This window comes from Iodidimonas sp. SYSU 1G8, from assembly GCF_039655775.1.
Classification (GTDB): domain Bacteria; phylum Pseudomonadota; class Alphaproteobacteria; order SMXS01; family SMXS01; genus RI-34.
In genome coordinates, this window is the sequence record NZ_JBBYXJ010000002.1 from 1,292,420 (window position 1) to 1,403,294 (window position 110,875).

Annotated in this window: 114 protein-coding genes, 2 tRNA genes and 1 pseudogene (1 of these 117 only partly in view); 38 read left to right on the plus strand and 79 right to left on the minus strand. The window is 64.3% G+C overall.

The window, feature by feature from the left end:
• Positions 1-111: 111 nt before the first annotated feature.
• The 7 genes from WJU17_RS17310 to WJU17_RS17340 all read right to left on the minus strand — a co-directional run bounded on the left by WJU17_RS17310 (position 112) and on the right by WJU17_RS17340 (position 6,246).
• Complete coding sequence (locus WJU17_RS17310) at positions 112-633, minus strand: hypothetical protein (RefSeq protein ID WP_346328642.1); 522 nt, start codon at positions 631-633, stop codon at positions 112-114.
• Positions 634-643: 10 nt separating this feature from the next.
• Complete coding sequence (locus WJU17_RS17315) at positions 644-1,402, minus strand: ABC transporter ATP-binding protein (RefSeq protein WP_346328643.1); 759 nt, start codon at positions 1,400-1,402, stop codon at positions 644-646.
• Positions 1,399-2,223 carry an ABC transporter permease gene (locus WJU17_RS17320; protein WP_346328644.1) on the minus strand — a complete coding sequence of 275 codons (825 nt, stop codon included), beginning with the start codon at positions 2,221-2,223 and terminating at the stop codon, positions 1,399-1,401. The genes WJU17_RS17315 and WJU17_RS17320 overlap by 4 nt, the downstream gene beginning before the upstream one ends.
• The gene (locus tag WJU17_RS17325) at positions 2,220-3,071 is read right to left on the minus strand and encodes an ABC transporter permease (RefSeq protein ID WP_346328645.1); all 852 of its coding nucleotides are present in this window, start codon (positions 3,069-3,071) and stop codon (positions 2,220-2,222) included. The genes WJU17_RS17320 and WJU17_RS17325 overlap by 4 nt, the downstream gene beginning before the upstream one ends.
• Positions 3,068-4,195 carry an ABC transporter substrate-binding protein gene (locus WJU17_RS17330; RefSeq protein WP_346328646.1) on the minus strand — a complete coding sequence of 376 codons (1,128 nt, stop codon included), beginning with the start codon at positions 4,193-4,195 and terminating at the stop codon, positions 3,068-3,070. Before WJU17_RS17330 ends, WJU17_RS17325 begins: the two co-directional genes overlap by 4 nt.
• A 220-nt stretch (positions 4,196-4,415) precedes the next feature.
• Complete coding sequence (locus tag WJU17_RS17335; RefSeq protein ID WP_346328647.1) at positions 4,416-5,348, minus strand: TauD/TfdA family dioxygenase; 933 nt, start codon at positions 5,346-5,348, stop codon at positions 4,416-4,418.
• Between the two features lie 808 nt (positions 5,349-6,156).
• A tRNA-Ser gene (locus WJU17_RS17340) sits at positions 6,157-6,246 on the minus strand.
• A gap of 126 nt (positions 6,247-6,372) precedes the next feature.
• Here WJU17_RS17340 and WJU17_RS17345 point away from each other — a divergent pair.
• Positions 6,373-6,846 (plus strand): hypothetical protein, encoded by a 474-nt coding sequence (locus WJU17_RS17345; protein ID WP_346328648.1) that lies wholly within the window; start codon positions 6,373-6,375, stop codon positions 6,844-6,846.
• Between the two features lie 9 nt (positions 6,847-6,855).
• Here WJU17_RS17345 and lepA read toward each other — a convergent pair whose 3' ends face one another.
• The 7 genes and pseudogenes from lepA to rpmI all read right to left on the minus strand — a co-directional run bounded on the left by lepA (position 6,856) and on the right by rpmI (position 13,366).
• On the minus strand, positions 6,856-8,658 hold the full coding sequence (gene lepA / locus WJU17_RS17350; RefSeq protein ID WP_346328649.1) for a translation elongation factor 4: 1,803 nt from the start codon (positions 8,656-8,658) through the stop codon (positions 6,856-6,858).
• A gap of 55 nt (positions 8,659-8,713) precedes the next feature.
• Positions 8,714-8,896: pseudogene (locus tag WJU17_RS17355) on the minus strand (type II toxin-antitoxin system VapC family toxin); the annotation flags it as partial.
• A 20-nt stretch (positions 8,897-8,916) separates the two neighbouring features.
• On the minus strand, positions 8,917-9,162 hold the full coding sequence (locus tag WJU17_RS17360; protein ID WP_346328650.1) for a plasmid stabilization protein: 246 nt from the start codon (positions 9,160-9,162) through the stop codon (positions 8,917-8,919).
• Positions 9,163-9,242: 80 nt separating this feature from the next.
• Positions 9,243-11,645, minus strand: coding sequence for a phenylalanine--tRNA ligase subunit beta (gene pheT, locus WJU17_RS17365; protein ID WP_346328651.1), 2,403 nt, complete (start codon positions 11,643-11,645; stop codon positions 9,243-9,245).
• The gene (pheS, locus tag WJU17_RS17370) at positions 11,642-12,718 is read right to left on the minus strand and encodes a phenylalanine--tRNA ligase subunit alpha (RefSeq protein WP_346328652.1); all 1,077 of its coding nucleotides are present in this window, start codon (positions 12,716-12,718) and stop codon (positions 11,642-11,644) included. The genes pheT and pheS overlap by 4 nt, the downstream gene beginning before the upstream one ends.
• Positions 12,719-12,790: 72 nt before the next feature.
• Positions 12,791-13,156 (minus strand): 50S ribosomal protein L20, encoded by a 366-nt coding sequence (gene rplT, locus WJU17_RS17375; RefSeq protein WP_346328653.1) that lies wholly within the window; start codon positions 13,154-13,156, stop codon positions 12,791-12,793.
• A 12-nt stretch (positions 13,157-13,168) separates the two neighbouring features.
• Positions 13,169-13,366: a 50S ribosomal protein L35 gene (rpmI, locus tag WJU17_RS17380; protein WP_346324308.1), complete on the minus strand. Its 198-nt coding sequence runs from the start codon at positions 13,364-13,366 to the stop codon at positions 13,169-13,171.
• 171 nt (positions 13,367-13,537) lie between these two features.
• Here rpmI and WJU17_RS17385 point away from each other — a divergent pair, with 171 nt between their 5' ends.
• Positions 13,538-14,443: a TraB/GumN family protein gene (locus WJU17_RS17385; protein WP_346328654.1), complete on the plus strand. Its 906-nt coding sequence runs from the start codon at positions 13,538-13,540 to the stop codon at positions 14,441-14,443.
• 46 nt (positions 14,444-14,489) lie between these two features.
• Here the strand turns inward: WJU17_RS17385 and WJU17_RS17390 are convergent, their stop codons facing one another.
• From WJU17_RS17390 to WJU17_RS17400, 3 genes are all read right to left on the minus strand, one after another.
• A complete protein-coding gene (locus WJU17_RS17390) occupies positions 14,490-15,635 on the minus strand; it encodes a thiolase family protein (RefSeq protein WP_346328655.1) in 1,146 nt (381 codons plus the stop codon).
• Between the two features lie 95 nt (positions 15,636-15,730).
• Entirely contained in the window at positions 15,731-16,876 is a 1,146-nt protein-coding gene (locus WJU17_RS17395; RefSeq protein ID WP_346328656.1) for a thiolase family protein, read from the minus strand.
• A 60-nt stretch (positions 16,877-16,936) separates the two neighbouring features.
• Entirely contained in the window at positions 16,937-18,121 is a 1,185-nt protein-coding gene (locus WJU17_RS17400) for a class I SAM-dependent rRNA methyltransferase (RefSeq protein WP_346328657.1), read from the minus strand.
• A gap of 126 nt (positions 18,122-18,247) precedes the next feature.
• Between WJU17_RS17400 and WJU17_RS17405 the strand changes: the two genes are divergently transcribed.
• Positions 18,248-18,940 carry a glutathione S-transferase family protein gene (locus WJU17_RS17405; RefSeq protein WP_346328658.1) on the plus strand — a complete coding sequence of 231 codons (693 nt, stop codon included), beginning with the start codon at positions 18,248-18,250 and terminating at the stop codon, positions 18,938-18,940.
• Here the strand turns inward: WJU17_RS17405 and WJU17_RS17410 are convergent.
• The 17 genes from WJU17_RS17410 to WJU17_RS17490 all read right to left on the minus strand — a co-directional run bounded on the left by WJU17_RS17410 (position 18,937) and on the right by WJU17_RS17490 (position 35,936).
• Entirely contained in the window at positions 18,937-19,173 is a 237-nt protein-coding gene (locus WJU17_RS17410) for a hypothetical protein (protein WP_346328659.1), read from the minus strand. The two genes, WJU17_RS17405 and WJU17_RS17410, sit on opposite strands and share 4 nt — an antisense overlap.
• Positions 19,174-19,291: 118 nt before the next feature.
• Positions 19,292-19,696, minus strand: coding sequence for a VOC family protein (locus WJU17_RS17415; RefSeq protein ID WP_346328660.1), 405 nt, complete (start codon positions 19,694-19,696; stop codon positions 19,292-19,294).
• Positions 19,697-19,775: 79 nt separating this feature from the next.
• Positions 19,776-20,414, minus strand: a complete 639-nt coding sequence (locus WJU17_RS17420) for a methyltransferase domain-containing protein (protein WP_346328661.1) — start codon at positions 20,412-20,414, stop codon at positions 19,776-19,778.
• A 40-nt stretch (positions 20,415-20,454) separates the two neighbouring features.
• On the minus strand, positions 20,455-20,865 hold the full coding sequence (locus WJU17_RS17425; RefSeq protein WP_346328662.1) for an NUDIX hydrolase: 411 nt from the start codon (positions 20,863-20,865) through the stop codon (positions 20,455-20,457).
• Between the two features lie 64 nt (positions 20,866-20,929).
• A complete protein-coding gene (trxA, locus tag WJU17_RS17430; RefSeq protein ID WP_346328663.1) occupies positions 20,930-21,250 on the minus strand; it encodes a thioredoxin TrxA in 321 nt (106 codons plus the stop codon).
• A gap of 72 nt (positions 21,251-21,322) precedes the next feature.
• Positions 21,323-24,730 (minus strand): double-strand break repair helicase AddA, encoded by a 3,408-nt coding sequence (addA, locus tag WJU17_RS17435; RefSeq protein ID WP_346328664.1) that lies wholly within the window; start codon positions 24,728-24,730, stop codon positions 21,323-21,325.
• A complete protein-coding gene (gene addB, locus WJU17_RS17440; protein WP_346328665.1) occupies positions 24,727-27,669 on the minus strand; it encodes a double-strand break repair protein AddB in 2,943 nt (980 codons plus the stop codon). The genes addA and addB overlap by 4 nt, the downstream gene beginning before the upstream one ends.
• A 77-nt stretch (positions 27,670-27,746) precedes the next feature.
• Complete coding sequence (locus tag WJU17_RS17445) at positions 27,747-28,475, minus strand: nucleotidyltransferase family protein (protein ID WP_346328666.1); 729 nt, start codon at positions 28,473-28,475, stop codon at positions 27,747-27,749.
• Complete coding sequence (locus tag WJU17_RS17450) at positions 28,472-29,500, minus strand: phosphotransferase (RefSeq protein WP_346328667.1); 1,029 nt, start codon at positions 29,498-29,500, stop codon at positions 28,472-28,474. Before WJU17_RS17450 ends, WJU17_RS17445 begins: the two co-directional genes overlap by 4 nt.
• Positions 29,497-29,964: a tRNA (adenosine(37)-N6)-threonylcarbamoyltransferase complex ATPase subunit type 1 TsaE gene (gene tsaE / locus WJU17_RS17455; protein WP_346328668.1), complete on the minus strand. Its 468-nt coding sequence runs from the start codon at positions 29,962-29,964 to the stop codon at positions 29,497-29,499. The genes WJU17_RS17450 and tsaE overlap by 4 nt, the downstream gene beginning before the upstream one ends.
• 82 nt (positions 29,965-30,046) lie before the next feature.
• On the minus strand, positions 30,047-31,342 hold the full coding sequence (ahcY, locus tag WJU17_RS17460; protein WP_346328669.1) for an adenosylhomocysteinase: 1,296 nt from the start codon (positions 31,340-31,342) through the stop codon (positions 30,047-30,049).
• Between the two features lie 106 nt (positions 31,343-31,448).
• Positions 31,449-31,712 (minus strand): HPr family phosphocarrier protein, encoded by a 264-nt coding sequence (locus WJU17_RS17465; RefSeq protein WP_346328670.1) that lies wholly within the window; start codon positions 31,710-31,712, stop codon positions 31,449-31,451.
• A gap of 30 nt (positions 31,713-31,742) precedes the next feature.
• The gene (locus WJU17_RS17470; protein WP_346328671.1) at positions 31,743-32,147 is read right to left on the minus strand and encodes a PTS sugar transporter subunit IIA; all 405 of its coding nucleotides are present in this window, start codon (positions 32,145-32,147) and stop codon (positions 31,743-31,745) included.
• Positions 32,144-33,061: an RNase adapter RapZ gene (rapZ, locus tag WJU17_RS17475; RefSeq protein ID WP_346328672.1), complete on the minus strand. Its 918-nt coding sequence runs from the start codon at positions 33,059-33,061 to the stop codon at positions 32,144-32,146. Before rapZ ends, WJU17_RS17470 begins: the two co-directional genes overlap by 4 nt.
• The gene (locus tag WJU17_RS17480) at positions 33,058-33,492 is read right to left on the minus strand and encodes an HPr kinase/phosphatase C-terminal domain-containing protein (protein WP_346328673.1); all 435 of its coding nucleotides are present in this window, start codon (positions 33,490-33,492) and stop codon (positions 33,058-33,060) included. Before WJU17_RS17480 ends, rapZ begins: the two co-directional genes overlap by 4 nt.
• A complete protein-coding gene (locus WJU17_RS17485; protein ID WP_346328674.1) occupies positions 33,489-35,213 on the minus strand; it encodes a sensor histidine kinase in 1,725 nt (574 codons plus the stop codon). The genes WJU17_RS17480 and WJU17_RS17485 overlap by 4 nt, the downstream gene beginning before the upstream one ends.
• Before the next feature lie 24 nt (positions 35,214-35,237).
• Positions 35,238-35,936, minus strand: coding sequence for a response regulator transcription factor (locus tag WJU17_RS17490; protein ID WP_346328675.1), 699 nt, complete (start codon positions 35,934-35,936; stop codon positions 35,238-35,240).
• A 132-nt stretch (positions 35,937-36,068) separates the two neighbouring features.
• On the opposite strand from WJU17_RS17490, the gene WJU17_RS17495 reads away from it, so the two are divergent.
• From WJU17_RS17495 to WJU17_RS17520, 6 genes are all read left to right on the plus strand, one after another.
• On the plus strand, positions 36,069-36,794 hold the full coding sequence (locus WJU17_RS17495) for a DUF2470 domain-containing protein (protein WP_346328985.1): 726 nt from the start codon (positions 36,069-36,071) through the stop codon (positions 36,792-36,794).
• 190 nt (positions 36,795-36,984) lie between these two features.
• Complete coding sequence (locus WJU17_RS17500) at positions 36,985-38,553, plus strand: phosphoenolpyruvate carboxykinase (protein ID WP_346328986.1); 1,569 nt, start codon at positions 36,985-36,987, stop codon at positions 38,551-38,553.
• Positions 38,554-38,643: 90 nt separating this feature from the next.
• Positions 38,644-40,098 (plus strand): hypothetical protein, encoded by a 1,455-nt coding sequence (locus WJU17_RS17505; protein WP_346328676.1) that lies wholly within the window; start codon positions 38,644-38,646, stop codon positions 40,096-40,098.
• A 64-nt stretch (positions 40,099-40,162) separates the two neighbouring features.
• Positions 40,163-40,663, plus strand: coding sequence for a J domain-containing protein (locus WJU17_RS17510; RefSeq protein WP_346328677.1), 501 nt, complete (start codon positions 40,163-40,165; stop codon positions 40,661-40,663).
• Positions 40,664-40,934: 271 nt separating this feature from the next.
• Complete coding sequence (locus WJU17_RS17515) at positions 40,935-43,061, plus strand: TonB-dependent siderophore receptor (protein WP_346328678.1); 2,127 nt, start codon at positions 40,935-40,937, stop codon at positions 43,059-43,061.
• 9 nt (positions 43,062-43,070) lie between these two features.
• Positions 43,071-44,447: a PepSY-associated TM helix domain-containing protein gene (locus WJU17_RS17520; RefSeq protein ID WP_346328679.1), complete on the plus strand. Its 1,377-nt coding sequence runs from the start codon at positions 43,071-43,073 to the stop codon at positions 44,445-44,447.
• Between the two features lie 31 nt (positions 44,448-44,478).
• Here the strand turns inward: WJU17_RS17520 and WJU17_RS17525 are convergent, their stop codons facing one another.
• The 7 genes from WJU17_RS17525 to WJU17_RS17555 all read right to left on the minus strand — a co-directional run bounded on the left by WJU17_RS17525 (position 44,479) and on the right by WJU17_RS17555 (position 52,117).
• Complete coding sequence (locus WJU17_RS17525; protein WP_346328680.1) at positions 44,479-45,492, minus strand: NADP-dependent oxidoreductase; 1,014 nt, start codon at positions 45,490-45,492, stop codon at positions 44,479-44,481.
• 97 nt (positions 45,493-45,589) lie between these two features.
• A complete protein-coding gene (locus tag WJU17_RS17530; RefSeq protein WP_346328681.1) occupies positions 45,590-46,021 on the minus strand; it encodes a PaaI family thioesterase in 432 nt (143 codons plus the stop codon).
• Complete coding sequence (locus WJU17_RS17535) at positions 46,021-46,482, minus strand: PaaI family thioesterase (protein ID WP_346328682.1); 462 nt, start codon at positions 46,480-46,482, stop codon at positions 46,021-46,023. The genes WJU17_RS17530 and WJU17_RS17535 overlap by 1 nt, the downstream gene beginning before the upstream one ends.
• 8 nt (positions 46,483-46,490) lie before the next feature.
• Positions 46,491-47,966 (minus strand): glycine betaine ABC transporter substrate-binding protein, encoded by a 1,476-nt coding sequence (locus tag WJU17_RS17540; RefSeq protein WP_346328987.1) that lies wholly within the window; start codon positions 47,964-47,966, stop codon positions 46,491-46,493.
• Positions 47,966-48,697: an ATP-binding cassette domain-containing protein gene (locus WJU17_RS17545; protein WP_346328683.1), complete on the minus strand. Its 732-nt coding sequence runs from the start codon at positions 48,695-48,697 to the stop codon at positions 47,966-47,968. Before WJU17_RS17545 ends, WJU17_RS17540 begins: the two co-directional genes overlap by 1 nt.
• 51 nt (positions 48,698-48,748) lie before the next feature.
• Positions 48,749-50,995, minus strand: coding sequence for a PAS domain S-box protein (locus tag WJU17_RS17550; protein WP_346328988.1), 2,247 nt, complete (start codon positions 50,993-50,995; stop codon positions 48,749-48,751).
• Positions 50,996-51,235: 240 nt separating this feature from the next.
• The gene (locus WJU17_RS17555) at positions 51,236-52,117 is read right to left on the minus strand and encodes an alpha/beta hydrolase (RefSeq protein WP_346328684.1); all 882 of its coding nucleotides are present in this window, start codon (positions 52,115-52,117) and stop codon (positions 51,236-51,238) included.
• A 262-nt stretch (positions 52,118-52,379) separates the two neighbouring features.
• Here WJU17_RS17555 and WJU17_RS17560 point away from each other — a divergent pair, with 262 nt between their 5' ends.
• Positions 52,380-54,341 carry an FAD-dependent oxidoreductase gene (locus tag WJU17_RS17560; RefSeq protein WP_346328685.1) on the plus strand — a complete coding sequence of 654 codons (1,962 nt, stop codon included), beginning with the start codon at positions 52,380-52,382 and terminating at the stop codon, positions 54,339-54,341.
• A 1-nt stretch (position 54,342) separates the two neighbouring features.
• On the opposite strand, the gene WJU17_RS17565 is transcribed toward WJU17_RS17560, so the two are convergent.
• Together WJU17_RS17565 and WJU17_RS17570 are read right to left on the minus strand one after the other, a co-directional pair.
• Positions 54,343-55,689 (minus strand): MFS transporter, encoded by a 1,347-nt coding sequence (locus tag WJU17_RS17565; protein ID WP_346328686.1) that lies wholly within the window; start codon positions 55,687-55,689, stop codon positions 54,343-54,345.
• Positions 55,686-57,326 carry an AMP-binding protein gene (locus WJU17_RS17570; protein WP_346328687.1) on the minus strand — a complete coding sequence of 547 codons (1,641 nt, stop codon included), beginning with the start codon at positions 57,324-57,326 and terminating at the stop codon, positions 55,686-55,688. Before WJU17_RS17570 ends, WJU17_RS17565 begins: the two co-directional genes overlap by 4 nt.
• A 166-nt stretch (positions 57,327-57,492) precedes the next feature.
• Here WJU17_RS17570 and WJU17_RS17575 point away from each other — a divergent pair, with 166 nt between their 5' ends.
• Positions 57,493-58,497, plus strand: a complete 1,005-nt coding sequence (locus WJU17_RS17575; protein ID WP_346328688.1) for a PDZ domain-containing protein — start codon at positions 57,493-57,495, stop codon at positions 58,495-58,497.
• Between the two features lie 7 nt (positions 58,498-58,504).
• On the opposite strand, the gene WJU17_RS17580 is transcribed toward WJU17_RS17575, so the two are convergent.
• A complete protein-coding gene (locus WJU17_RS17580; RefSeq protein ID WP_346328689.1) occupies positions 58,505-59,878 on the minus strand; it encodes an aromatic ring-hydroxylating dioxygenase subunit alpha in 1,374 nt (457 codons plus the stop codon).
• Positions 59,879-59,984: 106 nt separating this feature from the next.
• Positions 59,985-60,965, minus strand: a complete 981-nt coding sequence (locus WJU17_RS17585; RefSeq protein WP_346328690.1) for a zinc transporter ZntB — start codon at positions 60,963-60,965, stop codon at positions 59,985-59,987.
• 214 nt (positions 60,966-61,179) lie between these two features.
• Here WJU17_RS17585 and WJU17_RS17590 point away from each other — a divergent pair, with 214 nt between their 5' ends.
• Entirely contained in the window at positions 61,180-61,446 is a 267-nt protein-coding gene (locus tag WJU17_RS17590; RefSeq protein ID WP_346328691.1) for a hypothetical protein, read from the plus strand.
• 60 nt (positions 61,447-61,506) lie between these two features.
• Here WJU17_RS17590 and WJU17_RS17595 read toward each other — a convergent pair whose 3' ends face one another.
• A complete protein-coding gene (locus WJU17_RS17595) occupies positions 61,507-61,863 on the minus strand; it encodes a cupin domain-containing protein (RefSeq protein ID WP_346328692.1) in 357 nt (118 codons plus the stop codon).
• 141 nt (positions 61,864-62,004) lie between these two features.
• Here WJU17_RS17595 and WJU17_RS17600 point away from each other — a divergent pair, with 141 nt between their 5' ends.
• The 6 genes from WJU17_RS17600 to WJU17_RS17625 all read left to right on the plus strand — a co-directional run bounded on the left by WJU17_RS17600 (position 62,005) and on the right by WJU17_RS17625 (position 65,148).
• Complete coding sequence (locus tag WJU17_RS17600) at positions 62,005-62,457, plus strand: hypothetical protein (protein WP_346328693.1); 453 nt, start codon at positions 62,005-62,007, stop codon at positions 62,455-62,457.
• Positions 62,454-62,861 (plus strand): MaoC family dehydratase, encoded by a 408-nt coding sequence (locus WJU17_RS17605; protein ID WP_346328694.1) that lies wholly within the window; start codon positions 62,454-62,456, stop codon positions 62,859-62,861. The genes WJU17_RS17600 and WJU17_RS17605 overlap by 4 nt, the downstream gene beginning before the upstream one ends.
• A gap of 94 nt (positions 62,862-62,955) precedes the next feature.
• On the plus strand, positions 62,956-63,486 hold the full coding sequence (locus tag WJU17_RS17610; protein WP_346328695.1) for a VOC family protein: 531 nt from the start codon (positions 62,956-62,958) through the stop codon (positions 63,484-63,486).
• Between the two features lie 10 nt (positions 63,487-63,496).
• Positions 63,497-63,922 (plus strand): SRPBCC family protein, encoded by a 426-nt coding sequence (locus WJU17_RS17615; protein WP_346328696.1) that lies wholly within the window; start codon positions 63,497-63,499, stop codon positions 63,920-63,922.
• 5 nt (positions 63,923-63,927) lie between these two features.
• Positions 63,928-64,353, plus strand: a complete 426-nt coding sequence (gene arfB / locus WJU17_RS17620) for an alternative ribosome rescue aminoacyl-tRNA hydrolase ArfB (RefSeq protein ID WP_346328697.1) — start codon at positions 63,928-63,930, stop codon at positions 64,351-64,353.
• Positions 64,354-64,413: 60 nt separating this feature from the next.
• Positions 64,414-65,148 (plus strand): SDR family NAD(P)-dependent oxidoreductase, encoded by a 735-nt coding sequence (locus WJU17_RS17625; RefSeq protein ID WP_346328698.1) that lies wholly within the window; start codon positions 64,414-64,416, stop codon positions 65,146-65,148.
• On the opposite strand, the gene WJU17_RS17630 is transcribed toward WJU17_RS17625, so the two are convergent.
• Both WJU17_RS17630 and WJU17_RS17635 read right to left on the minus strand, forming a co-directional pair.
• Positions 65,145-66,137: an aldo/keto reductase gene (locus WJU17_RS17630; RefSeq protein WP_346328699.1), complete on the minus strand. Its 993-nt coding sequence runs from the start codon at positions 66,135-66,137 to the stop codon at positions 65,145-65,147. The genes WJU17_RS17625 and WJU17_RS17630 overlap by 4 nt on opposite strands.
• 89 nt (positions 66,138-66,226) lie before the next feature.
• Positions 66,227-66,550 (minus strand): cytochrome c, encoded by a 324-nt coding sequence (locus WJU17_RS17635; protein ID WP_346328700.1) that lies wholly within the window; start codon positions 66,548-66,550, stop codon positions 66,227-66,229.
• A gap of 95 nt (positions 66,551-66,645) precedes the next feature.
• Between WJU17_RS17635 and WJU17_RS17640 the strand changes: the two genes are divergently transcribed.
• Positions 66,646-68,010 carry a chloride channel protein gene (locus WJU17_RS17640; RefSeq protein ID WP_346328989.1) on the plus strand — a complete coding sequence of 455 codons (1,365 nt, stop codon included), beginning with the start codon at positions 66,646-66,648 and terminating at the stop codon, positions 68,008-68,010.
• Positions 68,007-68,669 carry a 2-hydroxychromene-2-carboxylate isomerase gene (locus WJU17_RS17645; protein ID WP_346328701.1) on the plus strand — a complete coding sequence of 221 codons (663 nt, stop codon included), beginning with the start codon at positions 68,007-68,009 and terminating at the stop codon, positions 68,667-68,669. The genes WJU17_RS17640 and WJU17_RS17645 overlap by 4 nt, the downstream gene beginning before the upstream one ends.
• Here the strand turns inward: WJU17_RS17645 and WJU17_RS17650 are convergent.
• The 4 genes from WJU17_RS17650 to WJU17_RS17665 are packed head-to-tail and all read right to left on the minus strand — an operon-like array spanning position 68,626 to position 71,055.
• Positions 68,626-69,123 (minus strand): DoxX family protein, encoded by a 498-nt coding sequence (locus WJU17_RS17650; protein WP_346328702.1) that lies wholly within the window; start codon positions 69,121-69,123, stop codon positions 68,626-68,628. The two genes, WJU17_RS17645 and WJU17_RS17650, sit on opposite strands and share 44 nt — an antisense overlap.
• Positions 69,120-69,887 carry a DNA-binding domain-containing protein gene (locus WJU17_RS17655; RefSeq protein WP_346328703.1) on the minus strand — a complete coding sequence of 256 codons (768 nt, stop codon included), beginning with the start codon at positions 69,885-69,887 and terminating at the stop codon, positions 69,120-69,122. Before WJU17_RS17655 ends, WJU17_RS17650 begins: the two co-directional genes overlap by 4 nt.
• On the minus strand, positions 69,871-70,707 hold the full coding sequence (locus WJU17_RS17660; protein ID WP_346328704.1) for a DUF692 domain-containing protein: 837 nt from the start codon (positions 70,705-70,707) through the stop codon (positions 69,871-69,873). Before WJU17_RS17660 ends, WJU17_RS17655 begins: the two co-directional genes overlap by 17 nt.
• 48 nt (positions 70,708-70,755) lie before the next feature.
• On the minus strand, positions 70,756-71,055 hold the full coding sequence (locus WJU17_RS17665; RefSeq protein ID WP_346328705.1) for a DUF2282 domain-containing protein: 300 nt from the start codon (positions 71,053-71,055) through the stop codon (positions 70,756-70,758).
• Between the two features lie 119 nt (positions 71,056-71,174).
• On the opposite strand from WJU17_RS17665, the gene WJU17_RS17670 reads away from it, so the two are divergent.
• The gene (locus WJU17_RS17670; protein ID WP_346328706.1) at positions 71,175-71,687 is read left to right on the plus strand and encodes a peroxiredoxin-like family protein; all 513 of its coding nucleotides are present in this window, start codon (positions 71,175-71,177) and stop codon (positions 71,685-71,687) included.
• Between the two features lie 3 nt (positions 71,688-71,690).
• Here the strand turns inward: WJU17_RS17670 and WJU17_RS17675 are convergent, their stop codons facing one another.
• Positions 71,691-72,629 carry a DUF3137 domain-containing protein gene (locus WJU17_RS17675; RefSeq protein ID WP_346328707.1) on the minus strand — a complete coding sequence of 313 codons (939 nt, stop codon included), beginning with the start codon at positions 72,627-72,629 and terminating at the stop codon, positions 71,691-71,693.
• A gap of 9 nt (positions 72,630-72,638) precedes the next feature.
• Complete coding sequence (locus WJU17_RS17680) at positions 72,639-73,211, minus strand: LemA family protein (RefSeq protein WP_346328708.1); 573 nt, start codon at positions 73,209-73,211, stop codon at positions 72,639-72,641.
• 89 nt (positions 73,212-73,300) lie between these two features.
• Here WJU17_RS17680 and WJU17_RS17685 point away from each other — a divergent pair, with 89 nt between their 5' ends.
• The gene (locus WJU17_RS17685) at positions 73,301-73,720 is read left to right on the plus strand and encodes a VOC family protein (RefSeq protein ID WP_346328709.1); all 420 of its coding nucleotides are present in this window, start codon (positions 73,301-73,303) and stop codon (positions 73,718-73,720) included.
• 3 nt (positions 73,721-73,723) lie between these two features.
• Here the strand turns inward: WJU17_RS17685 and WJU17_RS17690 are convergent, their stop codons facing one another.
• The 3 genes from WJU17_RS17690 to WJU17_RS17700 form a co-directional block, all read right to left on the minus strand.
• Positions 73,724-74,659: a hypothetical protein gene (locus WJU17_RS17690; RefSeq protein WP_346328710.1), complete on the minus strand. Its 936-nt coding sequence runs from the start codon at positions 74,657-74,659 to the stop codon at positions 73,724-73,726.
• Between the two features lie 44 nt (positions 74,660-74,703).
• A complete protein-coding gene (locus WJU17_RS17695; protein WP_346328711.1) occupies positions 74,704-76,266 on the minus strand; it encodes an MBOAT family O-acyltransferase in 1,563 nt (520 codons plus the stop codon).
• A 117-nt stretch (positions 76,267-76,383) separates the two neighbouring features.
• Positions 76,384-77,394, minus strand: coding sequence for a nitronate monooxygenase family protein (locus tag WJU17_RS17700; RefSeq protein WP_346328712.1), 1,011 nt, complete (start codon positions 77,392-77,394; stop codon positions 76,384-76,386).
• Between the two features lie 144 nt (positions 77,395-77,538).
• On the opposite strand from WJU17_RS17700, the gene WJU17_RS17705 reads away from it, so the two are divergent.
• Both WJU17_RS17705 and WJU17_RS17710 read left to right on the plus strand, forming a co-directional pair.
• Positions 77,539-78,387, plus strand: a complete 849-nt coding sequence (locus tag WJU17_RS17705) for a MaoC/PaaZ C-terminal domain-containing protein (RefSeq protein ID WP_346328713.1) — start codon at positions 77,539-77,541, stop codon at positions 78,385-78,387.
• Between the two features lies 1 nt (position 78,388).
• Complete coding sequence (locus WJU17_RS17710; RefSeq protein WP_346328714.1) at positions 78,389-79,234, plus strand: fumarylacetoacetate hydrolase family protein; 846 nt, start codon at positions 78,389-78,391, stop codon at positions 79,232-79,234.
• A gap of 7 nt (positions 79,235-79,241) precedes the next feature.
• Here the strand turns inward: WJU17_RS17710 and dmeF are convergent, their stop codons facing one another.
• Entirely contained in the window at positions 79,242-80,153 is a 912-nt protein-coding gene (dmeF, locus tag WJU17_RS17715; protein ID WP_346328715.1) for a CDF family Co(II)/Ni(II) efflux transporter DmeF, read from the minus strand.
• Positions 80,154-80,257: 104 nt separating this feature from the next.
• Here dmeF and WJU17_RS17720 point away from each other — a divergent pair, with 104 nt between their 5' ends.
• Positions 80,258-80,905: a TetR/AcrR family transcriptional regulator gene (locus tag WJU17_RS17720; protein ID WP_346328716.1), complete on the plus strand. Its 648-nt coding sequence runs from the start codon at positions 80,258-80,260 to the stop codon at positions 80,903-80,905.
• Between the two features lie 178 nt (positions 80,906-81,083).
• Here WJU17_RS17720 and WJU17_RS17725 read toward each other — a convergent pair whose 3' ends face one another.
• The gene (locus WJU17_RS17725) at positions 81,084-81,500 is read right to left on the minus strand and encodes a hypothetical protein (RefSeq protein WP_346328717.1); all 417 of its coding nucleotides are present in this window, start codon (positions 81,498-81,500) and stop codon (positions 81,084-81,086) included.
• A gap of 213 nt (positions 81,501-81,713) precedes the next feature.
• Here WJU17_RS17725 and WJU17_RS17730 point away from each other — a divergent pair, with 213 nt between their 5' ends.
• Positions 81,714-83,906, plus strand: coding sequence for a patatin-like phospholipase family protein (locus WJU17_RS17730; protein WP_346328718.1), 2,193 nt, complete (start codon positions 81,714-81,716; stop codon positions 83,904-83,906).
• Positions 83,907-84,090: 184 nt separating this feature from the next.
• Positions 84,091-84,504: a DUF4168 domain-containing protein gene (locus tag WJU17_RS17735; RefSeq protein ID WP_346328719.1), complete on the plus strand. Its 414-nt coding sequence runs from the start codon at positions 84,091-84,093 to the stop codon at positions 84,502-84,504.
• A 53-nt stretch (positions 84,505-84,557) separates the two neighbouring features.
• Here WJU17_RS17735 and WJU17_RS17740 read toward each other — a convergent pair whose 3' ends face one another.
• The gene (locus WJU17_RS17740) at positions 84,558-85,190 is read right to left on the minus strand and encodes a glutathione S-transferase (protein ID WP_346328720.1); all 633 of its coding nucleotides are present in this window, start codon (positions 85,188-85,190) and stop codon (positions 84,558-84,560) included.
• Positions 85,191-85,279: 89 nt separating this feature from the next.
• The gene (locus WJU17_RS17745) at positions 85,280-85,489 is read right to left on the minus strand and encodes a hypothetical protein (RefSeq protein WP_346328721.1); all 210 of its coding nucleotides are present in this window, start codon (positions 85,487-85,489) and stop codon (positions 85,280-85,282) included.
• A gap of 462 nt (positions 85,490-85,951) precedes the next feature.
• On the opposite strand from WJU17_RS17745, the gene WJU17_RS17750 reads away from it, so the two are divergent.
• A complete protein-coding gene (locus WJU17_RS17750; RefSeq protein WP_346328722.1) occupies positions 85,952-86,731 on the plus strand; it encodes a TIGR00730 family Rossman fold protein in 780 nt (259 codons plus the stop codon).
• Here WJU17_RS17750 and WJU17_RS17755 read toward each other — a convergent pair.
• Positions 86,728-87,456 (minus strand): ATP-binding protein, encoded by a 729-nt coding sequence (locus WJU17_RS17755; protein ID WP_346328723.1) that lies wholly within the window; start codon positions 87,454-87,456, stop codon positions 86,728-86,730. The two genes, WJU17_RS17750 and WJU17_RS17755, sit on opposite strands and share 4 nt — an antisense overlap.
• 548 nt (positions 87,457-88,004) lie before the next feature.
• Positions 88,005-88,589 carry an HTH domain-containing protein gene (locus WJU17_RS17760; RefSeq protein WP_346328724.1) on the minus strand — a complete coding sequence of 195 codons (585 nt, stop codon included), beginning with the start codon at positions 88,587-88,589 and terminating at the stop codon, positions 88,005-88,007.
• 337 nt (positions 88,590-88,926) lie between these two features.
• Here WJU17_RS17760 and WJU17_RS17765 point away from each other — a divergent pair, with 337 nt between their 5' ends.
• Positions 88,927-89,451, plus strand: coding sequence for a hemerythrin domain-containing protein (locus WJU17_RS17765; RefSeq protein ID WP_346328725.1), 525 nt, complete (start codon positions 88,927-88,929; stop codon positions 89,449-89,451).
• Positions 89,452-89,475: 24 nt separating this feature from the next.
• On the opposite strand, the gene WJU17_RS17770 is transcribed toward WJU17_RS17765, so the two are convergent.
• The 3 genes from WJU17_RS17770 to WJU17_RS17780 form a co-directional block, all read right to left on the minus strand.
• Positions 89,476-89,922: a hypothetical protein gene (locus tag WJU17_RS17770; protein WP_346328726.1), complete on the minus strand. Its 447-nt coding sequence runs from the start codon at positions 89,920-89,922 to the stop codon at positions 89,476-89,478.
• Positions 89,923-90,003: 81 nt separating this feature from the next.
• Complete coding sequence (locus tag WJU17_RS17775) at positions 90,004-91,104, minus strand: AI-2E family transporter (protein WP_346328727.1); 1,101 nt, start codon at positions 91,102-91,104, stop codon at positions 90,004-90,006.
• A gap of 86 nt (positions 91,105-91,190) precedes the next feature.
• Positions 91,191-92,060, minus strand: coding sequence for a neutral zinc metallopeptidase (locus tag WJU17_RS17780; protein ID WP_346328728.1), 870 nt, complete (start codon positions 92,058-92,060; stop codon positions 91,191-91,193).
• A 179-nt stretch (positions 92,061-92,239) separates the two neighbouring features.
• Here WJU17_RS17780 and WJU17_RS17785 point away from each other — a divergent pair, with 179 nt between their 5' ends.
• On the plus strand, positions 92,240-94,273 hold the full coding sequence (locus WJU17_RS17785) for a TonB-dependent receptor (protein WP_346328729.1): 2,034 nt from the start codon (positions 92,240-92,242) through the stop codon (positions 94,271-94,273).
• A gap of 6 nt (positions 94,274-94,279) precedes the next feature.
• Here the strand turns inward: WJU17_RS17785 and WJU17_RS17790 are convergent, their stop codons facing one another.
• Entirely contained in the window at positions 94,280-95,551 is a 1,272-nt protein-coding gene (locus WJU17_RS17790) for a saccharopine dehydrogenase NADP-binding domain-containing protein (protein WP_346328730.1), read from the minus strand.
• Between the two features lie 130 nt (positions 95,552-95,681).
• Entirely contained in the window at positions 95,682-96,017 is a 336-nt protein-coding gene (locus tag WJU17_RS17795) for a DUF1236 domain-containing protein (protein WP_346328731.1), read from the minus strand.
• 368 nt (positions 96,018-96,385) lie between these two features.
• Between WJU17_RS17795 and WJU17_RS17800 the strand changes: the two genes are divergently transcribed.
• The gene (locus tag WJU17_RS17800; RefSeq protein WP_346328732.1) at positions 96,386-96,913 is read left to right on the plus strand and encodes an SH3 domain-containing protein; all 528 of its coding nucleotides are present in this window, start codon (positions 96,386-96,388) and stop codon (positions 96,911-96,913) included.
• Between the two features lie 58 nt (positions 96,914-96,971).
• On the opposite strand, the gene WJU17_RS17805 is transcribed toward WJU17_RS17800, so the two are convergent.
• The 3 genes from WJU17_RS17805 to WJU17_RS17815 form a co-directional block, all read right to left on the minus strand.
• The gene (locus tag WJU17_RS17805; protein WP_346328733.1) at positions 96,972-97,445 is read right to left on the minus strand and encodes a hypothetical protein; all 474 of its coding nucleotides are present in this window, start codon (positions 97,443-97,445) and stop codon (positions 96,972-96,974) included.
• Between the two features lie 115 nt (positions 97,446-97,560).
• The gene (locus tag WJU17_RS17810; RefSeq protein WP_346328734.1) at positions 97,561-99,591 is read right to left on the minus strand and encodes a TonB-dependent siderophore receptor; all 2,031 of its coding nucleotides are present in this window, start codon (positions 99,589-99,591) and stop codon (positions 97,561-97,563) included.
• 223 nt (positions 99,592-99,814) lie between these two features.
• The gene (locus WJU17_RS17815) at positions 99,815-100,705 is read right to left on the minus strand and encodes a DUF481 domain-containing protein (protein ID WP_346328735.1); all 891 of its coding nucleotides are present in this window, start codon (positions 100,703-100,705) and stop codon (positions 99,815-99,817) included.
• Between the two features lie 239 nt (positions 100,706-100,944).
• On the opposite strand from WJU17_RS17815, the gene WJU17_RS17820 reads away from it, so the two are divergent.
• Both WJU17_RS17820 and WJU17_RS17825 read left to right on the plus strand, forming a co-directional pair.
• A complete protein-coding gene (locus tag WJU17_RS17820; RefSeq protein ID WP_346328736.1) occupies positions 100,945-101,565 on the plus strand; it encodes a DUF4126 domain-containing protein in 621 nt (206 codons plus the stop codon).
• 21 nt (positions 101,566-101,586) lie between these two features.
• Positions 101,587-101,964 carry a VOC family protein gene (locus WJU17_RS17825; protein WP_346328737.1) on the plus strand — a complete coding sequence of 126 codons (378 nt, stop codon included), beginning with the start codon at positions 101,587-101,589 and terminating at the stop codon, positions 101,962-101,964.
• Between the two features lie 183 nt (positions 101,965-102,147).
• On the opposite strand, the gene WJU17_RS17830 is transcribed toward WJU17_RS17825, so the two are convergent.
• The 4 genes from WJU17_RS17830 to WJU17_RS17845 form a co-directional block, all read right to left on the minus strand.
• Entirely contained in the window at positions 102,148-102,819 is a 672-nt protein-coding gene (locus tag WJU17_RS17830) for a dienelactone hydrolase family protein (RefSeq protein WP_346328738.1), read from the minus strand.
• A gap of 97 nt (positions 102,820-102,916) precedes the next feature.
• Positions 102,917-103,330: a hypothetical protein gene (locus tag WJU17_RS17835; protein ID WP_346328739.1), complete on the minus strand. Its 414-nt coding sequence runs from the start codon at positions 103,328-103,330 to the stop codon at positions 102,917-102,919.
• 135 nt (positions 103,331-103,465) lie between these two features.
• Positions 103,466-104,065: an autoinducer binding domain-containing protein gene (locus WJU17_RS17840; protein WP_346328740.1), complete on the minus strand. Its 600-nt coding sequence runs from the start codon at positions 104,063-104,065 to the stop codon at positions 103,466-103,468.
• A 53-nt stretch (positions 104,066-104,118) separates the two neighbouring features.
• Entirely contained in the window at positions 104,119-104,805 is a 687-nt protein-coding gene (locus tag WJU17_RS17845; protein ID WP_346328741.1) for an acyl-homoserine-lactone synthase, read from the minus strand.
• Between the two features lie 324 nt (positions 104,806-105,129).
• Between WJU17_RS17845 and WJU17_RS17850 the strand changes: the two genes are divergently transcribed.
• The 3 genes from WJU17_RS17850 to WJU17_RS17860 all read left to right on the plus strand — a co-directional run bounded on the left by WJU17_RS17850 (position 105,130) and on the right by WJU17_RS17860 (position 107,150).
• Positions 105,130-105,990 carry a mechanosensitive ion channel domain-containing protein gene (locus WJU17_RS17850; protein WP_346328742.1) on the plus strand — a complete coding sequence of 287 codons (861 nt, stop codon included), beginning with the start codon at positions 105,130-105,132 and terminating at the stop codon, positions 105,988-105,990.
• A gap of 84 nt (positions 105,991-106,074) precedes the next feature.
• Positions 106,075-106,461: an MbcA/ParS/Xre antitoxin family protein gene (locus tag WJU17_RS17855; RefSeq protein WP_346328743.1), complete on the plus strand. Its 387-nt coding sequence runs from the start codon at positions 106,075-106,077 to the stop codon at positions 106,459-106,461.
• A complete protein-coding gene (locus WJU17_RS17860) occupies positions 106,458-107,150 on the plus strand; it encodes an RES family NAD+ phosphorylase (RefSeq protein WP_346328744.1) in 693 nt (230 codons plus the stop codon). Before WJU17_RS17855 ends, WJU17_RS17860 begins: the two co-directional genes overlap by 4 nt.
• 63 nt (positions 107,151-107,213) lie before the next feature.
• Here WJU17_RS17860 and WJU17_RS17865 read toward each other — a convergent pair whose 3' ends face one another.
• The gene (locus WJU17_RS17865) at positions 107,214-107,567 is read right to left on the minus strand and encodes a hypothetical protein (RefSeq protein ID WP_346328745.1); all 354 of its coding nucleotides are present in this window, start codon (positions 107,565-107,567) and stop codon (positions 107,214-107,216) included.
• Positions 107,568-107,761: 194 nt separating this feature from the next.
• Between WJU17_RS17865 and WJU17_RS17870 the strand changes: the two genes are divergently transcribed.
• Together WJU17_RS17870 and WJU17_RS17875 are read left to right on the plus strand one after the other, a co-directional pair.
• Complete coding sequence (locus tag WJU17_RS17870) at positions 107,762-108,133, plus strand: hypothetical protein (RefSeq protein WP_346328746.1); 372 nt, start codon at positions 107,762-107,764, stop codon at positions 108,131-108,133.
• Between the two features lie 184 nt (positions 108,134-108,317).
• On the plus strand, positions 108,318-109,535 hold the full coding sequence (locus WJU17_RS17875; protein WP_346328747.1) for a DUF6438 domain-containing protein: 1,218 nt from the start codon (positions 108,318-108,320) through the stop codon (positions 109,533-109,535).
• A 927-nt stretch (positions 109,536-110,462) separates the two neighbouring features.
• Here WJU17_RS17875 and WJU17_RS17880 read toward each other — a convergent pair.
• From WJU17_RS17880 to WJU17_RS17890, 3 genes are all read right to left on the minus strand, one after another.
• A tRNA-Phe gene (locus tag WJU17_RS17880) sits at positions 110,463-110,538 on the minus strand.
• Positions 110,539-110,630: 92 nt separating this feature from the next.
• Positions 110,631-110,825 carry a DNA gyrase inhibitor YacG gene (gene yacG, locus WJU17_RS17885; protein WP_346328748.1) on the minus strand — a complete coding sequence of 65 codons (195 nt, stop codon included), beginning with the start codon at positions 110,823-110,825 and terminating at the stop codon, positions 110,631-110,633.
• Positions 110,818-110,875, minus strand: partial view of a ribonuclease E/G gene (locus WJU17_RS17890; protein WP_346328749.1) — the 3' end only. The gene runs 1,403 nt beyond the window's last position; only the last 58 of its 1,461 coding nucleotides appear in the window; the start codon falls outside the window, past its right edge; the stop codon is at positions 110,818-110,820. The genes yacG and WJU17_RS17890 overlap by 8 nt, the downstream gene beginning before the upstream one ends.

A 110,875-nucleotide genomic window follows, 5' to 3' on the forward strand; every position in this document is an offset into this window, starting at 1 on the left:
TCAGACCTCCAATACCACCGGGCGGATATGGGGCCGCTGGAACGGCAAAAGGGCGGACCTCCAGGTCCGCCCTTTTCTCTATCCGTGATCCCGGGAAGTGTCCTAAGCCGGTTACGGCATGGCCGTCGCGGCATAAAGTCTGTCGAGCAGCTGTGTCGCGGTCGCGGCGACTACCGGTGGCACCTGCCTCAGAACGTCGTTCCGCAGGAGGGGATTGGTCCATGGGTCGTCGTCCTGCCCGGGCCACTCGCCCGTCAGGGCGATCCGCCGGTATGTTTGCCGACGCGCGGCATCAAGCAGACACACGACAGCTCGCTCCCAGCGCGACAGGGGAGATTCACCGTCCGGCAGCACCAGGACGGTGGCGGCGCTCGACTGGATCAGACTGCCGGTGCGCCAGAGAATGTAATTGCGCGGGGACCCCTGGCGGAGCGACCAGCCCTGATCCGCCAGTCCACGCAGCACGGCGTGAGCGGGCGTGCCCTGAATGCGGTTGAACGCCGCCCCGTCGAAGGGCGACGTCGTCAGCTTGAGCAGCCAGCGTTGCAGCCGCGTCGGATCCGCGCCAACCCTGGGCGCTACCCGGGCACCAGTCTGTTTGCCGGCGGTTCTATGACTCTGAACCGGGTACATGCGCGCGCCATTAAACGGGATCGCCGAGCGAGGTCAGAATTCGCGCCTTGAGGGCTGCGAAGTCCGCGCTCACCCGATCTCGCGGCCTTGGAAGACTGACGTCGACAATGCTTTGGATCCGGCCGGGCCGCGGCGACATGACCACCACCCGGTCTCCCAGGAAAACAGCCTCGTCCACGTCATGGGTGACCAGGATCATGGTGATCCCCTCCTGTTCCCATATCCGCTGCAGCTCATTCTGAAGGCGGGTGCGGGTAAGCGCATCCAGCGCGCCGAAGGGCTCGTCCAGCAAGAGGACTTCGGGACGTCCGACAAGGCCGCGGGCAATGGCGACGCGTTGCGACATGCCTCCCGACAACTGATAGGGATAGGCGTATTCGAAGCCTTCCAGACCCACGAGCGAGATATGCTCCGCGATGGCCGCGCGCTTTTCTTCGCGGCTCAGCGGGACATTCTCCAGTGCCAGGCCGATGTTGTCGGTGACCGTGAGCCATGGAAACAGCCGGTGCTCCTGGAACACGATGCCGCGCGACAGGCTGGTGCCGCGAACCGCGACGCCGTCGTGCAGGATGGTGCCATCATAGGATGTGTCGAGGCCGGCGATCAGGCGCAGCAAGGTCGACTTGCCGCATCCCGACGATCCGACAAGGGTCAGGAACTCACCAGGCTTTACCCCGAGGTTGATCCCTTCAAGGGCCGAGAAGACCGATTTTTCGACCTGAAAGCGCTTGCTGACGTGGCTGATGCTGAGAGTGCCTGGAGCGGTCATGGGCGGATAAGTCCTTTTGGTTTGGCGCGCGCGGAACCTTGCCAGCGCAGGAGCCGGCCTTCGGCGCGGCGCGCGAGCTGGATGTAGCCGAAACCGATCAGGCCGATGACCAGCATGTCGAAGATCACCACGTCCATCTGGAAGTGATCGCGGCCTTCCAGCATGGAGGTGCCAAGGCCCGGCGCGGCGATGAAGAAGTAATCGGCGCCGATAACCGCCAGCCAGGCGAAGATCAGCGCCAGCTGCAAACCGCCCAGGATGGCGGGCAGCGCGGACGGAATAATCAAACGACGTATTTTCTGCGCCCGTGTCAGCTGCAGCGCGTCCGCGACTTCGCGGAAGCGCGGGTCGATCCCACGCACGCCTTCATACGCGCCCAGCATCACCGGAAACACGCAGGCGAGAGCAATGAACGTCACCTTGGCCAGTTCGCCGGAGCCGACCCAGATCGACAGCAGCGGAATCCAGGTAAAGATCGCGACCTGCTTGATGGCGTGAAGCAGCGGGCCGAACAGCTGGTCCGCCAGGCGGGAGCTCGCCAGGACGACGCCCAGCGCCAGGCCGATCGACGAACCCAGTACGAAGCCGAGGATCTGGCGCTGCAGACTGGCGAGCACGTGGACGAACACCGTCCCGTCCGAAATCTGGACAAACGCGGTGGAGATTACCTCGGCGGGAGGCGCCCACAATCGAGGATCGACCCATGCCAGCCTGGCGGAAAGATCCCACACGGCGAGCACGAGCAGGGGGATCACCCACCCCTCGGCCGATGTGAGCCGCCCGCTCCAGCGGCGCTTTCCCGATGCGTGAAGGGCGCTCATCGGCTCCTCCCGCCAAAGCGCTTGACCAGCGCTGCCTCGCTCAGGACCAAACCCTTGTCCATGGCGAACCCGATGAACCCGATCACCGCCATCATGGCGATCATCAGGTCGAGCTGGAAAAGCTGCCGACCCCAGACGAGCAGGTAGCCGACACCTTCGGTGGAGGCCAGCATTTCCACCACGACGAGCGAGATCCAGGCGGTGGTCAGACCAATGCGCAGCCCGGTAAAGATGGGCAGGATGGTCGATGGCAGGACGATGCGGCGCAGGGTTTGCCACGGGGAGAAGCCATAGACACGGCCGACCTCCCTATAGGTATTGGGTACCGAAGCGATCCCGTTCATCGTATGCAGGGCCACGGGGAGCAAGGCGGCCTTGGCGATCACCACGATCTTCAGCGCCTCTCCGATGCCCAGCAGCATCATCAGGAGCGGCAGCCAGCCGATCACGGGAATGATCCCGAGGAGCAGGAACGATGGCCGAAGCCAGCGCTCGGTCCGCTGCGACAGGCCCATGGCGATGCCTGTCAGCAGACCAGCCGAAGCGCCGATGCCGAAGCCATAGGCCACGCGCTGGAAGCTGATCCACAAATTCCCGGCGAGCTCGCCGCTGTCGATCAGATCGAGAAACGTCTCGATGACCATGGCGGGCGCGGGAAGGACCTGCGGCGCCACGAGACCACGGCTAGATGCGGCATGCCACGTCCAGAGCAACAGAGCGGGGACGATCAGGCCGACAAGACCCTTCGCCTTGCCGAAAGGAAAGCTCCAGTTCGCCGGGACCAAAGGCGTCCGTGCGCGGGATCCGAGTCCCAGCCCAGCGCGCGCGCTGAAATCGATATCGGTCATGGCGCTTTACCCTCCGCGTCCCGGGATTTCGGTTTCGCCGGATGCCAGCCGGCGTCGCGTGGTTGCCAGTAACCAGTCAATTTCAGCTCCACCAGCGCGGCCTGAAGCGGCGCGGGATCAATCCATTTGCCAAGATCGACATCGCGGCGGATCAGCCTGTAGGTGCGCGCGTCGTCGATGGCGTGGCGCAGCAATCCCTGCACGTACCCATCCAGACGCGGACTGAGCCTGTCATGCAGGGTTTCCGGGGGATATTCGGTCTTGAAGTGGCGCGCGGGCAGTCCGGTCCTGGACCATATCTCATAGAGGGCGTCCGCATTCTCCGGCTGGCTCGACCAGTGGGCCGCGGCGACGGTTTCCTTGACCACCTGCTTGACGGCGTCCGGATACTTGTCCGCGAAGGCGCCTCGAACCAGAAGGATGCCCTGCATGCCGAGCCGGGGTGATCTACCTTTCGTGGAATAGATGATGTCGGCGATGCCTTTGTCGCGCAGCAGCAGAAGATTGTAGCTGCTGACCATGGCGTCGATCTGGCCTGTCGCCAGCGCGGTCTGGGCGTTGGCGGGCTCCAGATTGATGACCTTGAGATCCCGTTCGCTCAAGCCGGCCTCCGCCAGCACGCGGTTCGCGGACAGGTGCAGGGCCGTGCCCTTGAAGTTGGCGATGACCTTGCCCTTCAGATCCTTGACACTCCGGATCTTCGAACCCTTGGCGACGGCGATGTAGGTGTTGTTGCCGGTGGCGGTCGACAGCAGGACGCGAGTATCGAGACCGGCGGAGCGGGCCATGATGGCGGGCAGCTCGCCCAGATACGCGAAATCGATCTTGCCGTTCGCCATGCCTTCGTTGATCGCGGGACCGGCGCCCTTGTAGAACTCCCAGGTGATCCTGGTGCCGTCCTTGGCGAAGGCCTTTTCCAGACGCCGCTGGACGTGGACGACGGCGGCGGCGTTGCCGCCTCCGAATTGCTTGCCGCCAATTCCCACGCCCGGAAAGGCGATGGTGATCGTCTTCGGCGCTTCCGCTGACGCGGCCGGTGTCGCGAGGATCAGCAGGGCGATACCCGCCGCGATCCTGGCGATATGAGTGACAAGGCGCGTTGGGCGAGAGGGCAGGATTGTCATGGCAAACTCATTCTTCCTGGTCGGGCAATACGGCGCCCCATGCCCGGGATGGCACACCGGACATGGGGCATGGCCTAAGGGGAGTCAGGCTGCCGAATGGGCTGGGGAGGTCCGGCCCGGTTACTGTTCAGTGCTGTCGCGTTCACGTGACGCGCTCCACATCCGGTCCCGGCGTCGTGAATGGGGAGTTGAAGCCGGGACCGGGTCCCTCGGGGAGAAGCTATTCGGCGGCGACGGCGACCGGCGCCGGCCGACGGACGACGCTGCGGCGGCCGTCGGTGGATACAGGAACGTCGCCATCCAGGGTTACGCGCCGTACGATCCGCTCCTGGTCGCCATAATCGTTGATTGCATAATGCTGCGTGGCGCGGTTGTCCCAGATGGCGACGTCGCCCTCGGTCCAGCGCCAGCGGACCGTATTCTCCAGCCGGGTCACATGCGCCTGGAGAACGTTGAAGAGCTGCGCGGAATCCGGCGAGGACAGCCCGATGATCTTCTTGATGAAGTGACCCAGGAGCAGGGTGTGTTCCCCCGTTTCAGGATGCACCCGCACCAGTGGGTGCTCGGTCTCGTAGACGGTCGAGGCGAAGATCTGTCGATACGCCTTGGCCGCCTCTTCGGAAACCTTCGGACGGCTGCCCGCGTAGTCGTATTCGTTGGTGTGAACCGCCCACAAAGTGTCTGCCAGGGCGCGTAGCGGCTCGGGCAGATCGGTGTAGGCGCTCGCCGTGTTGGCCCACACGGTGTCACCCCCAGATGCCGGAATCTTCACGCCTCGCAGGATGGAGGCGAACGGATAGGCATCGACGAATGTCACATCCGTATGCCAGGAATTCGCGCGGCCGCCCCGCCTGGAGTCCAACTCGAGGAGATAGCTGGAGCCCGCCGCGACGGGAACAGTCGGATGGGCGACCGGTGTACCGAGCAAGGCCGCGAACGCTTCCTGGCCCGCATCATCAAGATGGGTCTGGCCTCGGAAGAAAATCACCTTGTACTTCAGCAGCGCGCGCCTGATGGCCGCGACTGTATCCGTATCCAGATCTGCCGACAGCTCCAGTCCGCGAATTTCAGCGCCGATGCGTCCGGCAACCGGAACGATATCGAGGACGGTCGCGCTACCAGCGCCCACATTGATGTCTACCTTGGCATTCATGACGCGCTCCCTTGCGGTCTGGTTGCGGCTGGCTCCCCGATGAGGAGCAGCGCCGTATATAGAATATAATCCCTATCAAATTGATAGAGTCAAGGTATTTTAAGCTCATGCTGATTTCCCTGCTTGGCTTGAAAGGCTTTTAAACGGAGGCGGATGCCAACATGCGGCAATGCCATATGCATTTTTTGCCAGTGGAGCCGCGCAGAGGTCGCGATTCGGCTCCCGATGCCTGCGATCTGACGAGACACATCCAATACCGCATGCCCGTCATTCTGGAGCAGAATCAGGTTGCCGCGGGCCGGAGCAGCCAGATGTCGCGCTCCTGAAGCCCCATCCGGGCGACATCAAGATCCGGCCGCCCAGGATTGCCGAAGAGGCGTGGCTGGACGCTCAACGCAGTCCCTGACTACCGAGGGCCCCTGTCGCATATCGAGTCGCCCACGCGCATCTGCTGGGTGTACGCATCTCACGTCAACGACAGGCCTTCGCTTCGGCGTGAAGGCATGCTGTGCCGGCCAGTATCGAGGCGTGAAATGACCCCTTGGCGACGGCGCACGATGCTCTAGCGCGGGTGCATTACGATCAGCTCGGATTGGAGAACGGATAGTGGGAACCGGTCATCCGCAACCCGACGTTCGATCAGCGGGAGAGGGATCTCCTGGAGCGCGTGGGATGCATCGCGTGAGAACGGGCAGGGGCGAGGCTGGCAGACATGGGGGCGGTCATCCGGGAACATTCAATGAGCCGCTTCATGTTTGGAGGAGTGTTCGACTTATTTGATCAGAATCAATGTTTTACAGAGCTAAAATGGCGGAGGGGATGGGATTCGAACCCACGAAGGGCTTGCACCCTTACACACTTTCCAGGCGTGCGCCTTCAACCGCTCGGCCACCCCTCCGGAAGGGGCGCACTATAGCCGATCGCGCGCGGCTGGCAACGGTTCCGGCGAGGAGTCGCGCATTTTCTTGGTCCCGCGGCGGGCATGGTGTAACAGCCGGTGGGTTGGCAGCGCGCAGGAGGCATCGTGAACTGGATAACCGTGTCGGAGGACGCCGCGGCAACCCACCGGCTTTACGGCATGGGCGGCTGGCTGCACCTGTTCTACTGGCTGGCGCTGGGCTGGCTGGCCTGGACGGCGGTGCAGGTGCCGGGCGCGCTGGCGCAAGCGGACGGGCTCGATCCGTTGATGGGCGACGTGGCGGTGATCCTGGTCGCGCTGGCGCTGGCGCTGCGGGTGCCGTTTCCGTTTCTGGCGGTGACCCGGCATCCGGGCATGCCGCTGGCGGCCATCGGCACGCACTGGCTGGCGCTCGCGCTGGACGGGCTGTTGCTGGTGCTGGGACTGGCCACGCGGCAATGGATGCTGGCCAGCCTGGCGGCGCTGGCGATCGGGCCGGTGTTCAGCCTGTACCTGCTGCGCTCGCGGCGGGTGAACGTCACCTATCGCCAGCGCGTGCGGCAGGGCGACCCGTTGGCCGCGCCTGAGGACGATACCTGATCCGCTGTTTCAGTCGTCCATCTTGAGGGCGGCGATGAAGGCTTCCTGCGGGATCTCCACCTTGCCGAAGGAGCGCATGCGCTTCTTGCCCTCTTTCTGCTTCTCCAGCAGCTTCTTCTTGCGGGTCACGTCGCCGCCATAGCACTTGGCGGTCACGTCCTTGCGCATGGCGCTGATGGTCTCGCGGGCCACGACCCGGCCGCCGATGGCCGCCTGGATCGGAATCTTGAACAGCTGGCGGGGGATCAGGTCCTTCAGCTTCTCGCACATGCCGCGGCCACGCTGTTCGGCGCGGCCCCGATGAACGATCATGGACAGGGCGTCGACCGGCTCGGCGTTGACCAGCACCGACATCTTCACAAGGTCGCCTTCCTCGTAGCCGTCCAGCGTGTAGTCGAAGCTGGCATAGCCGCGCGAGACCGACTTCAGGCGGTCGTAGAAGTCGAACACCACCTCGTTCAGCGGCAGCCGATAGACGGCCATGGCGCGCGCGCCGGCATAGGTCAACTCGATCTGATTGCCGCGCCGGTCCTCGCACAGCTTGAGGATCGCGCCCAGATATTCGTCCGGCACGATGATCGACGCCTTGATCCACGGCTCCTCGATCCGGTCGATCTTGACCGGGTCCGGCATGTCGGCCGGATTGTGCAGCTCGATCATGGTGCCGTCGGTCATGTGCATGCGGTAGACGACGCTGGGCGCGGTGGTGATGAGGTCGAGATTGAACTCGCGCTCCAGCCGCTCCTGGATGATCTCCAGATGCAGGAGGCCGAGGAAGCCGCAGCGGAAGCCGAAGCCGAGCGCGGCCGAGGTCTCCATCTCGAACTCGAAGCTGGCGTCGTTGAGGCGCAGCTTGGCCAGCGAGGAACGGAGCTCCTCGAACTCGCCGGCGTCTGTCGGGAACAGGCCGCAGAACACCACGGGCTGGCTCGGCTTGAAGCCGGGCAGGGGCTCGGCGGCCTGGCGCTTTTCCTCGGTGATGGTGTCGCCGACATTGGTTTCGGCGACTTCCTTGATGGCGGCGTTGATGAATCCCATCTCGCCGGGACCCAGTTCGTCGATGGATTCGGGTTTGGGCGTGAACACGCCGACGCGCTCGACCGTATGGGTCGTCTTGGCGGCCATCATGCGGATCTGCTGGCCCTTCTTCAGGACGCCGTCGACGACGCGGACCAGGATCATGACGCCCAGATAGGTGTCGTACCAGCTGTCGACCAGCATGACCTTCAGCGGCGCGTTGCGGTCGCCCTTGGGCGGCGGCAGGCGGGTGGCGACGGCTTCCAGCAGTTCCTCGATGCCGACGCCGGTCTTGGCCGAGGTGGCGATGGCGTCACTGGCGTCGAGGCCGATGACGTCCTCGATCTGGGCACGCACGCGCTCGGGCTCGGCGGCGGGCAGGTCGATCTTGTTGAGGACGGGGATGATCTCGTGGTCGTTCTCGATGGCCTTGTAGACATTGGCCAGGGTCTGCGCCTCGACGCCCTGCGAGGCGTCGACCACCAGAATCGATCCTTCGCACGCGGCGAGCGACCGGCTGACCTCGTAGGCGAAGTCGACGTGGCCGGGCGTGTCCATCAGGTTGAACACATAGGTCTGGCCGTCCTTGGCCTTGTAGTTCAGGCGGACGGTCTGGGCCTTGATGGTGATGCCGCGCTCGCGCTCGATGTCCATGTTGTCGAGCACCTGTTCCGTCATCTCGCGCGCGGTCAGACCGCCGCAGGTCTGGATCAGGCGGTCGGACAGGGTCGACTTGCCGTGGTCGATATGGGCGATGATCGCGAAGTTGCGGATTTTGGAAAGATCTGTGGTCATGGTCGCGGGTTTTACACGGCGTCGGGGTTGCTGCCAAGCGGCGGATTCAGCGGGTTCAGAAGTCCCAGGGAGAAATGAGTTCCAGCCCTGTCGTCCGAAAATCCGACAGGTTGCGGGTGGCGAGACTGCCGCCGTTGACCCGCGCGATGGCGGCGATCATGCCGTCCGGTATGGACATGGCGGCACCTTGCTGTTTGGCCGCGCCCATGATCTCGCCATGTGCTGGATCAGACATGCCACTGCTGGTGTCGAGAAAGATCAAATATCCGAGCCCTCATGCGTCCGGTTTTCAAGGATGACAGCCTCGAGGTCGATATCAGGTCCGGGCCGCGCCGAGAGTCTTGCATAGAATGCCGCCGCCGGCTCGCGTCCGGCCTCGCGCACTTCATAGGCTTCCAGCGCCCGCTCGACGATTTCGGCGATCGAGCGCTTTTCCCGCCGTCCGAGCCGGTGGGCGAGCTCGCGCGCCTTCGCGCTTCGCACGGAGAATTGCGGCTCGGCCATGGGACACTCCATCTGTTTGGGCATAAGTCTATCCCGAACCCTTCTGCCATCAAGATGGCAGAAGGTATCTTGATGGCAGATCAGCCCCTCAGCTTGCCGCCGGTGGCCTTTTCCACCGCCGCGATGATCTTCTTTGACACGCTGTCGATGTCGGTGTCGGTCAGGGTGCGGTCCGTTGGCTGCAGGCGCACGGCGATGGCCAGTGACTTGTTGCCTTCGCCGACGCCCGGGCCTTCATAGATGTCGAACAGGGACACGGACTCGATCAGCTGCTTGTCGGCGCCGGCGGCGGCGTTCAGCAGATCCTGGGCGTTGACGCTCGCGGCGACGACGAAGGCGAAGTCGCGCTCGACGGCCTGGAAGGGCGAGGCGGCCAGCGCCGGCTTGGAGGTGCGCTTGCGCTCCTTCACCGGGATGGTGTCGATGAAGACCTCGAACGCGACCACGGGACCCTTCACGTCCATGGCCTTCAGCACTTTGGGGTGCAGCTCGCCGAAGCGGGCAAGGCAGTTCTTCGGGCCGAGCATCAGCCGGCCGCTGCGGCCCGGATGGTACCAGGCCGGCGCGTCGGTGGTGATGCGCAGGTTCGCGGTCGCCGCGCCGAGCGCGTCGAGCAGGGCGAGTGCATCGGCCTTGGCGTCGAAGACGGTCACGGGGGCGGTCGCTTCCGACCAGTGCCGGCCGTGGTTGATGCCGGCGCGGACGCCGCCCGCGACGGTGGTCTGGTCCTCGGGCGCGTCGCCGGCGTACTGGGCGCCGACCTCGAACAGGGCGACCGAGGTGAAGCCGCGATCGGCGTTGCGGCCAGCGGCGTCCACCAGGTTCGGAAGCAGGCTGGGGCGCATGGCGTCCAGTTCCGAGCTGATCGGGTTGACCAGCTTCAGGCTGTCCGGCACGCCGCCGAACAGCTTGGCCAAGGCGGACGAGGTGAACGACCAGGTGACCGCCTCGTTCATGCCGCGCGCGGCCAGCGCCCGGCGGGCGATGCGGACCTGGCGCTGGCGGGCATTGACCGCCGGCTTGATGGTCTCGGTGAGGCGGGGCAGGACGGTCGATGGAATGGCGTGGTAGCCGTGAATACGGGCCACTTCCTCGACCAGATCGGCTTCACCCTCGATATCGGTGCGCCAGCTCGGAACCTGGGCGACGATGACGCCGCCCATTTCCTCGGCCTTGAAGCCCAGCGATTCCAGGCGCCGCACGGAGTCGGCGGCGGGAATGTCGATCCCGGTCAGGGTGCGCACCCAGTCGGGGCGCATTTCGGCGGTTTTGCTCCACTCGGGCACCGCGCCGGCGATCACCAGCTCGCTGGCTTCGCCGCCGCAGATCTCTTGGATCAGGCGGGTCGCTTCCTCGGCGCCGCCGATGACGAACTGGCTGTCCACGCCGCGCTCGAAGCGATAGCGGGCGTCGCTGTTGATGCCCAGCGTGCGGCCCGTATAGGCGATGCGCAGCGGGTCGAACAGGGCCGATTCCAGCACGATTTCGGTGGTCTCTCCCGTGCAGCCCGAGGCTTCGCCGCCCATGATGCCGCCCAGGCCCAGCGCCCCGGCATCGTCGGCGATGACGCAGGCGGCTTCGGGCAGGTCGTAGGTCTTGCCGTCCAGCGCCGCCAGCTGTTCGCCGGGGTTGGCGACGCGCACATGAATGCCGCCGGTCAGTTTGGCGGCGTCATAGACATGCAGCGGGCGGGCGCGGTCGAAGGAGAGATAGTTGGTGATGTCGACCAGCGCCGAGATCGGACGCAGGCCAATGGCCTTCAGGCGGCGCTGCATCCAGGCCGGGCTGGGGCCGTTCCTGACGCCGCGAATGGTGCGGCCGACGAAGACCGGGCAGGCGGGGGCGTCTTCCGGGGCCAGCTTCAGACTGATGCCGACCGGGCTCGCGAACGTGCCCTTCACCGGCGTGACCGGCGCGGGCTTCAGCGTGCCGATGCCGGCGGCGGCCAGATCGCGGGCGATGCCGCGCACGCCCAGGCAATCCTGCCGGTTGGGCGTGATGTTGATCTCGATGACCGGATCGTCCATGCCCAGCACCTTGGCGAAGGGCACGCCCAGCGGCGCGTCCTCGGGCATCTCGATGATGCCGTCATGGGCTTCCGACAGACCCATCTCGCGCTCGGACACCAGCATGCCGTTGGAGGCGACGCCGCGAATCTCGCTGGGCTTCAGCACCAGGCCGGTGGCCGGCACGGTCAGGCCGCTGTGCGCGAACACCGCTTTCAGACCGGTGCGCGCATTGGGCGCGCCGCACACGACCTGGACGGTCTCGCTGCCGGTGTCCACCTGGCAGACCCGCAGCTTGTCCGCATTGGGGTGCGGCTCGGCCTTGATGACATGGGCGACCGTGAACGGCGCCAGCACCGAGCCATTGTCCTCGACGCCTTCGACCTCGAGGCCGATGGCGGTCAGGGTATCGGTGATGGTCTTCAGGTCGGCCGCGGTGTCGAGATGATCCTTCAGCCAGGACAGGGTGAATTTCATCGGCTCACTCCCTGGCCCAGGGTCGGTACATTCAGCGACGAGAAGCCGTAATGGCGCAGCCAGCGCAGGTCGCTGTCGAAGAAAGCGCGCAGATCGGGGGCGCCATATTTCAGCATGGCGATGCGGTCGATGCCCATGCCGAAGGCGAAGCCCTGGTATTTGGCGGGGTCCACGCCGCAATGCTCCAGCACCTTGGGGTGCACCATGCCGCAGCCCATGATCTCCAGCCAGTCGTCGCCTTCGCCGATGCGCAGCTCGCCGCCGTCGCGGCGGCAGCCGATATCGACCTCGGCCGATGGCTCGGTGAAGGGGAAATAGCTGGGGCGAAAGCGCATCTTCACCTCGTCCACCTCGAAGAAGGCGCGGCAGAACGCCTCGATGCAGCCTTTCAGATGACCCATGTGAGTCGATTCGTCGATCACCAGCGCCTCGATCTGGTGGAACATGGGCGTGTGGGTCTGGTCGCTGTCGCAGCGGAAGGTGCGGCCCGGCGCGATGATGCGCAGCGGCGGCTTGGTGTTCAGCATGGTGCGGATCTGGACCGGGCTGGTGTGGGTGCGCAGCACGCGGCGCGTCCCGTCCGGCCGCTCGGGAAGGTAGAAGGTGTCGTGCATCTGCCGGGCAGGGTGCTCGGGCGGAATGTTCAGCGCGGTGAAGTTGTAGAAATCTTCCTCGATGTCCGGGCCTTCAGCGACGGTGAACCCCATCTGGGCGAAGATTTCGGTCACCTCGTCGATCACCTGGCTGACCGGATGGATGCTACCGCGCGCTTCGGGCAGGACCGGCAGGGTGACGTCGATCCGCTCGCTGACCAGCCGGGCGTCCAGCAGCGCGTCCTCCAGCGCCTCGCGGGCGGCGCGGATGGCGCTGTCCACGTCGTCCTTCAGGCCGTTGAGGGCGGGGCCGGCGCTCTTGCGCTCCTCCGGGCTCATCTGGCCCAGGCCGCGCATCAGTTCGGAGATGGCGCCCTTTTTGCCGAGGGCGGCGACGCGGATCTGCTCAAGCGCCGCGGAATCGGCGGCGGCGGCGATCCGGGCCAGAAGGTCTTCGCGAAGGGTGTCGATGTCCTGCATCAGCTTTTTCCATGAAAAAAGGGGGCACGGGGCCCCCTCTTCCGAAACGGTATCAAGGCAAGGAGACCTGGATCAGGCGGCCTTCGCCAGCGCGTCCTGCGCCTGCTTGACCAGCGAAGCGAAGGTTGCGGGCTCGTGGATGGCGATATCCGACAGGACCTTGCGGTCGAGTTCGATGCCGCTCAACAGGAGCCCGTTGATAAAGCGGGAATAGGTCAGGCCGTGTTCACGGACGGCGGCGTTGATGCGCTGGATCCACAGGGCGCGGAAGGTGCGCTTCTTCGCACGGCGGTCGCGATAGGCGTACTGACCGGCCTTCTCCACCGCCTGATTGGCGATGCGGATGGTATTCTTGCGGCGGCCGTAATAGCCCTTCGCCGCGTCGAGGATCTTCTTGTGACGGGCGTGCGTCGTCACACCGCGTTTTACGCGAGACATGCTGCGAGCTCCTTAGCCGTAGGGAAGGAATTTTTTGACGATACGGGCATCGGCATCACACAGGATGGTGGTGCCGCGCTGATTGCGGATCTGCTTGTTGGTCCGCTTGATCATGCCGTGCCGCTTGTTCGCCTGGTTGGAGCGAACCTTTCCCGACGCCGTCAGGCTGAAGCGCTTCTTAGCGCCCGATTTGGTCTTTAGCTTGGGCATTTCGCTTTCCTTTTGGTCGAATGTTGTTCAGCGATGAAGACCGCCGCGGCATGCCCTGCCGGCCGGGCGATCAAGGCGCGCTTTATAGCGTCGGCCTTTCCCGGTTGCAAGCGCTGTGGCGGCGCATGCCCGCCGATGCTTATGATGGGCGTCTGACAAGGGGAGAATGCCATGTTGCTGCGCCGCGCCGCGAGAGGATTCCTGCTGCTGGGCCTGTTGCTCGCGTCGGGCTGGCAGTCCGCCGCCGCCATACAGCTGAGCCTGCCGCAGCCCGCCGGCCCGGCCATGTGGCGCCTCCAGGCCGAGGGTGCCACGGTGTATTTCCTGGGCTCGTTCCATCTGCTGCCGCCCACCCTGGCCTGGCGGGACGAGCGGGTGACGGGCGCCATGCGCGAGGCGCGGACCGTGGTCTTCGAGGTCGATATGCCCGACTCACAAGAAGGCGCGGTGAACGCCATGATGATGCGCCGCGCCGCGCTGCCCGCCGGGCGCACCTTGCAGGACGAACTGGATGTCGAGACCTACGCCCACCTGACGCGCGTGGTGGCGCGCACGCCGCTGCAGATGCCGGTGCTCGAGCGGACCAAGCCCTGGTTCGTGGCGACGGCGCTGGTGGTCGGCTACATGATGCAGCAGGGCGCCGATCCGGCGCTGGGCGTCGATGCCGTCCTGGCGCGCGAGGCCCGCGCCAGCGGCAAGACCATCGCCGCCTTCGAGACCATCGAGCAGCAGCTGGACCTGCTGGAGTCCATGTCGCGCGAGGAGCCGAACTTCCTGGTGATGGACACCATCCGGTTCATCGAGAATCCCGAAGGGCTGCTGGCCCGCACCATCGACGCGTGGAAGAGCGGCGACACGGACACTCTGGCCCGGGTGATGGAAGACGATCTGGACGGTTACGAAGGCGCCTATGACCGCTTCATCGCCGACCGCAACGCGGCCTGGGTGCCGGAGATCGAGGCGATGATCCGGAAAGGCGGGGTCTATTTCGTGGTGGTCGGCGCGGGCCACCTGGTTGGCGACCGGAACGTCATCGGCCTGCTGGAAGCCAAGGGATACCAGATCGAGCGGTTCTGATCAGGGTCGCTGCTCGCGCCGTGACGCTCTTCAATGACGGAATGGGTTAGACCTGAAGCACGGTGCAGGCCGACAGGCCCGGGGCGCCGTGGACGTGGGTGAAGGCGGTCTTCGGGGTGCCGGGCACCTGGCGGTCGCCGGCGTCACCGCGCAGCTGGGCGATCACCTCGCAGACCTGGCGCAGGCCCGAGGCGCCGATGGGCTCGCCATTGGCGATGCAGCCGCCATCGGTGTTGACGGGCATGCGGCCGCCGATTTCGGTGTCGCCATCGCGCAGCAGTTTTTCCTGCTCGCCATCGGCGCAGAAGCCGCATTCGGCCAGATACATGATCTCGGCTCCCGCCTCCGTATCCTGCACTTGGACGATGTCGACGTCCTCGGGGCCGAGGCCGGCCATCTCGAAGGTGGCGCGGCTGGCGATGGTCGACGGGCTGGCGGCGCGCTCAAGGCCGAGATAGGGGCTGAACACCTCGAACGAGCCGTAATGGCGGGTACGCAGCGCGGCGGCGCGCAGGAACACCGGCCGGTTGGTGAAGCGGCGCGCCACCTTCTCGCTGGCCAGGATCAGCGCCGCGCCGCCCTCGGCGGGCGAGCAGAACATGTATTTGGTCAGCGGATAGGACAGCATGTCCGAGTTCATGATGGTGTCCATGGTCACCGGCTCGCGGCGCCACGCATTGGGATTCCTGGCGCCGTTGCGGAACGCCTTGTTCGCGACCATGCCAAGCGCGTCGCGCGAGATGCCGTGTTCCGACAAATAGCGGTTGATCTTCATGCCGAAGAACTGGGTGGTCAGCATCAGGCCGGTCTCGCCGTACCAGGTCTCGAGGCCGGAATTGCGCGGGTCCGAATTGAACGCGCCGCGCGGGTGCTTGTCGAAGCCGACGGCGAGGCCGAGATCGTACTGCCCGGCCTTGATCGCGGCATAGGCCGAGAGAAGGGCCGAGCCGCCCGTGGCGCAGCCATTCGAGACATTGACGAACTGGATGCCGGTCAGGCCCAGCTCATTGACCAGCGAATCCGCGCTGCCCGCCGCGGCCGAGCCACCGAAGGCGAACTGCATGTCGGTCCATTCCAGCCCGCAATCCTTCAGCGCCTGCCGTACGGCGTAGGCGCCCTGCTGGCGGCCGCTCACGCCGTCGGTGCGGCCGAACGGATGCAGGCCGATGCCGATGATGCACACTTCGGTCATGGATGGTCTCCCCGGTTAAGGGGAAGAGTTTATACCGCGATATAGTAAAGGGCGAGTCCCTTGCCCTGAATTATCGTCATGGCGAGCGGACGGCTTCAGACCTGCAGCACGGTGCAGGCCGAGACGCCCGGGCCGCCATAGACGTGGGTGTAGCCGGTCTTGGGGCTGTTCGGTACCTGCCGCGCGCCCGCGTCGCCGCGCAGTTGCAGCACGACCTCGTAGACCTGGCGCAGGCCCGAGGCGCCGATGGGTTCGCCATTGGCGATGCAGCCGCCATCGGTGTTGATGGGCATCTTGCCACCGATCTCGGTGTGGCCTTCCTGGATCAGCTTTTCCTGATCGCCGTCCCTGCAGAAGCCGTTCTCGGCCATGTGCATGATCTCGGCGCCCGATTCCGTGTCCTGGATCTGGATCACGTCCATGTCCTCCGGTCCAACGCCGGCCATCTCGAAGGCGACCTTCGAGGCGAACACGGTCGGGCTGGGCGCGCGCTCCAGCGCCAGATAGGGGCTGAACACCTCGAAGGCACCGTAGTGGCGGGTGCGCAGGGTGCAGGCGCGCAGATGGACGGGGCGGTTGGTGTAGCGGCGGGCCGCTTCCTCGCTGGCCAGGATCAGCGCGATGCCGCCTTCGGCCGGCGAGCAGAACATGTACTTGGTCAGCGGATAGGACAGCATGTCCGAATGCAGCACCGTGTCCAGGTCGACCTCATCCCGGCGCCAGGCGTTGGGGTTCAGCTTGCCGTTGCGGAACGCCTTCTGCGCCACCATGCCCAGCGTCTCGTGCGAGATGCCATGTTCCTGCATGTAGCGGTTGATCTTCATGGCGAAGAACTGGGTGGTCAGGCTCAGGCCGGTCTCGCCGTACCAGCGCTCAAGGCCGCGGCTGGCGGGGTCGGAGTTGAACGCGCCCCGCGGATGCTTGTCGAAGCCCACGGCCACGCCCAGATCGTACTGGCCGGATTTGATCGAGGTGTAGGCCGAGATCAGCGCGCTGCCGCCGGTGGCGCAGCCATTGGAGACGTTGACGAACTGGATGCCGGTCAGCCCCAGCTCGTTGACGAGGGAATCGGCGTTGCCCGAGGCGGCCGAGCCGCCATAGGCGAACTGCATGTCCGACCATTCCAGCCCGGCGTCCTTCAGCGCGTCGCGCACGGCGTGCGCGCCCTGCTGGCGTCCGGTCTTGCCTTCGGTCCGGCCGAATTTGTGAATGCCGATACCGATGATGCAGACTTCCGTCATCTTTCCGATCCTTCAAAACAAGCTTGGGTGCAGAAAACCCTTATGCCTGATTCCGGCGGCTCAGTCGAGTTGCAGGACGATGGCTTTCAGATAGGCGCTTTCCGGCAGCAGCGGGTGCACCGGATGGTCGGGACCGGCGCCGGACGAACGGAGGATGCGGCCCGACCGGCGGGCATCGCCCAGGCCGCGCGCCACTTCCTCGGCGAAGGCCTCGGGGCTGACATTGTGGCTGCACGAGGCGGCGAGCAGGATGCCCCCCGGCGCGACCAGCGGCGCGGCCAGCTTGACCATCTTGCGGTAGCCCTTCAGTCCGGGCTTCAGGTCCTTCTTCGACTTCACGAAGGCGGGCGGGTCGGCGATGACCACATCGAACTTGCGGCCGCCCTGGCCCATGCTTTCCATGGCCTCGAACGCCTCGGCCCGGCGCAGATCCATGATCCCCGCCACGCCGTTCGCCTCGGCGGCCTGCTTCGCCAGCGCCAGCGCGGGCTCCGACCGGTCGATGGCGACCACTTCCCTGGCGCCCGCCGCCGCGCACTGGACGCCGAAGGCGCCGGCGAAGGTGTAGAGATCGAGTACCTTGCCGCCGCGCGCGAAGCGGGACACGAAGGCGCGGTTGTCGCGGTGATCATAGAACCAGCCGGTCTTCTGGCCGCCGGCCAGGTCGGCGAGGAAGCTGACGCCGTTCTCCTCCAGCGCGACCGGCCCGTCGACGGCGCCGTGCACGACGCGCACGTCCGAGGCGAGGCCTTCGGTCTGGCGCGCGGGCGTGTCGAGCCGCAGCACGATGGCGTCGGGTTGCACGGTGTGCTTCAGCGCCGCGACGATGGGCTCCAGCAGCGCGTCCATGCCGGCGGTGTTGGCCTGCACCACCAGCACGCCGCCGAACCGGTCGACGATCAGGCCCGGCAGGCCATCGGCCTCGGCATGGACCAGCCGGTAGAACGGGCGGTCGTAGAGGCGCTCGCGCAGCCGCAGGGCCGCGCCGATGCGGGCGCGGAAGAAGGCGGCGTCGATCTTCTCGTCCGGGTCGCGGCTCAGGATGCGGCCGGCGATCAGGGTGTGGGCGTTGAACATGCCCGTGCCCAGCGCGCGGCCTTCGCCGGACTGGAAGCGCACCAGCGCGCCGCGCGGAATCGCCCGTGCTTCGGCGTCCATGGGAATCTCGTTGGAATAGATCCAGGGATGGCCGAACAGCACCCGCATGTGCATGCGGGGATTGAGACGGATGGCGGGAAGGCTCATGACATGGGGCTTTCGGTCGGAAGCGGTGGGGCAGACCTACCCCCAAACGCGGCCCGCCGCCAAATTATAAGTGCTCGCCGCGTCCGGCCATGCGACATACGACCGATTGTTCACGGAGATATGGCCATGGCGCTCACCCTCTACATGCATCCGCTCGCCTCGTTCTGCCACAAGGTGCTGATCGCCCTGTACGAGAACGCGACCCCGTTCACGCCGCGCATCGTCGACTTCGCGGACCCGCAGGACGCGGCCCAATTTCTGGCCGTCTGGCCGGTGGGCAAGATTCCCGTGCTGCACGACAGCGCCAAGGACCGGACGCTGCCGGAGACGACCATCATCATCGAGTATCTGGAGCAGTTCTATCCGGGCGCCCGGCCGCTGCTGCCGCGCCACAAGTCGCAGCGGCTGGAGGCGCGGTTGTGGGACCGGTTCTTCGACCTTTACGTGCAGGTACCCATGCAGAAGATCGTCGGCGACCGGCTGCGGCCCGAGGGCGCGCGCGACCCGCACGGCGTGGCCGAGGCGCGCGCCGGACTCCGCACCGCCTATGACATGATCGAGCGCCAGCTCGACGGCAGGGAATGGGCGCTGGGCGACGGCTTCGGCATCGCCGATTGCGCGGCGGCCCCGGCGCTGTTCTATGCCGGGTTCGTCGAGCCGTCTCCGGCCGGCCATGTCCATCTCGCCGCCTATGTCGAGCGGCTGATGGCGCGCCCGTCGGTCCAGCGGGTGCTGGCGGAGGCGAGGCCCTACTTCCGGAATTTCCCCTATCGCGAGGCCATGCCGGCCCGCTTCCTGGAGGATGCCGATCCGGCCTAGTCGTTCGCGGGCAGGGCGAGGCGCGCGCCCTTGACGCTGGCGATGATGCGTCCCAGCGTGGCGCGCACTTCCGGGCTCAGGCGCTCGTCATCGGCGGCGGCGCGGACCTCGCCGCTCCACTGGTCGCGGTCCAGCACGCCTTCGCGGATCAGCTGGCGGACGAGGATGTTGTGGGCCAGCAGCAGCGCCTCGAAGCCGTCATAGAAGTCGTCCATTTCCTGTTCGGTCCACATCCGCCGGTCCTTCCTGTGCGATCCTCGGGCGGCGCAGCCTAGCGGCGGCGCGTTACGGTTCAACGCGTCCGGCCAGGGCGGGTTTCGGGTACGGGACAGGTTTCGGGAAAATATCCGGTCATGCCGGATGGTGGCAGACCGCCTCGATGTGATGGCCGTCCGGGTCGAGCAGGAAGGCGGCGTAATAATCCGGGTGATAGTCGGGCCGTAGGCCGGGCGCGCCATTGTCGGCGCCGCCGGCGGCCAGTCCCGCCGCGTGGAAGGCATCGACCGCGGCCCGGTTCGGCGCCCGGAACGCGATGTGTTGTCCCTCTGGCGCCACCGGTGGCGGCGCGCCCTCGACCGTCGGCCCGCCGATCCAGAACGGCGGCTCGCCATCCGGGTCGTCGCCGAAGCCGAACGCGGAATAGCCGTCGAACACCTGCGCCTGCAGCGACAGATAGCCCAGCGCGCCGAGCACGGCCTCGTAGAAGGGCTTGGACTTGCGCAGATTGCTGACGGGGAGGGAGAAGTGGTCGATCATGGGGCCGTGCTCCTCTGTGGGGGCAATTTCCGGGGAGTCTCTTTGCGATCCGTATAATCGCAAATGGATCGGTTGAGTCCTAGAGAAGCGGTTCTTCACCCCTTACCGCACACACTACATAAAGTGGGTCCGAGCGGCCCGGGAACGGTGACAGGTCGAGAAATTCGGTTTCGCCGAAACCGCCGGCCAGCCGGAAATACATGTCGACCACGCCGCCATGCTGCTCACTGCCCAGTGCGCGCCAGATGGCGACGGCCTTGGTGGGGAACATGCGGTTGGAGAAGGACAGGATGAAGGGCGCGCCGGGCCGCAGCACGCGGGCCACCTCGCGGAAGATCTCCAACGGACGGGTCATGTACTGGACCGACACGGCCACGGTGCAGCCGTCGAAACTGGCGTCGGCGAAGGGCAAGGCGGGGCTGGCGTTGAGGTCCTGGACGAAGCCGCCGGTCAATTGGGGGTTGGCCCTCAGCTCCTCCACGTTCATGCCGTGGCCGATCAGCCGGTCGAAGCGCACATCCTCGGGCATGTGGGACACGCAGGAGGACATCAGGTCGAGGATGCGGCCGCCCGCCGGCAGGCGCTCCTTGTAGAACAGCGCCAGCGAGGCGCGGGCCGGGTCGTCGATATGGGTGACGATGCGCGCCGGGCGGTAGAACCAACCATCGGGCGTCTCGTCGATGCGGGCGAAATGTTCGGGCCTGAACGGGTTTTCCATGAAGCGAGCCTAGCGCGGGCCGCCGGGGCCGGGAAGACGCTCAGTGGCTCTCGAGGTAATCGCGCAGGCGCTGGCGGTAGTGGGAGATGAAATCCTCGCGCTCCAGCAGTTCGGCCATGTCCACCAGCGCCCATTGCTGGCCTTCGTCGCCGAAGACGATGGCGTCCACGTGATGGGGCTGGAGGCGGGCGACGAAGAAGTGCGCGGTCAGGCCACTGAAGTCGGCCGAGGGATAGGCGCGGTGCCAGAGGATGGAGGCGGGATCGAGCCGCAGGGCGAATTCCTCCTCGGTCTCGCGCAGGGCGCATTCCAGCGGCGTCTCGTCGCCCTCGCGGCCGCCGCCGGGCAGGTCCCACAGGCCGGCGTAGCGCAGGCCGGGGAAATCGTCGCGCTGGTAGACCAGGACCTTGCCGTCCAGCAGCAGGGCGATCTTCGATCCGCTGAAGCTCATGCTGGCCTCCAAACGAAAAAGGGCGCCCGCGGGCGCCCTCTCCAGATCCGTGCGCGGCCGCGCCTCAGATCGACTCGTTGATCCACTGCAGGATCTTGCTCTTGGGCTGGGCGCCGACCTTGGTCGCGCGCAGCTCGCCGTCCTTGAACAGCATCAGGGTGGGAATGCCGCGCACGCCATAGCTGGTCGGCGACACGGGATTCTCGTCGATGTTGAGCTTGGCGATGGTCAGCTTGCCGCCCATCTCCTCGGCGATCTCGTCGAGCGCCGGGGCGATCTGCTTGCAGGGGCCGCACCATTCGGCCCAGTAATCGACGACAACCACGCCAGAGGCCTGGAGGACGTCGGCTTCGAAGCTGTCGTCCGTGATCTTCTTCGTGCTCATAGAAAATTCCTTCATCGCATGAAGTGCTGGCCTACGAAGGTAGGGTGACCCAGGGGGCAGGTCAAGGGCACGTCACGGCGCCGGGGCGTGGGGGTCGAGCAGCGCGTCGGGCAAGGTCATCAGGCTGGGGCCGTCGGTCCACAAAAGAGCGCAGCGCACCGGCCTGCCGGGATAGATCCGGCGCAGCAGATCGCGATAAGCGGCCATCTGTCCCAGATAGAGTGGCGGCACGTCTTCGGCGCACAATGGCGGCGGCCGGTTGGTCTTGTAGTCGACGATCATCACCGCGTCCTCGGTGACGGCGAGCCGGTCGATCTGGCCGCTGATGGCGCGGGTGCCGAGCAGGCCGGTGACCGGCACTTCCGCCGCGCTGCCGGGGCCGAACAGGGCGGCGCAGGCCGGATCGTCCAGGATGCGCAGCACTTCCTCCGTCCAGGCGGCGACGACGGCGGAGGAAAGGCCGTGGCCGGGCTGGCCGAGGAAGCGGCGCGCGGCGCCGGGGCGTTCGGCGGGCGCCACGTCGGGCAGCCATTGCAGCAGGCGGTGCATCAGCGTGCCGCGCAGGAAGCGCTCGCGGTCGCCGGCCTCCATGGGGCTGCGCACCGGCATTTCCGGCAAGGTGGGGCGCGACGGCGCCAGCGGCCGGACGGGCGCCGGTTCCTCGGGCGGCGGCGCGGCAAGCCATAGTGGCGCGGGCGCTGGTCCGGCCGGCGTTGGCAGGGTCACCTCCTGTTCGACGACCTCGCCGCCCATGCGCAGCCGGCGCACCGGATTGCCGGCGAAGTCCTTGGCTTCGGCCGCTCCGAGCCGGTCGAACGCCTCGGCGGTAAGGTCGTACCAGCAATTGGCGGGGCGGCCGCGCGCCGTCTCGTAGCCGCAGACGTAAAGCCGGTCGCCGGCCCGGGTCAGCGCCACGTAGAGCTGGCGGTTGTATTCCTCGTCGCGCTTGCGCTTGCCGGCGTCGCGCGCCTCGGCGATGGCGCCGACCACGTTCTCGGCCCTGACCGGCCAGGCGAGCACCGGTGCGCCGGTGTCCTCCTCCAGCCAGTAGAGCGAGCGGGCATCCTGCGGGATGGTGCAGGTGTCGGGCAGGAAGACGATGGGCGCCTGCAGGCCCTTGGCGCCGTGGACGGTCATGACGCGGACCTGGCCATTGCCCTGTTCCAGCTCGCGCTTGACCTCGGTCTCGGCGGCCTCGATCCAGTGGATGAAGCCCTGCAACGACGGCGCGTGGTTGCGCTCGTAGTCCAGCGCGAGGGCGAGGAACTCGTCCATGGGATCGAGCGCGTCGAGCCCGAGCCGCTTCAGCATGGCACGGCGCCGGCCGGTATCCAGCACCTCGGCATAGAACTCGTAGGGCGGCACGAAGTCGGCCCGGGCGAGGCAGTGGCCCAGGAACGCCCAGGCCGGCGCGAAGGCGGGCTCCTCGCGCCGGGCGGTCAGCGCGGGCCACAGGCGGCCCTCGCGCTGATAGGCCAGCCGGAACAGATCGTCCTCGGACAGGCCGACCAGCGGCGATTTCAGCACCACGGCCAGGGTCAGGTCGTCCTCGGGCATCAGCACGAAGCGGCCCAGCGCCAGCAGGTCCATCACCGCGAGCTGTTCGGTCAGCACCATGCGGTCCACGCCGGCGACGGGCACCTGCGCGGCCTTCAGCTCGCGGACCATGGCGGTAAAGAAGCTGTTGCGCCGCCGCACCAGCACCATCACGTCGTCCGGTCGGATCGGGCGGCCTGCGGACTCCAGCGGCGCGCCCGTGTCGAGCCAGTGCCGGATCTGGCGGGCGATGCGCCGCGCCAGCCGGGTTTCCGCCGGCTCGATGGGCCGGCGCCGGACGGGCGGCTCCCAGTTGCCGGGCGCCTCGACTTCTGGCGGGCGCTCCACCGGCCATAGTTCCACCTCGCCCGCGACGCCCTTGCGGTAGGCCTTGTGCTCGATCCGTTCGATGCGGCCGGGATCGCCCGGTTCGCCGAACACCAGCCCGTTGCGGGCGACGTCGTTCTGGAACACGGCGTCGACCAGGGCGAGAACCGCTTCCGTGGAGCGGAAGGAGATTTCCAGGCTGGCGTCCAGGAACCGCTTGTCTACCAGATCGGCCCGGCGGCGGAAGGTGCGGCGCATGCGCTCGAACTCGGCCGGTTCGGCGCGCTGGAAGCTGTAGATGGATTGCTTGGCATCGCCCACGGCGAAGATGGTGCGCTCGCCATCGCGCGCGCCTTGGCCGGTGAAGAACTCGGCGGCGAGGGCGTCGATCACCGCCCACTGGTCGGGATTGGTGTCCTGCGCCTCGTCGACCAGGATGTGGTCGAGACCTTCGTCCAGCTTGTAGAGCACCCAAGCCGTGCTGCCGGTGACCAGCGCCCGCGCCTTGGCGATCAGGTCGTCATAGTCCAGCACCGCGCGCTGTTCCTTCAGCGCGGCATAGGTCCGGCTGAGCGCGCGGCCGAGGACAGCGAGGGCGCTGCTGGCCGTCGCGGCGCGCACCGCCTTGATCCGGGTGGCGACATCGAGCAGGCGCGCGCCCTCGCTTGCCAGTACGTCGGTCGCGTCGGGATGCGTCTTGGTGATCTTGGCCGTGACCAGCCGCTCGCGGATCTTCGCGGGCGCGCTCGCCGTGAGGAACAGGGCGGCATACTCGGCGAACCGCCCAGCGCGGTCGCTTTCACTCGCCGCCAGCCAGTCGGCGATGCCCGCGCCGCGCGTCTGATCGGTGGTCGATCCGCCCGTCATGGCCGCGCAGATCCGCTGCAGCCCGGCATGCTCGAAGACGCCGTCGCGGCAGGCCGCCGCGATGATGTCTCGCTCGGTCGTGCCCGGTTCGAGGCCGAGCAGGCGGTAGAGGCGGCTGTCGTCGTTGCCGGCAAAGGCCGCCGGACGCGCCGTCAGCTCGCGCAGCAGGCCGGTGAACTGGAAGTCGGTGAGATGGGCCGACACGAAGTCGAGCGCCTCGGTCAGGTCCGGATCGCGGCCGGCATGGGCGCGGGCCAGCACACGGGCGACGGCGTCCATCATCAGTTCGGCGGCGGAGCGGTCATCCATCACCTGAAAGTGCGGCGCGATGCCGGTTTCCAGCGGAAAGCGCGACATCAGCGACTGGCAGAAGGCGTGAATGGTCTCGATCTTCAGGCCGCCGGGGACGTCCAGGACCTCGGCGAACAGCCGCCTGGCCTTGGCGATGCGCACCGCGTTGGGCGGAATACCCTCTTCCAGCGTGGCCAGAGCCTTGTAGAGAACGTCGTCGTCCGCCGTCGCCCATTCGGCAAGGCGGCTGTTCACCCGGTTCGCCATTTCGGCGGCGGCGGCCTTGGTGAAGGTCAGGCACAGAATGCCCTGCGGCCGCGCGTCCGCCAGCAGCAGGCGCAGCACGCGGTTGGTGAGCATGTACGTCTTGCCGGTGCCGGCCGACGCGCCGACCCAGGCCGATGTGCCCGGATTGGCGGCGAGGTCCTGCTTGCTCGGCTCGCGGAGCAGGGTGCTCATTCGCTCCACTCCTTCACGCGGGCCAGATGATCGTATTCGCCGAAGCCGGTCTCCAGCGGGTTGGGCTGCGACACATAGGGCGTCTCTGGGAGGTCGAAGGTGGCGATGAGGCGGCGCAGGCCCGCTTCGGCCTCCTCGACCAGGGTATCCAGCGTCGCGTGGTCCTCGATCAGGGCGCTGGCCAGCTTGATCTGGTTGGCCTTGCCTTCACCCTTCAGCGTCCACCAGGCCAGCTCGGCGACCAGGCCGGTGAGGCTCTCGAACGCGCCCCGGCGCAGCATCATCGCCTGCAGCGGCATCTGGGCGGCATAGCCGGCGAGCAGGCGGGCGGCATTGGGCGCGCCGCCGGTCTTGTAGTCGATGATCTCATAGGAGCCGTCGGCGCGCCGGTCGATGCGGTCGGCCTTGGCGGACAGGATGAAATCGCCCTGCTCAAAGCCGGACAGGACCAGTTCGCCGCGCCGCTCCAGCAAGGCGGGGGAAGACTTCGCGGCCGTGCGCTCTTCCTGCTGGGCAAGAAACCAGCGCGCGATCTGCTGGAACCGGGGCCACCAGAACGAGCGGACCAACGGCTTGTCCATCAGCGGCCCGAACGCGGCCCGGCCATGCTCGATCAGCCGCTCGAAGGCATCGGGCGTAAGCGCGGGATGGGCTTCCAGATACTGGTGCAGGGCGTCGTGGATCAGATTGCCCCGGTCGGCCGCGCCCGGGTCCGCGTCCAGCGGGTCGAGCGGATCGAGCCTGAGGATGCGCTGGGCGTACAGTGCGTAGGGATCGCGCAGCCACGCCTCGATCCGCGTCACCGACAGCTTGCGCGGCCGGGCTTCCACGGGCGGGCGGGGCTCGGGCGGCGGGCAGGGCGAGGGATCGCCCGGGACATGATCGAGCAGGCCGTGCCAGTCCAGATGCGGCGGACGCGGCCAGCGATCGTGGCCGACCAGCGCGTCGAGCCGCAGCAGCCAGCGGGACGGCAGGGTCGGCGATCCGCCGACCTTGTCGGCGCGGGTCAGGTAGACCAGCGGCGCGGCGGCGCCCTGGACGAAATCATGGGCCGACAGGCCGATCCGGCGCTCGGGCAGCGGCAGGCCGAAGCGCTGCTTCATGGGCCGGCTCATCCACGGATCGGCGCTGGCCTGCGGCGGCCAGCTGCCTTCGTTCAGGCCGCCCAGGATCATCACGTCGGCATGATGCAGGCGCGCTTCCAGCGGACCCAGGATGGACAGGCGCGGATGACGGCCGAAGGCGGGCCGCACCACACGGTCCTGCATGGCGGCATCCAGCAAAGCGGGGTAATGGCGCGCGTCGATGGCCAGATTGTCGGCGGTGTGGATGAACTCCTCCAGGAACGCGGCGGCGGCCTCGCCGGCGGCCTCCACCCAGAGCCGGGCGGCGCCCTTTTCGTCATCGGTATCCGCCAGCGCTTCGGCGGCGGCGATGTGCGCGCGCACCATTTCCGGCAATGGCGCGGGACCACCCTCGACCATGTCCATGAACGGCTCGAGCAGCGTGCGGACGCCCTGCCACCAAGCCAGAAGCGTGTCCTGACCCGGCGACTCCGACGTCTCGATCGCCTGCGCGATCCCCGCGAGACCGGGCAGGGGCCGTGGGCCGCGCAGCACGGTACGCTCCAGCCGCCGGACCCTGGATCGGAAGGCGCCCGGCGATTGCCCGCCCGCGGCGAGGGGATGTTTCAGGGCGGCCAGCAGGGGAACCGGGGCGGCAGCGGTCAGGGCCATGTCGGCGGTCAGGCGCAGGAACGAGGCCGTCGGCGTCTGCGACAGTGGCGTGCCGGCGGAATCGTCGATCTCGATCTCCCAGCGGCGCAGCGCGGCGGCGACCCGGCGCGCGAGATTGCGCTCCGGCGTCACCAGCGCGGCGGTGCGCCCTGGCGTCTCCAGCACCTCACGCAGGATAACGGCAATGGCGCCGGCCTCGTCCTGCTCGATGGGCGCGTCGATCCGGTAGATCCCGGCCAGCGCGGCGCGGCGGTCCAGCTTCAGGCCGCGCCATTCCGTGGTCGTCCGTGCCGGGCGCATGGCCTCGTTCAGCAGGCGCACGCGCTGCGGCGACTCCGGCGCGGCACCGTGCCAGAGATCGACCTCCTCCCGGTCGACGGCCATGCGCGACAGAAGCTGCTTCATGCCGAATTGCGGGTGGCTGGGCTCCAGCGCCTCCCAGCTTTCGGTATCCATGCCGGTCTGGAAACCGGGCAGAACGACGGCGCCCTGCGGCAGCCGCGCGATGATGCCGATCAGTTCGGCGCTGGCGGGGATGGAGCCGGTCGAGCCGGCGGCGATCACCGGGAAGGGCGGCGGCTGGTCGCGCCAGTTCGCCGCGAGCAGGCGCAGCAGCCGGTCGCGCCGGGCGGCGGGGTCGAGGTAGCCGCGCTCGGCCAAGATCGCCGGCCAGGCCTCGCCGACGATCTTGAGGAACTCGATGGTGACCTGCCAGTGGCCGGCGAACTCCTCGGGGACCAGTGTATGCAGGTCGGACAGGCTGCAGCCTTCGGTCTGGACCTGGTCGAGGAAGCCGGCGAGTTCGGCGGCGAGCCTGAAGGCCTGCGCGGGATCGTCGCTGTCGTCGCCCTGGGCGCGGCGCCATGCCAGCACCAGATTGGACAGCAGCAGCGTCCGCTCCAGCGGCGGGATCGCGGGCGGAACATCGAGCGCCGCCGCGCCGTCGCCGACCACGCCGGTCAGACTCAACTCGCCCTCGTCCACGTCGCCCAGCGGCTGCATCACCGGCAGGATCAGCGCCTTGCCGTCGGACAGGCGCAGGAACGCCTCGCGCAGGGTCCGCGCCGCCCGCCGTGTCGGCAGCAGCACGCGCACGCGGCCAAGGGATAGCGGGTCGCCACCATGTCGCTCCAGCAGCCCGCGCGCCAGCGCGTCGACGAAGGACGTGCCGGCCGGAATGGTGAAAATGGCGGGTTTGCTCATGACGCGCGGGCGCTTCTCAAGCCGCGGGGATGGCGGTGCGGCATCATGGACGGGGTGCGCGGCAGCGGGAACATGCCCTAACTATCGCAAAGTTCCTTCAGGAACGCTTCCGCTTTGTCGCGGCCGTCCACCGTGCCGGCGTCGAGCCACCAGCCTTCATGTTCGAGGCCGAACAGCCGGCCGCTCGCCAGTGCGCGGTCCCAGATCAGATTGTTTGAAAAGGGACCTTCCGGCACGTTCGCGAACGCGGCGGCGCTGGCGATCTGGATGCTGGCATAGATCATCGGCGCCTCGGGCGCGGGCTTGCGGCGGCGCAGGCGCCCGTCCGGCTCAAGAAAGAAATCGCCCGCCCCGCCGAAGCCGACCGTGCGTTCCTTCGGCGCGACCAGCAGCAACGCGTCCATGCGCGCGGGGTCCCACGTGGCGGCCATTCGGTGCAGGGTATCCTGCCCGCCATCGGTCCAGACCACGTCGGCATTGATGATGAAGAAGGGCTCGTCGCCCAGCAGCGGCAGGGCCTTGACCACGCCGCCGCCCGTGTCCATCAGCAGCGCGCTCTCGTCGGACAGGGTCACGCGGGGCGGCGCCGTTCGCGCGGCCAGATGCTCGACCAGCATGCCGCCGAAATAGTGGTGATTGACCACCGCGTCTTCGACGCCGGCTTGCGCAAGCGCGTCCAGCGTCCAGTCCACCAGCGGCTTGCCTGCCACGTCCACCAGCGCCTTGGGCCGGTCACTGGTCAGCGGCAACAGCCGGGTGCCCAGTCCGGCGCAGAGGACCATGGCGCGCCTGGGAAGATCGCTCATGCCCGATGTCCGGCCAGCGGCAGCCGGCGGGTGTCCGCCGGGCAGTGGGTGTCGAACCACAATTTCAGGTCTTCCAGCTCCGGATGTTCCAGCCCGCGCTCCAGCAGCGTCCACAGATTGGGGATCATGGTGGGATAGCGGGGCTTGCCGTCGCGCTTCCACAGCCGGGTGAAGATGCCGATGATCTTGGTGTTGCGCTGGGCGCCCAGCACCCAGTAGGCGGTCATGAAGGCCTCGCGGTCCACATCCGGCCGGGCGGCCAGATAGCGCTCCAACATCGCCTCTTCCAGCGCGGCGGAGACGCAGCGGCGGCAGTCCTGCAGCAGAGAGACCAGATCGTAAGCGGCCGGGCCGACCCGGCCATCCTGAAAGTCCAGCAGCCCGATCCCGGCGGTGCCGTCGCGGCCGGGCAGGGCCATCAGATTGTCGGCGTGGTAGTCCAGCAGAACCAGCGTATCCGGGCCGCCGCGCACCAGCGGAAAAACCGCGCGCCACAGCGCCTCGAACTCGGCTCCGGCATCGCCCGGTGTCGCATGTCCGGTGCGCGCCGGCAGGTACCAGTCCGGGAACAGCAGCACCTCGCGCGTCAGGGTGTCGTCGTCGTAGACGGGCAACTCGAACGGCGCCGCGCCGCGTACCGGCAGGAGCCTGGGCGGCGCGATGCGGTGCAGGTCGGCCAGCACGTCGATGGCGGCGGCATAGAGCGCCCTCTCGGTGGCGGGATCGCGCGCGATCAGGCGGGTGAAGGTGTCATCGCCCAGGTCCTCCAGCAGCAGGAACCCCTCGGCGATGTCGGCGGCGATGACGCGCGGGGCGCTGAAGCCGTTCTCGACCAGATAGTCGCCGATGGCCATGAAGGGACGCACGTCCTCCTTGTCCGGCGGCGCATCCATCAGCACGGCGCGCGGCTCGCCCTCGATCCGGAAATAGCGGCGGAACGAGGCGTCGGCGGCCAGCGGGCGCCAGACGGCGCCGGGCGTCCAGACGCGCGCCAGGAAAGCGTCGATCTCGGCTTCGCGGCTCAATTCGGTTCTTCCTCCAGTTGCCGGAGGCGGTCTGTCCAGGACGGGCCGCCGGAAAGGGTCATGCGGCGCCGATCCTCCACCAAACTCAGATGGATGGAAAGCCTGTCCTCGGGCAGGGCGGCGCCCATGCGTTCTGGCCATTCGATGAGCGTGACGCCGGTGTCGAAGGCTTCGTCCATGCCCAGTTCCGGCACGTCGTCCGGGTCGTCGATGCGGTACAGGTCGAAATGCCAGATGGCGTCGAAATCGCGGTCCGCCACGTCATAGGTCTGGACCAGGGTGAAGGTCGGGCTCGGCACCTCGTCCTCGACGCCCAGCGCCTGGATGAGAAAGCGGGCGAACGCGGTCTTGCCCGCGCCCAGATCGCCGAACAGGGCGATCACGTCACCCCGGCGCAGCAATGGCGCGAGCCGTCCCGCGATGCGGGCCGTGGTGTCGATGTCGGGCAGGTCGAGGGTGATCATGGATGACAAGCTTATTGGCGATGGCGCCAGAAATGACAACCCCCGCGCAAGGCGGGGGCTGCCGTCCGGAATGCCGGAAATCCTAGTAGCGATAATGATCGGCCTTGTAGGGGCCTTCCGGAGTGATGTTGATATAGGCCGCCTGATCGGGGCGCAGCACGGTCAGCTTGGCGTTGAGGCGTGCGAGGTGCAGGCGGGCGACCTTTTCGTCCAGGTGCTTGGGCAGCACATAGACCTTCTTTTCGTAATTGGCGTGGTTCTGCCACAGCTCGATCTGCGCGATCACCTGGTTGGTGAACGAGGTGCTCATGACGAAGCTGGGGTGACCGGTGGCGCAGCCCAAATTCACCAGGCGGCCCTTGGCGAGCAGGATGATGCGCTTGCCGTTGGGGAATTCGATCTCGTCCACCTGCGGCTTCACTTCGTGCCACGAGAAGTTGTGCAGACGCGACACCTGAATCTCGCTGTCGAAATGGCCGATGTTGCAGACGATCGCCCGGTCCTTCATCTCGTGCATGTGGTCGAGCGTGATGATGTCGATATTGCCGGTCGCGGTGACGAAGATGTCGCCGATGGCGGCGGCTTCTTCCATGGTCACGACCTGATATCCTTCCATGGCGGCCTGCAGGGCGCAGATCGGGTCGATCTCGGTGATCAACACCCGGGCGCCCTGGCCGCGCAAGCTGGCGGCGCAGCCTTTGCCCACGTCGCCATAGCCGGCGACGACGGCGACCTTGCCGGCGAGCATGACGTCGGTGGCGCGCTTGATGCCGTCGATCAGGCTCTCGCGGCAGCCATACAGGTTGTCGAACTTGGACTTGGTGACCGAATCATTGACGTTGATGCACGGCACCGGCAGGCCGCCCTGCTTCTCCAGCTGGTAGAGCCGCAGCACGCCGGTGGTGGTTTCCTCGGAAATACCGCGAACGTCGGGCATCAGTTCCGGGAAGCGGTTGATCATCATGGCGGTCAGGTCGCCGCCATCGTCCAAGATCATGTTCGGGCGCCAGCCATCGGGACCGAGGATGGTCTGTTCGATGCACCAGTCGAATTCCTGCTCGTTCTGGCCCTTCCATGCGAACACGGGCACTCCGCTGGCGGCGATGGCCGCGGCGGCCTGGTCCTGGGTCGAGAAGATATTGCACGAGCTCCAGCGGATCTCTGCGCCCAGCGCGGTGAGCGTCTCGATGAGAACGGCGGTCTGGATCGTCATGTGCAGGCAGCCGGCGATGCGGGCGCCTTTCAAGGGCTGGGCGGCGCCATATTCGGCGCGCAGGGCCATCAGGCCGGGCATTTCGGTTTCAGCAATGGTGATTTCCCGGCGGCCCCAGGGCGCCAGCGACATATCGGCGACTTTGAAATCGGTAAACGCGTTCATCGGTATCCTGCCATCCATAACACGGGGGAGCGGACCCCTTCAGGTCCGTGCGACGGCAAGTATAAAGATATCTTTATATATTTCTATCGATATTTCCTGACAGCGATCAGTCCTCGTCAAACTTGGCTTCCACCAACGCCGCCAATGCGTTAACCGCCTCGTCGGCTTGTGGTCCGGTTGCCTCGATCTGAATTTTCGTGCCGGGGCCGGCGGCCAGCATCATCAGTCCCATGATGGATGTGCCGACAACACGTTCTTCCGCGCGGCCGTCGCTGGGGCCGGTGACATAGACCGTGGCGTCATACTGAGCGGCCACATTGACGAACTTCGCCGACGCGCGCGCGTGGAGCCCGCGGCGGTTGGTGATCATCACGGTCTTGCGAGGCGTTTCCCCTGGCACTCAGTCCTTGCCCGTCAGCAGTTTGGACGCGACGTTGATGTATTTTCGCCCAGATTCCTGTGCGGAAGCAACAGCATCTTCCAGGGAGCAGGACAGGCGGACGCTCGCCAGCTTGATCAGCATGGGAAGGTTGATCCCGGCGATGACCTCGACCTTGGCCTTGTCCATGATGGAAATCGCCAGATTGGACGGGGTACCACCGAACATGTCGGTCAACAGGACGACGCCCTTGCCGGAATCAACCGACGCGACGGCATCGAGGATATCCTTGCGGCGTTGTTCCATGTCGTCCTCGGGGCCGATCGAGATCGCCCGGACCTGCTTTTGCGGCCCGACCACATGCTCCATGGCGGCGACGAACTCTTCAGCCAGACGGCCATGGGTAACCAGAACCAACCCGATCATGTATCGCTATCCTGACGACTTGGCGGGGGCGAGCCAGACTCCATAACGGCATCGCGGTGCACGGTGGTAACCCCGAAGCCACGGTCACGCAAGAGAGTGCTGAGACTTTCGGCGATGAAAACCGACCGGTGACGTCCGCCGGTACAGCCGAAGGCAATGGTCAGATAGGCTTTTCCCTCGCGGTGGTAATTTGGCAGCAGAGACAGGACAAGGTCGCCGATACGCTGGAAGAATCCGGGAAACTCCGGGTCCTGGCGGATGAATTCGGCCACGCCGGGATCGCGTCCCGTCAGCGGCCGGAGTTCCGGTGTGTAATGAGGGTTATGCAGAAAACGCACATCGATCACCATGTCCGCGTCCCGCGGCAGGCCCCTCGGAAAGGAGAACGAGGTGACGGTGATGGCCAGAGTGTCGGGGCGGTCCAGATGGAACTGTTTGCGCATCAGGCGGCGCAGATCATGGCCGGTCAGGTCGGAACTGTCGATCAGATGGTCCGCGATGCCCCGGATCGGGTTCATCAATTGCCGTTCATGATCGATTCCATCCTGTACCGGACGATCAATCGCCAGTGGATGCCGCCGGCGCGTCTCGGTAAAGCGCCGGTTCAGGACCGTGTCGTTCGCGTCGAGGAACAGCAGCGCCGGATCGAGATCCTCGCGTGCCCGCAGCGCCGCCATGAGCCGGCCGAATCGCTCGGCGCTGAACGCGCGGGTGCGGCAGTCCACTCCGACGGCGACGGCACCGGGCGCTTCATCGTCGCCCGTGGGCTGGACCAGGTTGGGCACCAGCGACAGCGGAACGTTGTCCACTGCCTCGTATCCCAGGTCTTCCAATGCCTTGAGCGCCGAGCTCTTGCCGGCCCCGGACAATCCCGTCACCAGCACGACGCGCGTGTTTCCCGTTGGTCCGGTCATGAACCAGACTCGCGGCACCGCCGGACGGCCAGCCTTATCTTGGCGGCTGCCGACACCTCGAACGGCGCAACCCTGATCACGGGCAGTCTGATGGCGCCGGCCCCGTCGATCAGCGCGGTTTCCGGCTCGGGCATCCTCTCGATGGCCGACGGCTCGACCAGATCGACGATCAGGCCGACCGCGGAGTCCGAACTGCAGGGCAATCGCACGAGGCCGAGCCCACGGACTTCCATCATGCCCCGAATAGTCGACGGCGCGCTGGCCAGAACACGCCCGTCCTGGATTTCGATATGGGTGTAATCGTCGCTGACCAGCGCCGCGCCTTCGTCGATCAGACGCAGCGCCAGATCCGACTTGCCGCCGCCCGACGGTGCCCGGAGCAATACTCCAATGCCGTCGATCGAGACACACGTGGCGTGGACCGTGCTCATGCGATTTCTGTTGGCGTCTTGTCTGGACGCGCGGCCCGCTGCTGAATCCCGACCGCAGGCAGGGTAATGGTGAAGCGCGCGCCCATGCTGGGGCCGACCGGTCCTTCGGGGCTGTAGCGGTTTTCCGCGCGGATCGACCCGTCATGGACGGCGACGATCTGGCGGCAGATGTTGAGGCCCAGACCCGAATGGCTTCCGAACGCCTCTGTTTCCGGCCGTTCGGAATAGAAACGCTGGAATATCTCCTCCACGCGTTCCTCTGGAATGCCAGGACCTTCGTCATCCACATAGATGAAGATGGTGTCGCGGTTCCGGCGGACGGTGATGGTGATCAGGCCCGCGGGCGGGCTGAAGGAGATGGCATTGTCGATCAGGTTGCGCATGACCTGCCCAAGATGGCTCTCGATCCCGTATACCACCAGATTGGACCCGTCCACGTCCAGTTGGATCCGCGGCGTTCCCTTGCGGAGCGTCTGGCCCTTTTCATCGGTGGTCTGGTAGATGCCGATGATCGCCTTCATCATCTTGGGGATGTCGATGGGCTCCATGTCGGCGCGGAGCAGTTCGGCATCGAGGCGCGATGCGTTCGAGATGTCGCTGATCAGGCGGGTGAGCCGGTCGATATCATGCTTGATGATGTGCAGCAGCTTCGCCTTGTGATCGGGGTTCTGTGTGCGCTCCATGGTCTCGACCGCGCTGCGTAGCGAGGTGAGCGGGTTCTTCACCTCGTGCGCCACGTCGGCCGCGAAACCCTCGATGGTATCGATGCGCCGGTAGAGCGCCTGGGTCATGTCGCGCAGGGCACGCGACAGGTCACCGACTTCGTCCCGGCGCCGGGTAAAATCGGGCACCACGGCATCCCGGCCGCGTCCCTGCCGGACCGTGTGCGCGAAGGCGGCCAGCCGCTGGACGGGCCGCGCGATGGTGCCGGCCAGCAGGAAAGACAGCAGCACGGTGACCGACAGGGCGACGAGGAAGATTTCCAGGATCGCGAGCCGTTCCTGCCGGACCACTTCCTCGATCTCGGTGGTCTCCGCCGACACCAGCAGGGCGGCCAGCACATGCCGGAAATGCTCGACGGGGACGGCCACCGTCAGCACGAGCGAGCGGTCGGCCTTCACCCTGACCGCCTGCGAGGCTTCTCCCGTCAGGGCCGTGAGGACTTCGGGATAGTCGGCGGCCGTCTGGTCGTAGCGCTCTTCATAACGCGGGTAATTGGGGTCCGATGACATGGCGCGGATCATCATCGCCTTGAGGCGGGACCACGCGGCCTTCAGGCTGAAACCCTTGTCCTGTTCACCTGGCGGTGGCAGGGGGATGGTGACGACCTGGGTCGACGGATTCAGCTTGCGGGTGTCGAGGGCCATGGTGCCGTCGACCTGAAACAGCCGGACGCGGTCGGTCCGGTCCGCGGACAGCCGGCGCAGCAGAGACGCGGCATCTTCCATGGCCAGCTGGCCGGTCTCGGTCTCACTCCCCGCCGTTTCGCCGAGCGCGCCCGCCAGCATCTCGGCCTGGCTGCGCAGCGCCGACATGCGGGTCTCGATCAGTCCCGTGCGATACTGGTTCACATAGAGAATGCCGCCGACCAGCACGGCCAAGCCGATAACGTTGAGGAGCAGGATTCTGCCGGTAAGCCCCGAAAACGGCAGCCGCCGGTAGCCATGCGACGGCGTCGCCACGCGGCTCCTGGAGCGCCAGTTGAATTTTCGGATCCGCATCGGCCGCCCCCTCGGCCGACGCCGTCAGGTCTTTTCCTCGGCGTACCGGTACCCGATACCGTACAGGGTCTCGATCCCGGAAAAGTTGTCGTCGATCTCGCGGAATTTCTTGCGCAGACGCTTGATGTGGCTGTCGATGGTCCGGTCATCCACATAGACCTGGTCGTCATAGGCCGCGTCCATCAGCTGGTCGCGGGTCTTGACGTGGCCCGGCCGGGTCGCGAGCGCCTGCAGGATCAGGAATTCGGTTACGGTGAGCGTCACCTGCTTCTCGTCCCAGGTGCAGCTGTGGCGCCCCGGATCCATCACCAGCTTGCCGCGCACCATGACCTTGTCGCTGGCCGGAGCGACCGAGCGGCCCTCGGCGCGGCGCAGGATGGCGCGAATACGTTCGATCAGAAGCCGCTGAGAGAATGGCTTGCGGATATAGTCGTCGGCGCCCAGCTTGAGGCCGAGCACCTCGTCGATCTCTTCGTCTTTCGACGTCAGGAAGATGACGGGCATGTCGGTGACGCGGCGCAGCTTCTGCAAAAGCTCCATCCCATCCATGCGCGGCATCTTGACGTCCAGCACGGCGAGATCGGCCGGCTGCGTTGTCAGCGCGGCGAGCGCCGACGTGCCGTCCGTATAGGTCCGGACGGTCAGTCCTTCCGCCTCCAGCGCCATGCCGACGGAGGTCAGAATGTTGCGGTCGTCATCAACCAGTGCGATTGTCGGTGCCATTCAATTCCCCAGTCCGTACCCTGCGGCGCGGACAGCCCAGTTGTTCCGAGACTCTTGTATCTTGACGTTATGCGCGATTTTACAACCTTCGCAACCAATCGTGACCAGATAAGGGCGAGCACGCACGTGACGATGTCGGAGCCTGATACCACGAACGCCGGCAGTCAGATAAGGTTCCTGGCGCGCCGAGCCGTCCGTGCGGCGCTCGGGACCGTGATGGCCGATGGCTCGCCCTATGTGTCGCTCGTCGAGATGGCGACGGACGGCGCCGGGGAACCAGTGCTGCTGCTGTCCGGCCTGGCTCAGCACACCATGAATCTGCGCGCGTCCCCGTCGGCGAGCCTGTTGCTGGACGGGACGGATGGATTGGGCCTCGACGGCCCGCGCGCCACCCTGGTCGGCCACGTCGAGCCCGCGGCAGACGAGGCGGCCCGCGACCGCTATCTGGCGCGCCATCCGCACGCCGCGGCGTATGCCGCGTTCGCCGATTTCGGCCTCTACCGCTTCCGGGTAGCGCGTGGTCATCTCGTTGCCGGCTTCGGACGAATCGCATGGGCCGACCGCGCCGATATCGTGCTGGATGACGGCCTGTGGCAGGGCTTGCAGGCGGCCGAAGCGGGCATCGTCTCGCATATGAACGAGGATCATGCCGATGCGCTGGAGCTGTATGCGACAGTGTTGAAGGGCGCCGGGCCCGGCCCGTGGCGCATGTGCGGAATCGATGCCGAAGGTTTTGATATCGCCGAAGGTTCGCGGCGCGAACGTCTCATTTTCGACACACTGGTCGGGTCCTCTGGCGAGGCGCGGTCGGCGCTGGTCGATCTGGTGAAACAGGCACGCCGTGCAGCTATCGCATAAGGGCCTTGAGATACGTTGTCATATTCCCGTCAATTCTCTCGTTGCCAGCGAAACGCGACTATGCCTATACCGTTCGCGAACCTGTGCGGACCCTTGAAGACAGCATTCTGCGCATCCACCACAGACCATGACAGTGCAACTGGGAGATAGGCCCGTGGGAACCAACGACCCTCGCGTCAGCAGCTTCGGCTTGGACAAACACGGCATCAGGCCGCAGCGCCCGGTCCACTGGAACCTGGGATCGGCGACCCTCTACGAAGAGGCCGTCCGCCGCGGTGAAGGCAAGGTGTCGGCCGGCGGCGCTTTCGTCGTCGAGACCGGCCAGCACACCGGCCGTTCCGCCAAGGACAAGTACATCGTCCGCGAGCCCGGCTCGGAAGAGCATATCTGGTGGGCGAACAACACCGAGATGAGCCCGGCCCAGTTCGCCCAGCTCGAGCAGGAAATCACCGACTATCTCGGCGGCCGTGAACTGTTCGTCGCCGACCTCTATGCCGGCGCCGATCCCGACTACCGCCTGAACGTGCGTGTGGTCAACGAGCATGCCTGGCACAATCTGTTCCTGCGCCACCTGCTGATCGAGCCGAAGATCGAGGAATTGCCTGCCTTCGCGCCCGGCTTCACCATCCTGCACGCGCCGAACTTCCTGGCGGATCCCGCCCGTCACGGCGTGCGGTCTGAAACGGTGATCGCGCTCGATTTCACGCGCGGCGTGGTGCTGATCTGCGGCACTTCCTATGCCGGCGAGATGAAGAAGTCGGTGTTCTCGATCCTCAACTACATCCTGCCCGGCAAGGACGTCATGTCCATGCATTGCTCTGCCAATGTGGGCGAAGCGGGCGACGCGGCGATCTTCTTCGGCCTGTCCGGCACCGGCAAGACGACCCTGTCGGCCGATCCCAAGCGCACGCTGATCGGCGATGACGAACATGGCTGGAGCAACACGTCGCTGTTCAATATCGAGGGCGGCTGCTACGCCAAGATGATCCGCCTGTCGGCCGAAGCGGAACCAGAAATCTACGCGACCACCAAGCGCTTCGGCACGGTGCTGGAGAATGTGGTCATGCACCCGGTCACGCGCGAGCTGGACCTGGACGATGACAGCCTGGCCGAAAACAGCCGGGGCGCGTATCCGCTGTCGTTCATTCCCAACGCCTCGGACACTGGCGTCGCCGGACATCCGAAGAATATCATCATGCTGACCTGCGACGCGTTCGGCGTCATGCCGCCGATCGCCAAGCTGTCGCCGGAACAGGCCATGTACCACTTCCTGTCCGGTTACACCGCCAAGGTCGCCGGCACGGAAAAGGGTCTGGGCAACGAGCCGCAGGCGACCTTCTCCACCTGTTTCGGCGCGCCGTTCATGCCGCGTCACCCGTCGGTCTACGGCAATTTGCTGAAGGAAAAGATCGCCAATCACGAGGTCGATTGCTGGCTGGTGAACACGGGCTGGACCGGCGGCGAGTTCGGCACCGGCCGCCGCATGCCGATCAAGGTCACCCGCGCCCTGCTGAACGCCGCGCTCGATGGCTCGCTCGCCAACGCGCCGACCGTGATCGACCCCAATTTCGGTTTCGAAGTGCCGACCGCCTGCGACGGCGTGCCGGCGGAGATCCTCAACCCGCGCGAGACCTGGGCCGACAAGGCGGCATACGACGCCAAGGCGCGTCACCTGGTCGACCTGTTCATCAAGAACTTCGCCAAGTTCGAGGACTACGTCGACGAGAAGATTCGCGCGGCGGCGCCCAAGGCGGCCTGATCAGTCGAAATCACCGTGTTATGTGGAACGGCGGGCATGGCCCGCCGTTTCTTTTTGGCGCGGGGTCGCCGGAACCCTATAACTGAAGTCATGAGGCTAGGACTGCACCGCAGAACACTGCTGAAGCTTGCCGCCGCCGCTCCCGCGTTCGGGATGCTGCCGCAATGGGCGCGCGCCGACGGGTTCGAGCCGCCGATGACCTTCGCGCCCGACCGCTTGCTGCCGCCGGAGCTGGTGAAGGGGACCGATTTCGAGGTGGTCGGCGAGGTCACCGCGCAAGGCTTCACCAACCGCTACGTGCTGTCGACCACCTATGCCGCCTACGATGTGCTGACCCGTGACCTGCTGGAGAAGTACATCGCGGAAACCCGGGCCATCAATGAGCTGAAGAAGATCAAGAGCACCAAGGCCTTCGCCTCGGGCTTTGCTTCGGCGCTCAAGAGTCCCTACAAGGGCGTCAAGGCGCTGGTCACCGAACCGATCAGCACCATCAAGGGCGTTCCCACCGCCTTGTGGAAGTTCGGCAAGCGGGTCGGCGAGATGGCCTCCGGCAGCCGGGGCGAGAAGGAAGACAGTTATCCGGCCGAGCTGCTGGGTTTCTCCACCCTCAAGCGCAAGATCGCCTACAAGCTGGGCGTCGACGTCTATAGCGCGAACGTGACGCTGCAGAAGGAGATCAACGATGTCTCCTATGCCGGTTTCGCTGGCGGTCTCGCCTTCAAGGGCGCCATGATGCCGGTTTCGCTGCCGGCGGCGGCGGGCAAGGCGCTCAGCGCGATCCAGTACACAAGGCAGGCGAACCAGATCATGCGTGACATGACGCCTGAAGACCTGAGGATACGCAATCGCAGGGCGTTGAAGGACATGTGGGCGGAAGACGCGGAAATCGACGCCTTCATGGACAGCAACTACTTCACCCCGCGTCACGAGACGATCATCACCATGGCGCTCGAAGGGATGAACGGCGTGATGAACCGTCAAGCGGTGGTGCGGCGGGCAAGTCTCGTCGATTCCGACCTCGCGGCGCTGCTGATGCAGCGTTCGGTGGAGATGATGCGCACCTATCACGCGACGGTACATCCCGTCGCGCGGATCGAGGAGCTTGGCGGAAATCTGGCGCTCATCACCAATGATGGCGGCATTGCCATGACGATGCCGGCCGACAGGCTGCACTGGACCGAATGGTTCTCGGGTGCGGCGCGTTCGCTCGCGGAGTTTCCCGCGCCCGGCATCAAATGGCGCAGCGTCGTCGTGGCCGGGCAGATCTCCGACCGTGCGAAGGCCGAGGCGGAGCGGCTCGGTTTGCTGGTCGAAGCCAATGCGCGGGACTATCTGCTGCCCAAGGAGGAGTGGGAGCCCGTTGAATCGCTCGAGCCCGAAGATGATGGGACGCCGGACATGACGGGGTCGCCGGCCCCGGCGGATGCTTCCGTGCCGGCCGATGTCGCGCCTGTCGATGGCGTGCCGATGACCGATCCCGCGACACCGCCGCCTGGTGAAGGTCCCGAATGGCGCGATGTGCCGTCGTCCGACAGCGTGTTGTGAGCGGCATGCTGCCGGCCTGTCACCGCTTCGTGCTAGAACGGCCCTCCCATGAGTCGGGAAAGTCATGACACGTTCGAAAAGCTGGGGATTTCCGCGCTGGGGCGGCTATGGCAATACGCGGCGGGAAACCGTGTCCGTGCGCATGTGCGACTGGCATGGCTGCGACGAGCCGGGTGATTGCCCGGCCCCGAAGTTTCGCGATTCACCGGAGCGGTTCTGGTTCTGTCAGGAACATGCCGGCGCCTACAACCGCAACTGGAATTACTTCAAGGGCCTGACCCAGGAAGAAGCCGAGCGGGTCCAGCGCGAGGAAATGAAGCGCGCCCGCGGCTACCAGGACTCGGGCGCCTGGCGCGACACATCGAGCGGCGTCACCAAGGAAGAACGCGAGCGCGACGCCGCCCTCGAGGTGCTGGGGCTCGATGGCACGGCCGATCAGGCCGAGATCAAGGCCGCGTTCCGCGACATGGCCAAGAAGCACCACCCCGACGCCAATCAGGGCGACGCTAAAGCCGCGGAACGGTTCAAGAGCATCATGGCGGCTTACGAGTTGCTGCGAGAGTAGCGGCCGCTCGGCGTCGAGCGCTTTCTATCCCTTCCCAGATATTCGGGTTTCCGTTCGGTCGGCGCAGCCGAACCGCCATTGCGTGGCGCCCATTTTTTCTCGGGCCTCATTGTTGACAGCGAGGAACAAGCCTTTTAGAACCCGTATTGCAACTAATTATCAAGAACATTTATGGGAGGGGCTGATGCCGCTATCGGCACGAAACATTACCGTTCTGGCCTGCATGCCCTTGGCAGGTTTCTTCGGCGAAGCCGGGGCAGTGGAACGAGACGTGGAAACAATCGTGGTAACGGGCACCGACCAGAGCCGTTATCGGGTGGGCGAAAAGGCATCCTTGACAGGCTTTCCGCTCGACTATCTGGAGTTGCCCCGCGTCGTGGACGTCATTCCGGAACAGATTCTGCTCGACCAGAAGGTGACGGAACTGGAGGAAGCGCTGCGCAACGTTCCCGGCATCAGCTATTCCGACGGGTTCGGGGGCAGCAACAACGACTTTCTCCTCCGGGGTTTCCGTCGCAACACCGTCTACCGTGACGGATTGCGCGTGGCGTCGAACTTTCGGGTCAACACGACCAATCTGGAAAGCGTGCGCGTCATCAAGGGACCGGCGTCGATCACCTATGGTCAGGTGGAGCCGGGCGGCCTCGTCGACATCGTTACCAAGAAGCCGCTCGATGAACGGCGCATCTATGGCGAGGCCCGCGGCGGATCGTTCAACGACTATCTCTTTCTGATCGACTGGTCTCAGCCGATAGGAGACCGCGCGGCGGTCCGGCTCAACGTATCCACTCAGGATTCGGATTCCTTCCGGGAGTTCTTCGATATCAGCCGCGATGCGATCGCCCTTTCGGGCGTTTACCATCTCTCCGACAACACCCGGATCGACGTCTCCTACGAGTACCGCGACGAGTTCCGCTCTTTCGACCGGGGCACCATCACAATCCCGACGCCGGAGGGGCGGGCGATCGTGAACCGGGTGCTGGACATCCCGATCGAGCGGCGCTTCGGCGAAGCCTACGAGGAGATCGATACAGAAATGCACTTCGCCACCGTCGCGATCAGCCACGACATGGGCGATGGCTGGAACGCCAGCTTCATGGGCGCCTGGGAGAAGTCGCATTCGGACGATTTCCAGGCGCGGCCGCGCGCCGTCCGGATCTATGACGAGGATGCGCCGATCGAGAATGGCTTCTTCACCGGTCCCGCAACGCCCAAGGCGGTTTTCGATGACCCTTCCGATCAGGTCTATATGGTGCGCGGCTCGGACGGCAGCCGCGACCGAAACATCGAGGCCTATTACGTGCAGGGCAAGGTGACCGGCGACTTCCAGACTGGCGCGATCCGCCACCGTGTCGCCGTTGGCGGTGACTTCCGGACCACCGACGAAAGCCGTTACTTCGTCACCTTCCCCGATACCAACGGTATCCCCGTGGAAGAGGGCGGTCGCGGTCCGCTCTTCGATGTGCAAAATCCCGTCTACGGGGTACTGCCCGACGAACTGCCCACGACTGGCTTTCCCCTCCTCACCGCGCAGGCAACCGACTACGGCTTCTTCGTGAACGACTACGTCAATCTGACGGACCGTGTCGGCGTTTTGCTGGGCGGCCGCATGGATTTCTCCGATCCGGACGGCAGTGGCCCGGCGGAAACCGTGAACGCCTTTTCTCCTCAGGCGGCCGTCAACTACCGCGTGCTCGATACCTTGTCCTTGTTCATGAGCTATTCCGAGGCGTTCGAGCCGAATACCACCTTCGCTATCGATCCGGATGGAAGCACTTCCGAGACCGAGCTGTTCGACCCCGAGGACTCGCGGCAGTACGAGTTTGGCGTCAAGGCGCAGTTGTTCGACCGGCGGCTGAGCGCCGATGCGACGGTCTACAAGATCAAGAAGTCGAATGTGGTCACCGTCGTTGATGGCATCCCCCAACTCGTCGAGGGACAACAGGCCCAGGGCCTTGAGATATCCCTGCGCGGACAGCCTGTGCCGGGCATGAACATCCTCGCCGGCTACGCCTACACCGACGCCGAGATACTCACAGGCGCAGAGGCGGGCAATCGCCCGACGAACGTCGCGAAGCACACTTTCAACGTCTGGGGGAGCTACGAGGTCCAGGCGGGCCCGTTGCGGGGGCTTGGCGCCGGCGCGGGCGTCTTCCACCTTGCCGATCGCTTCGGCGACAACGCCAATTCCTGGAAGCTGGGGAGCTACACCCTCGTGGACCTGTCTCTCTGGTATACGCTTCCGGCGCGCGTGTTCGGCGCGCCAGGCGGTGTGCGTCTGCAGGTTTCGGTGAAGAACCTTCTCGACACGGAGTATTACCCGGCGAGCGGTGGTGACCTGCGGGTTTCTATCGGTGCGCCGCGCACGGTGCTCGGTTCCATATCGGCGACCTTCTAGGGAGGCGACATGTCTACCGAAGCGTTGGCGAATGGAAACGGCGAAGGTGCGAAGGGCAGACGTCGCTGGTTCAACTGGCATAGCTGGACCGGCATCGTCGGGGGGCTGCTGCTGTTTATCATCTGCTGGAGTGGTTCCTTCGCCACCATCTCGTCCGAACTCGACTGGGCGGTAAACCCGGCCCTGCGGGTCCAGCCGTCCGGGCAGCCGGCGGATATGACAGCTATCCATGATTCAGTGGCGATGGCCATGCCGGATACAGAAATCCGGGAAGTGTCGAAGCCTCTGTACGCCAACTTCGCCGCGGACGTGATTGTATCGACCCGCGAGGGCGAACGTCGGCACGTCTACGTCGATCCGTACACGCTCGAGGTGACAGGCAGCGCATCCTATTTCACGCTGCAACGCTTCTTTCGCGATTTCCACATGAGTTTCTATGGTCTTCTGGGCGTCGGCAAATACGCCGTGACGATCATGGCGGTGCCGCTGCTGGTGTCGTTGGTCAGCAGTCTCGTCTTCTACAAGCGATGGTGGCGCCGCTTCTTTGACCTGAAAACCGGCAAGGGGGGCCGGGCCCTTTGGAGCAGCCTGCACAAGACGTTAGGCCTCTGGGCGATCTGGTTTTTCGTCATTATCGTAGTGACCAGCCTCTGGTACCTGTTCGAGGCGTCCAGGGCGGACTTCATCGACCAGAAGTTCTCCTATGTGGACGTTGCCGCGAGCGCCGTGCACCCATTGCCGAACCTGGAAGGCGAAAGTGGCGGAACGCTCGGATTTGCGGAACTGCTGGCCCGGGCCCGACAGGTCCGGCCCGATCTGGATATCACTCACGTCTCCCTCGATCGAAGCGGCTACTTCTATGTCATCGGGCAGGCAGACGACATGCTGGTCAGGGACAGGGCGAACAAACTCTTCCTGGACCCACGCGATGGTTCGGTGGCTTATTCGCAGTCGGCGGAGGACCTTAGCGCCTACTGGCGCTGGTCAGAAATGGCGGACCCGCTGCATTTCGGGACTTTCGGCGGCCTTGCCACCAAGCTTGTCTGGTTCCTCTTTGGTCTGATCATGTCCGCGCTGGCGGCGACCGGAGCATGGCTGCATCTCAAGCGGCTGCACCGAGACGCGGGCCGGACCTACTGGACCGGCGCGACTGGGGCAGCCGCCGTCTCGACCGCCGTCCTTGCGTATTGCACGGTATCGGCCGTGCAATACGCGGTGGAAAGCAGTGGCGGCGAAGGTCTGCCCTTTACCGGCGTCGGTGTGCCGCCGGGGGTGGCGCTGGTCGCCGCGCTCTGGAGCATCGCGACCCTGGGCGTCGCCATCCTGTGGCTGTGGTCCCTCCGCCGTGTATCGAAGCAGAACGTCATTCCCGCGCGGCCTGCCTGACGTTTGTTGCCGTCGAGAACGGGCCGCGACGTCAGTTTGGCTCGTGGCCGACCTTCACGATCAGTTTGCCGAAATTCTCGCCGTGGAACAGGCCAACCAGGGCCTTGGGCATGTTCTCGATGCCCTCGACCACGGTTTCCCGGTACTTGATCTTCCCCTCGGCCAGCCAGCCGGCCATGTCGGCGGCGAATTGCGGCATCATGTCGAAATGGTCAGAGACGATGAAGCCCTGCATGCGGACCTTGTGGTTGACGATGCGGAAGATGTTCTTCAGGCCGGGGCCGGGCGTGCTGTATTCGGAGATCGTCCCGCACATGATGATGCGGCCGTGGTGATTGATATGATCGAGCACGGCCTGCAAGGTCGCGCCGCCCACATTCTCGAAATCGATGTCGATGCCCTCGGGACAATGCTCGGCGATGGCCGCGTCCATGGAGGCGACCGTCCGATGGTTGAACGCGGCGTCGAGGCCCAGTTCATCCTTCAGCCAGGCGACCTTGTCATCGGTGCCGGCCGAGCCGACCACGCGGCAGCCCATGATCTTGCCCATCTGGGCGGCGATGGAGCCGACCGCGCCCGAGGCGGCGGAAACGTAAAGGGTCTCGCCGGCCCTGGGCTCGCCGATCAGTTTCATGCCCACATAGGCGGTCAGCGAGGCGCCGCCCAATACGCCAAGATAGTCCTTCCATGGCGCGATGCCCGGCGCGATCTTGCGCATGAAGCCGCCCGGCTCGGCGGCCTGATATTCGGCCCACTGCACCATGCCCATGACCACGTCGCCGGGCGCGTAATCGGGATGGCGCGATTCGACCACCACGCCCATGCCGCCGCCGTCCATGATCTGCCCGATCTCGAAGGCGGGGACGTAGCTGTCCATTTCCGTCATACGGGGGCGCATGTAGGGATCGAGCGAGTGATAGAAGTTCCGCAGCAGGATCTGGCCTTCGCCGATGGTCGGCATGGCCGCTTTTTCCATGGCGAAGCTGGATTCGTCCACGAAGCCTTCGGGCCGCTTGATGAAGCGGATCACGGTGTTCTCGGTCATGCGACATCCCCGTTCAGTTGTTCTGAATCATCGATGGGAATTTTTAGCCGAACGCCGCGCCCCGCGATAGCGCCGCAAGCGCTGAATGCAGGGATTGTTACGTGAGCAGGAAATTCACGTTCGCGGCGGCGATGGGCTTGGCCGGATCGTCCTGCCAGGCTTCAACCCTCACATTGGCGACGCGGCGGCCGATGCGTGTCGCCCAGGCGCGGGCATGGGTGTCGCGGGCGGCGCCGGAGCGCATGTAGTCGATGGTGATGGTGATGGTCTTGGGCATGATCTCGGTTTCAGCCTCGTAGGCGGTCTGGAAGATCGCCGCCATTTCCAGCAGGGCCGCGATGGTGCCGCCGTGCAGCGCGGGCAGGGCGGTGTTGCCGATCAGCCGATCCGCATAGGCCATGGTGGTGATGACACGACCGTCCCTGACATCGGCCGAGATGCCGAGGAATTTCGCGTAAGGTACGGCATCCTGCAGGGCCGAGAAGTCGTTGGCGGCCTTCATGGCCTGAAAGCGGTCGTGGAAGCTCATCACGCGTCCTTCGCCTGGGGCAGTTCGCCCTTGCCAGTGAACATGAATGTGGCCGTGGCATTGGCGATGGGCTTGGCGCGGTCGTCGTGATAGGCGTAGCCGCGCACGAAGGCGACGCGGCGCGTGACCTTGTAGCATTCCGCGAAGGCGAACACGTCGCGCCCCGGCTCGGCGGGCCGCATGTAATCGATGCGCAAATCCAGCGTGGCGAACGCCTCGGTCTTGACCACGCGCGCCACGACCGCCGATCCGCAGACATTGTCGAGCACGGCGGAAATGGCACCGCCCGCGAGCACGCCCGTATCCGGATTCCCGATCAGCGCTTGGTTATACGGAAGGCGAATGGTCACCTGGCCGGGCGCGAAATCGACCAGCTGGACGCCGAGGGCGCCCATATGGGGAATCCGGTCCAGGAACTTCTGGCTCTGGATCATGCGGAGGAATTTATCGTCTTGGGTCATGGGCGGGATTATGCACCGCCGGATCGGGGCGACAAGCGCAATCCCCGAGGCACCACCGCGCGTTCGAGCAGGCTGAACAGGCCTTGCGTCGCGAGCGCCAGCAGCGCGGCCGGGACGGCTCCTTCCAGTATCAGGCCTGTGTCGTTGAGCCGGATGCCGGTCAGGATCGGCTGGCCATAGCCGCCCGCGCCAATCAGCGCGCCCAGCGTCGCCGTGCCCACATTGATGACGGCGGCTGTCTTGATGCCGGCGAGGATGGACGGCGCGGCGAGCGGCAACTCGATGCGCCGCAGGATGACCGCGCGGGGCAGGCCGAGCGCCGTGGCGGAATCGCGCAGGCCCGGCGCGATCCCGGCCAGCCCGGCATGGGTGTTCCGGACGATGGGCAGCAGGCTGTAGAGGAAGAGGGCGATCATGGCGGGCGGACCGCCGATGCCGACCAGCGGGATCATGAAGACGAACAGCGCCAGTGACGGGATGGTCTGGGCCATGCCGGTGACGCCGAGGATCACGGGGCCGGCGCGCCGCCAGCGATAGGCGGCGATACCCAGCGGTATGGCGACGGCGATGGCGGCGGCCAGCGAGATTCCGACCAGGACCAGATGATCGAGGGTCGTGCGCGCAAGACGCTGCCAGAGCGCATCGCGTTCGGTTGGTCCGCTTTCCTTGCCCGACAGGAAGGCGCTCGCGACGGCTTGTTCGCTTTCGCGCTGCAGCGTCACGCGCGCGTTCATCTCGCGCATGGCCGTGACGTCGATCCTTCCGGCCAGCGATTCCAGCGCGGCGACCGCATCGGCGGGAAGGTCGAGACGATAGACGATCACCGCGTCGTAATCCGGGAACACACCAAGATCATCCTCAAGCACGGTGAGGTCGTAGGCGGGAATGTTCGCGTCCGTCGTGTAGACGTCGGTGGCGTCGATCGATCCCGCGCCCAGCGCGCGGTAAGCTAGCTCGTGCTCCATGCCCCGCACGTCGGTATGGCCAAGACCGTAGCGGTCGCGCAACAGGGGCCAGCCATCCTCGCGGTCGAGAAACTCGTTGCTGAACACCAGGCGCAAATCCGCATGGTCCCGCAGGTCGGACAGCCGCGCGATGGCGAGGCGCTCCACCTCGCTCCGACGCATGGCGATCGCATAGGTGTTCTCGAAGCCCAGCGATTCCGTGATGCCGACGCCAAGCGGCGCGAGCCCGGTCCTGAGACCGTCGTCACCAGCCGGAGCCCGGCCTGCGAGAATTTCAGCGGCGAGCGTGCCCGTGTAGTCCACATAGGCGTCGATATCTCCGTTGCGGAGCGCCTCGAACACGATCCGCGTGCCGCCCAGCCCGGCGCGGTGCTCGGCATCGATCCCGGCCGCGCGCAGCGTCTGCGTAGCGATCTCGCCCAGGATGACGCCCTCGGTGAACGCCTTGGAGCCGATGGTGACCGCCGATGCGCCCTGGGGCGCCGTCAGGATCAGCAGCACTGCGAGCAGCACGCGGATCACAGCGGCAGCTCGCTGCGCTGGGCGCGGATGAACTCGGTCACGAATGGATCGGCCGGGCGCTCCAGCAGGTCCGGCAAGGTGCCGGACTGGACGATCACCCCGGCGCGGAGCAGCACGATGGTGTCGGCGAAGAAGGCGGCCTCGTTCATGTCATGGGTGACGAGCACGATGGTCTTGCCGAGACGCCGGAAAATGTCGCGCAAGTCGTCCTGCAACTCACGGCGGATCAGCGGATCGAGCGCGCCAAGCGGTTCGTCGAGCAGCAGCAGGTCGGGATCGAGCGCCAAGGCGCGCATCAGGGCGACCCGTTGCCGCTGCCCGCCCGACAGTTCGGCGGGAAAGCTGTCCAGCCTGGTTTCGGGAAATCGCGTAAGCGCGCAAAGCCGTGACACTGTCTCGCGCCGCCGGGCGACGTCCCAGCCTAGATGTCGCGGCATCAGGCCGATATTGTCGGCGACACTGAGATGCGGGAAGAGACCTCCTTCCTGGATGACGTAGCCCGCACGGCGCCGTAATTCCCTGACCTGCGGCGACAGCGGCATCCCTTCGAAGAGAAGCTCGCCGGAATCGGGGTTTATCAGGCCGATCATCATGCGCAGCAGGCTGGATTTGCCGCAGCCGCTGGGGCCGATCAATACGGTGGTCTGTCCCTCGGGCACGGCGAAATCCACCGGGCCGATAACCGTCTCTCCGGCAAATCTCTTGGTGACCCGGTGCAATTCGAGCATGCGGAGAAGTCTAGGCCAAGCGATGACCGCGGGCCACGGCGAATGACCGCTTCAGCTCTTATCCATCGCCGCGGCTTCGTCGAGCACCTCGCGCACCTTGTGCCCCAATTCCTCCCGCCGATAGGGCTTGGCCAGGAGATGAACGCCGGGATCGAGCCGCCCGTGATGGATGATGGCGTTCTCGGTATAGCCCGAGGTAAAAAGCACCGGCAGGTTGGGGCGTAACATTCTGGCCTGGGCGGCAAGCTGCCGTCCGTTCAGCCCCCGCGGCATGACCACATCGGTGAACAGCAGGTCAAAATCCGCCATCTCCTGCAGTGCTTCCAGTGCGTCCGGTCCATTGGCCACGGCGACGACCCGATAACCGAACGTCTTCAGCTGGTCGCTGACGTGATCACGGACCAGATCGTCGTCCTCGACGAGCAGTATGCATTCCGTCCCCCCTCTCGCCAGAGCGCCCGTCGGCGCGCGGACCTCCGGTTGCGGCTGGAGGGTTCGCGGCAGGTAGAGCTTGGCAACCGTGCCCTGACCAAGTTCAGAGTAAATCTTGATATGCCCGCCGGACTGTTTGGCGAAGCCATAAACCATGCTCAGCCCAAGTCCGCTGCCCTTGCCGACGTCCTTGGTGGTGAAAAATGGCTCGAAGGCGCGGGCCATGACCTCCGGGGTCATGCCGGCGCCCGTGTCGGCGACGGCGATCATGACATATTGGCCAGCCACTACCTCGTCGTGCAGTGCAGCGTACGCGCGGTCGAGATGGGTATTGGCCGTCTCGATGGTCAGTCGTCCACCCTGGGGCATGGCGTCGCGGGCATTGAGGCAAAGGTTCAGCAGGGCCGCTTCGAGCTGGGCTGGATCCACCAGCGCACGCCATAGGCCACCGCCACGGACGGTTTCGATCTCGATGTGCTCTCCCAGGGTCCGGCGCAGCAGGGGATCCATGCCTCCAATGAGCGTGTTCACCTCGGTGACCTTGGGCTCGAGGGCCTGGCGCCTGGCGAAAGCGAGCAGGCGATTGTTGAGCGCGGCACCCCGTTCGGCGGCGTGCTGGATCGATAGCGCCAGACCGCGAAGGTCGGCTGCGGTGTCCAGCTCCTCCGCAAGAAACTCGGCATTGCCTAGGATGACGGTCAGCAGATTATTGAAGTCATGCGCCACGCCTCCGGTGAGTTGACCCAAGGCTTCCAGCCTCTGGGCCTGACGCAGTCTTATCTCGGCATCCACCTGGTTGGTGACGTCACGGGCCACGTTGAAGAAGAGCTGGTCTTCTTCCGACCAGGTGGATGACCATTCTACGTGAACGGCGCTTCCATCCTTGCGCAGTATCCTGTTGCGGAAGCCCATCGACGGCCGGCCCGAGACGATCAGTGCGGTTTCCGCTCGGGTGGCGACCAGGTCATCGGGATGGACGAGGTCCCTGAAAGTGCGTCCGACCAGTTCATCCTGCCTGTACCCCCATGCCGCCAGGGAGCGAGCGTTGATCTCGACCATGACGCCCTTGGTGTCGATGGCGCAGATCACGTCCATGGTGTTGTTCAGAAACCGCTGGAGGCGCGCGACAGCCAGCTCCAACGCCTGCTGCTTCTGCGCCAGCTGGTCATCCTGCTCGACACGGGCCGTGATATCATTGAAATACACGGAGAGCCCGGTGCTGTGGGGGAAGGTCCGGATCTCGAACCAGCGTGCCATGGGCGGATAATGGAATGGAAAGCGAACGGACTCTCCGGACGTGCGGGAGTACCTGTAGCGCTCCTCCAGAGTGGTGCCGGCCGTCTCCGGAAATGCTTCCCAGATGGTGCGGCCGATCATATCCGCGCTACTCCGTTCCAGCATCCTTTCCGTAGAACTGTTCACGTAGGTGAATCGCCACTGGTCATCGACGGCGTAGAAGCCGTCCGAAATACTGTTCAGGATCCTGTCGTTTTCGCGGATCAGCCGTTCTTGGGCTTCGCGGCTTTCGTTGATGTCGATCGCGGAGCCAAACCAGTGATCGATACGGCCGTCGGCGTCGGTCACCGGCAGGATGCGCGTCCGAAACCAGCGATAGACATCGTCGGAACGTCGGATGCGAGCCTCGGTCTCAAAAGAGGATGAGGTTTTCAGGGCCTGCCGCCACCCGTCAACCATCGCCTGACGGTCGCTCGGATGGACGACGTGGGACAATGCGGCGGGTACCGACAGCGCGACCCCTGTATAGCGGCTCACCTGATCGTTCAGGAAGTCCACGACACCGTCCCGATCGGCTGTCCACGCAAGATCGGGCATCGCGTTGGCCAGACGTTGCGATCCCGCTTTCATGTCGCTCAAAATCGATCATCCCCAAGCAATTGATTTCAATATGAACGCACCATGCTTACTTGGGCAATAGTCTTGTTGGAACTGATAAACATTGCAAATGCAAGCATATTTTCCGACGCAGGCAATCTGTGAAGGCCGAAAAGATCCGGCTATTCTTGCGCTTCAGAAGCCTGCTCCAGGGGACGCCGACGCCGTATCCGGAAATATATAAGTATTCACTTGGTTATTTGCTGCGAGTGCCTATCCGCGGGCGAACCGGTCGATAAACCGGTTGACGTCCTCGGCGATGCCGGCGCGCCAGCGAAACATGTGCGCCAGCGCCAGTACCGTGCCGGCATGGCTGATGTTGGGATAGGTCTTGTATTCGGCGTGCACGCCAAGCTCCGTCAGCCGGTCGCGCAAACTCTCGGAATTGATCGGCCACACGATGGGATCGTCCTGCCCGCTCAGCAACAGGGTCGGAGGTGCTTCCGCGTGCGCGTAAGTGATCGGCTGACTGAGGTCGGAATCGATGTGATTGCGGAAAATAGCGCCCAGTTCCGCGTCCTTCTTCAGCATGGGCAGGAAATCATACGGGCCGGAGAGGCCGATGAAGCCTTTCAGCTTACGGGCGTCATAGCCGCGCTGGTCGAGATATTCCAGGTTGAACGCCAGTTTCGCCGCCATGAAGGCACCGGCGGAATGGCCCATGACGAAGATTCGATCGGGATCGCCGCGATAGCCGTGAACATGCGCCGCAGCCCAGGCGACGACGGCGGCCGCGTCATGCATGAAGGTGGGGAAACGGACTTCGGGATAGAGCCGGTAGTCGGCGACCACGACCACATAACCCATGGATGCCAGTCCCTGACCGGCGAACAGATAGTCTTCCCGGTGCCCAAACGTCCATTTGCCGCCATAAAAGAACACGACCACAGGCAGAGGGCCTGGAATGTCCGAGGGGCGGTAGACATCCAGCCGCTTCCGCTTGTGCTGGCCATAGACGATGTTGCGGGTGATGGCGATGCGGTTGGTGGGGACCGAGGCATTGAGCACGTTCAGCGGCGTGCAGACGAGCAGCTGCCGGCGCAAATAGCGCAGGCTATCCTTCAGCGAGATCGATGATTGCGCGCCCTTCTGCAATCCTGTGCCAGCCCTAACGGCCAGCCGCCATGAATATGGAAGGCGCCGGCCTTTGCGCCCTTGCCCGGGCATAACCTCAAGTTCGCACAGCGATTTCGGCCGGGTGATTGGCCTCGCACCCCTGCGCTCTTCAGATATGAGGCATCTTCCGCGTTAATGAAAGGTCTTTGGGTTCTTTCAGTGAATTTGATCGGGAAAAGTCATATTTGACCGAGCTCCCTTCGCACCCCATCATCATGACCGGGGAGAAAAGGGGATTTCGATGGCGCTCGATCATGTGTTCAGCCCGCTGGTCATCAACGGGCTGGAAATCAGGAACCGCGTGCTGCGCACGGCGCATGGCACCAATCTGGGCGCCGATCTGTCCGATGACCTGATCGCCTATCACGAGGCGCGGGCGCGCGGCGGCGTGGGCCTGTCGCTGATCGAGGCGTCCAGCGTGCACAGGACCGGTCCCATGACCATGCACGCCTGGAGCGATGACATCATTCCCCGGTACCGGAAACTGATGCAGGCGGTGCGGCCGCACGGTATGCGCATGTTCTCGCAGATCAACCACATGGGCTATCTGCAGGGGTCGCCCTGGGCACAGCCATGGTCGGCGTCGGAAATCCTGGTCAATCCGCTGACCGGCCTGACGTCCCACGCCATGACGAAAGAGGAGATCGCCGAGGTCGTCGACGCTTTCGCGCAGGCGGCGCGCAGGGCGGTGGAAGGCGATCTCGACGGGGTCGAGTTGCATGCCGCCCACAACTTCATTTTCCAGCAATTCATCTCCGAACAGTTCAATCATCGCACCGACGAATATGGCGGCAGCTTCGAGAACCGAATGCGGCTGTTGCTTGAGACACTGCGGGCTGTGCGGGCGATGGTCGGCCCGGACTATCCGTTCGGGCTGCGGGTCGGGCCTAACAACGCGCCGGGCGCGCTCAATGTGGCGGAGCATCAGCAGATCGTCGCGCGGGTGTTGCAGGAAGACCTGATCGATTTTCTCGACGTGTCCCATGGAGCATCGGGCGCCGCCAGCGCCAAGATCATCGGCGCCATGCACGAGGAGACGGGGTACGAGCTGCATATGAGCGTGCCCGTGACCGAGCTCGCCAAGGGACGCATCCCGCGTTTCGTCACCGGCCGTTTCCGCACTCTGCAGGATGTGGACGAGGCCATCGCGCGCGGTGACGCCGACATGGTCGGCATGACCCGGGCTCACATCGCGGATCCGGACATCGTGCGCAAGACGCTGGCGGGGCGCGGCCACGAGATCAGGCCGTGCATCGGCTGCAATCAGGGCTGCCTCGGCGGGCTCATGCAGGGCCGCATAGCCTGCACGGTCAATGTGGTGGCGGGCCGCGAACTCACCCTCGGCGAGGCACTGTCGCCGGCCGCGCCAGTGAAGGACGTGCTGGTCGTCGGCGGCGGACCAGCGGGCATGGAAGCCGCCCGTGTCGCGGCCTTGCGGGGTCACAAGGTGACCCTGGTCGACGCCGGCTCGCGGCTTGGCGGCACCGTTCAGGTGGCGCGGCTCGCGCCCAAGCATTCGGGCATCGGCGATCTGGCCGACTGGCTGGAGGAGGAGATGGACCGGCGCGGCGTCGAGGTGCGGCTCGACACCTGGGCGAGCGCAGAGCTCATCGCATCGCGCCGCCCGGATGTGGTGATCCTGGCGACGGGAGCGTCGCCGCGCATGGATGCCCGGCAGACGCCGGTGCCCGAGGTCGAAGTGGGCGGCGTATCACAGGATCATGTGGTTTCCACGGCCCAGTTACTGACCGGCCGGCACAATCAGGTCGGCGGCACCGCGCTGGTGCTGGACGATGTGGGCGGCTACGAAGCCATCGGCGCCGCCGAGTTCCTGGTCGAGAAGGGCGCCAGCGTCACCTTTGTCACCACGAAGGAGATGTTCGCGCCGCGCATGATCGTACCGGGCGTCGCCGCGCCCGCGCTCGAGCGTCTGACCAAGGACGGGCGCTTCAGGCTGATCACGAGAGCCTATCTGAAGGAGATCGGCGTGGACGAGGCCGTCGTGGGTTCACTGGAAGGCTGGCCGGATATGAGCGTGCCGGCCGAAACCGTGGTTCTCGTGACGCCGAACCGTCGCAATGATTCCCTTGCCGCCGAGATCGAAGCGCTTGGCATTCCGGTCCATGTGGTCGGCGACGCGCTGTCGCAGGAATTCCTGCCGCACGCCATGCGCACGGCCAATCTGGCTGCCCGGTCGCTCTAGATTATTCAGGCAACTCGCGGCGGGCACGCTCGTAGAAAGGGCGTCCGATCAGGGCGAGGACGAGCGCCAGGATCAGCAGGGTGGGCAGGATGATCAGCAGCGACTGGCGCAGGCCGCCGTCGACGAAGAGATAATCCGTCCCCAGCGCGATCAGCAGCGGCCCGAAGGCGACCCCGAACAGGCCGTTCACCAGATAGAGAACGGCGGTCATCTGACCGCGATACTGGTTCGGCACGATGGCCTGCAGCGCGCTCGGAATGCTCGCCACTATCAGCGGCATGATGAACATCAGGGCGGCGAGACAGGCGAAACTGAGCAGTGGAGATCCCGCCATCGGCCACAGGATCTGGACGGGAAGACAGATCAGGATGCCAACGCACATGACGTTCATGCGCCCGCCGCGCATGCGCCGGGTCGCGAAAAAGTCGCTGAGATAGCCGCCGAGCATCCCGCCGGGCAATCCCGCGATGATGTTGATGAGACCCAGCGTGGTGCCGATGGTGGCGACCGTGTAGCCGAAATAGCGGACATAGAGCGCCGTCATCCAGGCGACGATGGCGTAGGACACCAGCGCGACCAGCCCGGCGCCGATGATGAAGCAGACCAGGACCACGCGATGGCGGGCGGCGTAGGACCAGATGGTCATGCCCGAGGACGGGGTTTCCGCGGCGCTGGGTGCCGGCGCGGTGTCACGTCGCGGCGGCTCGCCGATGAACAGCAACATGACGGCGATCAGAAAGCCGGGCAGGGCGGCCGCGAAGAAGGTGAGCTGCCAGCCATAGGTCGCGCCCAGCAACGGCAGGTCAACCTGCTCGGCGCCGGGGACGAGGCGCGCCATGCCGGCGCCGATCAGATATGAGCATCCCGAGCCCAGGGTGATCGACATGACGATGCAGGCCATGGCCCGTCCTCGCAGCCGGGGCGGGAAATAGTCCGCGATCATGGAGAAAGCGGCGGGCGCAAGGCACGCCTCGCCGATACCGACGCCGGCCCGGGCCGCCGCCAGGGTCCAGAAATCTGTGGCCAGGCCACAGGCAATGGTCATCAGGCTCCAGGCGATGACGCCGGCGATGACGATGTTGCGCCGGTTCCTGCGGTCCACCAGCCGGCCTATGGGCAGGCCAAACAGGGCATAGAACACCACGAAGGCCATGCCTTGCAGCAGGCTGATCTGGGTGTCCGTGATCTCCAGCGTCTGCTTGACCGGCTCGCTGAGAATATACAGAAGGTGGCGGTCAACGAACGCGAACACGGTGGCGATCGCCAGGACGCCGACGGCCTGCCAACCTTGCGACAGGCGAGGATAGGGCTGGTCGTCGACGGAAGGCTGGGTGCCGGAGTGGGTCATGATCGTGCCGCCGCCTGCGCCGCGACGAAATCTTCGCGCAGCCTGAATTTCTGGATCTTGGTCGACGACATGGGCCAGTCGTTGATGAAGCGCACATGGCGCGGCACCTTGAAGCTGGCGATGCGTCCCTTGCAGAACTCGATGATCTCCTGCTCGCTGGCCTGGGCGCCGGGTTTCAGCTCGATGAAGGCGGCCGGCACTTCCAGCAGCCGGGCGTCCGGCACGCCGACGACCTGCGCCAGCTTGACCGCCGGATGGTTGGACAGGAAGGACTCGATCTCGACGGCGCCGACGTTCTCGCCGCCCACCTTCAGCATGTCCTTCAAGCGGCCATGGAAGAAGATCTGGCCATGTTCGTCGACCGCGCAGAGATCGCCCGTGTGCAGCCAGCCGCCGCGCAGCGTGTCGGCGGTTTTCCCAGCGTCCTTGTAGTAACCGTCGAAGACGGCATAGCCACGGATGGTCATTTCGCCTTTTGCGCCGGTGGGCACCTCGTCGCCGGTTTCGGGATCGATCACGCGCACCTGGATGCCCGGGAAGGTGGTGCCGCAGGCGTGAGACCGATGATGTTCGCTGTCGTCGGGATGGCCGAAGGCGATGACGCCGCCGACCTCCGTCAGGCCGTACGCGGCGGTTTGTATCGCCTGCGGGAAGGCGGCCTGGAATTGGCGCATGGTATCGGGCGGCGCGACATTGTTGATGCGCCGGACCCGGCTCATGTTGCGCGCGCCGAAGTCGGGGTGATTGATCAGGGCGGCCATGATGGTTGGAAAGGCCGGGAACAGGACCGTCGCGCCTTCCTCCTCGATCATGCGCAGCGCTTCGCTCGCCTCGAAATGGCTCATGGACAGCATGGCGGCGCCCGCGTCGAACAAGGCCGTCAGGGGCAGGATCGCCGACATGTGGAACAGGGGCAGCGGGTCCCAGAGGCGGTCGCCGGGAACGAGGGCGTATTTCTCCCGGTTCATGTTGATGCCGTTGCGCACCAGGTTTTCATGAGAAATCGGGCAGCCCTTCGGGTTCGCCGTCGTCCCCGACGTGTACATCATCATGCACGGTTCTCTGAGGGAGACAGCGACCCGGCGGGCGTCCACGGCATCCACGGTCGCCCGGTCTTTCAGCGCCTCGAACGCCTCCATGCCCATGAAACCCGCCGGCGCCGCGCCGCCGTGCATCACGACGGTGCGCAATCGCGGGGCGCCGGCAAGGGCGAGCGCGGTGACATCGGACTGGCGCGGCAGATCGGGAAAAGCATCCGTCAGGACGGCAGCGAAGTCGGCATATTCGGAAATGATGTCGCTGGTGAACAGCGCGACCAGATCGGCATTCTCGATGACGTAGCCCATCTCGTGCGCCTTGAAGCGCGCATTGATCGGCACGGAGACGATGCCGGCCAGGGCGCAGCCCAGGATCAGTTCCACATAGGCCATGCAGTTGGGCATCAGGATGCCGACATGCTCGCCCGGCCGCACGCCCAGTCCCACCAGCGCGCGCGCCATGTCGTAAGCTCGGTCGGTCAGGCTTCGGTAGGTGTGGCGCGCTTCGGAAAAAACGACGGCGTCGTTGTCGGGCCAGCGGTCCGCCGCCTTCAGCAGCAAATCGCCCAGGCTCGTCGCATCGATACGATGACGGTTCATATCCGCTCCCCAGTTGGGGAAACTGTACGGGTGGCCCGTTTGGATGACAACGGGCGTGCACAGGGCGGCTGGAATACCCATCTTCTGTGGCAGGTGGCGCCCGGAAGCCGTACAAGGATTCGGGCCGTCCATTCGAGGTCAGATGCCAGCATGGAATGAGGGAACAGTGATCCGCCGCGGAATGATGTTTGTCTGTGTCGCCGCCCTGATGGCCGGCGCCGCCTGGGCGCAGCCTATCAGCAGCCAGCAGCTTGGTCCGCCTCCGGGCGGCGCCGATGAGGGCTACCAGCCCTATTCCCCGGGGTCTGATCAGGCCCCGTCCTCCGGCGACGATCCCTATGCCGATCCAGAGCAGGGCGGCGCGTACGATCCCTACGCGGACCCGGAGAAGGGCGGCGCCTACAACCCTGACGCCGCGCGCTCGGCGCCCGCACCTTACCGGTCAGCGCCGCAACGGACCGTGCCAGAGGGCTACAGCGCGCCGCCGCGCGGTGCCGCGCCCTATGATCCCTATGCGCCTGCCCAAGCACCCGGCGAGACGCCCGCGCCGGTCGCTACATCCTGCGATACGCTATTGGCGGAGCTGGAGCGCTATTACGGTCCGCCGGAGAACCCGATGAAGCCGCGCGACGAAGCCTGCGCGGGAGCGCGCGGCGCGAATACGGGCGGCGGCCCGAACGCCGCGTTTCGTCAGTGCTCGGATGATTTCTTCAAGGGATACGAGGCCAAACGCACTGAATACCGGGCGTGCATGGACCGGGATCTGAACAAGGCGCAGGAGCGCCTCGACCAGCGCCGGACCACGGCCGAAGCCGCCCGCAGCGGCTATACCGGCACCGCGCCGCAGGCGACGGGACCCTATGCGCGTGCCGGCGCACCCGGCTGGCTGGGCGTCCAGGTCGCCCCGGTCTCGCCGCAGAGTGCCTACAGGCTCGGCGTCGAGGGCATGGACGGCGCGCTGGTGCAGAACGCCGTGCAGGGCAGTCCGGCGCACAAGGCCGGTATCCGGCGCGGCGATGTCATCGTCGGCTTCGATGGCGAACCCATCTCGCGCCCGCAGGACCTGCAATATCTGGCCGAACGGATCGTCGCGGGCCAGCAGGTTCAACTGGACGTGCTTCGGGGCGGCCGGCGCGAAAGCTTTACCATCGAGATCGAGGCGCGGCGCTAGCCTCGGCCTACTTCTCGCCGCGGACGTAGCGTTCCAGCTCGTTGTGCCAATGGCGCAGTTGCTGCTCCTGATCGGAGTATCGCGCGCCCTTGTAGCCGCGTGACTGCACACCTTGATGGACATAGCCCATCATGGTCGCATCCTGGTTGATGACGTAGCCCAAGCCTGGCGCGCCGTATTCGATGTGCATCCGCTCGGGCCGGACTTTCCCCGAAAGATCTGTCCCATCCTCCACGCCCATATAGGCGGGAACCTTGTAGTTCGGATCATCGACGGGACGGATCAGCACCATCAGGTCATAGGTCATCTTCTCCGGGTCAGACCGGTGCGGCCGGAAGCGCTGAATCAGCAGGCCTTCGGGATGGGCGTTGAAGGTGATGTTGGGGAAGATGGAATAGTTCCAGTCGTCGGTCAGCTGGTTGTCGGTGAACGCGCTGTAATCGATACCGCGCTTGTCGGCCCAGGCGCGTTTCGCCTCCTGCAGGACGCGGCGCGCATCGTTGGGGCGGCCGACGAATTGCTCCGGCGTGACGTCCACTTCCGACAGCAGGTATTTCAGGCCCTCGTTCAGCGTCTCGTGGTCGTCCACCTTCGGGCTGATCTCGCCGAACTTCAGAAGCTGGCGGCTCATGCCGTTGGGATAGGTGTCCCATTGCACCTCGCGGTCGTTGAAAAATGACAGGATTTCCGGGTGCACCGCGTGCACGTGGTAGACCTCGATGAATGCGTCGTGGCCGATCTTCCAGTTGCAGGGCCACGCGGTCTCCAGATCCTTCACCACATGCATGTCGGCGAAGCGGTACGCCTTCAGGTGATCAACCACGGGACCGAGGAAGTCCAGCAAAGGCTCGGCCTCCATGTCCATATTGATGAAGATGAAGCCATCCCAGATTTCGCAGCGCACGGGCGTCAGCGGCGGATCGTCCTCGACCACCGGCGCGCGAAAGGTTTCGCGGTCCTGGATGTTCTTCAGCGTTCCGTCCAGATTCCACTCCCAGGAATGAAACGCGCACTTGAACGAGCTGGCATGGCCGAACTCGCTCATCACCAGCCGATTGCCGCGATGGTGGCAGACATTGTAGTAGGCGGCGATATCTCCGGCGCCTTCGCCGAAGCGCGTGACGATGAAGCTCTCCGGGCCCAGATCATATCTGAACCAGTCGCCGACCTCCGGAATGTCCTTGGCGACGCCGGCCAAGGTCCAGATCCGCGTCCACATGTTGTCCCATTCGCGCGAGGCCCAGTCGCGGGAGACGTAGCGGTCGGTGGAATACAGCCGGTCGCCGTAATCCTGATAGGGCGCCAGCGCCTCGGGCGAGCTTGGCTCGGCGGCTGGATTGAGCGCGAAACTGCGGGCGGCCGGAAAATCCATCTTGTTCATCGTGCGTCCCCGTTGGTCTTCCCCGGGGCGAGCATGGCAAATTTCGTCCGGCGATTCCAGTCAGTCGCGCTGGAAATGGTCGTTCCTGTCGGTCTGACGGGCGGGATCAGTCCCTAACCCAATATTTCCGTCGCAGAAACCACACTTCCAGAACGCCGATAATGGCGAGCAGCACGCACACCCAGAAGAACGCGCTATCGTCGTGCGCGCCCGGAATCCCGGCGACATTGATGCCGAGCAGTCCCGTCAGCAGGGTGAGCGGCAGGAAGACGATGGAGACCATGGACAGCAGATACATGTTGGTCTGCATGCGGTCGGACACCCGCGCGACCAGTTCTTCATGGATCAGCACCGCCCGTTCCCTGATCGAATCCAGATCGGCGACGAAGCGCCCGGCATCATCGGCGGTATCGCGGAGGCGGCCCCGGTCGCGCTCGTCGATGTCCACGACGCGTTCGTTGGCCAATCGCGACAACGCCGTCTGCTGCGGCGAGATGTAACGGTGCAGCGACACGGCCCGCCGGCGTAGCGTGCTCAACCGTTCCCGACTCTCCCGGCCGCCTTCCGACACCATGTCGTGTTCCAGCTCATCCAGTTCGTCGTCGATGGCGTTGACGGCCGGTTGGACGCGGTCGATCAGCTTGTGGGTCAATTCGGCAAGCAGCCCACCCACCGAACGTGGCGTGAAGCCGGCGGCGATTTGTTCGCGGATGTCGCGTGTGGCCAGGATCTTGTGCAGCCTGACGCTGATGATACGGCGCGCATCGACCCACAGGTGCAGGGACGCCATCTCCTCGTCGGCCCGCAGCGGGTCGAGGTTGACGCCGCGCAAGTCCAACAACAGTCCGTTCAGGAACTCGGTGCATCGGGGCCGCGATTGCCTTGCGAGCAGGGCCTCGCTCACGACCGGATCGAGGCCGCTGCGCGAGATCAGCCAGTCGCGCGTGCGCAGACCGTTCTGCTGCAGGTGAATCCATAAGAAGCCGGGTTGCTTTTCGGCCGCCTCGAAATCGCCCCAGCCAATGGCTCGCGCGTTGCCGATACCGTCGAAATGATAGGCGCAGATCAAGCCAGTATGATCGATCATGTCCGGGTCATATCAGCAGTTTGTTGCGCTTCGGTGACAGCGGCCGCCGTCACCGAACGGGACCTACCCTTGTTTCAGCGCTCATGCAGAAATCTTCACACGCGCATAAATGCAAACCTGCGTTGCAGCCTTGATGGGTGGCGGAAGAACTACACCCGGATATAAAGCTCGCCGACATAATGCCGTAATTACGGTTACACAACGAGGTAGGAACATGAACAAGCTGCTCTCGCTCGCCGTCGCGGGCATCATCGCCGTCGCCGCCACCAGCGCCGCCCAGGCCGCCGACATCCGTGGCCGCATCGAGAAGGTCGACACCGACAAGAACATCATCAAGCTGAAGAACGGCGTCGAACTGCACTATGGCGACGACGTGAACGAAGCCGATCTGACGCCGGGCACCTCGGTAAAGGCCAAGTACGAGTCCGTGCGTGGTTATTTCCAGGTCAGCAAGCTGACGATCACGTCCAAGAAGGACTAAGCTCTCGCTATTGGCGAGTGCAGAAAGGGCGCCTCCGGGCGCCCTTTTTCGTGACTGGCATCAGCCGGTCTGATCGCGTGCTTCGGGTGGATACGGCTTGAATTCGTTCATGCTCATGGGCTGGTCGAACGCGGCGATCAGCACCACCGGGCCATCCGCGCGCGCGGCATGCAGCGTCCGGCTGGGAATGACGCAGATATCGCCCCGGTGGAGGTCGAAGCTCTGGCCGTTTTCCTCGTCATAGAAGGTGGCTGTGCCCTCGACCACGAAGATCTGGTTGTTCTGAGCATGCCAGTGCGGCGCTTCCCTGTGCATGGACTGATGCACCGCCATGACCGGCCACAGCTTGCGGGCCTTCAACTGGTCGTAAACGCCGTCCATGTCTGAAAAACAGTTCCGCTCGATCGTCACGCCCATGTCACTCTCCCCGTTTGCGCAGCGCCAAGCCTAGACCGGATCGGCAGCCGAGAAAACCTTCAAGGGTGCCGATATGTCATTTGACGCCGGGGCCGCCGTCTTCATAAGGTAATGGCGTATGGTCCGGGGAGGGGCCTGAACATGGCGGCACCAATACCACCCGAGAGCGAGATTCTCGGTATCGTCGGTCACACTTTTCCAGGCGGGGTCTACACGGTCGAGCATTGGGAGAATTTCCTGCTCACCGAATGTACGGGCGCCGATCTCTTGCCGGGCGGCATGGTTCATCCGGTCGTGCTGTTCCATATGCCGATCCTGGGCAGCGGCACCACCATTGGCGAGATGTTCGCCCTGGGTCAGGCCGAGTCGGACTTCTCCATCGGCATTGAAAGCTATGATTGGGAAATGTTCGTGCCGATGCACGAGGACGTGCCGTACAGCATTTCCGGCAAGATCATCTCGGCCGAGCGGCATCAGCCGCCGGGCAAGCGGCTCTACGACCGTATCCAGTTTCAGTTCGAGGTCGCCCAGCCGGACGGCGTGCTGGCGGCGCGGACCACCATCACCTGGCATTACCGGAGGGGCTTGCTGTGAGCGTGAAGGCAGGCGACACAATTCCCGACTGGCTGATGGAGAGCGTGCGTCCCGAGCGCATGCGCACCATGGCCGCGATCCTGCGCGACCCCAATCCCGTGCATTGGGACCGCAAGTCGGTCGCGGCGCTGGGGTTTGGCGAGCGGACCATCAATCAGGGGCCGCTCGGGCTGAGCTACATGATCAACATGCTGCATGAATGGGCCGGTCCCGGCTCGATCCGGCGCATCGTGATGACCTTTCCCATGGCGGTGCTGGACGGGGACCGCATCACGGCCAAGGGTGTCGTCACCGCCATCCGCGAAGAGTCGGGGCAACGTCTGGCCGATTGCGACATCTGGCTGGAGCGCGAGGGTACCGATCCGCCGCTCAAAGGCACCGCGACGGTCGTTCTTCCGGGGTGACGGCGAAAAAATTCACCCATGCATGTTCAGCCTCTTCCAATCGGGGGCGTTTTGCCGCAAGACTCCGGCGACTGACAAAACGAGGGAAGAGACGATGGTAGATTATCGCCCCAAGGGTTATCCGCTGTTCCAGGAAGCGTACCTGGTGAACAATCTGGAGGAGTCGATCCAGAAGTGGAGCAAGGTCTTCGGCGCCGGTCCGTTCCGCATCGCGGCGCACCACAAGACCGACAAGTTCGAATATCGCGGCACCGACACCGAAGCCGACGTGTCCTATGCCTTCGGCTATCTTGGCGACATCATGATCCAGTTCATCGAACAGCATGACGAGAAGCCGTCCATCTACCGCGACATGTACCAGCGCGGCCAGGAAGGCTTCCACCATGTCGCGACGCTGGTTCACGACTTCGAGGCCGAGTTCAAGCGCTTCCAGGACCTGGGCTATGAATGCGCCTGCCGCCTCTATGCCGACGGCGTCGACGCTGCCTATTTCGACACGCGATCGCTGAATGGCTGCTTCACCGAAGTGCATGGCGATCCGCCCTACATCCTGCAGCGCTGGGCGCAGATGCGCCGGGCGCACGAGCTGTGGCGGCCGGGCGACAGCCCGTTCCTGACGCTTTAAGGGGGCCGGAATGGGCACGGTCAGGGTTACAAGGGAGCTGGCCGTGCCCGCCTCGGCGGTCTGGGCGGTGCTGGCCGATTTCGGCGGCTTCCTCGATTGGGCGACCGGCGGCGCCGGGACGATCCGGATCGAGGGAGACGGCGAGGGCATGGTGCGCCACCTCAGCCTGCCCGGCGTCGGCGAGATGGCCGAGCGCCTCGACAGGCTGGATCATCAGACGCGAATCCAGTGCTACAGCCTCGCCGCGGGCACGCCGATCGGCATGGGCTCGTACAATGCGACGGTGGTCGTCAGCGAGACGGCGAGCGGCTGCCGCCTCGACTGGACCGGCGAGTTCGAAGCGGCTCCCGGCGCCGATGCGGAAATGATCCGACAGGGCCTCGAAGGCTCGTATGACGGCATGTCCCGATCGCTGGCCGCGGCGGCTGTCCGCTAACGGCGATGGCCGTTATCCAGGTCACCGACAGCATTGCCATCGACGATAGCGAGATCGAGGAAAGCTTCATCCGCGCGGGTGGACCTGGCGGTCAGAACGTCAACAAGGTCGCGACGGCCGTCCAGTTGCGGTTCGATGTGCGCGGCTCGCCCTCTCTGCCCAATGCCGTGGCGCTGCGCCTGATGAAGCTGGCGGGCAAACGCCTGACCCAGGACGGCGTGCTGGTCATCAGCGCGCAGAATTTCCGCACCCAGGAACGCAACCGGTCCGATGCGCTTGAACGGCTGCTGGAGCTGATCCGCGAGGCGGCGGTGCCGCCGGTGGCGCGGCGGCCGACCAAGCCGAGCAAGGCTTCAAAGGTCAAGCGTCTCGAAAGCAAGGTGAAGCGGTCGGGCGTAAAAAGCATGCGCGGCAAGGTCCGCGACGAATAACTCTTGCCGATCAGCGCCGCGCCCTCAGTTCTTGTCTGTACGGGAATAAGGGGATGGCGAATGAGCCTGGCTGGTCTGGGAAGCGGTCTTCGGACGGTGGTGATCGGCGCCTCGGGCGGCATCGGCGGCGCGCTGGCCGCCGCGCTCGAGGCGGATCCTGCGGTGGCGGCCATCCATGCCTGTTCCCGCGCGGGCAGCGGTGAGGCGGGCGGCAAGCGCGGTGTTCATGCGGTAGATGTCACCGACGAGGACTCGATCGCCGCCGCCGCCGCGCGCATCGGCGCGGAGGGGCCGCTCCATCTGGTGGTCGTCGCGACGGGCATGCTGCACCAAGACGGGCAGGGGCCGGAAAAGACCTACCGGCAACTGGACGCTGCCCAGATGATGCGCGCCTTCCAGGTCAACACTATCGGACCGGCGTTGGTCGCCAAGCATTTCGTGCCGCTGCTCGATCGCTCCGATCCCGCCATCTTCGCGGCCCTGTCGGCGCGGGTCGGCAGCATTTCCGACAACCGCCTGGGCGGCTGGTACAGCTACCGGGCGTCGAAATCCGCGCTCAACATGCTGATCCGCACCCTGTCCATCGAACTGGCGCGGACCCACAAGCAGGCGGTCTGCGTCGGACTGCACCCGGGCACGGTCGATACCGGACTCTCCCGCCCGTTCCAGCGGGCGGCGAAGCAGTTGCTGACCCCGGAAGAATCGGCGGCCTATCTTGTCGATGTTCTGGGAGCCCTGACGCCCGCCGCCAGCGGATCGGTGCTGGCGTGGGATGGCAAAATGGTGCCCGTCTAGGCGCTCTTCTCGCTCTGAGCCAGCTTGCTCATTTGGGCGGGATAGCGTTCGCCGACGGCGGCGCCGATGGGAAACAGCCGGTCCAGCTCGTCCAGCGTGGCCTGATCGAGCGACACGTCCAGGGCGCCGACGTTCTCCTCCAGAATATTGACGCGCTTGGTGCCGGGGATGGGCACGATGTCATCGCCCTGCGCCACGACCCAGGCGAGCGCCAGCTGGGCCGGCGTGCAGTTCCTCGCGCGGGCGATCTCTTCCAGACGGGTCACCAGCGCGCGGTTCTTTTCGAAATTGCCTTCCTGGAAACGCGGCATGCGGGCGCGCATGTCGCCCTTGCCGAACTCGGGCGTGCTCAGCGTCCCGGTCAGCATGCCCCGGCCCAGCGGGCTGAAGGGCACGAAGGTCACGCCCAGTTCGCGGCATGTTTCGATGATCCCGGTCTCGGGCTCGCGGTTCCACAGCGAATATTCGGACTGCACCGCCGAGATGGGGTGAATGCGGTGGGCACGGCGCAGCGTGTCGGAGTTCACCTCTGACAGGCCGATGGCGCGCACCAGCCCGCTGGTCACCAGCGCGCCCATGGCCGCGACCGTGTCCTCGACGGGAATTTTGGGGTCGACGCGGTGGGCGTAGTAGAGGTCGATGTAGTCCGTTCCCAGGCGCTTCAGACTTTCCTCGCAGCGCGTGCGCACGATCTGCGGGCGGCCGTCGACCGACAGTGCGCCGCCCTCGCCGGGGACGAAGCCGAACTTGGTGCCGATCTGGATCTTGTCCCGGACCGGGCCGAGGACGCGGCCGATCAGTTCCTCGTTATGCCCCATGCCATAGACATTGGCGGTATCGAGGAAGGTGACGCCCAGCTCGACCGCCCGCTGCAGCGTCGCCTCGGCCAGCGCTGCGTCCGGCGTGCCATAGGCAGCTGACATGCTCATGCAGCCCAGCCCCAGGCGCGAAATCTCGACATCGGAAAATGGCAGTTTGCGGCGGTCCATGACGTGCTCCCCTTCGACGCGGTGGCGTGAACGGTAAGACAGGTGGACGGTCACGTGCAACTTTTTGGATGTGCGGGTTACCGGTATGCCTAACGCGTCTGGATCGTCTTCAGATAGGCGATGAGAAGGGCGATGTCCTCGGGGCTCCATGGATCGTCCGGCATCTCGGGATGGCCGGCGAAGATACCTTCGGCTAGTGCCTCCTCCAGGTTCTCGACAGGATAGTTCTGGCCCAGCGTGCGGAAGGGCGGTGCCTGTGTCATCGGGCTGGCGCCGTCGGCATCGATGGCATGGCATCCGCCGCAGCGGGCCGTGGCCAGCGCATGCCCGGCATCGGCGTCATCGCCGCCGGCGGCCATCACTGGCGACGCGAGGAGAGCGAGAAGGGCGGCGATGGGAAGGTGTCGCGGCATGGATCACTCCTTTCCGACAAGCCTAGGCCGGTCGGTACTTCGGCACAAGGCAGGTGGGCGCCGGCGGGGGTCGACGGAGGCGGCGCAGCATGGTTATGGTAGCGGATGTCCTCCCTCCGAATGCCTCGCCGCTAATCGTGCGCCTGGACGCCACAAGGCGCTCGCGGCGCATCCGGGTCCTGAGCGGGCGATGGTTCCATCGCCTGCTGTTCATCGTCGGCGGTGTCGCGGTCGGCGGTGTCGCCGTTCTGATGGCGATCTGGGGCGACGTGGCCAACGAGGCCTTTCACGGCCTGGTCGAGCGCTGGCGGTTCGCGCCATTGCTGGTGACGCCTGTCGGCTTTGCCGTGGCGGTCTGGCTGACGCGCCGGTTCTTTCGCAATGCTCAGGGCAGCGGCATTCCCCAGGCGATCGCCGCGCGCCAGCTGAAGGACCAGGAGCAGCGCGGGGCGCTGGTCTCGCTTCGCATCGCGGCGGCAAAGGTTGTGCTGACCCTGTTCGGGATGCTGTGCGGCGCCTCGATCGGACGCGAGGGGCCGACGGTCCAGGTCGGGGCGTCCATCATGTACGCCGCCGGCCGGCTGTCGCCGCGCCGGCAGGCCGGGCTGATTCTCGCGGGTTCGGCGGCCGGGGTGGCCGCCGCGTTCAACACACCGCTGGCCGGCGTGGTCTTCGCCATCGAGGAAATGAGCCGGTCCTTCGAGGTGCGCACCAGCGGCCTGATCATCGGCAGCATCATCGTTGCCGGCCTGACGTCGATTTTCTTCCTGGGTAACTACACCTATTTCGGCGTCACCCATGCGCGGCTCGCCGGGCCGGAAACCTGGCTCGCCGTGCCGGCCTGCGGTCTGGTCGGGGGCCTGTTGGGCGGCGGCTTCAGCCGGTTCATCGTCGCCATGGCGCGGGGCCTGCCAAACCGTGCTGGCGGATGGATCAGAAAGCGGCCGGTGGCTTTCGCGGCGCTGTGCGGCCTGCTGGTCGCGGTCTGCGGCATCGTCTCCGGTGGAGGCACCTACGGGACAGGTTACGAACAGGTGCGGCACATGCTCGACGATGGCGCCGCGACGGCATGGTACTTCGCGCCGCTGAAACTCGCGGCGACGGCATTGTCGGCGGTCAGCGGCATACCCGGCGGAATCTTCTCGCCCTCGCTGGCGGTCGGCGCCGGCATCGGCGGCAATCTGGCGTGGTTTTTTTCCGCCGACGCGGGCGGCGCGGTGGTTCTGCTGGGCATGGTCGGCTATTTCGCCGGGGTGACCCAAGCGCCGATCACCTCGTTCGTCATCGTCATGGAAATGACCGACAATCACGACCTGCTGCTGCCGCTGATGGCGGCGGCTTTCGTGGCCCACGCGGCGTCGCGCCTGGTATGCAGGGAAGGCATTTATCACGCGCTGAGCCGCGGGTTTCTCACTGCGGCGCGGTCACCCGCCGGACAGGACAAGGAAGGGAAACAATGAGCCTTACAGTCGATCTCTACTGGTCGTTTCGAAGCCCCTATTCCTATCTGGCCACCCGGCGGCTGTTCGAGCTGCAGCGTGACCGGACCGTCGAGATCCGGTTTCGCCCCGTCTATCCGCTCGCGGTCCGGAGCGAGAATTTCTTCGCCACCGTCAATCCGAAATGGGTGAAGTACGTCCAGAAGGACGCGCCGCGTCTGGCGGAATATCTCGGGCTCCCGTTCCGCTGGCCCAAGCCCGATCCCATCGTGCAGGACATGGCGACGCTAACGGTGGCCAAGGATCAGCCCTACATCCGTCGTCTGACCCGCATGGGGCAGGCGGCGGCCGATCTGGACCGGGGCATGGCTTTCGCTCACGAAGTCTCGTCCATGCTGTGGAGCGGGACGCGCGGGTGGCACGAAGGGGATCATTTGCGCGATGCCGCGGCACGGGCTGGTCTCGACATCGACGTTCTGGACGCGGCGATAGAGGCCGATCCAGACGGGTTCGATGCCCGCATCGCGGCCAATCAGGACGCGCTTGAGGCCGCCGGCCATTGGGGTGTGCCGACCATGGTGTTCGATGGCGAAGCCTTCTTCGGCCAGGACCGGATCGATCTTCTCGAATGGCGGCTCATGCAGTCGGGGTTGGCCGACCGGGCATCAGCCGGCGCCTGATCAGATAATCCAGCGACAGTGCTCCGGGACCGCGAAACAGGATGAAGGCCAACGCCGCCGCCCAGCCCAGATGAGTCATCCAGGCTTCGGGATAGACGAAGATCTGGATCACGGCGGTCATGCCCAGCAGCGCCGCGGCGCTGAGCCGGGACGCCAGGCCCATGAGCAGCAGGACGGGAAACAGATGCTCGGCATAGGTCGCCAGATGGGCCGCGACCTCGGACGGGATCAGCGGCAGGGCGTATTCGTATTCGAAGAGAACGTAGGTGCTGTCCTTGACGGTCAGTAGGCCCTCGACCTTCGTGCGGCCCGACAGCAGAAACACCGTGGCGATGAAGAGACGGGCCGGTGTCGATACGACGGTGGCCAGGGAAACGCTGTCGAGATTGTCGAGCAGCCGTGCCGCAAGCCAGGTGAGTTGGCTGGGCCGCAGGGAGAAGGAAGGGGCGCTCATGGGGCTGGATCCGTCTGTGGCAGGGTGAAAACGCCGGATGAAATCAATTGGGCGAGGTCCATGGTCAGATCCTGTCCGCCCTCCTTGTCCGCGCTGACGGCGAGGGCGTCGCCGACCGAAAGACCGTCCCGGATGGCGGCGAGCAGGACAAAGGCGGCCTCGCTGAGGCGGAAAACCGTCACCTCGGCCTCGGGCCGCACGATCAGCAGGCGTTCGCCGCCCGCCGCCAGTTGCAAGGATGGCGGACTGTCGGCCAGGTTCGCCCGCCAGAGTTCAAGGACACGGTAGCGGGTCTCGAGCAGACGGCCTGACGCATGCAGCGCCACGCGCAGGGCGTCGCCGTCGCGGGCCGCCATTTCATGCAGCGCTAGGGCATCCAGCGCCGGCGTGTCGGCGGCGTGATAGGACTCCCGATGCAGGAATTCCAGCGCCGCGACGTCGGTTAGGTACGCAAGGGCGTGCGCGGGTTCGAAGTGCCGAAGGAAGCCCGGGAATTCACGGCCATAGCCGATCAGTGTCCCGCTGCGGCAGGGATGCGCGTCAACGAATTCCAGCGCGGCGAAGCGGAAAAAGTCGGCTCCGACAATCCGCTGGGTGGCCGGGAAGGTGTCGGCCAGCGCATCGACGAACCGCGCGTACATATTGTTGCGATAGATGGCAATGGACGCCTCGGCCGGAATGCCCGGTGTCAGCATGGGGGCGATGACGCCGCCATTTCGGATGGATGCGCTCAGGCGCGCCTGGACTTCAGCCAGCTCGTGCATGGACCGGTACCCTTTGTATCATGGCCGCGGTCTGGGCCTCGGCCAGCAGGACCGGAAGCGGCGGCACGTCCGTATCCCATTCGATCAGCGTCGGCCGCCCTCCGATACGGTCGACGGTTTCGGCGTAGAGCGTCCAGACAGTGTCCGAGACGCGGCTGCCATGGTCGTCGATCAGAATCCGGCGACCGCCAGCTTCGATGGCGGTATGGCCCGCGAGATGAATCTCGCCGACCAAGGCGCCGGGAATGGACGCTAGCCAATGGCGCGGATCGAAGCCGTGATTGTGGGCCGAGACGACCACGTTGTTGATGTCCAGCAGCAGCAGGCAGCCTGTCCTGCGCGCTAGTTCGACGAGGAATTCGGGCTCGGGAATGGTAGAATGGGCAAAGCGCAGATAGGTCGAGGGGTTCTCCACCATGATCTGGCGTGACAGCGCGTCCTGCATTTTCGCGACATGACCGGCGACGACGCTCAGGCTCTCTTCGGTGTATGGCAGGGGCAGGAGATCGTGATGCGCGATGCCCGCATGCACCGACCAGGCGATATGTTCCGACACCAGCACCGGCGTGTAGGCGTCCACCAGATGCCGCCAGAGGGCGAGATGGTCACGGTCGAGCGGGTCGGCGCCGCCGAGCGACATGCCGACGCCGTGAAACGATAATGGATAATGCGCGGCGAGGGCCTTGAGATAGCGATGGGGCGGTCCGCCTGCGCCCATGTAGTTTTCAGGGTGCACTTCCAGAAAAGGCAGCGCCGGCCGCGTCTCGAGCAGCGCCGCATAGTGCGAGGCCTTGAGTCCGATGCCGGCCGAAGCCGGCACCGGACCGGTGCCACAGGAAGCTGTGATGCCGTGGCGGCCGGGCATGGATCAGGCGCTGGGCACGCGGGCTTCGGACGGCGCCAGGCTGCCCTTGCCGTGGGGCGTTTCGATGCCGGCGCAGGTGCCCTTGGGGACCAGCTTCCAGGCATTCGACTGATAGTCGATCTTGGAGGTTCCGGCGCAGCTGGTGCCTTCGCCTGCCTTGCAGTCGTTCTTGCCGGCCATGGAGACACCGTAGCATTTCTCCATGTCGGCCTTGTCGCCGGCCAGGGCCGAACCGGCGCTGCCGAACGAGACGGCCAGCGCGGCCGCGGCGAGGAGGGTCGAGGTCGTGATTTTGGCGGTCATGTGTGTATTTCCCTATGAGGTCTGGACAGGACGTCGTCGGCTTGCGCGTCCGACAAACTTCATTTCGGCGCGGGACCGGTTCGGGTTACGCTCGCGGAATGAAAAAAGGGAGTAAGACCATGCGGATCATGCCAGGCCAGCCTGTACCGTCGCTGTCCCTGCCTCTGGCCGGCGGCGGCACGTTCACGCTGGGAGGGAATGCGCCCGCATCCTTCACCATGCTGGTGATCTATCGCGGCCTGCATTGTCCAATCTGCAAGGGCTATCTGAACACGTTGCAGGACAAGCTTGCTGATCTGGAGGCTTTGGGGATCGCCACGGTCGCGGTCAGCAGCGACGACCAGGACAGGGCCGAGCGCGCCAAGGCGGACTGGAAGCTGGACCGGCTGGATATCGCGTACGGCATGTCGATCGATGAGGGCCGTCGCTGGGGGCTCTACGTTTCCAAGGCGATTTCCGACAAGGAACCGCCATATTTTCTCGAGCCCGGGCTGTTTCTCGTCCAGCCTGACGGCACGCTCTATTGCGCATCGATCCAGACCATGCCGTTTACCCGCCCGGACCTGGACGGCATCATCGGCGCGGTCCGGTTTATAAACGATAAGGGGTATCCGGCACGGGGTGCGGCCTGAGCCTCATAGCCGCGTGCGGGAGGCGAGGTTGAGCGCGTCGACAATGCGGAAGACGATTCCGATCTCGGCGACGAAGCGCTCCAGTTCCTGGTTCACCTGCAGGCTGGAATAGCCTTTCACCTCGAAGCGGTTCTCGTTGTTGTTCGCCGCGAGATAGAAGCTGTCGCCATGGAACGCGGCCTGAACTTTGTGGCCGAGCAAGGCGCGCAGGCTCAGCAACTGTTCCATGAAGCCCGGCGTCAGCAGGTAGCGGGCCTCCACCTGATCGGTGCCGTAGACCTCGAAGTGCTTCTCGAATTCTGGGTCTTCCAGCCTGACCCTTTCATTGTCGCCCATGCCGAAGCCGCCCAGCCAGTTGCCAAAGGCGCTGCCGTCCGTCTTGATGATTGTGGTTCCAGAGAAATTTTTCGGAAATGAGAAATTAAAAACAGGGCCGCGGAAGACCGTGACATCGCGCCGGTTTTTTCCGGACCCACTTACTTGGCGCAGGTGCAGCTCCGTCATCTCGACGCGCACCTCCTTGTATCGGCCACTGATCTGATCTTCCAGGCCGGTCCGGTTGTGACTGGGCAGCAACTTGACCTGCGACAAGGAGGGTATCGGATTACGCGTCGGCGTGACCGAAAACTCAAGGCCGAAGAAGCCGCAGAGCCGTGTGACCAGCCTTTCCTTGACCTTCTTCTGATGCTTGACGATGGGATGCTGCACATAGGCCCATGCGGCGCCGAACGCCAGGAACCCGGCGAAGAAGCCAAAATCGGACGGGAGGAACAGGAACACGGCGCCGACGACGCCGGTCGCCAGCGGTATCGCCCAGATCGCCCGCTTCATGGCCATTTCGCGCGCCTGCAGGCGTGCGGCTTCCAGATCACCGATCATGGGATCGATCTCACGCGCGCGAAAAGCGTCGAAGCCTTCCAGCCAGGGCGCGTCTGAGGTCATGACAGACCCTTACTTCATGAAATCGGCGACATTGACGGGCTGGCGCGCGGCGGCGTCCTCGATCTCGTAGAAGGGCATGGCCTTCACGCCGATCATGCCCGCGATCATGCTGCCGGGCCAGATTTCCACCGCGTTGTTCAGGTCGGTCACGGCCGAATTGTAGAAGCGGCGCGCGGCGGCGATGTGACCTTCGACCTCGTTCAGCGTCTGCTGCGCCGTCACGATGGTGTCGGCGGAGCGCAATTCGGGATAGGCTTCCGCCACGGCGAACAGGCGGCTCAGGCCGGCGCTCAGCTGCTTCTCGGCCTCGATATGCTGGCGCACGGCGTCAGGGTCGTCGCGCTTGTAGGGGGCCTGCGCCTGATTGCGGGCGGCGACGACACTCTCCAGTACATCGCGTTCATGGGTCATGAACTTCTGCGCCAGGGTGACGACATTCGGGATCAGATCGTGGCGCTGACGCAGCTGGACGTCGATGGACGACAGGGCCTCGCGCGCCTGATTCCGTTTGGTGATCAGGCGTGCGTACAGGATGTAGAAAATCACCGCCAGGACGGCGACGACGATGATCGCGGCGAGCATGGACCCCTCCTTGCCAAGCCATCGGACGGATGGCCGTGTGCGCGGATCATCCGCTATAGTGGCGGCGAACTCAATGCGGGGACACCGAAATGCGCTATCTTCACACCATGTTGCGGGTCCAGGATCTGGACCGGGCGCTGGATTTCTTCGTCGGCAAACTGGGGCTCGAGGAGCTGCGCCGGCACGAGGTGCCGCAGGGGCGGTTCACCCTGGTTTTCCTGGCACCGCCCGGGCAGCCGGACGCCCAGGTGGAACTCACCTATAACTGGGATACCGAGGAGTATGGCGGCGGCCGCAATTTCGGCCATCTCGCCTACGAGGTGGATGATATCTACGGCTTATGCCAGCGCCTGATGGACAAGGGCGTCACCATCAACCGCCCACCGCGCGACGGCCGCATGGCTTTCGTTCGCTCGCCCGACAACATCTCCATCGAACTGCTGCAGAAGGGTACGCCGCTGCCGCCGCAGGAGCCCTGGGCAAGCATGGGCAATACGGGAGAGTGGTAGCCCTCAGTGCTCGGGTGAGCGCAGTTTTTCCGTGACATCGGGCCGGCCAGCGAGCGCCGCCGACAATTTCACGGTCCGGGTCGCCACGCCGGCGGCGTTGAGGTGGTATTGCGTGTCGTCGAGAAGCCCGATCCCGACCATGGCGTCGGCGGGCCGACCGATCATCGGAACCCCCAACTCGGTGTAGAAGCGCTCTATGGCCTTGAAGCCTTCTGCCTTGTTGTACTCGGAAAAAGCCAGTGTGTTGGGCCATGTCGCCAGGACGATGACGTCCGCCTGTTTGGCCCATCCGATGAATTTTCGGATCTCGTTGACGTCTGGCGAGTCCGGGTTCAGGGCAATCTCCATCGGCTTGTAGCGTCGGATGCGTTCGATATCCGAGTTCCCCATGTGGGAGCGCGGCGACTGGAAGATAATGTCGCCGTGAGCGGTAATTGCAGGCTCGTTATGGGGGTTTCCCATGATCGCGTAACGCAGTCGGGAGAACAGCGCTGAATAGGGAAGGGAGAGTGCGTCCCGTATCCGACTTTGCAGCGGCTGGCGCGCGAGGAAATCTCGCCCACAATTCATCGCCACGTCCAACGCGACGTCAGAGGGTCTCTTCGTGTTGTAGAGATGGTACTCGAAAGCCAGCATCGCGATGTCGCCCTTGCGGAGTACGGATTTCGCACGGTCAAGCATGAAGCCCGTTCCCGTTCCCGCCTGAAGGCCAAAATTCTGTACGGGGACGCCCAGCGATTCGCTCATCGAGCCGGCGCTGATCCCGTTGCTTACCCCCGATCCGCCGATGATCAGCAGCTTTGGCGAAGGCGCGCTCCTCGCCAGTTCCATGCGTTTTTCGACCATGGCGCAGATGCCGGCCGAGCGTACGGACGGCATGGACCCGGCCGCCTGCACCAAGAGCAGATGGCCCAGGAGCGCACTTCCCAGGCTGATCACGGCAATGGCCAGAAATCTTGAAGGACTGCAGGACATTCCTGTCTCTAGAACTGGAAGTAGAGAAATTCGGAATGGGGCGCGCTGTTGATGACGCGTATGCTCCAGAACAGCACAAGGCCAATGGCGACTGCTGCCCCGGCACTGGCGGTCAGGCCGCGCATCCCGCCAAGGACGCGGCCCAAGTCAGCCGTTTCCTGGTCGCGGGCCTTCCAGCGTCTTTCCAGTTCCGCCTGGTCTGTGGCGATGGATTGTCCGGGAAAGAGCCGCAGTGTACTCCGGCCGAACAGGGCGAGCACGCCGGCCCCGCCGATCCAAGCCAGCCCGATGTAGAAGGCGGCGCGCGAGTTTTCGGCGAAGTAGCCGATCTGGCCGGACAGACCGAGAAACTCCAGCAGGTGACGCGCCTCCAGAGGCAACGCGGTCCCGTTCATCAGGGCCATCGACCGATAGATGGACAGGGCGGTCGGGAAATTCTCGGCCCGGAACGTCACCCAGGCGATGATGACGGCAAGGTTGGTCAGCAGCAGCCCGAGCCATGGCCATGGCAAACGCAGCCCGAGCCGGTTCCAGCCATGGTTGATCATCAGATACAGGCCGTGGAGGCCGCCCCAGAGCACGAAGGTCCAGGCGGCGCCGTGCCACAATCCACCCAGCAGCATGACGATCATCAGGTTCACCATCCGGCGAACCGGTCCGCTGCGATTGCCGCCCAGCGGGATGTAAAGGTAGTCACGCAGGAAGCGGGACAGGGTCATGTGCCAGCGCCGCCAGAAATCGATGATGCTGCGGGCCTGATAGGGAGAATCGAAGTTGACCGGAAAGCGGATGCCGAACATCAGCGCCAGGCCCATCGCCATTTCGCAGTAGGCCGAGAAGTCGAAGTAGATCTGCAGGTGATAGCCGAGCGCGGCGCTCCAGGCCAGAACGGCTTCCAGGCTCTCGCCGCCGGCCGCCCGATCGAACAGGGGCGACGCGAAACTTCCGAGGCTGTCGGCGATGACGACCTTCTTGATCAAGCCGACCGCAAGGAGGCAGAGGCCTGTATTGAATGCAGAAATGTCCCATCGCGATCGTGCCTGCATGGTCTCGAACTGACTCATCATTTCGCGGTGGTGCAGGATGGGCCCGGCGATCAAATGCGGGAAAAAGGTGACGAAAAGACCATAGTTCACCAGGCCCGGCTGCGCCGTGTCGCCGCGCCAGCGGTCCACCAGAAACGCGATCTGGGTGAAGGTGAAGAACGATATGCCGACGGGCAGTACGATCTGCCTGAGCGGCACGGCCGCACCGGTCAGTTCCTCCACATTGTCGATGAAGAAGTTGGCGTACTTAAAGAACGCCAGGAGCAGGAGATTGAATGAAATGGCGGCGACGAAGAGCGCGCGGCTTTTCCCGGGCCGGATGAAGTGGGAGAGCGTGTAGTTGCCGAGAATGGAAAACAGCAGCAGCGGCAGAAATCTGAGATCCCAATAGCCGTAGAAGAACAGCGAGCTCGCGGCGAGCCAGGCCATCGCCCACGGCACATTGGTGCGCGATCGAAGCACATAGAAACCTGTCAGGACAATCGGCAGGTAGATGAACAGAAATATATTCGAATTGAACAGCAAGTCGGCTCCCCCTCCAAGGCGGAGTCCGCTGTCATGCTGGCCAGGCGGGCTTCGCTTCGATGCCGAAACGTGTTCAGTTCAACAAACTTGCCGAAATTAAACAAGCAAGAACGACTGTCACTGCCTCCCAGTGCGGCCTTGTCGAGGTGATGGCCGGTAGCTCCCCGATGCGATGGCGGACAGTCGAGCGATGGTTTCCTCCGCTTCCTGAACCACCTGCCGCACGATCTCTCCGGCCGGCAAGACATCGTGGACTGCTCCCGCACCTTGGCCGGCCGCTGTCGCGTCGCGGCTGCGGTCATAGTCGCTGATGTCGCCGAGGAGCGGGCGCATGACGCCGGCATCCCGGGAGAAGCGCCCCTGTTCGCCGAACGGCTTCAGGTCCTGCGGCCTGCTCTCCCAGTCGGCGGTCCATTCGTTGCGGATGACGCGCATGGGTTTGCCGGAATAGGAGCGCGAGATCACCGTGTCCGTGTCGGCGGCCTCCATGATGGCCTGCTTGTAGCCCATTGCCGCGTTGGCCTCGACCGAGGCGATGAACCGGGTGCCGATCCAGACTCCCTGGGCACCCATGGCAAGCGCTGCCGCCAGGCCGCGTCCGTCCGTGATCGCGCCAGCCGCAACCACCGGGATGCTGACGGCCTCCACCATCTGCGGGATCAGCGCCATGCCCGCCACCTGGCCCGTGTGCCCGCCGCCTTCCGTGCCTTGGCCGATGACCACGTCGATCCCTGCCTGCTCGCCCTTGACGGCGTGCTTTACCGCGCCGCACATCTGGATGACCACCAGCCCTGCATCCTTGAGCGCCGTGAGGATGGACGAGGGTACGCCCAGCCCCGAGATGAAGGCGGTGGCGCCTTCCGCGATGATGATGTCGACCGATCGGGTGAGAGATTCCGGAATGGCGGCGAGCAGGTCCACGCCAAAGGGCTTGTCGGTCAGGTCCTTCACCCGGCGCATCTCGTCCCGGATCCCGTCGGGCGAGACCGAGGCCATGCCCAGCGACCCGAAGCCGCCCGCGTTGGAGACGGCCGCGCACAGCGCCGCATAGGACACGCCGCCCATGCCGGCCAGCATCACCGGATGCTCGATACCCAAAAGATCGCATAGCGGCGTGCGCAGGCTCATGATGTCTCCCCGTGTTGCGAGTCCCCGAACCAGTTTACCACCCGGAAACTTGCCGCATAGGGCTTGTGGGCGATCCGCTCTTGGTGAATGCGCGAAAACCGCTTTAGGATGCCGGCCGGACATCCATCGGGGAGGATTGGCACAATGGCGTTCACTTACGACGAGATCACGTCGCGCACGGCGACGGGCGACTATTCCTACGGCGACCGGGAAACCATGCTTTATGCGCTGGGCCTGGGCATGGGGCGCGAGCCGCTCGATCCGCAGGAGTTGCTCTACACTTACGAGAAGAACCTGAAGACGGTGCCGACCATGGCGGCGCTGTTCAGCGCCCGCGGCAACCTGCTGGAGGGCGTGAATTACACCATGGTCGTCCATGGCGAGCAGCGCGTGACGCTGCATCAGCCGCTGCCCTGGCAGGCCGATCTGGTGGTGGAATCCCGCGTCGCCGAAGCGCTCGACAAGGGCGCCGGCAAGGGCGCGGTGATCTATCTGGAAACCAGGACAAAGCTGAAGGACACGGGCGCGCCGGTGTCCACGGCCCTGTCGAGCATCTTCGCGCGTGGGGATGGCGGCTTCGGCGGGCCCAGCGGTCCCGCGCCGGCCGAGACGCATGCGATCCCCGACCGCAAACCCGACGCGACCTGCGAACTGGCGACGCGCGAGGATCAGGCGCTGATCTACCGGCTTTCGGGCGACCGCAATCCACTGCACTGCGACCCGGACGTGGCCAGCGCGGCCGGCTTTCCCAAGCCGATCCTGCACGGTCTGTGCACCTACGGCGTATCGTGCCGCGCCGTGCTGCAGACCATCTGCGACTACGACCACACGCGGATCGCTGCCTTCGACGCCCGCTTCTCGTCGCCGGTGTTCCCGGGCGAGACGGTCATCGTCGACATGTGGGTCGATGGCAACGTGGTGTCCTATCGCAGCCGCCTGAAGGAGCGCGATGTGATGGTCATCAACAATGGCCGCGCGCTGCTGAGGGGCTGACATGAAACTGCTGCGCCATGGCCCGAAGGGGCAGGAAAAGCCGGGCATGCTGGACGGCGCGGGCCGGATCCGCGACCTGTCCGGCATCATCGACGATCTGACCGGCGATTCCCTGTCCGACGCGGGTCTGGCGCGGCTGCGCGCGCTGGACGTGGAGGCACTTCCGCTGGTTGGCGGCACGCCCCGCCTCGGGCCATGCGTGGCGGGAACGGGCCAGTTCCTGGCGATTGGCCTCAACTACCGCGATCATGCCGCGGAGACGAAGTCGCGGGTGCCGACCGAGCCGATGCTGTTCACCAAATCCATCTACTGCATCTGTGGGCCGAATGATCCGGTCATCAAGCCGCGCGGGTCGATCAAGCTGGACTGGGAAGCGGAACTGGGCGTCATCATCGGCAAGGACGGCAAGTATATCGACGAGGCCGATGCCTTCGATCATGTCGCCGGCTACTGCGTGGTCAACGACGTGTCCGAGCGCCACTTCCAGAAGGAACGCGAAGGCCAGTTCGTCAAAGGCAAGTCGGCCGACAATTTCGGCCCGATCGGCCCATGGCTGGTGACGCGCGACGAGGTGCCTGATCCCCAAAATCTGCGGGTGTGGCTCGAGGTCGATGGCCACCGCCGTCAGGACGGCACCACCGCCGACATGATCTTCGGCGTACGGTTTCTGGTCAGCTATCTCAGCCAGTTCATGCGCCTGTGCGCGGGCGACATCATCACCACGGGCACGCCCGCCGGTGTCGGAGCCGGCATGGAGCCGGAAACCTATCTGGAGCCCGGTCAGCGTATTCGCCTCGGCGTCGATGGACTTGGCGAGCAGAACCAGTTGGTGGTCGCCGATGACTGAGCCGTGCTCAGTGCGGGCAGTGATGCACCTCCACGGTGATGTGGCTGAGCTCATGCACCGGTGACAGCAAGGCCCGGTAATGCGCCGGGTCGCGCGGGTGATGGCTGACCACCGACACGATGGCGGCCCAGTGACCGGGGCCGACCTGCCACAGATGCAGGTCCGCCACCATGTTGTCGGCGTCGCCCTCGATGGCGTCGATGACTTCCTGGCGCAGGCTGTCGTCATCTGCCATATCGACGAGGGTCCGGCCCGACGTGCCTACCAGGTTCCAGGCCCAGACCAGGATGACCAGGCCGCCGACGATGCCCATCAGCGGGTCCATCCACCACAGGCCGGCGAATTTCCCCAGCAGCAGCGCGGCTATGGCGGTAACCGAGGTCAGGGCATCGGCCATCACGTGCAGGTAAGCCGCTCGTAGATTGTGATCGTGATGATGGCCGTGATCATGATGGCCGTGCCCGTGCCCGCCTAGGATGAAGATGCTGGCGACGTTTGTCGCGAGCCCCAGCACGGCGACCGGCAGGGCTTCGTCGAAGCGGATGGTCTGGGCTATCGTCAGTCGTTGCGCGGATTCCCAGATCAGCACAAGTGCGACAATGGCGAGTACAATGGCGCTGGCGAAGGCGGCGAGTGATCCGATCTTCCCCGTGCCGAAGGTGAAGCGGGGATTATCGGCATGCTTGCGTGCGAAGGCATACGCGAAGGCCGCTATTCCCAGCGCGCCCACATGTGTCGCCATGTGCCAGCCATCGGCGAGCAGTGCCATGGAGTTGAACGCGGTGCCGGCGGCGATTTCGGCCATCATCACCACGAAGGTGAGACCAACGACGAGCCGGGTACGCCGCTCCGCGGCTGCCTCGGCGCCGGTCTCGAACCGGTGCGAATGGGTCCAAGGCCTCAAATCTTCGGCATGCATGGTCGCCTCCCACAGATCACTTCATCGTGCGGGCAATCCATACGCCGTGACAATCGGCTTGTCCCGTGGCAATACATTGCTGCATTGCAGCAAAGGGTAATCCGGTGGAAGAACCGGAAGACAAGCAGCTAGAACGCCGCCGTGTCATTCAGTTGCAGGCTTGGCGCCTCATGGCCGAAAAAGGCTACGATGGTCTGACCATGCGTGAATTGTCGCGGCGCACCGGTGCATCCACGCGCACGCTGTACGAGATGTATGGCGGCAAGGACGCTCTATTGGCCGAGGCCTTTCAAGAGCGACTCAGGCTGGTCTTCGAGCACTTCGAATCGGAAATCACGTCGACGGGTCTGGCCCATCTGATCGACCTTAACGAGGCGATCGTCCGCAGCATCGTTACCAGCGACAATTTCTCGCGTGCTTATGCCTCGGTTCTGGCGTCCGCGAAGATCTCGATTTACGACATCAAGACGCCGGTCGTTCACTTCCGGCGCTGTCTCGAGGAAATACGCGACACCGGCGACATGCCTGACTGGGTCGATCTGGACCTGACGGCGCTTCGGATCATGATCAATCAGAACGGCCTGATGATCCAGTGGGGCAACCGTACGATCGGCAGCGAGCGGCTGGCCGCCCTCTATCAGATGAACACGTGCGAGACCCTGATACCGTTGACCACCGGCGGCAGCCGTGAGGCAATGCAGGAGAGGCTGCGGCTCTTGCATGCCTCGCTCGTGGGATCGACTGTTTTTTGAGGCAGAACGCGGCTTTTACCTGCATCTGCAAACATCAAAAACACGTTTTATTTATAGTTGCAGGAAGAATGACGGCTGAGTAATCTCCGACTCACACGGGGAGTGTACCTGGGGGAGACGGGACGGCGCTGGCAGCTCTGAGGGGGGCGCCTGGCGCCGTCAACCGTTTGGGGCCCTGTCAATCCTGGTTCAACCTGTTCCCACCCGCATCGCAGCGGGTTTCCGGATGCGCGCGTAGCTGCCGCAGGCCGTCCTCGATCCTCGCGCAAGCCTGACGGTATTGGGTCAGGTCATATTGCAGGCCGCGCAGCCATTGTACTTGCTTGGCGGTGGCATCGGTGTCGGCCCGGGCCTTGCGCCGATCGAAATCACGGATCGTGTTCTCGTAGTACCGGATCTTGGCCTGGCATTCCCGTTGCGCCGCGAGCACGTTGGCCTCGTTGCACATCTGGATCAGCGTGCCCTGGGCACCATACCCGGCGGGCGGGGGTGAGTAATTCTCGAAATTCTCGGCCTGGCCGAACGCGTCGCCGCCGATCAGGAACAGTGCCGCGGCGAGCATCATCGAACCGACCGGATCCATCCCGTTCTTCATCTCTGCTTCGTGCTCCGCTGCTTCTGTCGCCGCTCTGGCCTGCCCGGCAGCCTAAGCCGGAATGGGCGTGGCTGGAATACCCAAGCTCGCACCGTGGCCGTCGCGCGAACGCGGGTTATCCCTTACCGCTAACTCAAGTATAACCGCCGGACTCCCTTGCCGGGCCAAGCCGCCATTCGCGAGACCTCCGTCCGGCCGACTTCCGAGCCGCCCATGGTCCGTATCGCCCTGTGTCTTGCCCTTCTGGTTCTTTGTCTCGGCTCCGCGCATGCCTCCGATGCGCCGCCCCGGCCCAAAATCGGGCTGGTGCTGGCGGGGGGCGGCGCGAAAGGTGTCGCGCATGTGGGCGTCATCAAGGTTCTCGAGGAAGCAGGCATCCGGCCGGACATCGTGGTGGGCACGAGCATGGGCGCCGTCGTCGGGGGATTGTACGCTTCGGGCATGGACGCGGCGCAGATCGAGCGCGTGGTCAATGACCTGGACTGGACCGCGTTTCTTGTCGACAACCCGAGCCGGGACGATCTGACCGCGCGTCGCAAGGCGGAGGATTCCGGATTCTTGGCGGACCTGCGCCTGCGGGTCAAAGATGGCGAGGCTCGGCTGCCGGCGGGTGTTGTAAAGGGCCACAACGTCCTGCTGGCGCTGGAGGATCTGTTGCGTTCGGCGCAGGATGTGCGGGATTTCGACAGGCTGCCCATTCGCTTTCGGGCCGTTGCCTCGGACATCGAGACGGGGGACGAGGTCGTGCTGGGCTCGGGCGACATGGTGACGGCGCTACGCGCCAGCATGTCGGTGCCCGGTGCCTTCCCCCCGGTCCGGATCGGCGGACGTCTGTTGGTGGACGGCGCCATCGTCAACAACGTGCCGATCAGCGTTGCCCGTGACATGGGCGCGGACATCGTCATCGTCGCCTCGTTCACCAACCAGCTGAAAGACTCGGATCAGCTGACATCGGCGCTGTCGATCCTCAATCAGTCCATTGACGTCATGATCGTGAGAGCGACGCGTCAGCAACTTGCCCTGCTTGGCCCCGATGACATCACCATCGAGATCGATCTGGGCGATATTGGTTCGGCGTCGTTCGACAGGGTTCGTGAGACGGTGCCGCTTGGCGCGGCGGCGGCCCGCGAGAGCATGCCGTCGCTTCGTTTGCTGGCGCAGCGCCTGGGCGCGCCGCCCGTGATCGCGGCCGCGCCGCCGCCAGCGGCGGCACGGCCGATCGCCGCCATTCGCTTTGAACAACGCAGCAGGCTTTCCGACGACGTGTTGCTGGCGCGCATGAAAACCCGGCCGGGTGACATGGAGGACGAAGCGCAACTGCGCCAGGACATGGCGCATGTCTATGGTCTCGGACTGTTCGATACGGTCAGCTACCGGATCGAGGATACACCCGAGGGGAACGTTCTCGTCGTCAAGGCCCGGCCCAACAACACCGGCACGGACTATTTCCGCTTCGGCTTCGACCTCGCCAACGATTTCGAGGGACGCAGCACCTACAATTTCGCGCTGTCCTACACGCGAACCGCGATGAACAGTTTGAACGGCGAATGGCGGACCCAGGGCACCCTTGGCGAAACCATCGATTTCGCCACCGAATTCTACCAGCCTCTCGATGCCGCCGCCCGCTTCTATGTCCGGCCTTTCGCCTATGCGGGCGATCGCCCCGCCAAGCTGGTATCCGGCGGCGACGAGCTTGCCAGCGCGCGGGTCACGGAATTGCGGGGCGGCGGCGAGGTGGGGCTGAATGTCGATGACGCGCTGGTGTTGATGGCCGGCGTGGAATCCGGTTGGGGGCATGAGCGGGAGCGCACCGGGACGGGGCTGGTCCCTCGCGACAGCTTTGGCATAGGGCGTGCTTACGCCGGCTTCGTCTACGATACGCTCGACAACCTCAACTTTCCCCACGAGGGCATTTTCGCCGCGGGCCGATATCGCTGGTCCACGAGCGCGCTGGGTGCCGAACGTGAGTTTCACGCGGCGGAGCTCGAGGCGAATGTGGCGTTCTCCTGGGACCGGAACACCATCATCGCGACCGTGGAGACGGGGCTTAGCTGGGGCGGCCGGCCGGGGCTGGGCGATCTTTACACGTTGGGCGGGCCTTTCCGGCTGACCGGGTACCTCAATGGGGGCCTGAGCGGCGCGCAATCCGTGCTGGCGCGGGGTATCTACTATCGCGAACTGGCGCGTTTTGGACCGTCTTTCCTGCATTTCCCGCTCTATGCCGGCGCGTCGGTTGAATATGGCGGCGTTTTCGACCGGGCCGGCGATATCGGACTGGGGGGCATGCTGTGGGGAGGCACGCTGTTTATCGCCATGGATACGCCGCTTGGGCCGCTTTTCCTCGGCTACGGAGCGTCCGAACGAGGGGAACATGCCATCTTTCTCTCACTTGGAGGTTTATTCTGAATGAATAGAATGATGGAGGCTGGGAAAGACTGCTAATATGCTGGGTTGTTACGCTTTTAGAATAAAAAAATTTGAGTAAAGGTGTGTGAAAGTGGGAACATTGAACGCGGTATTGCGTCTATGTATTGTCGCGCGATCACACGGAACCGGATGATTTGCGCACCCATATAGGAAGGAAGAGATCATGTCCTATCGTAATGTCTTTGGTGTCTCGGTTTTTGCTATGGGTATGGCGTTTGCCGCGCCTGCCGCCATGGCTCAGGCTGACGCTCCGGCGATGCAGCCGCCCGCCGCCGAATCCGGCGCGACGGCGCAGAGCTTCCCGGATGCAAAGCTTGAGTCCTTCGCGGCGGCCAATGTGAAGGTCGAGATGCTCAATCAGGAGTATGAGACCAAGCTTCAGGCAGCGGCCGAGCCTGCCGCTCAGGAAGCAGTGGCGACCGAGAAGAATGAGAAACTCGCCGAAGCGGTGACCTCGGAAGGCCTCACGGTCGAAGAGTATAACCAGATTTACATGGCGTCCAAAAGCGATCAGACCTTGCAGAGCAAGATCGAAGGTATGAAGACCATGGGCGACCAGCAGTCGTCGCTCCAGTAGATTTCGCTGAACACGACGAAGCCCGCGGGGTTGCCCCGCGGGCTTCTTTTATGTCACGCCCTGTTCGCGCGCAGGTCGAAGGCGCCGCCCTTTTCCATCGCCCGCTTGTAGGCGGGCCGCCGCTCCATGCGGCCGATGAAGTCGAGCAGTGCAGGACGATCCTCGATCAGCCGCGATGCCTGCGCCATTTGCAGGTTGAAGGTGATGTGCAGATCAGCGGCCGTGAAGTCGTCACCGACGAAATAGGTCCTGCCGTTCAGCAACCCTTCCAGATAATTGAAATGCAATGTGATCTGGCTCGCCAGATAGCCGTCGATCACCGGGTTATCCACCTGGAATTTGCTGATGACCATGTTGAGGAGCAACATGGTGTTCGCTGATCCCTCGGCGTAATGCAGCAACTCCAGATACGCCGCGTAGCTCCCTGAATCAGGGTCCGGCCGCAAGCGTCCGCCGCCATGGCGCTGAACCACATAGTCGACGATGGCTCCCGATTCTGCCATCACCCGCCCGTCGATTTCCACGATCGGCGATTTGCCCAGGGGATGGACGGACTTCATCTCCGGCGGGGCCATCAGGCTCGGCTGCCGCTGGTAGTGCCTGATGGTGTAGGCCAGACCCAGTTCCTCCAGCAGCCAGAGGATGCGCTGGGACTTGGAATTGTTCAGGTGGTGTACCGTGATCATGGGTAATCTCTCCCGCCATGCTGCGTGACGCGCCATGGTGAGAGTGCGTACCCGTCAAAGTCAAAGCCGTTCGGCAGCCTGCATTCCCGTCAGAGGCAGGCGAGCAGACACCGCAGGAGCCGGGTCAGGGCGACGGATCCGATGGAAACGCCGACGATCTTCAGGATCACCGCGCCGGTCAGCGCCGCGATACCGCCGCTGGCGAGAATTGCCAGAATGCCGACGATGATCAGGGCGATGGCGAGTACACCCAGTTGGGGCAGGTATTCGCGCAGACAGGCGCCGAGAGAATTACCCATCGATGCCTCCCCTCGGCTTGCATTGGCATCCAACCGCCGCCGTCGCGATCGAGCCAAGTAGGAACAAATCTTCGAAACCGCCAGCGTAGGCGTAAAGCATCAGCCAGAGATGGCCGACGACCACGGCGCCGACGAGGGCAAGGGCCACTCGCATTATTTCCTCCTGTCGAGACAGTCTCCCCGATGGAAGCAGAATGCTTCCATGCCAATCCAGCCGGCTTGTGAAATTGCAGGGAAGTGCCGTAAAGGTCGTTCGGGGCAATCCCCGCGTGAAGTCTTCAGTCGGCGTGGACCAATATTACCACACCATTATCGGCGGCGTTAATCCATACCACCGAGGCGCAAGCCGGACTCACCCTGGGCGCCGGGTCTGGAGCCTTCAGCGGATGTTCGGCTGTCGTCCTTTGCCGCGATCCGATAATCGTGCTTTGATCGCTGCTCCAAACTGCCTACATCAGTTTCATGACAGAGCCCGTAAATCCCGCCACCCAAAATCAGGCGCAAATCGCGTCGCCCTCCTATCGCCTCCCCGCGCTCGATCAGGATTTTCTGCTCGGCGATTCAATGCGCGGCGTCCGGTTCATGCTGGAATATGCCAAGGCCGAGCAGATCCTGCGGCAATGGCACATCCGTTCCACGCTGGTGGTGTTTGGCAGCGCGCGCGTGCGCGAAGGCGGTCCCGGCCAGGAAGCCCGCTGGTACGATGAGGCGCGGAACTTCGGCCGCATCGCCTCGGAACGCGGCGGTGCGCTCATGACCTATGGTGATTTCCGGGACAATGTGATCGCGACGGGCGGCGGTCCAGGCGTGATGGAGGCGGCCAACAGGGGTGCCCGGGACGCGGGCGCACCGACCATCGGCTTCAACATCACCTTGCCGCACGAGCAGGCGCCCAACGCCTTCTCGACGCCGGAACTGACATTCAGGTTTCACTATTTCGCCATGCGCAAGATGCACCTGGCCATGCGGGCGAATGCGCTGGTGGTGTTTCCCGGCGGCTTCGGCACCATGGACGAAATGTTCGAGATCATGACCCTTCGCCAGACCGACAAGTTCCAGACCATTCCGGTGATCCTGTTCGACGAGAAATACTGGCGCTCGGTCGTCAATTTCGAGGTGCTGCTGGAGAATGGCATGATCGCCGAGCGCGACCTCGAGATGTTCGGGTTCGCGGAGACCGCCGAGGATGTCTGGAACGCCCTGAGCGCCGATGTGCTCAATCCCCGGCGCAAAATCGCCTAGGCTGTTCCCGCGGCAGGATCGGGCACGATGTCCGCGTAGACGAACCCGTTGCGCTCGCTCACGCCGCCGAGACGCACGGGGATGGGCGACGCGAACAGGGGGCTATCCGTCACGGCCGTATGGAATTCTCCGTTCTCGCCGCACGGGTCGACCCCGGCAGGGAGCGACTCCAGGAATGCGGTGTCGAAACGACGGCCGGCAAAGTCTGGCGAGAGGCGCCGTGAATCGACGCAGGCGAGATGCGCGACCAACCCGCTGGCGATCATCTCGCGAGCCAGCGCCGCCGTATCGCGGCCCCATAGCGGATACACCGGCGTCAGGCCCCATCGAGCCAGCCTTTCGTCGCGCCATGTCCTGATGTCATCCAGAAACAGGTCGCCGAAGATGATGTGCGTTATCCCCTTGTCGGCGAGTTCGGCGGCGGCCTGTGACATGCGGGCTTCATAGATGTCGTTGGGACAATGTGTCGGCAGTTCCACCTTCAGGCACGGGAGGCCCAGCGCTGCCGACTGCAGGTCCAGCAATGCCTCGCGAACGCTGTGAACGGCGACGCGGGAGGGTGAGACATTCACTGTCGTCATCAGCCCGGCGACATCAAACTCGCCTTGGCGCACGCTCTCCCACAGGGCGAAGGCCGCATCCTTTCCCGAGCTCCACGATACGCAGGCCTTCGGCCGAGTACGTGGCTCAGGGGCAGAAGGTGATTCGTTTCTGGAGTGCGCCACAAAATCGCCTTGAAGTGGTCGTTATTCTGGTCGCCGTCGGAAGGCGGTTCAGTGGGCGGCCGTGGTGTGGCCCCCAAATGGCGAGAATATCTAGGGTTTCCGGCTCTGGTTCTACGACCGAGATTAGTGGGGCGCACCTACGCAAGAGGGGGTCTCCGAAATAAGTGCGCCCCCGGATGCGATTAATCCTCGCTTCCGCAGGCATCATGACAGTTCCGCAATGAACCGCAACGAGGGAATTGCCCACGGCGGGGTTGAAGGCACACAAAGATGAACCCGACAATGAAGGTGCATATACCGGTCTCGTCTAGCGTCTTCGCGCCACGATGACCGGAGGCGCGGTGGCTCTTGATGCCGGCGAAATGGTCCAAACCGAAAATCGCAACAAAAGCTCGTGTTTCTCCCGCAGCGATATCTTAAGTAGCTAAATCGACGCGATAATTATCATGTATCGAACCCCCGGAGAAAGCGGCCCCAATCTCCGGGGAAGAACAGCACTCTCAAGCGGGGGCTTATTTCGCCTTTGAGGCTGAACCAGTTTTTCGGTTCTACATAGTGGGTTCATTAGGGTCGAGGGAATGGGTGCCCAAATTGAGCGGACGTGCTGGCTTATTCTGAGATTGATCGACCCGTAACAGTCCTGCATCCATGAGCCTGTTCACCATGGTGACGAGCGACTGCAACTGGGCATAGTAGATCTCCATGGAACCCTGCGACTGGAGAGCGCCTGGCATGAGCCGGTACCCGCTACGGTCGTCCTCGATCACCAGTCCGTCGGCAATCATCTCCTTGATTTTCCGCCGTACGGTTTCACGGGGAATTCCAGTCGATTCCGCGATCGACATCGCGTTGACGGGCACCTGTAATTCGGAGGGCACGATGCTCGTGATGCTCTCGAACGCCACGCCTTCGGGGCGATTCATCAGCCGGTGAACGCTGGCGATGCCGATGGCGTTGACAATGAGGACCTTGGTAAAGTCGGAGCCGAAGATGGCACTGTACCGTGGCATGATTTCGCACAGCCAAATGCCGAGCTCATAGCCAAAAATTCGGGACTTCCGCTCAAGCTCGGCGCGACTGGGCGTGGTCAGTCGTGGCCTGGAGCCTTTGTCCGTACATGGGGGGCGCGTCATGGCTCGATGTCCTGGAAGCACGGACGCTTCATTGTGAGGTCGCTCGCATTCAACGATGTAAAGTCCGGTCTAGCCTGACGGGTACCGTGGTCTCTGTATGGAGCACGACAGAGGCGTGTGACAACCACCAAGTAAAATTCGAAATAAGTTCTCGAAGATGGTTTTTTGACCCATTTAGCTCCTTTCTCATTTCGCCCGGACCCCGGAACTGGAGCATTGATCTGGATCATTGGACGCAGGCACCGCGCGTCTTGAAGGCGACGGAACAAAAATCCCCGAGACAGGTTGATTGTGAGGCCCCGCGAGAGCGCGCGGGTAACATCACAGGAAAATCATCATGGCCACGACCCAGACATCCAAGAATACAAAGTCGAAGGCGGCCGGCGGCAGCGGCAAGAAAAGTGCCTCTTCCAAAAAGGAGACAGGCGCTGTTGCTCTGCTGAAGCAGGATCACCGCGACTTGGAAAAGATGTTCGAGCAGTTCGAAAAGGCGCGTAGCGCCGATCGAAAGGCTGAACTCGCGTCCAATATCTGCAAGGCGCTCACCGTGCATGCGCAGATCGAGGAGGAGTTGTTTTATCCGGAAGCGCGCGGCGAGGTCGACGAGGATTTGCTCGACGAAGCAGAAGTCGAACACATGGGCGCTAAAAAGTTGATCGCCGAAATCGAGGGCATGACGCCTGAAGACCGGCTGTTCGACGCCAAGGTGACGGTGCTGAGCGAATACATCAAGCACCACGTGAAGGAAGAGGAAGAAGAGCTCTTCCCCGAAGCCCAGAAGTCGGAGATGGACCTGGACGCCATTGGCAAGCAATTGGCCGCCCGCAAGAAAGAGCTGATGGCCGAACTCGACGGCGATTGATCGCGTGGCTTGCCGGGGCGTGCGTCACTCAGGTGCGGCGACACCGCGCACGTTCCGGCAATCAGCGTTCTGCAGAACGGGTTCTCCTCCGCTTCGTGGGCGAATCTCCAGTGAGAACCGTCCAAGCGCCGTGTAGAGCGGGTCGGTTTTTTCCGGACATAATGCGCCAGCGATCATGAGGCGGTTCATCGCGGGCAGGGTCTCCATCACCGCTACCCGTTCGGCCGGAAGCTCAAGGGTGATGGCGATACCGGGCGGCTCCACGGCAATGGCGGCGATACGCCAGCCCGCGACGGGCGGATTCGCATCGTAATAGTCGTCGAGGTCGTCGGCGAGTGCCTGAAGTTTGGCAATCTCCTCGTCATTGGCCCATGGCCGAGTGACCCAGTAGACCGCAGCGGCCGCTGCCGCGACGAGGACAACCGCTCCTACGGCCACCATAGTGCGGCGGGACGTGCGTTGGACAGACATCGTTTACCTCCTTAGATGTCGATCTCATCACAACCGATATGGGGATCTGCCGTGAACCGGCCAAGAGCTCTTGATCGGCAATCAGCTTATCACGGAGGACTGGCTACGCGGCTTGCCGCTCAGATATTCATTCAACGCCGCCATGGAGGGGACGTGGCTGCTGATGACGTTGAGAACGACGGTCAGCGGAACCGCCATGAGGGCGCCAGGAATGCCCCAAAGCCAGGACCAGATGGCAATGGACAGGAACATGACAACAGGGTTGATGGTGAACCGACGTCCGAGAAGGCTGGGCGTGACGAGGCTTGATTCAACGAAATTCGCGACCGTGTAGATGGCGGGCGCGATCAGTGCGTCGCCCACGGCCGGAAACTGCAGCAATGCAGCGACTGTAACCAGCAAGGCTCCGATGATGTAGCCAATATAGGGGATGAAGTTAAGCAACGCGGCCAGCATGCCCCAGAACAAGGCGTTCTCGAGCCCCATGAAATAGAGGCCGAAGCCGATCACCCCGCCCAGCGCGATATTGATGAGCAGAATGGTCAGCAGATATCCGGATACCTCTTTCTCGATGGTCATCAAAATGCTGACCACGGCCCGCTTGTCGTGAAACGTGGGCATGAGGCGAACAGTCTTTTCCTTGAACATGTCGCCGGCCGCCAGCAGGAAATACAGCAGGACCAACATCATCAGGACCTGAAGGCCGATCTCCTGGGCGCTGTTCATCAGTCGCTCCATCACGCCCGGCGTGGTGGTGATGACGGTCGGCGGCTTGCGGCTGTTGCTGCTCCCATTGGTGAAATTCATCACGTCGGCCGACGCCTTTTGGACAGACTCGACGGACTCCCACATGGGCCGGAATTTTTCTTCGAGCTGCCGGGTCACCTTGGGAAGACGATCAACCCAGTCCATTGTTGGCTTGCTGAAAGCCACCACGGCGGTGCCGACGATCCCCAGGAGAAGGATAATAACCAGCGCCGCGAGGATGGGTGCCGGAATGCCGCGCCTTATCAGCGGCCTGATCAAGGGCGAGACCATGAAACTGATCAGGATCGCGCCCGCCACCGGAATGAAAATACCCGCCGCGAGATAAAGGCAGGCGAGAACGGCGATGATGAACATGCCGATGATGGAGATGGCTTGCCAGCGCTGGAGGCGGGAAGACGACGAGTAAAAGGGCATGCGCGCCGCCTGATAGTTGCCGGTGGGGGCCGTCCCGACGTGATGGTCCCGGAAGGTGAACGGCGGCGGATGCTGGTGGTTCCCGGCTACAGCGCGGCGGCGCTGAAAGTATCGCAGGCGGCCATGCTGCCCTGATCCATGCCTTGGCGAAACCAGTGGACACGCTGAGCCGACGTCCCGTGGGTAAAGGCATCCGGTGTCACGTGGCCTTGCGACTGGCGTTGCAGCCTGTCGTCGCCGATAGCGCTCGCGGCGGCCAGAGCTTCCTCGACGTCGCCGTCCTCCAGCAAGGCACGGCTGTTGTGGGCGTGATGAGCCCACACGCCGGCGAAACAATCGGCCTGCAATTCGAGTCGGACGGACATGGCGTTGTACTCTGCCTGGGCAACCCGGCCCCGCAGGCGGTCGACCTGCTGCGAGATACCCATGAGTGTCTGCACGTGATGGCCGACCTCGTGGGCGATCACATAGGCCTGGGCGAAGTCACCCGGGGCGCCGAAGCGTCGGTCGAGTTCATCGAAGAAAGTGGTGTCCAGATATACCTTGCGGTCGCCGGGACAATAGAATGGCCCGGTGGCGGACTGTCCAACGCCGCAGGCGGAGCGGGTGGCGCCGCTGAACAGAACGAGGGTGGGTTCTTCGTAACGGCCGCCCGACTGCTCGAACAGGCCGTGCCAGGTCTGCTCGGTGTCGGCCAGGACGACGGAGACGAACTGCGCGGACTCACGGGCTTCCGGCGACTGGGTGTCGACGGTCTGTCCCTGGTCCGGAGGCGATCCGCCCTGAAGGAGAACGGTCGGGTCGACGCCAAAATAGAGCCCGACCAGGACAACGATGACCGTGCCGAGCAGCCCCAGTTTGCCCCCGCCGCCGCCCAGCGGGAACCGCGAGCCGCCGCCCCCCTGGCCGCGGCGATCCTCGATATTGCTGCTACCCGAACGACCGCGCCAACGCATGGGCTCTCTCCCGATTTTCACCGATAACGGTAGAAGACGGGACAATGTGCCACAAGCAGGCGCCTATCCCGCGCAAGGCATCTGCGCGAAAGACGTATTGAGATGCCGAGCCGGCCCGGGAGAATGGAGGCCGGTCATCGCTTGATCGACGCCGCTCAATTTTCATGAAGGGGGACCTGTTGCGAACACGCCGGGCGCTGGCCATCACTGCCTTATTTTTCTGTTACACGCCGGCCATGGCGCATATCTCGGACAGCGAGGACAACATCGAGGAGGTCGTCGTCTGGGGGCGGGCGCTCAGCCTCGTCGGCAAGGTATCGAGCGCGTCCGAAGGGCTGGTGGGCTATTCCGACCTCTCGAAACGCCCGATTTTGCGGGCGGGTGAACTGGTCGAGGTCATTCCCGGAATGATCGCCACCCAGCACAGCGGCACCGGCAAGGCGAACCAGTATTTCCTGCGAGGCTTCAATCTCGACCACGGGACCGATTTCGCGGTCTCCTTCCAGGGCATGCCGGTCAACATGCCGACCCATGGTCATGGGCAGGGCTATCTCGACCTGAATTTCATCATTCCCGAACTGGTGGAGTATGTCGCCTACGAGAAAGGGCCCTATCATAGCGATAGGGGAGACTTCTCGAGCGGTGGATCGGCGTCCTTCAAGACCTATGACCGGCTGGACAAGGGTTTCGCGCAGGCGAGTATCGGCAGCCATGGCTATTATCGTCTCGTCGCGGCCGATTCCACGGACGTTGGTGAAGGCGACTTGCTCTGGGCTGGCGAGCTGCATTTCTCGAACGGTCCGTGGCTGCTGGATGAGGATCTGGAAAAGGCCAATCTGCTGGTCAAATATACCGGCAAGATCGGTGACACGGACGCCCGGCTCATCGCCACGGCGTACCGCGCCTCCTGGCAATCCACGGACCAGATTCCGTTGCGGGCCGTCGAACAGGGACTGATTCCGCGTAAGGGCTTCATCGATCCGGATCTGGGCGGGGAAACAACCCGGCTGAGCCTCAGTGGCGCGCTGGATTTCGGCAAGATCGCGGCACAGATCTACGGGATTTATTACGATTTTTCGCTGTACTCCAACTTCACCTATTTTCTCGACGATCCCGTCAATGGCGACGAATTCGAGCAGGCCGACGAGCGGGCGATTTTCGGCGGGCGACTGTCCTATGAAGACGATGTCAGCCTCGGCGGTCTCGCCGCGACGGTGCGCGCCGGTCTCGATGTCCGCTACGACGACATTCTGGGCGTGGGCCTCTTCCACACCGCCGGGCGCGGCAGGCTGTCGGCGGTCCGGGACGATCGGGTTCACGAGGTGATTGCCAGCCTGCACGGCGAGATGGAGCTGCACTGGACCGACCGTTTCCGATCGATCCTGGGGGGCCGCGTGGACTGGCTCTCCTGGGATGTCCGGTCCGCGCTGCCCGCCAATTCGGGTACGGGCGACGACGCCATGGTCAGCCCCAAGGCGACCCTGGCCTATGAGGTGCTCGACGGTCTCGAGCTTTACGCCAGCTATGGCCGAGGGTTCCATTCCAACGACGTGCGCGGCGCGACCATCTCCATCGATCCGAAAACCGGCGATCCGGCCGAGCCTGTGCCCGCCCTGGTCCGAAGCGAAGGCGCGGAACTGGGGGTGCGTTTCGAGGTGGACAAGACGGTCACCCTGACCGCGGCGGCCTTCTGGCTCGACCTGGAATCGGAACTGGTGTTTGTGGGAGATGCCGGGGCGACCGAGCCCAATGATGGTACAAGGCGGTACGGTATCGAGACATCGGTATTCTGGCAGGCCGCGGACTGGCTGGTCTTCGATCTGTCCGGTGCGCTGACACAGGCCCGGTTCCGGGCCATCTCCGACAACCGCATCCCCAACTCCGTGGGCTTCGTGTTCGGAGGCGGCGCCGTCATCACCTTGCCCGAAGGGTTCAGCGCGAGCCTGCGGGTTCGTCATCTGGGGGATGCCCCGTTGATCGAGGACAATTCCGTCCGCAGCCGTACCACCACATTGGTCAATCTGGGGCTCGGGTACGATTTCGGGCGGTTCCAGATCGGGCTTGAGTTACTCAACCTGCTGAACAGCAAGGATAACGACATCAGCTATTTCTACGAATCACGGTTGCCCGGCGAGGCGGCGGGGGTCGAGGACATCCACTTTCATCCGGTGGAGCCCTTTACCGTCAGGGCGTCTGTCCGCGTCCGGTGGTAGACGGCGTCAGGCCGTCACGGCCGGCCGTGAAAAGCGCATGCCGGCCGCGCTGAAACGGTCCAATACCGCCGTGCCCAGAGCAAGGGCGGGCGTCAGGACACCGGCGCGGTCGGGCTTGGCTGAATCCGGGTCCGCCAGGATGAGAGCAGCTTCGCCGATCATGTTCGCGGTCGTCCGGTAGCCGGGGTGACCATCGGCATCGAGGGTGATCTCCACCGCGCCTTGCGCTCCGCTGGCGCGTCCGCGCAGGGTCCAGTGCCACAGGTCGAGATGCTCGAGGCTTGGCCCGGCGCCGGGGCTTGGTGCGAAGCGGTCGACCATGTTTTTCATCAGGCTGCGCGGCATCCGCAGCGGTGTGTTGGCGAGCCAGCCCATGGCGGACGCCGTCGCGGCCATGGCATAGGCGGCCGGTGCGCGCATGGCGCCGGTGGTGACGGCGCTGGAACTCATGCGCTCCCGGTAGAGGATGCCGGTCGATACCGGGACCTGCTCGCGCCGCAGCAACGCAAACGTACGGTTGACAACAGCCGGATGCAGGAACGGCCCAGGGAAGATGGGCGTCGACCAGGGCTCCAGATCGTCGTCGCGCGGGGTCATGTCATAGGGCATGGCGCGCCTGATGGCGTCGCGGTCCAGATCGTCCGCCGGATTCAGTGCCGTGGGGTCCAGCGAAAGTCCGGAAAAGTCGTTCTCGAGCATGACCCGCATGGTTTCCGCTGTCCCGCCGGAGATCATCTCGCCAAGCCCGGTGACGCCCGGGGGCGGCGTCACCGCACCAGCCAGCAGGTCGATGCGCGCGGGACTGTCGCCATAGCGGGCCATGTAGTCTTCGAGAAGCGCGAGCGCCATGAGGTCGAAGGGCAGGGCTTCGTAGCCCGCGACCGGCGCGATCCTGGCGCCGCTGGCGCGGGCGATAGCGTCGAAACGGTCGATGATCCCGCGGACGAAAATCAGTTCGCCGGTGAGGTCGAGATAGTGGGTTCCCGCCGCCGCGCAGGCGCCGACCAAGGGTTCGGCGCGCCCGTAATAGGGACCCGCCAGATTGGCGATGATCCGGCCACGTGCCGCCAGATCGGCGGCGCCGGTCGTCTGGGTACAGTCGGCGGCGATGGCGCCGAAGGCACCGAAGCGCTCGACAAGCGGGGACAGGGTGTCCATCCGGCGGCCCGCCACGGCCCAGCGCTGGCCCGTTTCGAGGGCGCGGCGTGCCAGATATTCGCAGACGCGCTGACCGGTATAGCCGGTCGCGCCCAGCACGATCACGTCGAACTCGCTCATGGCCGCAGGTCTCCGGTGATATGCATTGGGTGCGACTATAGCATTGTCTGACGTTCGGGGCCGCGAAAGCGTTCGTCAAAAGAAAACGGGCCGGAACAAGTCCGGCCCGTTGGCGATCTTCAGCGATTCATTACCAGACGTGAACGACGCGGCGGGTCGCCCGCTCCACCACCACCGGCTTTTCGTTGATGATGGTGTAGCTGTAGCGGTCGGGATCCTCGACCTTCACCGTTTCCGGCAGCGAATAGACCTTCACTTCACCCGGCAAGACCACTCCGACTTCGGGGCGAAGTTCGGGATTGCTGATGGGCGTGTAGTTCTTGGTCGTCGAATACTCGCGGATCACGGCACCGTCATCGGCGGTCCAGGTCCGCGTGGTGGTGGTGGTCGTGGTCTGCGCCATGGCAGGCGCGACGCCCGCGATCAGAGCGGAGGCGGTAACGACGGAAAGCAGAAGCTTCTTCATGTGTCTCTCCCATATGGCGGCGCATGTCAGGGGAACCCTGCAATCGGCCGCGCGGATTGCCGATTGAAACCGCAGCCTAAACGCAAGCAGATCGTCGCGGTTCCATGGGGGCGGCGACGATATTTCATGAAATCCTTGCCCTAACTGTTTTCGTACGTGATGGATATCGATCCCCTTCTTGTCGGGCAGGTACTGTTTTTATGAACAGGTGCTGAATATCGTCTTGTTTTGGTTGAAAGATTTCGCCGTTATTTTTCATCCATTAATGGATACATGCGGAACCCCGGATCGGTGCACACGTTGATCTTGCGGGAATCACTGAGAGCGACGCTTGCGCTTCACCCTATTCCCGTCATGAGGAGTGTAAGATGCTTAAGAAAACCTTGGCAGCCGCAGCTGTCATGTTCGGGACATCCCTGCTGGCGGCGGTGCCGGCCAGCGCGGCGCCGGGCTACGCGACCGCCAGGCTAGAGGTGCGCGCGGGTCCGGACTTCGATTATCCTACTGTTGGCGTGGCACGGGCCGGGTCGCGTATCGAAATCAATGGCTGCCTGCCTGACTGGCGCTGGTGCGATGTCACCACGCGGCGTGACCGCGGCTGGGTGCGCGGCGAAGATATTCAGGCGGAATATCGCGGACGCCGCCTGTCCTACGGTTCGCCTTGGCGCGTGCCGGTATTTTCGTTCAATTTCGGCACCTATTGGGACAATCACTACCGGGGCAGGCCGTTCTACGGCGAACGGACGCGCTGGGAGCGTCACTGGCGCGACCATGATCGCGGCCCGCGCCGGGGACCTGACCACCATCGCGATGGCCGGGGAGACGGCCGCTACGATGACCGTCGCGGAGATCGTCATGAGGACCGCCGCGACTGGGACGATCGTCGGGACCGCTAATATCTCTGGATAAGTCGTGGAAAGCCCTGGTTCGCCGGGGCTTTCTCGCGTCAGGCGGTCAGAACGCGCCGGTGTTCTCCACCTTTTCGCACGCGCCGCTGGTATTCGGATAGGTGAAGCGTCCGGTCTTGCGCTCCAGGACGATCACGCCCTTGTAGCCACCCGCGATCTTCGACAATCCCATGGTGATGAGTTTGCCGCGCAATTCGTCGCGATCGGTCGGAAACATGGCGCGCACCACGTCGTCATCATGGGTGAACTCGATCGATCGGATGATGGTCGGGTCCTCGAGAGAGGGCGGCAGGGCTGGCCATTCGCTTGCCTTCAGTTCCATGTAAGAGGCAGCGTAGCTCATGCGCAGGCTGAATTGGGTCGGGCGCTCGATGGGCGCCGCGCCGTCGCCTGCGCCCTGGTCCGTATAAACACCCTTGCACAATAGAAAGATCGTGTCCGCCGCCTCGGCGAGCGCCGTCGGTGCCGTGCTGGAAACGGACAGAAATGAACACAAAAGAATGATGTTTGCGCGCCGCATAGTGCCCCCACGACTGTCATGCTGCTTTCAGCCGCGAGATGATACACCCCGGTCGTTCAGGGGCAATCCATCCTCGTCGCGGGAGCTGGACTGCGTGAACGCCGGGGCGCGAGGCTTAGAACCTGTAGGTCACCGTGCCGAAGATCCGGCGTTCTTCGCCCATGAAGCAGTCGCCACGCGACAGGCAGGCCGAGTAGTGTTTCTTGTTGAGCAGGTTGTTGGCGTTGACGCTGAACACCCAGTGATTCCAGGTCAGTTCGGCAAGCGCGTCGACCAGCGTGTAGGACGGGGTGCGCACTGTGCCTGACCAGTTGGCGCCGGCATAGCGCACGCCGCCGCCGATCCGCAGGCTCAGGTCGTTGCCGAGCTCGATGGTCTTGGTGCCCCAGAGCGAGGCGAGATGCTTCGGCACGTTGTCGAGCTGGGTGTTCGTGCCGTCGATCTGCGCCTTGTTGTAGCTGTAGTTGGCGATGATGTCGAAATTGCCGGGCAGGGCGCGGCTGGCCTCGATTTCAAAGCCCTTCGAGGTCAACGATCCGGCCTGCATCTGATCGAACGGATCAGGCGTGCTGGGATCGTCGACCGGACGGTTGGATTCCTTGATCCGGTAGGTGGTCGCCGTCACCATCGTGTATTCGTCCGGATGGATCTTGATGCCCGCCTCAAGCTGCCGGCCGCGCTTCGGCTTGAACGGATTGCCGTCGCTGGCCGTGCCGGAGATGGGCTCGAAGGATTCCGTGTAGCTGAAGAAGGGCGAGAGGCCGGGCAGGATTTCGGCGATGACGCCGGCCCGCAGCGACGTTGCGTTGGCTTTTTCCGGCGTCCCACCGGCGCTGAGCGCGCGGGTATGGTCGCGGCGGGCGCCGAGGACCAGGGAGACGCGGTCATGGAAGCGGATCTGGTCCTGAATGTAGAAGCCGAGCTGCTTCTGGGCGACGTCCTCCATAGAGGGTGACAGGGGCGGCAGGCCACCGCCGAAGTCGGATAGGGCGTCGTAGTCGATATTGTAGATGTCGATGATCTCGTAGGCGAAGCCGCCTTCCTTGCGGACCCGGTTCCAGCTGTAGTCGACGCCCGCGATCACCGAATGCCGGATCACGTCGCTGGTGTTGAAGTCGACCTGCACATTGTTGTCGCTGGAGAACACGTTCATCCGGGCGTAGCTGCCGTCGGCGTAAAGGCCGATCAGACGCTGGGCCGGATCGAGATACGGGTTGGCCGGGTTGGAATAGCTGTCTGGATAGTGGGTGAAATAGGTGACGTCGCTGTCGATGTAGCGGGCCTTGGCGTTGAGCTTGACGTTGTCGCTGACGCGGTGCTGCACCAGGACCGTGCCCTGCAACAGCCGGCCGTCATAGCGATCCCAGCCGGGCTTGCCGATGAACAGGCTGTTCGCCAGCTTGCCATTGGGGTTGGGATAGAGCGTGCCGACCAGCGGCAGGAACTGCGATGTCGAGCCGCCATCGTCTTCCTGATACATGCCGATCAGCGTGATGTCGGTGTTCTCCGTCGGCTGCCACAGCAGCGAGCCCGAGAAGAAGACGCGGTCGTCGGGAACGTAGTCGGTCTGGGTGTCGGCGTCGCGGAAGCGCGCGACGAACCGTCCGGCCAAGCCGTCGGTCAGCTTGCCGGTCACGTCGGCGAGGACTTCCTTGCTATCGAACGACCCATAGCGGATGGACACCTCGCCGGCCGGCTCGAAGGACGGCGTCTTGGACACCATGTTGATCAGGCCGCCGATGGAGCTGGCGCCGAACAACACAGATGCCGGACCGCGCACCACTTCGATCTGCGAGAAATTGTACGGGTCCGAGCGGATGGTGGCGTAGTAGCTGAACAGGTCGCGCATGCCGTCGCGGAACTGCAGCGGTGAGACACCCCGGATGAAACTGCCGTCCACGCGGCTGTCAGGCCCGTAGGAGTTGGCCTTCACACCGGCCACATAGCGCAGGGTGTCGGCGACCGACACCGCGCCCTGGGCGATGAACGTGTCGTCGGTCACGATGGTGACGGGTTGCGGCGTCTCCAGCGGCGGCGTGTCGATCTTGGACGCGGTGTGTTTGATCTGGTCGGCGGTGACCAGGATTTCTTCCCTGGCCTCTTTGCTCCCATCGGCCGCGTGGGCCAGAAGTGGCGTTAAGGACATGGCGGCGCACCCAAGGGCGGCAAGCCTGACAAGTTTCATCGTACCCTCGAACGTTGGAAGTATTTCGCATGACGCGAACCGCGTCCTTCAATAATGATAGTCATTATCATTTTCAATATATAGTTTTGGGGCTGATGCATCTCCGCGCCGCCCGTGTTGATAAAGGCGGCAAATCGTGTGCCGGGCGACTTTTATGGAAAAAGCCGCCCGGCGGGCCGGTAATCTAGAAGCCGTAGACCAGGGTCGCGCGTGTCACCGTGTCAATGTGCTTGAGACCGATGGGCGGATCGCTTTCGTAGAGGACGTTGAACGAGAGCCGTGCCGACAGCGCGCCCACCAGTTGTCCGGTGATCGCCGTTTCCGCCGTGGCGCTGGTGGTGCCGCTCTCGAAGAAGCCGTTTGTCACCTGGGTGACAACGATACCCGGGGTGATCGTCCAGCCGAGCTTGGAGGCGGCGCGGAAGGCCAGGCCGTTCTCGTCACGGTCGATGAACCGCGCCTGCCGCAGCGCAGGGCCGCCTTCCAGATCCCAGGTGAAGCTTGGCTTGTCGACGACGCGGTAGCCGAGGCCGAGCGTCTCGGTGAAGCGCGAGTTCAGGCCCGCGCCCTGGTCCCGTTCCCAACCCACATTGGCGAAGACATAGAGATGCTTGTTCAGCTTGCGGTCGATCTGATAGCTCGCCGCGAAGCGCTCCTGATCGGTCTGTCCGTCGCTCCGCTGGAAGTCGGCCTTCGCCTGCAGCGCCTGGCGCCAACGAATGCCGTCCTTCTTCAGGGCGACGCCGACGGCCACGGTCTTGGTGGTCGAATTGCCGGTGGCGAAGGAACCGCCCACTTCGCCGGATCCCGTCCAATTGTCGAAGAAGCCGCCCTTCGCCAGTTTCTCCTGGCGCTGAGCTTCCCGGTCGGACTTGACCGCGGCGACCGTGCTGTCGATCTCGCCGGCGCTTTCCGGATGCAGCGACTTGGCGACGCCGACGACCGCGTCGATCTTGGCCTGGTCGCCGCTCTGGGCCGCCTTTTCGATCATGGCTTTCACCGAGGGCGTCATTGGTTCCGCCGCCGCAGGGGACGCGATGAGGGCGGAAAGAACAAGAATGTACCGGGCTTTCATGGGGATCTCCCTTCGGGGGTTCATCGGCCTGACGACCGATGGCGACGGCGCATCAGCCTCGCCCACGCAGGCGACGCGAGGGCCGAATTGTGTCAAAACCGCAAGCGTGCGAATGGCTTGGCATTTTCTGGCGCCTTCGATAGGCGTCCCCGCCAGCCAAGGCAACCCCTTTGCCTGGATGGTGGATATGCGCTCTGCCGGCCGTTGCGCGGCCCGGGCGACCGTGGCAGCGTGAGGGCATGAGCGCGGTGGAACTGATCGGACTGGCGGCGACCCTCAGCCTTCTCGCGGGCTGGCGGCTCTATTTGTGCGTCTTCGCGGTAGGGCTGGCCATGGCCATGGGCTGGATCGAGCTACCCGAGCATCTGCACGGCCTTGCCGTGTTGGCCAATCCGTGGGTCATCGGCGTCGCCGGTGTCGGCCTGTGCGCGGAATTCCTGGCGGACAAGGTGCTGTGGGTGGATTCCGTGTGGGATGCGCTGCATACCATCGTCCGGCCGGTCGGCGGCGCCCTGCTGGCGCTTGCCGTGGTCGATCCCGCCGACCCCGCGTGGCAGGTCATCGCGCTGCTGCTGGGCGGCGGCGCGGCACTCGTGAGCCATGGCGCCAAGTCGGGCACGCGGGCGCTGGTCAACACCAGTCCCGAGCCCTTCAGCAACGTGGCGGTCTCCACCGCCGAGGACGTCTTGACCGGCAGCCTGCTGGTGCTGGCCTTGGCCAATCCTGTAGCGGCGGTCGTGATCGCCATCCTGCTAGGCGTGGCGGCGGTGCTGTTGCTGCTGATGCTGCGGCGGCTGCTCGCGGGTCTTGTACGTCGTGTCCGCCCGGTTGCCTCCGCGTCGCGGCGGGACATTTCCTGAGAATCAGGAGGAGCAGGCACTATGACCGTACAGCTTAATCACACCATCGTCTGGTGCCGTGACAAGACGGAGGGCGCGGCTTTCGTCACCGACATTCTGGGGCTGCCGCCGGCGGTGCCGTTCGCTGATTTTCTTGTGGTGGAACTGGCGAATGGCGTGTCGCTGGACTTCGCGGAAAAGAGTGGGCCGGTCGCGGTGCAGCACTATGCCTTCCTGATCGGCGAGGACGAGTTCGATGCCATCTATGACCGGATCAGGGAGCGCGGTCTCGGTCACTGGGCCGATCCCATGCGCCGCCGACCCGGCGAGATCAACCGCAACGACGGGGGGAGGGGCCTCTATTTCGAGGGACCGGACGGCCACTTTCTCGAGGTGATCACGCGCCCGTATGGCGGCTGACCGTACGACATGAAAAACCCCGCCGGAGCGGCCGGCGGGGTTGTTTCGGGCGGGTGGCTGTCAGAACACGAAGGCGATGATGGCGCCGACGACGACAACGAGACCCACGAGATAAATGATGCTGTTCATTGCTCGATCCTCCTTGATCCACCCTGAACGCATCATCGCGCGTTTTGTTCGCGCCTAATCGAGATGTTTGCCGAAGAAATCGAGCGTGCGCTCGTAGGCGAGCGCCGCGGCCGCCGCATCGTGGCTTGCCCGATGGTCGCAATTGAAGCCGTGATCGGCCTCGTAGATATAGACGGTCACGTCAGGGTGCTCGGCTTTCAGCTTCTCCACGTCAGACAGCGGGATGTGCGCGTCCTTGTCGCCGAAGTGCATGATGACCGGGCATTTGGGTGTCCGGTTGCGTTCGCCGGGCACGCCACCGCCATAGTAGGACGAGGCGGCTGTGACGCCGGTCAACTCGCAGGCCGACAGCCAGGTGAGCAGGCCACCGAAGCAGTAGCCGACGACGCCGACCTTGCCGTGCGCCGTGGCGGCGTCGATGGTCGCCTGGATGTCGCGCAGCGCGTCGGCGCGGTCCAGCTTCTGGAAGGCGATCTCGATGCCCTTCTGCATGTCGGCCGCCTCGTAACCCAGCTCGATGCCGGGCGAGACCCGGTCGAAGATCTGCGGCGCGATGGCGAAGAAGCCCTTGGCGGCATAGCCATCGACCACTTCGCGGATGTGCGTGTTGACGCCGAAGATTTCCTGGATCACGACGACGGCGCCTTTCGCCTTGCCCGAGGGCGCGGCCTGATACGCGCCGAAAACGAAGCCGTCCGATGATGTGATGCTGATCTGGTCGCCCATGTGTTGCTCCCCTGTCCATGACGATGCCGCGCCGTGACCGGCGGCTGGCCCGATCATACGGATTTGGCGGCGCGGGGGAACCGCTGGTGCGCGCAGGTCAGAACTTGTTCTCGACCGGCTTCGCCTTCTCGCACTGGCCGGTGGTGCCGGGATAGGTGAAGCTGCCGGTCGTTCGGTCGATGGCGATCACGCCTTCATAGTCGTCGGCGATCTTCGACAGGCCCATGGACAGCAGCGTGCCCCGCACCTTGTTGCGGTCGGTGGGGAACATGGCGCGGACGGTCGCGTCGTCATGGTTGAACTGGACGGAGCGGATGATCAGCGGGTTGGCGGACGATGGTGGCAACGCAGGCCATTCGCTCGCGTTCAGTTCCATGTACCGGTCGGTGTAGCTGAGCTTCACGCCGAACTGGGTTTGCCGTTCCTGCGGGGCGTCGGGCTGTGTCTTGTCCAGATAGACGCCCTTGCAAAGCAGGGCAACAACACCGCCCGACCCGATGTCCGGGTCCAAAGGTCCACTGGCGGCAAATGCCGCGCCGGGTAGTCCAAGCAAAAGAACCGAGACAGCGATGGATCGTGCGTGCCGCATGTAGCCCCCGAAGCACAAACCTATGACGGTGTCAGCATACACGCCGCCGCGAGGTTCCTAAAGGAAGTCGGCGAAACGCTCACGCCGGGCCTTGCGGCGCAGGGCGAAGAACGCGTCACGTTGGCGTTCGGTGAGCCAGCGGATACGGCTTTCCAGTTCCGAGGCCTTGCGGAACGACACAGTCATCATCGGCCCCAGGATCGGCAGCACCTCGAGCGCCAGGGCCGGTTCGCCCTGATGGGCCGGACCGGCAAAGGCAACCTGCAGCCGGCCGCCCTCGGAATCGTGGAAGCTGCCCACCACGCCATGCTCCAGCGTGTGATCGGCTGCTTCGCGCATGAACTGCTGCTGCGTTCGATCACACAGTTTGAGCTGGCGCCATTCGATCACGCCCTCGTGGGTCAGCCCGTAAAGCCGCACTGGATCGATGTCGTAGAAGCCCTGGTCCACATAGCGCGCCATCCATGCTTCCGGATAATTGCACTGCACCACGCCGGCGAAGTTGCGGTCACCATATTCCTCGGCGCCCGGCCAGTACTGATAACCGAAATAGTCATAACCCAGCGAGATCCCCGCATTGGTGATGACATAGTGGATATCCCAGTACGTTTCCGCCCTCATGAGCGTGTCTATCGACAGCTCGACAACCTGCCGCACGGCGCCCCCTCCTCATCCTTCCGGTCAAAGAATACGGGTGGTTTGGGATGCTTTCAACAATCAGTCCCGGCAGCTTTTGAAATTGCCGCCATGCGTGGTTTAGGGGTCACCATGGGCGACGGCCGGTCGGGGCCGGTCAGGACCGCGCGGGAGATGCCGGTCTGTTCGCGCACCCGCGCCAAGGTCGCCGGCGTCACCTTGTGACGCAGGGCCGCGATCTCGCTGCCGTCATCGAGCCGCATCGGCGGCCCGAGCATTTCGACCACCAGTCCGCGCTTCAGCCAGCGGGGAAATTCCGCCGCGTTGATCTGCGCCGTCAGCGAGCCGATCCCCGCCGTCAGCGCGAACTCGTAGCCGGACAGGAAGATGTGGTCGAGAACCTGGGAGCGCACCTGATGCGGCTCGTCCGGCTTCACGTGACCCCGCGACCATTCCCAGATATCCGCGCCGGCGGGCGCGCCTCCGGCGCACAGAGCCGGAAACACGTCGCGCATCAGATGGGGGCCGGTCGTCGGCACCATGCGCGAGGCGCCGAGCAGATCGCGGCCGCGCATGACCAGCAGATAGACGGTTTCCGGCCCGTCGAACCCGTCGGCCTCGCGCTGTCTTTCGTGGTCGGCCTCGGGCAGGTCCCATCCCAGGATGCGCACGAACACCTCGTGGCGCTGGCGGAACATCTCGTCGATGGTGGCGGCATAGGCGTGGTTGGCGGGGGAACGGACAACATGGACATCGAACATGGCATGGCCTCCAGCGTGATGCGAAAGAGGCGATGCGGGCGTGACCGGCGGCGCCGGTGAGGGGAGGGGCAGGCGCCGCGGCGGCCACGCGCTCATCGCAGGGAGCCATCCGGGCGTCTGGCCCGAGATCGTTCCCTGTATGTTCGGTCATCGCGGCAATGCGCCCGCTGCAAACCGCGCGAGGATTGGCGTGGCTTGTCAGCGGGTTGTGTGGCTCGGGGGCTGGGGACTCAAACGAGGCGTCAGGGTCCGACGGCCGTCGCGACTCGACGCCGCTCTCATGGCGTGCTAGGCGCATCGATCCTGCGATAACGGACATGTCACATGAACCTGAATGCCTATCTGGACCGGCTCCCGGTGGTCGACATCGCCGCCACGCTGGCGCTCATCCTCAGCCTGCTGCTCGCCAGGGTGGTCGCCGGGCATGCCATCCGCGTGCGCACGGACGCGCTGCCGCACCTGCGGCGCCGCTGGACGGCCAATGTGCGCAACTTCCTGGTCTTTCTGGGCCTGATCGGCGTCATCATGATCTGGGCGCCGCAGCTCAGAACCTTCGCCCTCTCGCTGACCGCCGTGGCGGTTGCCGTGGTCATCGCGACCAAGGAACTGATCCTGTGCTTTTCAGGATCCTTTCTGCGTGCGTCCTCCCGATCCTTCTCGGTCGGCGACTGGATCGAGATCGGCGGCGTGCGGGGAGAGGTGACCGATCACAACATCTTCGTCACCACCCTGCACGAGTTCGAGCCCGGCTCGTTCAACCCCACGGGGCGCACGGCGGTGGTGCCCAACAGCGCCCTGCTCAGCCAGATCACCCGCAACGACAGCCTGGCGCGGAAATTCGCCTATCACCGCTTCGTGCTGACCGTCGATCCCGCGATCGACGTTTTCGCCCATCGGCAGGACATTACCGCGCTGGTCGAGCGGCGCTATGCGGCGCTGACCGAAGAGGCGGCCCGGGTCAATGAGCTGATCGAGCGCCGGGCGGGCGTCGATCTTCCCGACAATCTGGCGCGGGTGGACTTTCGCACCAGCGATCTGGGCAAGTACCGCATCATCATCACCCTGTTCTGCCCGACGCGCCGCGCGGATACGCTGGAGAACGACGTGACCTGCGAGATCATGTCATTCCTGCACGCGGTCTCGCAGGCGAAAGAGCTCGAGGAGCCGGTTGACGGCGACGCCTGATGGCGCTCGTGTGTTCATTTTATGAACAAGTGTTGATTTTACCGCATAACATGAACATATGTTGTGGGTAGAGGAGCAGACGGCATGCCCACCACCCACACCGGCAAGGCGCTCGATCGCAAGGCCCTGACAGGGCCGGCCCTGAGGACATTCTTTCGGATCGCCGAGGCCTGGGGGCTCAAGGAGCACGAGCAGATGAGCCTCCTGGGTCTGGACAGCCGCTCCACCTTCCAGTCATGGAAGCGCGGCGTCGTATCCGCCATTCCCAAGGATGCGCTGGAGCGCATTTCCTATGTGATGGGCATCTACAAGGGGCTGCACATCCTGCTGCCCCGGACAGCGGATGACTGGGTGCGCAAGGCCAACAATGCCGCGCCGTTCGGCGGCAGGTCGGCACTGGACCGCATGATTTCGGGCAATGTGGCCGACCTCTACGCCGTGCGTCAGTACATCGACGCGCAGCGCGGGTGACCGAGCAGGTTCCCATCACCGCGATCCGTTGGCGGCCGTGCTACCGGATCGTGCCCAGCCGGTTCCCGCCGGTGTCGCTGTTCGAGGCGGTCGCTGACCCCGAGGACCTGGACGCCGTCTACCAGATCGAGGCCATGACCAACGACCGGCTGCGGGACGAGGTGGGCGACCTGTCCCTGGTGCCCGCCGAGGACAGGGTTTCGGGGCCGGGCACGACGCCGATCATGGCGGCGTTCACCCATCTCAAGCCAATGGGGGACCGGTTCACCGATGGCACCTATGGCGTCTTCTACGCGAGCCTGAGCATCCGGACCGCCGTCGCCGAGACCAGCCATCACCGTGCGGCCTTCATGGCGTCGACCGCCGAGCCCGCGCAGGAGCTCGACATGCGCGTCTACGCGGTCGATCTCGACGCCGATCTGCACGACATTCGCGGCATGCGGGACAGCCACCCCGCGTACTATCACCCGGAGAGTTACGAGGTATCCCGCCAGCTCGCCGGCGCGTTCAGAACCGCAGGGTCGAACGGCATCGTCTATCTCAGTGTTCGCGACAGGTCGGGAGAATGCGCGGCGGTTTTCCGTCCGCGCCTGCTGTCGAACTGCCGCCAGGAACGGCACCTGTGCTACGTGTGGGACGGCCGGGCGATATCGACGGTCTACGAGAAGAAGAGCTTTGGTCAGCTATGAGAGCTTCCTGGTTGTCCGATGCCCACAGTTTCTGCCGGCAAACCAAGCACCACGAGCGTTTCCTCAGGGGCGGTGGATCAAAACCGGCGGTCCAAGTTGGTTCACGAGCGCGACTTTCTCGCCCTCGCGGCGTCTCTTAAGTCGGTCTCCTGTTTCGCGAAGGCGTTGCTCAGAGATCTCGTTTAGGCCAATCATTTCGCCTACCACTGCACCGTCGCCGAGAATGATCGTGCAGTCGATCCTGTGGTCCCATTCCTGTGCTGTGCAAGCCGCGCCGGGAGCAATTGACGAGACCAGTCGTTCCGCTTTCTTTTCGAGCTGCACCCATAAGCGGGTGAGTTTCTTCCAATCAACACCGGGGTTGGACCCTGAAGGATCGATCTTGGACAGCTCAGCCGCGTATTCCTCGAACGTCATGCGGCAGAATAGCGCAATGCGAGATGAGCGCCATCAGCTCTTCATGTAGTCTCTGTTGGCTTTTGGAGTATTACTCGATGATCAATCGACGTGAAGCTATTGCCGTAACCCTCATAGCGGGAGCGTTTCTGTCGTCTCCCGCAGCGGCCTGTAGGTCGCCAGCTCCAAAGGACAGAAATGGCTATGCCGGGGCCATGGACGCTTTTCTGGCAGCCTGGTGGGCGCGAGATTTCGAAGGGTTCCTCAAGCCATTTCGTTACCCCGACCGTCGCGACCCGCTACCTGGCCGGGTATTGTTCGATGCCCATTACACTGAGCGCGTGGTTCGCTTTCGTGGGGGCCTGCTGTTCAATGGCGCTTCGGCTGTTGTTCAGGTCGTCACCCCGCAGCAGCCGGATCACAAACACGGGATTTGCGGCGGTCACGCGCAGTCCGACCTGTTCCTGGTGACGTTTTACCCAGGTCTCGATGCCCCTGTCATGAACACGGTGCAGTTCCTCGCGACGGATGTCCTCGCAGAAACCGAATGGGAGCATTTACCGGGCGCACCAGATGCGAAGATTTGAAATTATGGAAAGTTAAAGATTATCGACACGGGATAGAGATCAGCGCCTATGGCCGATCGGTTAAAAATACTCGGAGTTACGTGACACTTAACCATTATTTCAATATTGTCCCCTATGGCCGTATGCGAGCGGTCGTCCGGAAGAGTTTATCGTAGCATCGCCGGCACACCCATGGGATGGGATAATGTGGCAGGTTAGGAATACAGACAGAGGCGAGCCGAGAGATGTCCCCTGCCGCCCTATCAATAGTGGTCATTACTTTACCGCGACCGGAATTCAAAATAATATTTTCAGAAGTAAACCTAAGGAAATGGTGATTGAATTGGCAGTTCTCTCCGGCTTTCAACCCAAGATTTTGGCGCTCATTTCAATGACTTCTCTTTCTGTGCTGTCTATTTCAAATACTATCGCCGCTCCACCAATTGATCCAGCTAGGGCATCAATTACCTTAAAAAGGTCGACGTGTTACGGCCCTTGCCCCGCTTATGAAGTCAAGATTCACGGCGATGGGCGCGTGCAGTTTTCAACGGAAACGGCATCTATGGCGGAGGTAGACCCCGCAAGAAGGAAGTTTGCCAGCTCCGAGGGAGTTCTCCTTCCAGGCACACATGAAGACTGGATCACACCGGAGGCAGTAAAAGATTTAATCGGAAAATTTCAAGCAGCTGGCTTCTGGCACCTGAAGAATGAGTACATCATTGGAATAGTCGATCTGCCGACCTACAGCCTCACCATCGACACGGGTCAGCAGCGGAAGACTGTTGTCGAACAAGCGGGCAGCAGATGGGTTCGCATGCCGCCAGTCGTCACCGACCTCCAAAATGCCACCGACCAGGTGGCTGGGACGGACCGTTGGGTTATCGGCAGTCCGGCACTGATATCCTGGTTGGAACGCGTCCGTTTCGATTTTCGCTCGCCCCATGCAGCAGAGTTAGCGGCTGCTGGTGAATGGGGTAAAGCGTCCGAGGCTATGGTCGGCGCTTTAATCGACAGAGGAGCGCCGCTGGATCAGCCCGTCTCACCAGGTGGCATAACCATGCTCGAGACGGAGGCTGCGGGTATGAGCCTTATCAAAGCTGCAATTAAGCGTGGCCATGCAGGCGTGTTTAATCGGCTGATGGCTCTCGGTTGGTTGGATCGCCTTGGAAAACTCAAGGCTGCGGAATATTTCGCCCAGTCGGCGGCGGGTTGCTCGCCTGCGCTGGTGGACGCTGTCGCGGATGCGGGGGTGGACATAGACCTAAGTGCCCCTCCACCGCCGAATGATTATTTGCCCGATTCGCGTGGCAGGACGGCACTTGCCAGACTGCAAACGTCTCATGCGTGTCAGGACGATGAAGCGCGCCGCGCCCAGACGGTGGCGCGTTTGATTGCGAGGGGCGCAAAACCCAAACCATCTTGATAGGTCCAAAGCACCTGGAGTCTGGCGTGCGCTATCACGCACCAGATCGGAAAACTGCTCTCTAATATTCCCCGACACAGCCTTGACCGAGGCGCTACGCCGGGCCGAGGCCGTCGGCCGCCCGGTCTGCGCCGCATCGTTTATCGCCAGTGTGGAGACAGGGACCCACGGCACGCTCAAGCCCGGCAGCAGGGCAACTCACTAGCTGCGCATAGAGATCCCACTATAATCCTAGAGGATGCTCCGAAAGCCAATCCTTGTGTCGTTCTGACATTCGCTGGACTTGCGCAACGTCGGGCAGAAACAGATCAACGCCGCCGTCATAAGGCGCGAAGATCGCACCATTCGCGGCCATCCAAAGCGTCGGCCCGCCCTTCTCATCCGCCACTGCAAGAAGCAAATCGTCGAACCGACCAGGCGACCAACTAGTTGGGACGGCATAAACCCGCCAAGGGCGATCTTCTTCGTCGTCTAGGAGAAACGTTGAGACGAAAGACAACCCCAGCTCGCGGGTGGCCCGGAAGGGATCGTATTGATCTGCTGTGTGATCTCATCGGCCTGCGTCGTCCAATGGGGCTGAACAATTCAGCACGGGTCCGTGCCAAGCACTTCCTCAGCTAGAGCGTTGTGACGAGCCAATAGAATTGAACGCTCGTCGTCGTTGTCAGCATAGCGTTTCGAGGCAGGCAGGGAATGAAAGCGCAACCAGTTTTCCGCCCCGGCATCTCGCATCATCCAGCCGACTGGTCGTTCACCAGCGTGATAACTCGCCCAAGCATTTTCGAATGACATCTTGTGAGTGTGGCAGGCGAGCGCCTGTATGTCTGCTCTTCAACCCATCCCGGACATAGGCCTTAGTGCCAAAGCAATCGCCGTATAATCAGCAGCGCTCGCGAAGCCAGCGATATGGAGGAGGAGAAGGGCTGATGGTGCCCAGGGGCGGAATCGAACCACCGACACTGCGATTTTCAGTCGCATGCTCTACCAACTGAGCTACCTGGGCCCATTCGAGGGGCCGCTTGGTTCCGGCCCGGGACGGCGGTTTATAGGCCCTCGCCTCCGGCTTGTCCAGAGGCGCGAACGGGTTTTTCGCGATCAGTTTTCCTCGTCGCCTTCGCTCATGCTGTCGTCGCCCTCGATGACGTAGCGGCCGTCGAGCCAGCGGCCAAGGTCGATGTCGCCGCAGCGTTTGGAACAGAACGGCATGTAGCGCTCCACCGCCGGTTTGCGGCAGATCGGGCAGGCGCGGGCGGGGCCGGGCGGAGTGGGAGGCTGGGACATGTCATTCATCGGTCTGAGCTCGGATATGGGGCTGGATCTCGGGCCTGTCCAGGGGACGG

Bases quoted from the DNA above. Each gene is read 5' to 3' on its own strand.
- WJU17_RS17595 (WP_346328692.1), bottom strand. From the start codon at position 61,863: ATGGGCGTGACGATCGAGCGGAACTGTTTTTCAGACATGGACGGCGTT.
- WJU17_RS17780 (WP_346328728.1), bottom strand. From the start codon at position 92,060: ATGCGTTGGCGCGGTCGTTCGGGTAGCAGCAATATCGAGGATCGCCGC.
- WJU17_RS17550 (WP_346328988.1), bottom strand. From the start codon at position 50,995: ATGAAAGCGGGATCGCAACGTCTGGCCAACGCGATGCCCGATCTTGCG.
- WJU17_RS17415 (WP_346328660.1), bottom strand. From the start codon at position 19,696: ATGATCGACCACTTCTCCCTCCCCGTCAGCAATCTGCGCAAGTCCAAG.
- WJU17_RS17665 (WP_346328705.1), bottom strand. From the start codon at position 71,055: ATGACCGCCAAAATCACGACCTCGACCCTCCTCGCCGCGGCCGCGCTG.
- pheS (WP_346328652.1), bottom strand. From the start codon at position 12,718: ATGCAGGACATCGACACCCTTCGCGAAGACCTTCTGGCCCGGATCGCC.
- WJU17_RS17335 (WP_346328647.1), bottom strand. From the start codon at position 5,348: ATGAATGCCAAGGTAGACATCAATGTGGGCGCTGGTAGCGCGACCGTC.
- WJU17_RS17470 (WP_346328671.1), bottom strand. From the start codon at position 32,147: ATGATCGGGTTGGTTCTGGTTACCCATGGCCGTCTGGCTGAAGAGTTC.
- WJU17_RS17810 (WP_346328734.1), bottom strand. From the start codon at position 99,591: ATGTCCTTAACGCCACTTCTGGCCCACGCGGCCGATGGGAGCAAAGAG.
- WJU17_RS17465 (WP_346328670.1), bottom strand. From the start codon at position 31,712: ATGATCACCAACCGCCGCGGGCTCCACGCGCGCGCGTCGGCGAAGTTC.
- WJU17_RS17630 (WP_346328699.1), bottom strand. From the start codon at position 66,137: ATGGACCGCCGCAAACTGCCATTTTCCGATGTCGAGATTTCGCGCCTG.
- WJU17_RS17580 (WP_346328689.1), bottom strand. From the start codon at position 59,878: ATGAACAAGATGGATTTTCCGGCCGCCCGCAGTTTCGCGCTCAATCCA.
- WJU17_RS17325 (WP_346328645.1), bottom strand. From the start codon at position 3,071: ATGACCGATATCGATTTCAGCGCGCGCGCTGGGCTGGGACTCGGATCC.
- WJU17_RS17680 (WP_346328708.1), bottom strand. From the start codon at position 73,211: ATGCTCGCCGCGATCATCGTCGTCGCCGTCCTGGCGGTGATTTTCTAC.
- WJU17_RS17855 (WP_346328743.1), top strand. From the start codon at position 106,075: ATGCCCACCACCCACACCGGCAAGGCGCTCGATCGCAAGGCCCTGACA.
- WJU17_RS17820 (WP_346328736.1), top strand. From the start codon at position 100,945: ATGAGCGCGGTGGAACTGATCGGACTGGCGGCGACCCTCAGCCTTCTC.
- WJU17_RS17725 (WP_346328717.1), bottom strand. From the start codon at position 81,500: ATGAAGAACGGGATGGATCCGGTCGGTTCGATGATGCTCGCCGCGGCA.
- WJU17_RS17635 (WP_346328700.1), bottom strand. From the start codon at position 66,550: ATGCCGCGACACCTTCCCATCGCCGCCCTTCTCGCTCTCCTCGCGTCG.
- WJU17_RS17845 (WP_346328741.1), bottom strand. From the start codon at position 104,805: ATGTTCGATGTCCATGTTGTCCGTTCCCCCGCCAACCACGCCTATGCC.
- WJU17_RS17410 (WP_346328659.1), bottom strand. From the start codon at position 19,173: ATGTGGACCGAACAGGAAATGGACGACTTCTATGACGGCTTCGAGGCG.
- WJU17_RS17815 (WP_346328735.1), bottom strand. From the start codon at position 100,705: ATGAAAGCCCGGTACATTCTTGTTCTTTCCGCCCTCATCGCGTCCCCT.
- WJU17_RS17740 (WP_346328720.1), bottom strand. From the start codon at position 85,190: ATGATCACGGTACACCACCTGAACAATTCCAAGTCCCAGCGCATCCTC.
- WJU17_RS17655 (WP_346328703.1), bottom strand. From the start codon at position 69,887: ATGCACGAGCTGGCTGAAGTCCAGGCGCGCCTGAGCGCATCCATCCGA.
- WJU17_RS17395 (WP_346328656.1), bottom strand. From the start codon at position 16,876: ATGACGGAAGTCTGCATCATCGGTATCGGCATTCACAAATTCGGCCGG.
- addA (WP_346328664.1), bottom strand. From the start codon at position 24,730: ATGAGCACCCTGCTCCGCGAGCCGAGCAAGCAGGACCTCGCCGCCAAT.
- rapZ (WP_346328672.1), bottom strand. From the start codon at position 33,061: ATGACCGGACCAACGGGAAACACGCGCGTCGTGCTGGTGACGGGATTG.
- WJU17_RS17600 (WP_346328693.1), top strand. From the start codon at position 62,005: ATGGCGGCACCAATACCACCCGAGAGCGAGATTCTCGGTATCGTCGGT.
- WJU17_RS17405 (WP_346328658.1), top strand. From the start codon at position 18,248: ATGGCGCTCACCCTCTACATGCATCCGCTCGCCTCGTTCTGCCACAAG.
- WJU17_RS17685 (WP_346328709.1), top strand. From the start codon at position 73,301: ATGCGCTATCTTCACACCATGTTGCGGGTCCAGGATCTGGACCGGGCG.
- WJU17_RS17710 (WP_346328714.1), top strand. From the start codon at position 78,389: ATGAAACTGCTGCGCCATGGCCCGAAGGGGCAGGAAAAGCCGGGCATG.
- pheT (WP_346328651.1), bottom strand. From the start codon at position 11,645: ATGAAATTCACCCTGTCCTGGCTGAAGGATCATCTCGACACCGCGGCC.
- WJU17_RS17750 (WP_346328722.1), top strand. From the start codon at position 85,952: ATGACAGAGCCCGTAAATCCCGCCACCCAAAATCAGGCGCAAATCGCG.
- WJU17_RS17490 (WP_346328675.1), bottom strand. From the start codon at position 35,936: ATGGCACCGACAATCGCACTGGTTGATGACGACCGCAACATTCTGACC.
- WJU17_RS17535 (WP_346328682.1), bottom strand. From the start codon at position 46,482: ATGACCCAAGACGATAAATTCCTCCGCATGATCCAGAGCCAGAAGTTC.
- trxA (WP_346328663.1), bottom strand. From the start codon at position 21,250: ATGAGCACGAAGAAGATCACGGACGACAGCTTCGAAGCCGACGTCCTC.
- rplT (WP_346328653.1), bottom strand. From the start codon at position 13,156: ATGTCTCGCGTAAAACGCGGTGTGACGACGCACGCCCGTCACAAGAAG.
- WJU17_RS17805 (WP_346328733.1), bottom strand. From the start codon at position 97,445: ATGCGGCGCGCAAACATCATTCTTTTGTGTTCATTTCTGTCCGTTTCC.
- WJU17_RS17590 (WP_346328691.1), top strand. From the start codon at position 61,180: ATGAACAAGCTGCTCTCGCTCGCCGTCGCGGGCATCATCGCCGTCGCC.
- WJU17_RS17670 (WP_346328706.1), top strand. From the start codon at position 71,175: ATGCGGATCATGCCAGGCCAGCCTGTACCGTCGCTGTCCCTGCCTCTG.
- WJU17_RS17400 (WP_346328657.1), bottom strand. From the start codon at position 18,121: ATGAGCCTTCCCGCCATCCGTCTCAATCCCCGCATGCACATGCGGGTG.
- WJU17_RS17650 (WP_346328702.1), bottom strand. From the start codon at position 69,123: ATGAGCGCCCCTTCCTTCTCCCTGCGGCCCAGCCAACTCACCTGGCTT.
- WJU17_RS17765 (WP_346328725.1), top strand. From the start codon at position 88,927: ATGGCCACGACCCAGACATCCAAGAATACAAAGTCGAAGGCGGCCGGC.
- WJU17_RS17775 (WP_346328727.1), bottom strand. From the start codon at position 91,104: ATGCCCTTTTACTCGTCGTCTTCCCGCCTCCAGCGCTGGCAAGCCATC.
- lepA (WP_346328649.1), bottom strand. From the start codon at position 8,658: ATGACCACAGATCTTTCCAAAATCCGCAACTTCGCGATCATCGCCCAT.
- WJU17_RS17700 (WP_346328712.1), bottom strand. From the start codon at position 77,394: ATGAGCCTGCGCACGCCGCTATGCGATCTTTTGGGTATCGAGCATCCG.
- WJU17_RS17320 (WP_346328644.1), bottom strand. From the start codon at position 2,223: ATGAGCGCCCTTCACGCATCGGGAAAGCGCCGCTGGAGCGGGCGGCTC.
- WJU17_RS17385 (WP_346328654.1), top strand. From the start codon at position 13,538: ATGTTGCTGCGCCGCGCCGCGAGAGGATTCCTGCTGCTGGGCCTGTTG.
- addB (WP_346328665.1), bottom strand. From the start codon at position 27,669: ATGAGCAAACCCGCCATTTTCACCATTCCGGCCGGCACGTCCTTCGTC.
- WJU17_RS17705 (WP_346328713.1), top strand. From the start codon at position 77,539: ATGGCGTTCACTTACGACGAGATCACGTCGCGCACGGCGACGGGCGAC.
- WJU17_RS17770 (WP_346328726.1), bottom strand. From the start codon at position 89,922: ATGTCTGTCCAACGCACGTCCCGCCGCACTATGGTGGCCGTAGGAGCG.
- WJU17_RS17795 (WP_346328731.1), bottom strand. From the start codon at position 96,017: ATGAAGAAGCTTCTGCTTTCCGTCGTTACCGCCTCCGCTCTGATCGCG.
- arfB (WP_346328697.1), top strand. From the start codon at position 63,928: ATGGCCGTTATCCAGGTCACCGACAGCATTGCCATCGACGATAGCGAG.
- WJU17_RS17390 (WP_346328655.1), bottom strand. From the start codon at position 15,635: ATGACCGAAGTGTGCATCATCGGCATCGGCCTGCATCCGTTCGGCCGC.
- WJU17_RS17530 (WP_346328681.1), bottom strand. From the start codon at position 46,021: ATGAGCTTCCACGACCGCTTTCAGGCCATGAAGGCCGCCAACGACTTC.
- WJU17_RS17330 (WP_346328646.1), bottom strand. From the start codon at position 4,195: ATGACAATCCTGCCCTCTCGCCCAACGCGCCTTGTCACTCATATCGCC.
- WJU17_RS17800 (WP_346328732.1), top strand. From the start codon at position 96,386: ATGCTTAAGAAAACCTTGGCAGCCGCAGCTGTCATGTTCGGGACATCC.
- WJU17_RS17610 (WP_346328695.1), top strand. From the start codon at position 62,956: ATGGTAGATTATCGCCCCAAGGGTTATCCGCTGTTCCAGGAAGCGTAC.
- WJU17_RS17645 (WP_346328701.1), top strand. From the start codon at position 68,007: ATGAGCCTTACAGTCGATCTCTACTGGTCGTTTCGAAGCCCCTATTCC.
- WJU17_RS17565 (WP_346328686.1), bottom strand. From the start codon at position 55,689: ATGACCCACTCCGGCACCCAGCCTTCCGTCGACGACCAGCCCTATCCT.
- WJU17_RS17730 (WP_346328718.1), top strand. From the start codon at position 81,714: ATGGTCCGTATCGCCCTGTGTCTTGCCCTTCTGGTTCTTTGTCTCGGC.
- yacG (WP_346328748.1), bottom strand. From the start codon at position 110,825: ATGAATGACATGTCCCAGCCTCCCACTCCGCCCGGCCCCGCCCGCGCC.
- WJU17_RS17735 (WP_346328719.1), top strand. From the start codon at position 84,091: ATGTCCTATCGTAATGTCTTTGGTGTCTCGGTTTTTGCTATGGGTATG.
- WJU17_RS17830 (WP_346328738.1), bottom strand. From the start codon at position 102,819: ATGGGCGACCAGATCAGCATCACATCATCGGACGGCTTCGTTTTCGGC.
- WJU17_RS17570 (WP_346328687.1), bottom strand. From the start codon at position 57,326: ATGAACCGTCATCGTATCGATGCGACGAGCCTGGGCGATTTGCTGCTG.
- WJU17_RS17875 (WP_346328747.1), top strand. From the start codon at position 108,318: ATGTGGCAGGTTAGGAATACAGACAGAGGCGAGCCGAGAGATGTCCCC.
- WJU17_RS17625 (WP_346328698.1), top strand. From the start codon at position 64,414: ATGAGCCTGGCTGGTCTGGGAAGCGGTCTTCGGACGGTGGTGATCGGC.
- WJU17_RS17420 (WP_346328661.1), bottom strand. From the start codon at position 20,414: ATGGAAAACCCGTTCAGGCCCGAACATTTCGCCCGCATCGACGAGACG.
- WJU17_RS17870 (WP_346328746.1), top strand. From the start codon at position 107,762: ATGGACGCTTTTCTGGCAGCCTGGTGGGCGCGAGATTTCGAAGGGTTC.
- WJU17_RS17865 (WP_346328745.1), bottom strand. From the start codon at position 107,567: ATGACGTTCGAGGAATACGCGGCTGAGCTGTCCAAGATCGATCCTTCA.
- WJU17_RS17525 (WP_346328680.1), bottom strand. From the start codon at position 45,492: ATGACCGAGAACACCGTGATCCGCTTCATCAAGCGGCCCGAAGGCTTC.
- WJU17_RS17485 (WP_346328674.1), bottom strand. From the start codon at position 35,213: ATGCGGATCCGAAAATTCAACTGGCGCTCCAGGAGCCGCGTGGCGACG.
- WJU17_RS17745 (WP_346328721.1), bottom strand. From the start codon at position 85,489: ATGGGTAATTCTCTCGGCGCCTGTCTGCGCGAATACCTGCCCCAACTG.
- WJU17_RS17425 (WP_346328662.1), bottom strand. From the start codon at position 20,865: ATGAGCTTCAGCGGATCGAAGATCGCCCTGCTGCTGGACGGCAAGGTC.
- WJU17_RS17360 (WP_346328650.1), bottom strand. From the start codon at position 9,162: ATGGCCGAGCCGCAATTCTCCGTGCGAAGCGCGAAGGCGCGCGAGCTC.
- WJU17_RS17790 (WP_346328730.1), bottom strand. From the start codon at position 95,551: ATGAGCGAGTTCGACGTGATCGTGCTGGGCGCGACCGGCTATACCGGT.
- WJU17_RS17585 (WP_346328690.1), bottom strand. From the start codon at position 60,965: ATGATCGATCATACTGGCTTGATCTGCGCCTATCATTTCGACGGTATC.
- WJU17_RS17760 (WP_346328724.1), bottom strand. From the start codon at position 88,589: ATGACGCGCCCCCCATGTACGGACAAAGGCTCCAGGCCACGACTGACC.
- WJU17_RS17675 (WP_346328707.1), bottom strand. From the start codon at position 72,629: ATGACCTCAGACGCGCCCTGGCTGGAAGGCTTCGACGCTTTTCGCGCG.
- rpmI (WP_346324308.1), bottom strand. From the start codon at position 13,366: ATGCCCAAGCTAAAGACCAAATCGGGCGCTAAGAAGCGCTTCAGCCTG.
- WJU17_RS17445 (WP_346328666.1), bottom strand. From the start codon at position 28,475: ATGAGCGATCTTCCCAGGCGCGCCATGGTCCTCTGCGCCGGACTGGGC.
- WJU17_RS17315 (WP_346328643.1), bottom strand. From the start codon at position 1,402: ATGACCGCTCCAGGCACTCTCAGCATCAGCCACGTCAGCAAGCGCTTT.
- WJU17_RS17510 (WP_346328677.1), top strand. From the start codon at position 40,163: ATGACACGTTCGAAAAGCTGGGGATTTCCGCGCTGGGGCGGCTATGGC.
- WJU17_RS17825 (WP_346328737.1), top strand. From the start codon at position 101,587: ATGACCGTACAGCTTAATCACACCATCGTCTGGTGCCGTGACAAGACG.
- WJU17_RS17480 (WP_346328673.1), bottom strand. From the start codon at position 33,492: ATGAGCACGGTCCACGCCACGTGTGTCTCGATCGACGGCATTGGAGTA.
- ahcY (WP_346328669.1), bottom strand. From the start codon at position 31,342: ATGAACGCGTTTACCGATTTCAAAGTCGCCGATATGTCGCTGGCGCCC.
- tsaE (WP_346328668.1), bottom strand. From the start codon at position 29,964: ATGATCACCCTCGACCTGCCCGACATCGACACCACGGCCCGCATCGCG.
- WJU17_RS17545 (WP_346328683.1), bottom strand. From the start codon at position 48,697: ATGCTCGAATTGCACCGGGTCACCAAGAGATTTGCCGGAGAGACGGTT.
- WJU17_RS17560 (WP_346328685.1), top strand. From the start codon at position 52,380: ATGGCGCTCGATCATGTGTTCAGCCCGCTGGTCATCAACGGGCTGGAA.
- WJU17_RS17615 (WP_346328696.1), top strand. From the start codon at position 63,497: ATGGGCACGGTCAGGGTTACAAGGGAGCTGGCCGTGCCCGCCTCGGCG.
- dmeF (WP_346328715.1), bottom strand. From the start codon at position 80,153: ATGCATGCCGAAGATTTGAGGCCTTGGACCCATTCGCACCGGTTCGAG.
- WJU17_RS17640 (WP_346328989.1), top strand. From the start codon at position 66,646: ATGGTAGCGGATGTCCTCCCTCCGAATGCCTCGCCGCTAATCGTGCGC.
- WJU17_RS17310 (WP_346328642.1), bottom strand. From the start codon at position 633: ATGTACCCGGTTCAGAGTCATAGAACCGCCGGCAAACAGACTGGTGCC.
- WJU17_RS17850 (WP_346328742.1), top strand. From the start codon at position 105,130: ATGAACCTGAATGCCTATCTGGACCGGCTCCCGGTGGTCGACATCGCC.
- WJU17_RS17520 (WP_346328679.1), top strand. From the start codon at position 43,071: ATGTCTACCGAAGCGTTGGCGAATGGAAACGGCGAAGGTGCGAAGGGC.
- WJU17_RS17505 (WP_346328676.1), top strand. From the start codon at position 38,644: ATGAGGCTAGGACTGCACCGCAGAACACTGCTGAAGCTTGCCGCCGCC.
- WJU17_RS17495 (WP_346328985.1), top strand. From the start codon at position 36,069: ATGTCGGAGCCTGATACCACGAACGCCGGCAGTCAGATAAGGTTCCTG.